General features: G+C 33.6%; 85 protein-coding genes, 4 pseudogenes and 1 other annotated feature. Of the genes and pseudogenes, 69 read left to right on the top strand and 20 right to left on the bottom strand.

Translation table 11 applies throughout. The annotated features are described in order from the left end of the window. Positions 1-273: pseudogene (locus FD18_RS03780) on the bottom strand (helix-turn-helix domain-containing protein); the annotation flags it as partial. Positions 274-535: 262 nt separating this feature from the next. On the opposite strand from FD18_RS03780, the gene FD18_RS03775 reads away from it, so the two are divergent. From FD18_RS03775 to FD18_RS03760, 4 genes are all read left to right on the top strand, one after another. Next, positions 536-1,930 (top strand): amino acid permease, encoded by a 1,395-nt coding sequence (locus FD18_RS03775; protein ID WP_057718704.1) that lies wholly within the window; start codon positions 536-538, stop codon positions 1,928-1,930. Continuing rightward, positions 1,920-3,299: an amino acid permease gene (locus FD18_RS03770; protein ID WP_057718703.1), complete on the top strand. Its 1,380-nt coding sequence runs from the start codon at positions 1,920-1,922 to the stop codon at positions 3,297-3,299. The genes FD18_RS03775 and FD18_RS03770 overlap by 11 nt, the downstream gene beginning before the upstream one ends. Before the next feature lie 164 nt (positions 3,300-3,463). Beyond that, a complete protein-coding gene (locus FD18_RS03765) occupies positions 3,464-4,189 on the top strand; it encodes a gamma-glutamyl-gamma-aminobutyrate hydrolase family protein (RefSeq protein WP_057718702.1) in 726 nt (241 codons plus the stop codon). A 16-nt stretch (positions 4,190-4,205) separates the two neighbouring features. Beyond that, on the top strand, positions 4,206-5,606 hold the full coding sequence (locus FD18_RS03760) for an APC family permease (RefSeq protein ID WP_057718701.1): 1,401 nt from the start codon (positions 4,206-4,208) through the stop codon (positions 5,604-5,606). A gap of 45 nt (positions 5,607-5,651) precedes the next feature. Here the strand turns inward: FD18_RS03760 and asnA are convergent, their stop codons facing one another. Beyond that, positions 5,652-6,662: an aspartate--ammonia ligase gene (asnA, locus tag FD18_RS03755; protein ID WP_057718700.1), complete on the bottom strand. Its 1,011-nt coding sequence runs from the start codon at positions 6,660-6,662 to the stop codon at positions 5,652-5,654. A gap of 58 nt (positions 6,663-6,720) precedes the next feature. After that, positions 6,721-6,962 (bottom strand) — a binding site (T-box leader). A 117-nt stretch (positions 6,963-7,079) separates the two neighbouring features. Here asnA and FD18_RS03750 point away from each other — a divergent pair. Continuing rightward, positions 7,080-7,982, top strand: a complete 903-nt coding sequence (locus tag FD18_RS03750; protein ID WP_057718699.1) for a DMT family transporter — start codon at positions 7,080-7,082, stop codon at positions 7,980-7,982. A 37-nt stretch (positions 7,983-8,019) separates the two neighbouring features. Here FD18_RS03750 and FD18_RS03745 read toward each other — a convergent pair whose 3' ends face one another. The 3 genes from FD18_RS03745 to thiD form a co-directional block, all read right to left on the bottom strand. Next, the gene (locus FD18_RS03745) at positions 8,020-9,408 is read right to left on the bottom strand and encodes an APC family permease (protein WP_057718698.1); all 1,389 of its coding nucleotides are present in this window, start codon (positions 9,406-9,408) and stop codon (positions 8,020-8,022) included. Continuing rightward, positions 9,389-10,072: a type 1 glutamine amidotransferase gene (locus FD18_RS03740; RefSeq protein ID WP_057718697.1), complete on the bottom strand. Its 684-nt coding sequence runs from the start codon at positions 10,070-10,072 to the stop codon at positions 9,389-9,391. Before FD18_RS03740 ends, FD18_RS03745 begins: the two co-directional genes overlap by 20 nt. A gap of 75 nt (positions 10,073-10,147) precedes the next feature. Then, positions 10,148-10,963, bottom strand: a complete 816-nt coding sequence (thiD, locus tag FD18_RS03735; protein WP_057718696.1) for a bifunctional hydroxymethylpyrimidine kinase/phosphomethylpyrimidine kinase — start codon at positions 10,961-10,963, stop codon at positions 10,148-10,150. Positions 10,964-11,146: 183 nt separating this feature from the next. Between thiD and FD18_RS03730 the strand changes: the two genes are divergently transcribed. Beyond that, positions 11,147-11,923: a tyrosine-protein phosphatase gene (locus FD18_RS03730; RefSeq protein ID WP_057718695.1), complete on the top strand. Its 777-nt coding sequence runs from the start codon at positions 11,147-11,149 to the stop codon at positions 11,921-11,923. Between the two features lie 37 nt (positions 11,924-11,960). Here FD18_RS03730 and FD18_RS03725 read toward each other — a convergent pair whose 3' ends face one another. Further along, the gene (locus tag FD18_RS03725) at positions 11,961-12,947 is read right to left on the bottom strand and encodes a LacI family DNA-binding transcriptional regulator (RefSeq protein WP_057718694.1); all 987 of its coding nucleotides are present in this window, start codon (positions 12,945-12,947) and stop codon (positions 11,961-11,963) included. A 10-nt stretch (positions 12,948-12,957) separates the two neighbouring features. Then, a complete protein-coding gene (locus FD18_RS03720) occupies positions 12,958-14,427 on the bottom strand; it encodes a sucrose-6-phosphate hydrolase (protein WP_057718693.1) in 1,470 nt (489 codons plus the stop codon). A 236-nt stretch (positions 14,428-14,663) separates the two neighbouring features. Here FD18_RS03720 and FD18_RS03715 point away from each other — a divergent pair, with 236 nt between their 5' ends. After that, on the top strand, positions 14,664-16,607 hold the full coding sequence (locus FD18_RS03715; protein ID WP_057718692.1) for a sucrose-specific PTS transporter subunit IIBC: 1,944 nt from the start codon (positions 14,664-14,666) through the stop codon (positions 16,605-16,607). 182 nt (positions 16,608-16,789) lie between these two features. On the opposite strand, the gene FD18_RS10330 is transcribed toward FD18_RS03715, so the two are convergent. Then, positions 16,790-16,912, bottom strand: a complete 123-nt coding sequence (locus tag FD18_RS10330; RefSeq protein WP_268766060.1) for a hypothetical protein — start codon at positions 16,910-16,912, stop codon at positions 16,790-16,792. An 87-nt stretch (positions 16,913-16,999) separates the two neighbouring features. Here FD18_RS10330 and FD18_RS03710 point away from each other — a divergent pair, with 87 nt between their 5' ends. From FD18_RS03710 to FD18_RS03690, 5 genes are all read left to right on the top strand, one after another. Beyond that, positions 17,000-19,570 (top strand): class III lanthionine synthetase LanKC N-terminal domain-containing protein, encoded by a 2,571-nt coding sequence (locus tag FD18_RS03710; RefSeq protein ID WP_057718691.1) that lies wholly within the window; start codon positions 17,000-17,002, stop codon positions 19,568-19,570. Further along, complete coding sequence (locus FD18_RS03705; protein WP_057718690.1) at positions 19,567-21,171, top strand: ATP-binding cassette domain-containing protein; 1,605 nt, start codon at positions 19,567-19,569, stop codon at positions 21,169-21,171. Before FD18_RS03710 ends, FD18_RS03705 begins: the two co-directional genes overlap by 4 nt. Positions 21,172-21,314: 143 nt before the next feature. Beyond that, positions 21,315-22,109, top strand: a complete 795-nt coding sequence (locus tag FD18_RS03700; RefSeq protein ID WP_057718689.1) for a helix-turn-helix domain-containing protein — start codon at positions 21,315-21,317, stop codon at positions 22,107-22,109. Between the two features lie 452 nt (positions 22,110-22,561). After that, positions 22,562-23,068 carry an O-acetyl-ADP-ribose deacetylase gene (locus FD18_RS03695; RefSeq protein ID WP_057718688.1) on the top strand — a complete coding sequence of 169 codons (507 nt, stop codon included), beginning with the start codon at positions 22,562-22,564 and terminating at the stop codon, positions 23,066-23,068. Positions 23,069-23,087: 19 nt separating this feature from the next. After that, positions 23,088-24,695: an ABC transporter ATP-binding protein gene (locus FD18_RS03690; protein ID WP_057718687.1), complete on the top strand. Its 1,608-nt coding sequence runs from the start codon at positions 23,088-23,090 to the stop codon at positions 24,693-24,695. A 39-nt stretch (positions 24,696-24,734) separates the two neighbouring features. Here FD18_RS03690 and FD18_RS03685 read toward each other — a convergent pair whose 3' ends face one another. Both FD18_RS03685 and FD18_RS03680 read right to left on the bottom strand, forming a co-directional pair. After that, on the bottom strand, positions 24,735-25,418 hold the full coding sequence (locus FD18_RS03685) for a gamma-glutamyl-gamma-aminobutyrate hydrolase family protein (RefSeq protein ID WP_057718686.1): 684 nt from the start codon (positions 25,416-25,418) through the stop codon (positions 24,735-24,737). Between the two features lie 19 nt (positions 25,419-25,437). Then, entirely contained in the window at positions 25,438-26,652 is a 1,215-nt protein-coding gene (locus tag FD18_RS03680) for an MFS transporter (RefSeq protein ID WP_057718685.1), read from the bottom strand. 173 nt (positions 26,653-26,825) lie between these two features. Between FD18_RS03680 and FD18_RS03675 the strand changes: the two genes are divergently transcribed. The 6 genes from FD18_RS03675 (at position 26,826) to FD18_RS03650 (ending at position 32,832) form a co-directional block, all read left to right on the top strand. Continuing rightward, a complete protein-coding gene (locus tag FD18_RS03675) occupies positions 26,826-27,698 on the top strand; it encodes a hypothetical protein (protein ID WP_057718684.1) in 873 nt (290 codons plus the stop codon). Then, positions 27,698-28,180 (top strand): type I 3-dehydroquinate dehydratase, encoded by a 483-nt coding sequence (locus tag FD18_RS03670; RefSeq protein WP_235499870.1) that lies wholly within the window; start codon positions 27,698-27,700, stop codon positions 28,178-28,180. Before FD18_RS03675 ends, FD18_RS03670 begins: the two co-directional genes overlap by 1 nt. 149 nt (positions 28,181-28,329) lie before the next feature. Next, complete coding sequence (locus FD18_RS03665) at positions 28,330-29,106, top strand: DUF4931 domain-containing protein (RefSeq protein WP_057718683.1); 777 nt, start codon at positions 28,330-28,332, stop codon at positions 29,104-29,106. A 49-nt stretch (positions 29,107-29,155) separates the two neighbouring features. Further along, positions 29,156-30,004, top strand: coding sequence for a MurR/RpiR family transcriptional regulator (locus tag FD18_RS03660; RefSeq protein WP_057718682.1), 849 nt, complete (start codon positions 29,156-29,158; stop codon positions 30,002-30,004). A gap of 210 nt (positions 30,005-30,214) precedes the next feature. Further along, the gene (locus FD18_RS03655) at positions 30,215-30,985 is read left to right on the top strand and encodes a serine hydrolase (RefSeq protein WP_057718681.1); all 771 of its coding nucleotides are present in this window, start codon (positions 30,215-30,217) and stop codon (positions 30,983-30,985) included. Positions 30,986-31,056: 71 nt separating this feature from the next. Beyond that, positions 31,057-32,832 carry a glycerophosphoryl diester phosphodiesterase membrane domain-containing protein gene (locus tag FD18_RS03650; RefSeq protein WP_057718680.1) on the top strand — a complete coding sequence of 592 codons (1,776 nt, stop codon included), beginning with the start codon at positions 31,057-31,059 and terminating at the stop codon, positions 32,830-32,832. A 92-nt stretch (positions 32,833-32,924) separates the two neighbouring features. Here FD18_RS03650 and FD18_RS03645 read toward each other — a convergent pair whose 3' ends face one another. Next, on the bottom strand, positions 32,925-33,614 hold the full coding sequence (locus FD18_RS03645) for a hypothetical protein (RefSeq protein WP_057718679.1): 690 nt from the start codon (positions 33,612-33,614) through the stop codon (positions 32,925-32,927). A gap of 141 nt (positions 33,615-33,755) precedes the next feature. On the opposite strand from FD18_RS03645, the gene FD18_RS03640 reads away from it, so the two are divergent. The 3 genes from FD18_RS03640 to FD18_RS03630 are packed head-to-tail and all read left to right on the top strand — an operon-like array spanning position 33,756 to position 35,316. Beyond that, positions 33,756-33,908 carry a hypothetical protein gene (locus FD18_RS03640; RefSeq protein WP_157053601.1) on the top strand — a complete coding sequence of 51 codons (153 nt, stop codon included), beginning with the start codon at positions 33,756-33,758 and terminating at the stop codon, positions 33,906-33,908. 4 nt (positions 33,909-33,912) lie between these two features. Further along, positions 33,913-34,659, top strand: a complete 747-nt coding sequence (gene yaaA, locus FD18_RS03635; RefSeq protein ID WP_057718706.1) for a peroxide stress protein YaaA — start codon at positions 33,913-33,915, stop codon at positions 34,657-34,659. A 54-nt stretch (positions 34,660-34,713) separates the two neighbouring features. Then, positions 34,714-35,316, top strand: coding sequence for a DUF975 family protein (locus tag FD18_RS03630; RefSeq protein ID WP_057718678.1), 603 nt, complete (start codon positions 34,714-34,716; stop codon positions 35,314-35,316). 38 nt (positions 35,317-35,354) lie between these two features. On the opposite strand, the gene FD18_RS03625 is transcribed toward FD18_RS03630, so the two are convergent. Beyond that, a complete protein-coding gene (locus FD18_RS03625) occupies positions 35,355-36,104 on the bottom strand; it encodes an alpha/beta hydrolase (protein WP_057718677.1) in 750 nt (249 codons plus the stop codon). 121 nt (positions 36,105-36,225) lie between these two features. Here FD18_RS03625 and FD18_RS03620 point away from each other — a divergent pair, with 121 nt between their 5' ends. From FD18_RS03620 to FD18_RS03600, 5 genes are all read left to right on the top strand, one after another. Next, positions 36,226-36,852, top strand: a complete 627-nt coding sequence (locus FD18_RS03620; RefSeq protein WP_057718676.1) for a histidine phosphatase family protein — start codon at positions 36,226-36,228, stop codon at positions 36,850-36,852. A gap of 8 nt (positions 36,853-36,860) precedes the next feature. Beyond that, complete coding sequence (locus FD18_RS03615) at positions 36,861-37,460, top strand: histidine phosphatase family protein (protein ID WP_057718675.1); 600 nt, start codon at positions 36,861-36,863, stop codon at positions 37,458-37,460. A gap of 131 nt (positions 37,461-37,591) precedes the next feature. Next, positions 37,592-38,113: a TetR/AcrR family transcriptional regulator gene (locus tag FD18_RS03610; protein WP_057718674.1), complete on the top strand. Its 522-nt coding sequence runs from the start codon at positions 37,592-37,594 to the stop codon at positions 38,111-38,113. 6 nt (positions 38,114-38,119) lie between these two features. Continuing rightward, on the top strand, positions 38,120-39,172 hold the full coding sequence (locus FD18_RS03605) for an ABC transporter permease (protein ID WP_057718673.1): 1,053 nt from the start codon (positions 38,120-38,122) through the stop codon (positions 39,170-39,172). 13 nt (positions 39,173-39,185) lie between these two features. After that, positions 39,186-39,863 carry an ABC transporter ATP-binding protein gene (locus FD18_RS03600; protein ID WP_057718671.1) on the top strand — a complete coding sequence of 226 codons (678 nt, stop codon included), beginning with the start codon at positions 39,186-39,188 and terminating at the stop codon, positions 39,861-39,863. A 53-nt stretch (positions 39,864-39,916) separates the two neighbouring features. On the opposite strand, the pseudogene FD18_RS03595 reads toward FD18_RS03600, so the two are convergent. Next, a pseudogene (locus tag FD18_RS03595) lies at positions 39,917-41,329 on the bottom strand (C69 family dipeptidase). A 79-nt stretch (positions 41,330-41,408) separates the two neighbouring features. Between FD18_RS03595 and FD18_RS03590 the strand changes: the two are divergent. The 7 genes from FD18_RS03590 (at position 41,409) to FD18_RS03560 (ending at position 46,567) form a co-directional block, all read left to right on the top strand. After that, on the top strand, positions 41,409-41,651 hold the full coding sequence (locus FD18_RS03590) for a hypothetical protein (protein ID WP_004898039.1): 243 nt from the start codon (positions 41,409-41,411) through the stop codon (positions 41,649-41,651). A 146-nt stretch (positions 41,652-41,797) separates the two neighbouring features. Further along, positions 41,798-42,421 (top strand): TetR/AcrR family transcriptional regulator, encoded by a 624-nt coding sequence (locus FD18_RS03585; protein WP_057718669.1) that lies wholly within the window; start codon positions 41,798-41,800, stop codon positions 42,419-42,421. A gap of 139 nt (positions 42,422-42,560) precedes the next feature. Next, the gene (locus FD18_RS03580; RefSeq protein WP_057718667.1) at positions 42,561-43,097 is read left to right on the top strand and encodes an NADPH-dependent FMN reductase; all 537 of its coding nucleotides are present in this window, start codon (positions 42,561-42,563) and stop codon (positions 43,095-43,097) included. A 13-nt stretch (positions 43,098-43,110) separates the two neighbouring features. Further along, positions 43,111-43,665: an NADH-dependent flavin reductase subunit 2 gene (nfr2, locus tag FD18_RS03575; protein ID WP_057718665.1), complete on the top strand. Its 555-nt coding sequence runs from the start codon at positions 43,111-43,113 to the stop codon at positions 43,663-43,665. A gap of 124 nt (positions 43,666-43,789) precedes the next feature. Next, entirely contained in the window at positions 43,790-44,830 is a 1,041-nt protein-coding gene (locus FD18_RS03570) for a MupG family TIM beta-alpha barrel fold protein (protein ID WP_057718664.1), read from the top strand. Between the two features lie 10 nt (positions 44,831-44,840). Next, on the top strand, positions 44,841-45,644 hold the full coding sequence (locus FD18_RS03565; RefSeq protein ID WP_057718662.1) for a tyrosine-protein phosphatase: 804 nt from the start codon (positions 44,841-44,843) through the stop codon (positions 45,642-45,644). Further along, the gene (locus FD18_RS03560) at positions 45,641-46,567 is read left to right on the top strand and encodes an FAD:protein FMN transferase (RefSeq protein WP_057718660.1); all 927 of its coding nucleotides are present in this window, start codon (positions 45,641-45,643) and stop codon (positions 46,565-46,567) included. Before FD18_RS03565 ends, FD18_RS03560 begins: the two co-directional genes overlap by 4 nt. A gap of 40 nt (positions 46,568-46,607) precedes the next feature. Here FD18_RS03560 and FD18_RS03555 read toward each other — a convergent pair whose 3' ends face one another. Further along, the gene (locus FD18_RS03555) at positions 46,608-47,144 is read right to left on the bottom strand and encodes a CvpA family protein (protein WP_057718659.1); all 537 of its coding nucleotides are present in this window, start codon (positions 47,142-47,144) and stop codon (positions 46,608-46,610) included. 199 nt (positions 47,145-47,343) lie between these two features. Here FD18_RS03555 and rsmG point away from each other — a divergent pair, with 199 nt between their 5' ends. The 25 genes from rsmG (at position 47,344) to FD18_RS03430 (ending at position 74,992) form a co-directional block, all read left to right on the top strand. Then, a complete protein-coding gene (rsmG, locus tag FD18_RS03550; protein WP_057718656.1) occupies positions 47,344-48,063 on the top strand; it encodes a 16S rRNA (guanine(527)-N(7))-methyltransferase RsmG in 720 nt (239 codons plus the stop codon). 22 nt (positions 48,064-48,085) lie between these two features. Then, positions 48,086-48,967: a nucleoid occlusion protein gene (gene noc, locus FD18_RS03545; protein WP_057718655.1), complete on the top strand. Its 882-nt coding sequence runs from the start codon at positions 48,086-48,088 to the stop codon at positions 48,965-48,967. 14 nt (positions 48,968-48,981) lie between these two features. Continuing rightward, positions 48,982-49,755: a ParA family protein gene (locus FD18_RS03540; RefSeq protein ID WP_057718654.1), complete on the top strand. Its 774-nt coding sequence runs from the start codon at positions 48,982-48,984 to the stop codon at positions 49,753-49,755. Further along, entirely contained in the window at positions 49,739-50,620 is an 882-nt protein-coding gene (locus tag FD18_RS03535) for a ParB/RepB/Spo0J family partition protein (protein WP_057718653.1), read from the top strand. Before FD18_RS03540 ends, FD18_RS03535 begins: the two co-directional genes overlap by 17 nt. Before the next feature lie 20 nt (positions 50,621-50,640). Next, positions 50,641-50,889, top strand: coding sequence for a DUF951 domain-containing protein (locus tag FD18_RS03530; RefSeq protein WP_057718652.1), 249 nt, complete (start codon positions 50,641-50,643; stop codon positions 50,887-50,889). Between the two features lie 22 nt (positions 50,890-50,911). Next, positions 50,912-52,012 carry a redox-regulated ATPase YchF gene (gene ychF, locus FD18_RS03525; protein WP_057718651.1) on the top strand — a complete coding sequence of 367 codons (1,101 nt, stop codon included), beginning with the start codon at positions 50,912-50,914 and terminating at the stop codon, positions 52,010-52,012. A gap of 11 nt (positions 52,013-52,023) precedes the next feature. Beyond that, positions 52,024-52,857, top strand: a complete 834-nt coding sequence (locus FD18_RS03520; protein ID WP_057718649.1) for a DUF1129 domain-containing protein — start codon at positions 52,024-52,026, stop codon at positions 52,855-52,857. Positions 52,858-52,992: 135 nt separating this feature from the next. Then, positions 52,993-54,723, top strand: coding sequence for an ABC transporter ATP-binding protein (locus FD18_RS03515; RefSeq protein WP_057718648.1), 1,731 nt, complete (start codon positions 52,993-52,995; stop codon positions 54,721-54,723). Positions 54,724-54,736: 13 nt separating this feature from the next. Continuing rightward, positions 54,737-56,593 carry an ABC transporter ATP-binding protein gene (locus FD18_RS03510; RefSeq protein WP_057718646.1) on the top strand — a complete coding sequence of 619 codons (1,857 nt, stop codon included), beginning with the start codon at positions 54,737-54,739 and terminating at the stop codon, positions 56,591-56,593. Between the two features lie 153 nt (positions 56,594-56,746). Continuing rightward, the gene (gene croR, locus FD18_RS03505; protein ID WP_003649950.1) at positions 56,747-57,433 is read left to right on the top strand and encodes a response regulator transcription factor CroR; all 687 of its coding nucleotides are present in this window, start codon (positions 56,747-56,749) and stop codon (positions 57,431-57,433) included. Between the two features lie 5 nt (positions 57,434-57,438). After that, the gene (locus tag FD18_RS03500) at positions 57,439-58,584 is read left to right on the top strand and encodes a sensor histidine kinase (protein ID WP_057718643.1); all 1,146 of its coding nucleotides are present in this window, start codon (positions 57,439-57,441) and stop codon (positions 58,582-58,584) included. Between the two features lie 49 nt (positions 58,585-58,633). Beyond that, the gene (locus FD18_RS03495; protein WP_057718641.1) at positions 58,634-60,205 is read left to right on the top strand and encodes a UDP-N-acetylmuramoyl-L-alanyl-D-glutamate--2,6-diaminopimelate ligase; all 1,572 of its coding nucleotides are present in this window, start codon (positions 58,634-58,636) and stop codon (positions 60,203-60,205) included. Between the two features lie 2 nt (positions 60,206-60,207). Further along, positions 60,208-60,957 carry an aspartate/glutamate racemase family protein gene (locus tag FD18_RS03490; protein ID WP_057718639.1) on the top strand — a complete coding sequence of 250 codons (750 nt, stop codon included), beginning with the start codon at positions 60,208-60,210 and terminating at the stop codon, positions 60,955-60,957. Between the two features lie 122 nt (positions 60,958-61,079). Further along, entirely contained in the window at positions 61,080-61,976 is an 897-nt protein-coding gene (locus FD18_RS03485; protein WP_057718637.1) for an ABC transporter ATP-binding protein, read from the top strand. Then, positions 61,969-63,195 carry an ABC transporter permease gene (locus FD18_RS03480; protein ID WP_057718635.1) on the top strand — a complete coding sequence of 409 codons (1,227 nt, stop codon included), beginning with the start codon at positions 61,969-61,971 and terminating at the stop codon, positions 63,193-63,195. Before FD18_RS03485 ends, FD18_RS03480 begins: the two co-directional genes overlap by 8 nt. 86 nt (positions 63,196-63,281) lie before the next feature. Beyond that, on the top strand, positions 63,282-65,588 hold the full coding sequence (locus FD18_RS03475; protein WP_057718633.1) for a glycoside hydrolase family 31 protein: 2,307 nt from the start codon (positions 63,282-63,284) through the stop codon (positions 65,586-65,588). A gap of 175 nt (positions 65,589-65,763) precedes the next feature. Beyond that, complete coding sequence (locus FD18_RS03470) at positions 65,764-66,522, top strand: DeoR/GlpR family DNA-binding transcription regulator (RefSeq protein ID WP_057718631.1); 759 nt, start codon at positions 65,764-65,766, stop codon at positions 66,520-66,522. Continuing rightward, positions 66,519-67,433 (top strand): 1-phosphofructokinase, encoded by a 915-nt coding sequence (gene pfkB, locus FD18_RS03465; protein ID WP_004896540.1) that lies wholly within the window; start codon positions 66,519-66,521, stop codon positions 67,431-67,433. Before FD18_RS03470 ends, pfkB begins: the two co-directional genes overlap by 4 nt. Positions 67,434-67,473: 40 nt before the next feature. Beyond that, positions 67,474-69,459 carry a PTS fructose transporter subunit IIABC gene (locus tag FD18_RS03460; protein WP_057718629.1) on the top strand — a complete coding sequence of 662 codons (1,986 nt, stop codon included), beginning with the start codon at positions 67,474-67,476 and terminating at the stop codon, positions 69,457-69,459. Positions 69,460-69,582: 123 nt separating this feature from the next. Then, complete coding sequence (locus FD18_RS03455) at positions 69,583-70,368, top strand: Cof-type HAD-IIB family hydrolase (protein WP_057718628.1); 786 nt, start codon at positions 69,583-69,585, stop codon at positions 70,366-70,368. 29 nt (positions 70,369-70,397) lie between these two features. Beyond that, on the top strand, positions 70,398-70,676 hold the full coding sequence (locus FD18_RS03450; protein WP_057718627.1) for an ArsR/SmtB family transcription factor: 279 nt from the start codon (positions 70,398-70,400) through the stop codon (positions 70,674-70,676). Between the two features lie 296 nt (positions 70,677-70,972). Then, positions 70,973-71,872, top strand: a complete 900-nt coding sequence (locus tag FD18_RS03445) for a metal ABC transporter solute-binding protein, Zn/Mn family (RefSeq protein ID WP_057718626.1) — start codon at positions 70,973-70,975, stop codon at positions 71,870-71,872. 36 nt (positions 71,873-71,908) lie between these two features. Further along, positions 71,909-72,568: a metal ABC transporter ATP-binding protein gene (locus FD18_RS03440; RefSeq protein WP_057718625.1), complete on the top strand. Its 660-nt coding sequence runs from the start codon at positions 71,909-71,911 to the stop codon at positions 72,566-72,568. Further along, positions 72,568-73,359, top strand: coding sequence for a metal ABC transporter permease (locus FD18_RS03435; protein WP_057718624.1), 792 nt, complete (start codon positions 72,568-72,570; stop codon positions 73,357-73,359). Before FD18_RS03440 ends, FD18_RS03435 begins: the two co-directional genes overlap by 1 nt. 121 nt (positions 73,360-73,480) lie before the next feature. After that, a complete protein-coding gene (locus FD18_RS03430) occupies positions 73,481-74,992 on the top strand; it encodes an L-lactate permease (protein ID WP_057718623.1) in 1,512 nt (503 codons plus the stop codon). Positions 74,993-75,270: 278 nt separating this feature from the next. On the opposite strand, the gene pepF is transcribed toward FD18_RS03430, so the two are convergent. Then, the gene (gene pepF / locus FD18_RS03425; protein WP_057718621.1) at positions 75,271-77,082 is read right to left on the bottom strand and encodes an oligoendopeptidase F; all 1,812 of its coding nucleotides are present in this window, start codon (positions 77,080-77,082) and stop codon (positions 75,271-75,273) included. Positions 77,083-77,244: 162 nt separating this feature from the next. Here pepF and FD18_RS03420 point away from each other — a divergent pair, with 162 nt between their 5' ends. Next, positions 77,245-78,363: an LCP family glycopolymer transferase gene (locus tag FD18_RS03420; RefSeq protein ID WP_057718619.1), complete on the top strand. Its 1,119-nt coding sequence runs from the start codon at positions 77,245-77,247 to the stop codon at positions 78,361-78,363. Positions 78,364-78,478: 115 nt separating this feature from the next. On the opposite strand, the gene FD18_RS03415 is transcribed toward FD18_RS03420, so the two are convergent. Then, the gene (locus FD18_RS03415; RefSeq protein WP_057718617.1) at positions 78,479-78,730 is read right to left on the bottom strand and encodes a hypothetical protein; all 252 of its coding nucleotides are present in this window, start codon (positions 78,728-78,730) and stop codon (positions 78,479-78,481) included. A gap of 220 nt (positions 78,731-78,950) precedes the next feature. On the opposite strand from FD18_RS03415, the gene FD18_RS03410 reads away from it, so the two are divergent. The 7 genes from FD18_RS03410 to FD18_RS03380 all read left to right on the top strand — a co-directional run bounded on the left by FD18_RS03410 (position 78,951) and on the right by FD18_RS03380 (position 83,531). Next, positions 78,951-79,340: a hypothetical protein gene (locus FD18_RS03410; RefSeq protein ID WP_057718615.1), complete on the top strand. Its 390-nt coding sequence runs from the start codon at positions 78,951-78,953 to the stop codon at positions 79,338-79,340. Then, a complete protein-coding gene (locus tag FD18_RS03405; RefSeq protein ID WP_057718614.1) occupies positions 79,340-80,887 on the top strand; it encodes an ABC-F family ATP-binding cassette domain-containing protein in 1,548 nt (515 codons plus the stop codon). Before FD18_RS03410 ends, FD18_RS03405 begins: the two co-directional genes overlap by 1 nt. Positions 80,888-80,896: 9 nt before the next feature. Then, positions 80,897-81,679 carry a threonine/serine exporter family protein gene (locus FD18_RS03400; RefSeq protein ID WP_057718613.1) on the top strand — a complete coding sequence of 261 codons (783 nt, stop codon included), beginning with the start codon at positions 80,897-80,899 and terminating at the stop codon, positions 81,677-81,679. Next, on the top strand, positions 81,679-82,149 hold the full coding sequence (locus tag FD18_RS03395) for a threonine/serine exporter family protein (protein ID WP_057718612.1): 471 nt from the start codon (positions 81,679-81,681) through the stop codon (positions 82,147-82,149). The genes FD18_RS03400 and FD18_RS03395 overlap by 1 nt, the downstream gene beginning before the upstream one ends. A gap of 231 nt (positions 82,150-82,380) precedes the next feature. Then, positions 82,381-82,632: a type II toxin-antitoxin system PemI/MazE family antitoxin gene (gene mazE / locus FD18_RS03390; RefSeq protein ID WP_057718611.1), complete on the top strand. Its 252-nt coding sequence runs from the start codon at positions 82,381-82,383 to the stop codon at positions 82,630-82,632. Further along, positions 82,619-82,960 carry a type II toxin-antitoxin system PemK/MazF family toxin gene (locus FD18_RS03385; RefSeq protein ID WP_057718610.1) on the top strand — a complete coding sequence of 114 codons (342 nt, stop codon included), beginning with the start codon at positions 82,619-82,621 and terminating at the stop codon, positions 82,958-82,960. Before mazE ends, FD18_RS03385 begins: the two co-directional genes overlap by 14 nt. An 82-nt stretch (positions 82,961-83,042) precedes the next feature. After that, positions 83,043-83,531 (top strand): hypothetical protein, encoded by a 489-nt coding sequence (locus FD18_RS03380; protein ID WP_057718609.1) that lies wholly within the window; start codon positions 83,043-83,045, stop codon positions 83,529-83,531. Positions 83,532-83,550: 19 nt separating this feature from the next. On the opposite strand, the gene FD18_RS03375 is transcribed toward FD18_RS03380, so the two are convergent. Continuing rightward, the gene (locus FD18_RS03375; protein ID WP_057718705.1) at positions 83,551-84,495 is read right to left on the bottom strand and encodes a ribonucleotide-diphosphate reductase subunit beta; all 945 of its coding nucleotides are present in this window, start codon (positions 84,493-84,495) and stop codon (positions 83,551-83,553) included. Between the two features lie 99 nt (positions 84,496-84,594). Continuing rightward, positions 84,595-84,948 (bottom strand): annotated as a pseudogene (gene nrdI, locus FD18_RS09920) (class Ib ribonucleoside-diphosphate reductase assembly flavoprotein NrdI); the annotation flags it as partial. A 143-nt stretch (positions 84,949-85,091) separates the two neighbouring features. Between nrdI and FD18_RS03370 the strand changes: the two are divergent. Further along, positions 85,092-85,718, top strand: a complete 627-nt coding sequence (locus tag FD18_RS03370; RefSeq protein WP_057718606.1) for an LVIS_2131 family protein — start codon at positions 85,092-85,094, stop codon at positions 85,716-85,718. Between the two features lie 65 nt (positions 85,719-85,783). Here the strand turns inward: FD18_RS03370 and FD18_RS03365 are convergent, their stop codons facing one another. Both FD18_RS03365 and FD18_RS03360 read right to left on the bottom strand, forming a co-directional pair. Continuing rightward, on the bottom strand, positions 85,784-87,316 hold the full coding sequence (locus FD18_RS03365; RefSeq protein ID WP_057718605.1) for an O-antigen ligase family protein: 1,533 nt from the start codon (positions 87,314-87,316) through the stop codon (positions 85,784-85,786). 49 nt (positions 87,317-87,365) lie between these two features. After that, positions 87,366-87,656 (bottom strand): DUF2187 domain-containing protein, encoded by a 291-nt coding sequence (locus FD18_RS03360; protein ID WP_057718604.1) that lies wholly within the window; start codon positions 87,654-87,656, stop codon positions 87,366-87,368. Positions 87,657-87,746: 90 nt separating this feature from the next. Here FD18_RS03360 and FD18_RS03355 point away from each other — a divergent pair, with 90 nt between their 5' ends. Both FD18_RS03355 and FD18_RS10070 read left to right on the top strand, forming a co-directional pair. Further along, positions 87,747-88,301 carry a guanylate kinase gene (locus FD18_RS03355; RefSeq protein ID WP_057718603.1) on the top strand — a complete coding sequence of 185 codons (555 nt, stop codon included), beginning with the start codon at positions 87,747-87,749 and terminating at the stop codon, positions 88,299-88,301. Positions 88,302-88,499: 198 nt separating this feature from the next. Next, positions 88,500-89,129, top strand: a pseudogene (locus tag FD18_RS10070) (SLAP domain-containing protein); the annotation flags it as partial.

Below are 89,129 nucleotides of genomic sequence, written 5' to 3'. Positions count from 1 at the left end.
TGAGAAAGTCTGATTTGCGCCCACAATTTTTACGATGAGCTTGATATGCATCATGTCCTTGAGAGGCCTTATATCTTTTGACTTTGCCATGATACAGTTTTACAGTACCGCGCTTAACCTCATAGCTGATAGTAGAAGGAGAACAGTTAAGTTCACGGGCAATTGCACGCAAAGACCACCCATCTTTCAAACGCATTGAATAATAACTCTTTCCTCGAATGATAAATGCTTGCCTTTAAGGTGCTGATTCATGGTAGAATGTAAAGAGTCCATTTTGACCTCGTTTCTAAATGTTGTGTGGTAACTACATTCTATCAAACAGGTCCGAATGGACTTTTTATTTTTCTAAAGTGTTCAATTTGATTTTACAATCAACGAAAAAATAAAAATAAATTTTTTAGATACTTATTTTTTGTTAAAAAGTTCTTGGCATTACTGTCTACCTGTATTAAAATGGCATTAATCAATTTGTTGATATTTAAAAACTAGCTCTCACTTGACTGCTAGTTTTTTTTATAGGAGTGGCATTTAAGTAATGAAAAATAAAAAGTCAATGCCTAAGTTAAAACGTTCTATGACTGCTGGTCAGATGGAAATGATATCTTTAGGCGGAGCAATCGGGGTTGGGTTATTCATGGGCTCTACCTCTACTATTAAATGGACAGGTCCTTCTGTATTATTAGCCTATATGTTTGTGGGATTAATCTTATATATCGTAATGCGTGCATTAGGAGAAATGTTATATGTAAATCCAGGGACTGGGTCTTTTGCAGATTATGCAACTGAATATGTGCATCCATTAGCTGGATACTTAGCTGAATGGGCAAATGTCTTTGAATATATAGTTGTAGGAATGTCTGAAGTGGTCGCGGCAACAGAGTACTTAAAATTTTGGTGGCCGCAAGTTAATGCATTTTGGTCAGGGATAATTATTATTTTGTTTTTAGTTTTGGCAAACTTGGCTAGTGCTAAGGCATATGCCTCTCTTGAATTCTGGTTTGCAATGATTAAAGTTGTAACTATTATTTTGATGATTATTTTAGGCTTTATTGTTATTTTCTTTGGCGTGGGTAATGGTGGAAAGCCAACAGGTTTTAGTAATCTGTGGTCTCACGGAGGCTTCTTTACTGGTGGAGTAAAAGGATTTTTCTTTTCAATGTCAATTATTGTAGGTTCTTATGAGGGAATCGAATTGTTGGGTATTTCTGCTGGTGAAGTTGCTAATCCAAAGGATGCTGTTGTAAAAAGCGTAAAATCAGTTTTATGGCGAATCTTGATTTTCTACGTTGGTGCAATTTTTGTTATTGTGACTATTTATCCATGGAATGAATTAAGCAATATTGGATCACCCTTTGTAACTACTTTTGCCAAAGTTGGAATTACGGCGGCTGCAAGTATTATCAACTTCGTTGTTTTAACGGCAGCTTTATCTGGTGCCAATTCTGGAATATATTCGTCTAGTCGAATGTTGTTTAAATTAGCTCATGATGGGGATGCTCCAAAGACATTTGGTCATATTTCGAAGCGTATTGTACCTAATCATGCTATCTTAGGTATTTCTGGGGGAATATTGATTGGATTTATTTTAAACATGATTGCTGCTACGATAAGTAAATCTACGCAAGATCTATTTGTCATTGTTTTCTCGTCCTCTGTCTTGCCAGGAATGATACCATGGTTTGTAATTTTACTTGCAGAATTAAAATTTAGACGTAACAATAAAGATTTATTAGTAGATCATCCGTTTAAGTTACCATTATATCCTCTGTCTAATTATTTTGCGTTTGTAATGTTAATAGTTATTGTAATATTCATGTTAATTAATCCAGAAACTAGAATTTCTGTTTTAGTTGGAGCCGCTGTACTAGTTATAGCAACAATTGTTTATCTAATACGACATAAAAAGGATGGAGTAATCAATGAAAGATAATAAAAATCATCCGCCTAAATTAAAAAGATCCATGACTGCTGGTCAAATGGAGATGATATCATTAGGTGGAGCAATTGGTGTTGGTTTATTTATGGGATCAACATCAACTATTAAGTGGACTGGACCATCTGTATTATTAGCGTACATGTTTGTCGGATTAATCTTATATATTGTAATGCGTGCATTAGGTGAAATGTTATATGTAAGTCCAGGTACAGGATCATTTGCAGATTATGCAACTGAATATATTTCTCCATTAGCTGGATATTTGGCTGAATGGGCAAACGTATTTCAGTATATTGTTGTTGGTATTTCAGAAGTTGTGGCAGCAACAGAATATTTAAAATTTTGGTGGCCTAAAGTTAGTGTTTTTTGGTCTGGGATAATTATTATTGTATTTTTATTATTAGCAAATTTAGCTAGTGCGAAAGCATATGGAGCATTAGAATTTTGGTTTGCAATGATTAAAGTAGTGACAATTATCTTAATGATTATTTTAGGGCTATTAGTAATTCTAGTTGGTGTCGGTAATCACGGACATCCTGTAGGTTTTAATAATTTATGGTCTCATGGAGGATTCTTTACGGGTGGAGTAAAAGGCTTTTTCTTCTCGATGGCAATAATTGCTGGTTCTTATGAAGGAATAGAGCTTATTGGTATTTCTGCTGGCGAGGTTGCAAATCCTCAAGAAGCAATTGTAAAGAGTGTAAAATCAGTTTTATGGCGAATCTTGATTTTTTACGTTGGTGCAATTTTTGTAATTGTGACTATTTATCCTTGGGACCAACTAAGTAATATTGGCTCACCATTTGTAGAAACTTTTACTAAGGTAGGAATTACGGCAGCTGCAAGTATTATCAACTTTGTTGTTTTAACAGCAGCCTTATCTGGTGCAAATTCCGGTATATATTCATCTAGTCGAATGTTGTTTAAACTTTCGCATGAAGGAGAAGCGCCAAAAACTTTTGGAAAGTTATCAAAGCATATTGTTCCTGATCGTGCAATAATTGGAATTACAGCTGGCATTTTGATTGGTTTTATTTTGAACCTAATAGTTTCAACTATGAATAAATCTATGGGAGAACTATTTGTAATAGTCTATAGTTCTTCTGTGTTACCAGGGATGGTAGCGTGGTTTGTAATATTAATTGCCGAATTAAAATTTAGAAAAAACAATTTACATTTAATGGAAAAACATCCATTTAAATTACCTCTTTATCCTTATTCAAACTATTTTGCTTTTGTAATGTTGTTAGTAATTGTAGTTTTTATGTTTGTTAATCCAGAAACTAGAATCTCTGTAGCGGTAGGAGGGGGAGTACTAGTATTAGCAACGATCATTTATCTAATTAAACATCGAAAGAAATAATTTTAAAATCATCCTCTGTAAGAAAGAGGGTGATTTTTTATAAGACATAATATTAGCTTATAGTGAGAAAATAGTGTTAATTTTAGCTTGTAGTATTTACGCATTAAAAGTTTTAATTTATAATTAATTCAACTGTTAAAAAGTAAGTTAAAGGAGATAGCAACATGAAACCAATTATTGGTATTTCTGGTTCTGTAATTATTGATGATGGTGGAATTTTTCCAGGCTATCGTCGTAGCTATGTTAATGAAGATTATGTTGATTCTGTCGTCCAAAATGGCGGAATACCCTACATTATTCCTTTTAATGGGGATGAAGAAGTAATTAAGGAACAGCTTTCAAATGTTCAAGGATTGATTTTATCTGGAGGACATGATGTTGATCCTCATAACTATGGTGAAGAACCTGAACAAAAATTGGGAGATATTTGGCCTGAGCGTGATCAATTCGATATGCGTTTATTGAAATTAGCTGAAGAAAAGGAAATTCCAGTTTTAGGAGTCTGTCGTGGTGCTCAGATAATAAATGTTTATCACGGTGGAACGCTATATCAAGATCTCAGTTATAGAAAAGAGAAAACGTTAAAGCATAATCAAGGACAGACACCTACTTTGCTTACACATACTGTAAAAACAGTTGTAGGTACAAAAATTGCTGAATTATTGGGGAAAGAAAAATTGCAAACTAATTCTTTTCACCATCAATTAATTAAAGATGTTGCACCTAATTTTAAAGTAGCCGCTCGCTGTGTAGATGGAGTAGTGGAGGCAATTGAAAATGAAGATGCGTCAGTCATTGCGGTTCAATGGCATCCTGAAATGCTTCACCGAGTAGTTTCTTATCAAAATAACTTATTTAAATATATCATTGATATGGCAAAGACAAAGTAGAGGAAATTATTAATAAATGAATGAAAAAGAAACAAGTAAATTAGGTTTTTGGTCTATTGTACTCTTAGCCATTAATTCAATTATTGGCTCAGGAATATTTTTGACACCAGGTAGCGTTGTTCAACAAGCTGGGTCAAAAGCCTTAATTGTGTACTTTATTGCTGCAATTTTCGCTTCAATTTTAGCTATATCTTTTGCGGCAGCAGCAAAGTATGTAACTAAATCTGGGGCTGCTTATGCATATTCAAAAGCCGCTTTTGGAAATAATGTCGGTTTCTATATGGGAATTTTACGTTACTTTTCTGCAAGTGTAGCTTGGGGTGTAATGGCAGTTGGGGTTATTAAATCTACTATTTCTATTTTTGGTGGTAACCCAAATGAGACAATGAGCGTAACTATTGGCTTTTTGATATTGATGGCCGTTATTACGATAATTAATTTATTTGGTCAAAAAGTTGTTAAGTATGTTATGAACTTAGCGACTATTGGTAAGTTAGCTGCTCTAGTATTAATTATTATTGCAGGGGTAGTTTTATTAATTGTAAGTGGTGCTTCAAGTAATTTAAGTCAGGTAGATCAGATTACTCAAAATGGTCAAAAGATTGTTCCTACTTTAACTACTACAGGTTTTGTAATGGCAATCGTATCTGCCTTCTATGCCTTTACTGGATTTGAATCAGTTGCTTCTGGGTCAGATGATATGAAGAATCCTGCTAAAAACCTTCCACGTGCTATTCCTTTAGCAATTATTGTTATTGCAATCATTTATATTGGCGTTGTTGCTGTTGCAATGATGCTCGATCCCAAAGCATTAATGACAACAAGGCAAGTTGTTGCAATTGCTGCTATCTTTAAGAATGAAATTTTAAGGGATGTTATCTTAGTTGGTGCTTTAGTTTCAATGTTTGGTATTAATGTTGCTTCTAGTTTTAATGCTCCACGAATTTTAGAAGCGATGGCACGTGAAAACCAATTTTCAAAAGCTTTAACTAAAAGAACCAAGAATAATTTTCCAATTAGAACCTTCTTTATTTCAGTATTGTTAGCTATTTTAATTCCAATGGCTTTTGAATATAATATGGTCAATTTGATCACATTGAGTGCGATGGTACGTTTTTTGGGCTTTATTGTTGTTCCATTAGCTGTTATTCAATTCTATCGTGGAAAGACAGCAGAGCCTGTTTTAAATGCACCAAAAAATGTATGGACTGATGTATTTATTCCTATTCTTTCAATTATTTTAGTATTATTCTTGCTAGTAGAATACAATTGGAAAGCCCAATTTGGTGTGGCCAATGCACAAGGACAAGTAATAGGCATTAACTGGTATGCTGTTGCAATGATGATTTTTGGATTTATTCTTTTACCTCTAATTATGTTTATTATCTCTAGAAAAGATCGTAAAGCTAGTAAATAACGAAAAAGACTGTTAAGCCTATTGGCTTAGACAGTCTTTTTTGTGCTATAGAATTTTGATGTCAGCAGCTTCACATGATTCAATCATTTTGGGAGGCCAAATACTAGCTTGGACTTCACCAATATGAGCTTTTCCAAGCAAAAGCATACATAAGCGAGATTGACCAATTCCACCGCCAATTGTATAAGGAAGTTCACCATTTAAGAGCATTTTATGGAATGGTAAAGTGGCTCGCTCTTCAGCATGAGCTTTTTTAAGTTGTTCTTTGAGTGATTCTTCACTTACGCGAATTCCCATAGAAGAAATTTCAATTTTACGTTGTAATGGTTCATACCAAAATAGTAAGTCACCGTTTAATTCCCAGTCATCGTAATCTGGTGCACGACCATCATGTGGCTTACCGCTACGCTTTAATTTATCGCCAATTTTCATTAGGAATACTGCTTTTTTCTCTTTAGCTATTTTATCTTCACGTTCATCTGGCGTTAGATCAGGCCAGCGATCTTCTAAATCTTGAGTAGTAATGAAGGTAATGGTATTTGGTAAATGATAAGTAGAACTAGGGTAACGTGCAGCAACTTCTTTTTCAGTTTCTTTTATTGCTTTAAAGATTTGCTTAACAGTAGTTTTAAGAGTTTCAATATTACGTTCATCTTTAGAAATTATTTTTTCCCAATCCCATTGATCAACATAAATTGAATGAAAATTATCTAAATCTTCATCACGTCTAATGGCGTTCATATTAGTGTAGAGGCCTTCATGAATACCGACGCCATAACGCTTAAGAGCTAAACGCTTCCACTTAGCTAAAGAATGCACAACTTCAATTGTGTCGTCGGGTATTGCTTTCATATCAAAAGACACTGGACGTTCAATACCGTTTAAGTTATCGTTTAGACCAGTAGACTTTTCAACGAACATTGGTGCTGACATTCTTTGAACATTTAAATTTTCTGCAAGTTTATCTTGAAAAGTTTCTCTAATGAAAACAATTGCGGCTTCAGTGTCACGAATGGTTAAACTTGGATGATAATCCTTAGGTAAGATAAGTGTCATAAATAAAACTCCTTAGAAAGAATTTAAGAGTAAAGAAAAAGCCCTTCACCCCTGATATTCTCAGGACGAAAGGCTTTTTTCCGCGGTACCACCTAAATTGTCTAAATATAGACCAGCTTAATTAGAGCACAATCATGCTCCTCGGCTTGATAACGTACCGATGACGGCGTAGCTTACTATAATTTAGGCTAGCAGCACAGCGAAAAAGTGTTATTCGATAATTCAGGGTCTACTAGCTTCTCACTAACGCTAATTCACTGAAAGAATAAAATTATCTACTCGTCTCTTCATTGCTTTTTAAGTTTTATATTAATTATATTTAACTCGATTTGCGTTGAAAAAGCAAGAGGTAAAAAGATAATTTTTTTGGTGTGTGTTATGATGAATCTTGCAAAATATTAGGAAAGTTGGGAAGATATGACGAAAAAAAGATTGTGGACTTGTTTAGCAGCGCTAGCCTGTGTTTTCTGGGGAATTTCAGGTCTATTTGCTAAAGGATTATTCAATATAAGTTCTAGCATTACACCAATTTGGATTTCTCAGGTGCGAATGGTAGTTAGTGGGATTATTTTGCTTGTATTTGCACAATTGGCAGGAAAAAATCCGCTTAAAACAATGGCTAATAAGAAAGATGCGGTAACAGTGCTGGCTTATGGCTTGTTAGGATTATTGCCCGTGCAATATTGCTATTTTATTGTTGTGCAAGAAGCTAATGCGTCAATTGCTACTGTATTACAGTTTATTGGACCATTTTTTGTCTTATTTTATATGGTAGTCTTTGAGCACCAGGTATTACGTGCAGTAGATGTAATAGCTGCGGTTGTTGCTTTTATAGGAGTTTTCTTTTTAGCTACACATGGGCACTTTAATCAGTTGTCCTTAACTCCTTCTGTTTTGTTTTGGGGCCTTATTTCGGCAGTAGGAGTAGCCACTAATACTCTAATTCCCCGACGATTACTTGATCATACATCAAGCTTAGTGGTAACAGGATGGGGCTTACTTTTTTCAGGTATTGCTTTGGTAATAGCACATCCGGTATGGCCAAAGGTTCCGAATAATATTAACGTTTTTTGGCTAATGGCTGGTGTGATCGTGATTGGAACTCTGATTCCATTTCAATGGATGATGGGATCACTTCGTTATATCAAACCATCAACTGCTAGTTTATTAGATGCTTTTGAGCCGGTTTCCGCAACGATTGGGTCAGTAATTATTTTTGGATTAGTGATGGCTCCAATTGATTGGATTGGTTCAATAATGATCATTTGTGCAGTATTAGCACTTAATTGGGAACCGAAAAGTCATAATAAAAAAGAGTAGTTACTCGTGATTTTTGAGTAACTACTCTTTTTTGTAATTAATTATTTTTTTTGCTGATTTTACTATGTTTATATCCATAGATACAGTAAATAAATAGGCCAAATAAGAACCAAATACTAGCAAAAATATAAGTTTTAACAGATAAAAAGCATATCATGCCAATGCAGGCAAGTCCAGAAAGAATTGGAATTACTGGATAGAATGGAACCTTGAAGTCACCTTCAGGAATATCTTTTCTTCTACGCAGTAAAATGACGCCAAAAGATACGAAAGTAAAGGCAAGCAATGTTCCAATTGATACTAAGCTAGTGAGTTCTTCCATTGAGAACAAACCGCCCATTAAAGCAATAACGATAGTTACAATCCAAAGTGAATTTTCAGGAAGTCCATGCTTATCAATTTTTCCTAAAAAGCTAGGGAGGAGTCCATCGCGTCCAATGGAATAAATTAGACGTGAACTTGAGTAAATCATAGTTAACATCATTGTACTCATTCCAACAATGGCACCAATCGATAATAAATCTGCTACCCAACCTTGGTTAACTAACTTTAGGGCGTAGGCAACAGGATTGGCTACGTCTAATTGCTTGTAATTTATCATTCCAGTTAAAACTGCTGATACTCCCATGTAAAGCAATGCAGCAACAATTAATGTGCCAATAATTCCGATTGGCATATTTTTTTTAGGATTTTTAACCTCAGCTGCTGAAGATGAAACAACGTCAAAACCTAAAAATGCAAAAAAGACTGTAGTTGCCCCTCGTAAAACGCCGGTAGTTCCATATGGAGCGAAGGGTTGATAGTTTTTAGGCTTAATAAAAAATAAACCCACACCAATAAAAATAAATATGATTGCTATCTTAATTAAAACAGCAGCATTATTAAATTTCATGGATGCTTTCATTCCACGAGAAAGTAAGATTCCAATTAATAAAACACTAACAACTGCCCATAAATTTAGGTACGTACCATTTAAAGGATCGAACGGTCCCTCTAAATGATGAGGAATGTGTAATCTAAAGCTATGTAGCAAGGAGTTAAAATAAGAAGCCCACCCAGCTGATACTGCAGCAACTGAGAGCATATATTCTAAGATTAATGCCCAGCCTAAAATCCAACCAATAACTTCTCCGTAAAGAATATTTCCGTATGAGTAAGCAGAACCAGCTACTGGAATACTTGAAGAAAGTTCAGCGTAGCACATACTAGCTAAAGTACACACTAGGGCTGCAATTAGAAATGAAAGAGTAACACCAGGCCCCGCCTCTTTTGCGGCAACTGTACCAGGTAAAATAAAAATACCTGTACCAATAACGGCTCCAATACCAATAGTTAATAAGTCAAAAGCCCCAAGCGTTTTGGCAAAGTGCTTGTCTGTACCCAAATAACGCTTGAGGCTTTCTTTTCTAAACGGATTCAACTTCATTAGCAGTACGCTCCTTGCGACGTTCTAAAATCATTTTAACAATCGCATTTGCTACATTCGTATTACGAAGTAGTGGACCGTGAGAATATGAGCCAATAAAGTTTTTGTAACGTAAGCCTTCAACTTTATCTTGAGGGTTATTGCCGTAGCCTTCGATCATCTCACCAAAGGGATGAAGCATGTTAGTATTATCAAAATAAGTTTGACCTGAATGGTTTTCAAAAGCTTTAACTTCACCCCATTCAGTCATGTAACGGGTATCTCCAATCATACGTTTATCAGCCTTGAAAATAGTATGTAGAGGTAAAATACCTAGACCTTTAATGGTGATGCCAGAATTTGTTTTGTAGTAATCACCCATTAATTGATAGCCACCACAAATACAAAGCATTGGATTACCGGCCTTAATATAATTTTCAATAGTTTCTTTATGACGTGGCAGATCTTTAGCAACAACGGTTTGTTCAAAGTCTTGGCCACCACCAAAGAATAAAAAGTCGTAGTTCTTAGCGTCAAAGCTATCGTCTAGTGAAATATTATCAACTTCAGTTTGATAGCCTTGTTTAGCAAGTAAATAGCGAATCACTTTAACGTCGCCTGAGTCGCCGTAAGTATTCATTAAGTCTTCATACAAGTATGCAATTTTTATTGTTTTATCTGCCATAATTATCATCCTTATTAAAATCGTATGTTCAAAGTATAACTTAAAATTGCCTTAAATACGAGTTAATAAAAATATCTAATCAAGTTCTTCCTGTGCAGCTAAATGGTTAATTGGACCATATTTTGATCCTACATTAATTGGATGTGAAATTGCTTCGTAAGTAAAATCTTTAGCAATTTTAACTGCGGTCTTGATATCATTCCCTTTTGCAAGCTCAGCCGTAATCACTGCAGATAAAGTATCTCCTGTACCATTAACGCGATCAGTTTTAAAATACGGCTTGGTTAGCCATTCTTCAGAATTGTCTTCTAGTAAAAGATAATCTTTAACTTCTGTTTGCGTATCATTATGGTGTCTACCTTTGATTAGAACATTTTTGACACCCATCTTTTGAAGTTTTTTTGCACCTTCTTTGATTTCAGCTTCATTTTTTAGATCAAGACCAGTTAACTTTTGTGCTTCAAAAAAGTTAGGTGTGATGATGGTTGCCATAGGTACTAACTTCTCAAGAAATGCTTGATAAGCATCATTTGCTAAAAGAGTAGCACCGTGCTTAGTAATGATGACAGGATCAAGCACAATGTTTTGCATTTGATAATGCTTTAAATTTTTGGCTACTATATCAATAATTTCTTTGTTAGCAAGCATCCCTGTTTTAACTGCTTTTATCTTAAAGTCATCATTCAAGACGTCGAATTGCTTTTGAATAAAATCTAATGGCATTAATTGTTGTGCAAAAATTCCTTGAGAGTTTCCTGCGACAGCAGCAGTTAATAACCCCATACCGTAAACACCACGAGCATAAAAAGCATGTAAATCAGCAGGCATTCCAGCACTACCATCACTATCATGACCAGCAATTGTTAAGGCTTCTATGTGTTCTGTAGACATTTGATGCGACCTCCTTGATGTGCTTTTCTTGTAAATTATTATTATCAATTATAAAAAATAAACTAACAAAGTGAAAGTATTTTGTATTTAGCCAAAGTATCTATGCTTAGTTCTAAATACTTAATTACTGATAAAAATAGGCTAAAATATATCATGAGAGAAAAGCAGATAGAGGATGAAATAATGGAACATAATCGCTTAATTACTTTTGATGGTACTGTAAATTTTCGAGATATTGGTGGCTATGAAAATAATGAAGGGAAGCATGTTAAATGGGGAAAAATTTATCGTTCTGATTCCTTAAGTAGTCTAACTAAACGTGACGAAGAAAAATTAGAAAAGATGAAAGTCACGGTAGACTGCGATTTAAGAACAAGCAATGAACAAGTAATGGCGCCAGATCGAAAATGGAATGGTGTTGAAGTTTTGGATTGTCATGTCTATGCGGAAGATAGCAGCGGTAACTTTGTTAATGACAGTCATAAACTATATCGCTTTTTACATCATATTCCTAAAGTTGACAGTTATTTGAGTGAAATTTATCAAAATGTGATTTTAAGTCCTGCTAGTCAAAAGGCTTTTGCCCGTGTGTTTGCGTCCCTACTTACCTTACCGGAGGATGAAGCGTTAGTATATCACTGCAGTGCTGGTAAAGATAGAACTGGAATGACCACAGCATTAATTTTAAAGGGCCTCGGTGTAGATGAGCATACAATTGCACGCGATTATTTATTGACGAATGAACTGTATACTTTTGGTCTTAAAAAGCAGCTTCCAAGTGATTCTGAGATGATTAAAATGGTTAATCGAATGAACGTTACTGAAGGTGAAGGTACCGCTATTGAGGGAATTACTCAGACAATTGATAGCGGGTATGGTGGTTTTGAAAATTACTTTACTAAAGAACTTGGCTTTTCAAAGCAAGATCTAAAAGATTTTAGAAAATTATATTTAGAGTAACAAAAAACATTAGACACATTGAAGTGCCTAATGTTTTTTAGTTTCCACTAGATTCACGTTTAAGTAATTCTACGGGTAAATAGTAGGTATAGTTATCCAATTCTTCAGTCGGATTATCAATTCTTTTTTCTAAAAGTTTAACGAGTAATTGTGCAATTGAAGGAATTGGTTGAACAATTGTAGATAAACGTGGTTCAAAATCACGGACAACTTTACTACCATCAAAGCCAATAATTTTCAAATCTTCAGGAATATGAATTCCCAAATCATGGCTAATATTTAAAATAAGGAGGGCAGTGAGGTCATCAGAAGCAACGATTCCATCTACCTTATGATTTTCTAGCAAATCTCTAATTGCCATTTCTTTTAAGGCAAGAGTTTCGTTGAAGATTACTGGATGGATATGTTCCGTTAACTTGAGTTCCTCAATTGTTTCTTTATAGCCTAGGAGTCGCTTTTGAGTAGGGTGACCATCTAAAGTGGGGTTTCCGACAAAGTAAATGTGACGGGCACCATGATTATAAAGCTCTTGAGTAGCTAAACTACCACCTTTAAAGTTATCAGCACTAACAATTGGAATATTGTCCGATAGTTTTCGATCAAAGGATACAATTGGTAAGCCAGTTCTTTGATATTCTTCAATTCCTAAGTTATGTGCACCAGCGATAATGCCATCGACTTGATTAGCCATTAGCATTTGTAAGTAGGTGCGTTCTTTTTCTTTGTCATTGCCTGCGTTACAAAGGATTGTTTTATAGCCATGCTTAAAAAGGCGATCTTCTATTTTAGAAACTAATTCTCCAAAAAAGGGATTAGAAACATCAGGAAAAATTAAACCAATTAATTTGGTTTTCTTACCTTGCAGAGATCGAGCAACTGAATTAGGTTGATAATTCAACTCTTTCATTGCTTCATGAACTTTTTTACGTGTTTTTTGACTAATATAGCCGTAATTATTAATTACGCGTGAAACTGTAGTAACAGAGCAGCCTGCTTTGGCAGCTACATCGGTTAATTTGACCATTATTATCTTCCTATAATATAGAATCCATGCTCCATAGTCGTCCCGTGTACTTAGTATCTTTGTCAAAAGCAATTTTTTGGTTTGGAGTTGGTGCAAAGAATCTTAAAGTGGCAACATGACGACCATTATTGATGAAAATTTCGCATAATGAGCCATCAATGAAAATATCTAAATCTAAATCTTGATCATCTTTCAGGTCAATTGTTCTAGTTGCACCATAATCTGGGTTAACAGCTGGACCACTTGAAGCACGATCAATTGTTAATTTTGCATTTTGATCTGTATTAAAATCAAGAACTAGACTTGATGATAGATCTTCATTAGAAGCTAAGTGTAATTTTCCACTTTGACCGGCTAGTAAGTGAAGTTTCAGTTCATATTGTTTACCAGCTGCTTGACTAATTATCTTTTCATTATTGAGTTGTTTCTCATTATGACGTAAATTCTTGATTGCATCTACTGGATGTTGATATAACGCACCATCTTTAATTTCTAAACGCTTAACTTGACTGTAGCAATTAGCCCAATTTTCTTTATCAGTTGGATAAGTACAATCTGGTAAGCCAACCCAAGAAATAGCATAGGCATTTCCATCAGGAGCATTAAAAGCTTGTGTTGCATATACATCAAAACCATCATCTAGGTTAGCTGGATGAGCTTGGAGTGGCGTAAATTTAGCTTCACTTAAATTAATATCTTTGCCGATCCAGTACATATTTGGATAAATATTCTTGTAGTCGGCCACTGTTTTATCTAATCCTTGGGGACAGAAAATCAAAACAGGATAGTTATTAATGAAAACTAGGTTAGGGCATTCAATCATATAGCCCATTTCATCCTTACCTAAATCTAAATAACCATTTTCATGCCAAGTTTTAAGGTCGTCTGATTCATAAATATCAATATGACCACTCTTAGTTTTAGCATCTTGTGCACCAAGTAAAACGTAGTATTTTCCATCATGTTTAAATAATTGTGGATCACGGAAGTGTTCACTAACATGATTTGGTGGTAGAATTGCTGCTTTATCAGGTTTAGTAATATGATTATTTTCATCCATTTCAGCAATAACTTGATAAGGAATTCGAGTCCAGTCTTCATCACGATGATTACCAGTGTACATTAATAGAAGTTTTCCATTATGTTCCATCGCAGAACCAGAATATGCTCCCGCATTGTCTAAATCACTATCTGGATCAATTGCTGAACCTAAATAATGCCAATGAACTAGGTCAGGAGAGGCGTAGTGAATCCAAGATTTAACTCCATGAACTGGTCCAAATGGGTAAGATTGGCAAAATAGGTGATATTCGCCATTATAATAGGAGAATCCATTGGGATCGTTGATCAATCCAGAAAGTGGGTGGATATGATAGTGCATTTGATATGGGGAAGTCGCAGCTTGAGCTTGAAGATTTAATAAAGTCTGTGCATCCCAATCTTTATATTTGCGATAACGTTGTTTTCTTGTCCATTCCATAACTTATTCACCTCATCGAATATGTAAACGCATTCTTATATAAGAATGTTAACTTAAAGCTGGTCTATATGTCAAACGAATAACAGTATTAAACTAGTATTTTAAAAAAATAGAAATTAAAATGTTGCAAAATAATAACATTTTCTATGATAAGCGCTTGACATAATTTTAGAATACGCTATCATAATACATGTAAATATTTAAAACGCTTACACATTTTCAAGGAGGAGACAGACATGGATCACAAAAAAGTTGCTGAAACAGTTATTGAAGCTGTTGGTCGCGACAACTTAGTAGCCGCTGCTCACTGTGCTACGCGTCTACGTTTAGTCTTAAAGGACGATAGTAAAGTAAATATGAAAATGCTTGATAGCGATCCAGATATCAAGGGTACTTTCAAAACTAATGGTCAATTTCAAATTATTATTGGGCCTGGGGATGTTAATAACGTCTACGATGAATTAATCAAAATGACAGGTCTATCTGAACTTTCAACTGATGATTTGAAGAAAGTTGCCCAAAAGGATCAAAAGTTTAACCCAGTAATGGCATTTATCAAGCTTTTATCTGATATCTTTGTTCCTATTATTCCAGCCCTAGTAGCTGGTGGTTTATTGATGGCTTTGAACAACTTCTTAACTTCTCCAGGATTATTTGGAGCTAAGTCAGTTGTTCAAATGGCACCTAGTGTTAAAGGATTATCTGAAATTATTCAGGTAATGTCCGCTGCTCCATTTATTTTCATGCCTATCTTAGTTGGTATGTCTGCTGCTAAACGTTTTGGAGCTAACCAATTCTTGGGTGCAACTATTGGTATGATTATGACTACTCCAGCTTTAGGTGGAGCAGGTAAATATTGGGATATCTTTGGTTTACATGTTTCTCAAACTAACTACCAATACCAAGTTATTCCGGTTTTAGTAGCAGTTTGGCTTTTAGCTTTCTTAGAAAAGAGATTCCACAAGTGGTTGCCATCTGCAGTTGACTTCACATTCACACCACTTCTTTCAATTATGATTACTGGTTTCTTGACTTTCACAATTATTGGACCAGTCTTTAAAGGTGTGTCAGATGCAATTACTGCTGCCATTGTTTGGTTATACAACACAACTGGTGCCTTTGGTATGGGTATCTTTGGTTTATCTTACTCAGCTATTGTTACTACTGGTCTTCACCAAAGTTTCCCAGCAGTTGAAACTCAACTTTTAGCTGAATATGCACGTGGTCGTGGATCCGGTGACTTTATCTTTGTTACCGCATGTATGGCTAACGTTGCTCAAGGTGCTGCTACCTTTGCTATTTACTTCTTAACTAAGAATGAAAAAGTTAAAGGTTTAGCAAGTTCATCTGGTGTTTCTGCATTACTTGGTATTACCGAACCAGCATTGTTTGGTGTTAACTTGAAGTACAAGTTCCCATTCTTCTGTGCTTTAATTGGTGCAGGTGTTGGTGCTGCTTTTGCAGGATTAATGCATGTTACTGCTGCTGCCCTTGGTTCAGCTGGTTTCCTTGGATTCTTGTCAATGGTTCCAAAGAGTATTCCAATGTGGGCATTATCAGTAGCAATTAGTTTTATTGTTGCTTTTGGTTTAACCTTTGTATACGGTAAACGTCACCTTAAGGAAGACGTCGTAGAAGAATCGGGTACTGTTGAATCTGCTGGTGATCAAGTAGCACAACAAGAAAAAGCTGAACAAATTATCAAAGAAGATAAAGAATTACATGATGAAGTAATTGCTGCTCCTGTTTCAGGTAAAGCAGAAAGCTTGAAAGATGTAAATGATCCAGTCTTCTCTACTGAAGCAATGGGTAAGGGTGCTGCAATGGTACCAAGTGAAGGTACTATCTACTCCCCAGTAACTGGTGAAATTACAGTTGCTTATGAAACTAAGCATGCTTATGGAATTAAATCAGACGAAGGTGCAGAAGTTTTAATTCACATTGGTATCGACACTGTAAACATGAAGGGTGAAGGATTTACTACTGATGTAAAACAAGGCCAACATGTTGAAAAAGGTGAAAAGCTTGGAACAGTTGATTTAGATGCTGTGAAGAAAGCAGGATACGATACAACTGTCATGACTGTAATTACTAATACTACTAGCTATGCAAATGTTCAACGTATTGATGGCGTAGAAAAGAAGCATGGTGACGACTTAATCGCAGTTACTAAGAGATAATTATTGATAAGTAAATCAAAATAAGCTCATTTCCGTTTTAGGGGATGAGCTTATTTTTGTGATGAAAATAAATTGTTTAAAAGTTAAAAATATGCCATTTAGTTTTAATTTTTAATCAAAAAAACGCTAAATCATTCAGATTTAGCGTTCGTAATAAAGGTTAAACTTTTAAAGTAGTAGCCTTATTTGTTAATAATAGTTTTACCAGTAAAACATTCACCGAATAGATCAACTGCTAATGGATCCATATCATTTGTAAATTCCTTTACTGAAATAGTTAAAATTTCTTTCTTGCTTTCTTTCATAATTTTAATTCTCCTTTTTCTTTTTTAATGTTGACTTAATAATATTTTATTTTTAAAATTAAGTCAAGTAGTTTAGGAGGAAAAATTATGTATAATCCAGTTTATAAATTAAAAATAAATTGTTTATCAAATAGCTATAAGGTTAATTTTGATAAACAATGGATTTATTTAGCATCTAAAGAAAATACTATTCCAACAATTGGGTGGAAAATACATATTTCAGCATCTCCTGTTGATTTTTGGAAAATAGTGGAAAGAGTTTCTAAAATTGTAATAGAAAAAAAAGATACTTTTAAGATTCCGATTGATTATCATGCCATGCTAGCATTGACCACTGGCGGAACTAAGCTTGAAACACAAGGAAAAATGATAACTATTTATCCATCTGACCAGAGTTTTGCTAATTTAAAAGATTATGCGGAAAAATTAAGTGCCGATCTCAAAGAGAATAAGTATCCTATAGTTAGATGGGATTATAGATTTAAAGATACTAATGTTTTTTTCAGATATGGTGCTTTTTTAGCAGAATATCTGCCGGATAGTATGGGGTACTTAAAACCTGCTATTAATTATGAAGGAAAAAAAGTATTAGATTATCGTAAAAGTCTATTGAAAACTGCAATCCCTACTTTTTTAAAGCCTCCTCTTAATGAAAAAGAACGAATAACACTAAAGTTAGAAAAATTAGGCTTCGAAAAGATTAAGCATATTAATACAACTAGTAAAGGGAATACATTTGTAGCTTTTTATAAAAATAAAAAGGTATTTATAAAACAGGCGTATGCAAATGAACTTATTGATAAGTTAGGAAGATCTGCAGCGGATAGATTGAAAAATGAATATTACTATTTAAAAAAAATTCACAATATTATTAATTCTGTAAAACCTATTTTATTAAAGGAGTATACGAACGAGTCAATATTAGTCGAAGAATTTGTATACGGTTTTTCATTAAGTGAATATTTTAGAACCGGAAAATATTATGATGCTGATAGAAATCAAAGAAATATATTTATAGTTAAAATTATTGATTATCTATTATCAGATATTAAAAAATTACATAATAATGGCATTATTTTTAGAGATGTATCTCCAAGTAATATTATTGTAAACAACGATATTCCCATACTTATAGATTACGAGCTAGCAAATCAATTCTCTAATTTAAAAGCTTATGATGGGGCAACTCCAGGATTTTTTTCAATAAGAGAAAAGGGTATTAGACGTTGGTCTACTCAACGAGATGTATATGGCTTAGGAGCCCTTATATTCTATTTAACTACTACCGTAAAACCAATTTATCAGGAAGATTTAATTAGCTCTAAAAAGCAAAGAGAAAAGTTAGAAAAAATTGCTATTGCAATAAATGAGAAAAATTCTAGGATATTGCAATTGTCTTTTCTTGGTATTGAAATGATGTATCACTGTGAGAAAGAATTATCATATTTTATAAAAAAATTTTATTTAATAAAAAATTTTACTTTAAATATGCCTCTAAACGAGCCGATAATATCTAATACGATCAATCTAAACTTAAAAGCCTATCTTAAGGAAAGAGCTAAAAAAATAGTAATTACCAATAATAAAGTGACTAATAGGATAGATGTTTTAAGAAAAACTCAAATTATTAGTTTAGATGGAGGATTAGTGGCAGATCTAATGTTATTAAAAAATCAAGCTTATTCGAATAAAAAATATTCTTATAACAAAATGACTAAGTTGTTAAATACAATCAATTATGCTTATGATTATATTCCACACTATAATGTCCATAATTTAATTACAGGCGACGTAGGTCTTCTATACTGTATTGACTGGTACAATAAATTTTACTCAAATATCAAATATAGTGACTTACGAGAAAAAATTATCATTTCGTTAGAGAATACAGATTTTGAAAAATACTATACAAGTTTTTTGTACGGAAATTGTGGAATTGGATATATGTTGTGCAAAGCATATCATCTTTCTAAGGATAAACGTTTACTAAAAATAATTAATACACTTATAAATACAGTATATAAACGTATTGAAGTAAGAGACGGAAAAATTATTGATATCAATGCAGGTAATGCAAATTATAAACTTAATAATAAAATTTTAGATCTAGGCTATGGATCAGTTGGAGTTGGAATATTTTTCTGCGAGTATCTAAAAATTATGGATAATAAAAAAATTCTAAAGATTACAGATATGATTTATGAACAAATAAATATGAAGAAAAATTATAAAAATGGATACATATACTGGCAAATGTCAAATTTTGACAATCACCATTATCCCTTACTTTTTTCAGGAACAGCAGGAATAGGAGTATTTTTAATATCTTATAAGAGACTAACTAAAAAACACATAAATAATATAGATAATATACTTGGTCTAATAAATCATACGTTGCTAAATTTAAATATTGTATTTACAGCTAATCTACTACAGGGAGCAGCGGGAATTTTATTTTTCTCAAAGTATTATGAAAAAGGAAAAGAATTAGAAAGTAAATATAGAAAAATAATATATGCTATGTCTTCTAAAAAAGGAGCATATAGATATTGGACGGATCCGTCTAGATATAATCGAAGAGATGACTCTTTTTTAACGGGTACTCCAGGAATTTACTATGTATTGACAATGTCTAAAGAAAGAGGGTTGAGGGAATGACTTTAAAATACGCATCAAAAATAAATGTTACATTGTATATTTTATTATCAATTATATATGCATCGGGGAATGTTGCAATTGCATATGTTTCAAAATTAATGCTAAATAATGCTCAATACCAGCGTGGAGGATTAACTCAACTTTTAATAATCGCTTTGTTGGGTTCTCTTATAATAGTAATAATTATGTTTTCTAACTTTGCATATAAATATTTAAAAAATAAAATTATTTTAGAAATTAATCTTGAATTGAAAAAAAGATTAATGACTCATTTGATGAATAAAAATGGCACTTCTCAAAAAGAAGGACTTAACTTGATGACAAATGATTTAAAGCAAATAGAAACGTTAAAAATCAGTAATGAATTATTGATTATTACAGAGATTTTTTCATTTGTTTTATCATTAGTAGCTGGATTATTAAATAGTTGGTTTTTAACTATAATATTTATGATTACTACCTTATTACCCGGCTTAATACAAAAATTATTTGTCAAAAAGATTCAAAGTAAATCAAAAAAATGGGAACAAAGAAATGCAAACTATACACAAAGAGTAAGCGATGGATTAAATGGAGCAGTAACTGCAAATTTATATAATGCGAGAAATTCAGTCTTAGAGAGGATTATTACTGATGCTAAAAGTATGGAAAATGCTTTAAAGTCATTAAACTATACTCAAGATGTAGCAAATCAAATTATTATCGCTTTAGCTGATATCTTTAGTTTTATTCTCCCATTTTTTATAGGTGCTGTTTTAATGTATAACGGTCAAATTGGTTCGGGTACTTTGATTATGATTGTTCAATTATCTAATAATTTTATTAATCCTATTGTTAATATTTTTGATCAATTGAATCAAATTAAGTCAACTGAACCAATTTGGAAAAAAATAGAAGTTGGATTAAATGATGTTCCAACAGCGCCAAATGATCAGAAACAGACTTCTAATCGTACGTTCAAGAAATTACAAACAGATAGTTTAACCTATAATATAAATGGAAAAAACATATTTACTGATTTATCACTTACTATTCCTCATAAAAGTAAAGTTTTGATTACAGCACCAAGTGGATGGGGAAAATCGACATTTTTACAGTTATTATTGGGAAAATTAAAACCTGATAGTGGAAAGATTTTAATTGATTCTGAGAATATTACTAATAACTGGGAAACAGCCCATAATTATTTTAGTTATGTAACCCAATCTCCTTTTATTTTTGATGATACATTGGAATTTAATATTACATTGGGTAAAAAGTATCCATCAAAAAAGTTAAATGCGGTTATTGAGAAAGCTGGATTAAAGGAATTGGTTGATGAAAAGGGTTTAACTTACTCGGTAGGAGAGAAAGGAAAAAATTTATCAGGAGGACAAATTCAAAGAATCGAAATTGCAAGGGCTTTACTATCAGATCGACCTATTATGTTGGCTGATGAGGCAACCAGTGCTTTGGATCAAAAATTATCCGAAAAGATTCACAGCATTATTTTAGATAATCCGAGATTAACTGTTATTGAGGTAGCACATAAAATTTCTACTAAAGAAAAAGAAAAGTTCGATAAAGTATTAAAATTAGATGAACTAGCAAAACAGAAGTAAGGATAAATAAAATCTTGGGTTGAAGAATCAAGAAATTAAGAATAAGCTCATTTCCGTTTTAGGGGATGAGCTTATTTTTTGTTCTAAATTTAGGACTAGAATTATATAATTACATATCATTAACTTAGAAAAGAGATGAAATAATGCAAATAGGGAAAGAACTGAAAAAACTACGGTTAGAACTAGGACTAAGTCAAACAGAGATGGTAGGAGATATTTTAACAAAATCCTACTATTCAAAAATCGAACGAGGATTACATGAAATTAACGCAAAAGATTTGATTGAAATACTTAAACGAAATAGAGTTAATATTTCCGATTTCTTTCAGGGTATAGAAAGTAAGGGAAAAAGTAAAAAATATTTAGAGCAGTTAAGAAATTCATATTATGAACAAAATCTTTCAAAAATTGTAGAAATAAGAAAAATTTGTGCTACAGATTATCAATACAGAAATGTTTATGCTCATGCTATTCTTTTAGAGAACTTTTTTAAAAAGAATAAACTATCATGTAAAGAAGAAGCAATGATTAAGAAATTAATACTTAATATAGATGAGTGGGGAGAAGATAACTTGCGCTTGTTTGCTATGGCTATATCTCTGTTTGATGAATCAGAGATTGAGTATGAACTAAATATGATTTTAAGAAAGTATAAGGAAATAGATAAAGCCAGCAGGAAAATTCAAGAAATACTTGGAGGAATAATGGTTAATTATTTAAACATAATGCTCATAAAAAATGATAGAAATTTTGAAATGATAAGTAAGTTGAGAAATTTCCTGTATAAGTTACCGGTTGAGCCAAGAACTATATTTTTTAAAGTGATGGCAGATTATTATGGTTATCTTTTTAATGAAGAAAAATTAGAAGCAAAAAAGATTTTAGACTTTTTTGAAAGACATGGGATGGAGTCGATTACAGCCTATATAGCATTTTAGTTGTGTCATAATAGACACTTCGCTGATGGATTTTTAACAGTTTTGTATTATATATATTCAAAGCCTTGAAATTAATAATATTTTATCTATTAGTGGAACGAATAAAAAATGAATGTTAATAAACTTATATTAGAAATAAGCTATTTATTTTGTTGTATAGGTCCGATCGTTATACTTATTATTAGAAATATAAATGATCTAATGACTGTAACATTTGGAATATTATCAATTATTTTTCTTATATATGTTTTGGTATATTTTTATATTTCACAAGAATAAGTTTTGATTAGTAAATTCCTAATAATTATTTTTTATCAATCTTACATATATTTGCCTATAATATATACTCATGATCATAAATCAAAATAAACTCATTTCCTGCTTTGGGGATGAGCTTATTTTTGTGTTTGAGATAAAATATACATATGAAATATTAGAAAGGGTGAGAGTTAGTGAGTGATCTTCAAGTAATTCAAGCGGATATCACAAAATTAAAAGTTGATGCAATCGTTAATGCAGCTAATAGAGCACTTTTAGGTGGCGGTGGAGTTGATGGGGCAATTCACCGTGCAGCTGGTCCAGAATTACTAGTAGAGTGCCGAACACTTCATGGCTGTGATACTGGCGAAGCTAAAATTACTAAGGGTTATAATTTACCAGCTAAATATGTTATTCACACTGTAGGACCAGTTTATAATCCGAATTTTGCTCAAAAAGATGCAGAACTTTTAGCGAATTGTTACCACAATAGTCTTGATCTGGCTAAAAAGTATAATTTACATTCAATTGCTTTTTCTTGTATTTCAACTGGTGTATATGGGTATCCAAAGGTAGATGCTGCAAAAATAGCTGTTAAAACTACAAGAAGCTGGCTTAAACAACAAAAATTTAATATTGAGGTCTACTTTTGTGTATTTGATTCAGAAAATAAAGCCATATATAATAAATTAACGTCTTAACTAAAGTGAGGAGTTTTAGATGAGTTTAAAATATGCAAAACGAAGTCAGGTGATTTGGTTTGCTATCTTGGCTGCAATTAAGGCTTGTAATATTTTATTTGTGGCTTATATGATCAAGATTATGCTGAATGTAGCATCATCGCATTCTAAAGATATAATGCATTTAGTGCGTTTAGCAGCTTTAACAGCTTTAGGGCAGCTATGCTTCATGATGAGTAATTTCATCTATGAGCGTGTAAAGATGGGAATCATTCGTGATGTTAACATGGTCTTTAAGCGAGCTAATTTGCAGTATTTAGTTGATCAAGATGAACCAGATATTAAAAATGGCTTGTCGCTCATGACTAATGATCTAAAGCAAATTGAAACTAATCGAATTACGGCACAACTTGATATGATTTATCAAGGCTTAACTTTTATAGGTTCGTTAGCGTTTGCTTTGTATAATTCATGGCAAATGACGATTATATTCGTAGTGGCAATGGCTGCTCCAGCAATTGTACAAATTTTTACTAGTAGAATTATTACTAAAAAGTCTAAGATTTGGGCTAAAACCAATGCAAATTATACACAGAACGTTTCTGATTCTTTAAATGGGGCTCAATCAGCTAAACTATATAATGTTAGAAACAATATTGTAGTAAGAGCAACGCATTCGGCTCAAAATATGGAAAATGCCTTGCGTAATATGAACTTAACGCAGGCTTGGGCTCTAGAATTAATTTATTCTGCTGCAGAATTGTTCTGCTTTATTATTCCATGTACAATTGGCGGCATAATGATGATGCAGGGTAGCTTAAGCGTGGGGACACTATTTATGATGGTCGACTTAGCAATGAACTTCATTACGCCTGTTGTAACTTTATTTAATGAATTTAATCAAGTTAAGTCTACGGTACCAATGTGGAAGAAAACGCAAAAAGCACTTAACTACGAAGCAATTGAAAATTCAGAAAAACCGGAGAAGTTTGAAGGATTAGATGTTGAAAATCTTGCTTACCAAACTAAGTCTGATAAACATACAATTTTTACTGACGTTAATTTGCAAGTTAAACCTGGTGAAAAGATTTTACTCATGGCTCCAAGTGGTTGGGGAAAGACTACCTTACTTCGACTAATGCTAGGATTAAAACGTCCAGTAAAGGGTAAAATTTTAATTAATGGAGAAAATGTAACTGGAGATTGGGCTAAGGCTCATAACTATTTTTCTTACGTTAACCAGAAACCTTTTATGTTTGATGACACCTTGCGATTTAATATCACTTTAGGTAGAAAAGTTAGCGATGAGAAACTGAAGAAAGTTATTCATTTAGCAGGATTAGATGAATTGGTGAAAAAAGAGGGATTGGATCATAAAGTTGGCGAGGCTGGAAACGGCTTGTCTGGTGGTCAAATTCAGCGAATTGAAATTGCGCGTGCACTCCTATCGGGTAGACCAATTTTACTTGCAGATGAAGCAACAAGTGCTTTAGATCCTAATTTATCTCTTGCAATTCATGAGACGCTGTTAAAAAATCCTCATGTAGCGGTAATTGAAGTTGCTCATAAAATCTCAGATAAAGAAAAAGCAATGTTTAATAAAATTATTCGTCTAAATCTATGTGCTGGTAAAAATACTGATAATTAAAATAAGAGCTAGAGGAAAAATTTCTCTAGCTCTTATTTTTTAGTTTAACTTATCAAAAAAGTTAGTAAAGATCTTTTCTTGCTTTGGATCATCCAGCAATTTATCAGGACGCCATTGAATTCCTAGCATTGTTTGATCAGTTGATTCAATAGCTTCGATAATTCCATCAGGGGCAGTTGCTACAATATTAAAGTTGTTAGCGATTGTTTTAATAGCTTGATGGTGATGGCTATTAACATAGGGATGAGTACCAACAGCCTTAGCAAGTTCGCTTTCTTCAGTTACATTTACGTGATGACTTTCTAAAGATAAATCATTTTTCTGAATATGCTGAACACCTGCACCAGAGTTTTGAGCATAAATATCTTGGAAAAGTGTTCCATTGAAAGCAACATTTAACATTTGCATTCCACGCCCAATTCCTAAAATTGGCAAGTTAGAATCGTGAGTATTTTTAATTAGATTTAATTCGAATTGATCTCGATGAGGATCAGTTTCTTTAAGTTCAGGAAGTGGTTCTTCATTATAGAAAATTGGTGTAATATCAGGACCATCGCTTAGAATTAAAGCATCAAAATTAACATTTGGAAGTGGCAATGTCTTTAAACTAACTGGTGCAAAAACAAGTGGAAGATAGCCTAGTTTTACAACAGTATCTATAATACTTCGATCAACAATTAATTTATTATTTTTAATACTTGCAGTGATACCAATAGTTTTCATTAAATACTCCTTTAACAAATCAGGCATTTTCGCGATGAGAAGAAATTAGCATAATTAAGTAATTAATCAATAAGGTAATTCCAGTCGCTGCAAACACCCATTCATAGGTAAACATACCAGAAATAGTTGAACCTAGTAAAGACCCAAGAACTGCACCTATTGCTTGGAATGATTGATTATAAGAGAAAACTCTACCGAATGCTTCTGGTGGAACATTTAAAGTTAGAATAGTTTGAGCTGCCGGAAGCAAACCAGCACTAATAATTCCTAATAAAAATCTCCAGAAAGCTAATGACCAGGCATTGGGAATAAAAGTCATCGGGATGAACAAAATTGTAGCAATAAGTAGGCCCCAACGCAAAACTTTTTCAGCGCCGATTTGATCCATTAAATGACCAATATGAGAAGCAGAAAGCATCGTTCCAAGACCAGGAGTAGCAGCAACAATTCCAGCGATTAATGCAATATTGTGACTATGAGGCATGAGTGATTTCACATAAAGAGAAACAATCGGATCGATCGACATGGTTGATAATTGGACGATCATTGTAGTGACGAACATAATAATGATCAACTTAACATTAGGCAATCCATGCATTATTTCATTCATCGGTTTCATCTTTTCTCTTGAAACAGGAGTGAAATCTTCCTTAACTAATAGCCATGTTCCTAAAAAAGTTAAAAACATTAAACCACCGGTGATAAAGAATGGGATGCGGTATCCAAAGGCACTAGATAAGGCACCACCAATTAGTGGCCCAACTAGGTTGCCTGCTGTTCCGGCAGTCATCATTTGACTCATTACCCATCCGCTACGCTGATGTGGCGTCTCACCAGCCATTAAGGCAGTGGCGTTATTGATATATCCAGAAAACAAGCCTTGTAAAAAGCGCATGCAGATAATAAAGAAGGCACTTTGTGCTAGCCCTGTAATAAAGATAGTTAGACTCATAACGCCGGCAGCCCGCATACACATGAGCTTTCTTCCTTTTCGATCAGCTAAGTTTCCCCAGTAAGGAGAAATAATGGCCTGGGCAATAAAAGTCATGGCAAAGGCTAATCCAGAATAAAGGTTTAATTGTAATTTATTATAGTTACCTAACTCAGCCATAAATAGAGAAATAAATGGCATTGTCATTGAGTAACCTAATCCAGTAATAAAGCAACCTAGCCACAGGGTATAAAATATTTTATGCCAACCGCTAGGTAAAGTATAGGTGTGAGATTTAGTCACATAGTCATCCCAATCTAAGATATTTCTTATTTTTCAATAGTCTATTTTAGCATAGAGTTTTCATAGGAATTTTCATGATATTTTTAAGTTGCTTAATTTTCTTAAAAAAGTAATGCGAAGAATGGTGTAACATGCTAAGATTGACTAGCAAAATAAGTTAAAGGTTGAGTGTAATGAGCAAGAAGCAAGATTCAAAGGATAATAAAGAACAAAAAGTATTAACTAGAGAAGAATATCGTCAACGTTTAGCAAGTCACGATAAGGTAAATATTTGGGACTTATTTTTAAATCGACCATATGTTTCAGTAACTTTAATTGTGCTGGCAATTATCTTTATTATGACTAAATGGTGGCTTGGACTCATAATTCTTCTTATTGCGGCAATAGTGGGAGCTTTTATTATCGTAAAAAGTAAAAATCCCAATCGAACTCTTAGTTTAGAGTTTAAACTTGGTGGTAATAAAACTCTTCATTTACTAAAAGCACTACAATTAGGCGCTTCAATGGTCATGTTTTTATCTACTTATATGCGTCAGGTTGTAACAATTAACTTTCAAACTGTGGGTTCACAAGACATGTTAAAAATGCTTCAAGGTGCAGCTGCAAGCACCAATAATGCTTATGCTGCACAAGGAGCAAATGTTGTTGGCTTACTTGATAACTTATTAGGTGGGAGTTTATGGGGGACATATCGCTATGCTACAAATACTGGGCAGTTTATGAATGATCCTGCTGGTAGATGGATTATGATTTGGACATTTTTATTGATGGTTGCACCAGCTATTTGTGTATTGGCTCAGTTTTTCAGAGAACCTTATTCAAGACGTGCAATGTTGGTAAGCTCAGGTATATCAACAATTTTATTTGTTTTAACACCAACTTTGATTCATCAGTGGGCCAATCAATTTGCGATCAACCACCAAATTAATCCAGCTCAAATTGGACAGATGTTTAGCGTCGGCTACATGGCCTATTTTGGCATGGGATGTAGTATTTTAGTATTGGTTATCGCAATCATTCGTAGTATTAAAAGAGATAAATTTTAATGAATAGAAATGAAATTGCTACTATAATTTATGTAGCAATTTTTTATTTGGAGAAAATCATGAAATTTACTGAAAATCAAATTCTTATAAACGATCAAAATATTTCTGTATTAACTAATACTGGAACAAATGAAGCAGATATTTTAAATCAGGCAGAAAAAATAAAAAAGCTCCAACCAGAAATGATGGAGTGGAGAATTGACTATTTTGAAGATGTAATTTTAATGAATCGACTGATTGAAGTAGCTAATAAACTTAAAGATATAATGAAGGAGATTCCAATTTTGATTACTTTTCGCAGTCAGAAATTTGGTGGGAAAACTGAATTAGATAGCGAAGACGCTTATTTAAATTTGCTGAAAATTACAATTGATTTTGGGTTAGGAAATGCTATTGATATTGAACAAGATCATGTTTCTGATCGAGTAAATGCCTTAATTCAAGACGCAAAAAATAAGGGATTAGGAGTTGTTCTTTCTTAAAGTAAAAAACTCTTTCGGAAAAGTGACCGAAAGAGTAAAGTTAAGGAAAGCTACAAAATGTTATATGAAAGCGTTTTAATCACTTTCAATAATTATTATAGTAGAGTGTAGGCTGAAGTGCAAATATTTTTTAGAAATGAGGGAAAAGTTTGAATAATGATCCACTTATATTTGAATTTGCCGTAGCTAAAAATAAGCCGTCTAGCTTCAATAGTGAAAAAAGTAATATTTGTCCTTTTTGTGATGTAGAAAATTTAACTGATATTTATCAAACTAATGGATCAATGATTTGGCTCGCTAATCGTTTTCCAACATTAAAGGATACAAAGCAAACAGTCATAATTGAGTCGAACCAGCATAAGGGAGACGTTAGCAGTTATTCCCAAGAATATAATCATAAATTGATGAAATTTGCTTTAAATTGCTTTGATGAAATGCAACAAAGTGGTGAATTTAGATCGGTCCTTTGGTATAAAAATTTTGGCCCTAAATCCAATGGCTCTTTAGCGCACCCGCATATGCAAGTTGTCGGTTTGAATAAAGAAGATGGCTACAAGTATATCTATGAAAATAATTTTACTGGAATTCATGTCTTTAAAACAAATAATATGGAAGTTAACTTTGCTACGCATCCCGTTCAAGGATTCCAAGAATTAAATATTAATTTGTTAGAAGACTCAGGCTTAGATAAATGGGCTGACTGGATTCAATACGGAATACGCTATACATTAAAAGAGATGTATGGAGGTCGTTGTGATTCATATAACTTGTTTTTCTATCCAAATCGAAATGGAATATGTTGTAAGATTATTCCACGTTTTTATGCGCCGCCATATTTTGTTGGTTATAAATTATCTGAATGTAATGATAACGTGACCTTGAGAAAAGAAGCAAAAAGATTATTAAACTTCGTACAAAAATCTTGAAATAGTATTTCAGCACCTTAAAATATTGAATTAGAAAAAGAGGTATAGTATGGATTTATCAACTAAAGTTTTAAACAATTATCCAAATTTTAAAGGTGCATCTAAAAAGATTGCGGATTATTTATTAGCGCATCCAAAAGTTTTTTTACAAGAAGATGCACAAGGCTTAGGAAAAATTACCAAAACTAGTGCTGCTTCAATGATTCGTTTTTGTAAGCAGCTCGGTTTTAAAGGGCTTAAAGATTTTCAAATTCAATTAGCTCAAGATACACCTCAAGAAAATGACAATGTTATTGATCCAATTGTGGGAAATCATGATAATCCTCATATTATTTTGCAAAAGCTCTTATTAAGTATTGAAAAAAACACTGAGCAAACAGCTCATTTGATTGATGGTATGGCATTAAATCAGGCAATAAACTTTTTAAAGAATGCTGATAGAATTTATTTAGCTGGCGTTGGTGCTTCGAGTTTACCAGCGCAAGACCTGTATTATAAATTTATTCGTAGCGGTAAAAACGTGATTTTTAATCAGGATGTTCATATTGCGCTAGAGAGGATATGTTATTCTCATTCTACAGATGTTTTAGTAATTTTTTCCTATAGCGGTTTAACCCAAGAAACTTTATTGATGGCTGATCAAGCACGAAAAAATCATACTCCAATTATTGCAGTTACACGTTCGCGGCAATCTCCTTTGGTTGAAATTAGTAATGTTGTTTTAGGTGTTTCAACTGATGAAAAATTACTCAGAGTTGGTGCGATTAATTCATTATTTTCAGAAATGCTTGTTTCAAGCGTATTGTTTTTGGCAACAATTAATCAAGATTTGTCGAATTTAGAAGAAAAATTTAGAAAAACAGAGTCGTTGACTAATCAGTTAAAACGTTTGAAGTAAAAAAGGTGATTCAAATATTATATTAAATAATAGTCGTAAAATATTAAGGAATAAGATGCATTGGCATCTTTTTTCTTTGAAAATTTAAAGCTGTCTTGATACTTGATAATGAAAAGTTTTAAACTTATTTTATAAATAAAGATGCTGACATAATATATAAAATAACGTAGGTTAAGTTTTGTCTAATTTTATAAGGAAGGCGATTGCTTTATGTTAAAGGGTGGAATTACTGAAATTATCCAAAAATATGATATTGATGCAAGTGTGATTGTCAAATATGGCGATAAAATAATGTATCAATATCAGGCCGATAAGATTTTTCCAGCAGGAAGTTTGATTGACTTGTCCATTGCGGCGTATATTGAAGATCAGTGGAAAGAGAATCCAGATGTTGTTAACGAAATGATGGAAGTTACCGATCTTTCTCGTGTACGTGGTGCTGGAATTATCGGCGCTCTTCATCGCACGAATTGGAGTGTGCTAGATTTAGTTTATTTGATTAGTGCATTATCAGATAATGTGGCTACTAACTTATTAATTGAAAAGTTTGATATCTACGAAATTGATGCATGGTTAAAGGACAACTATCCTGGCTTAAGAATTGGTAGAGAATTGATGCGTTATTCAGCAAGTGGTCAGGATAATGAATGTACAGCTACTAGTGTTGATAAATTGATTACACATTTGATGACTACTCAAAATCCTTTTTGTGCTTTGGTGCGTAAAGGATTAAGTAATCATACTATTCCTACAGACTTAACTTTTTATGGGGATAATCTTCTTACGTATAACAAGTTAGGACAAGATAGACAGGCACGGCATGAAGTTTGTGCGTTTATGACTAAAAAAGCTCCAGTTTTTTGTACTGTTTTAAGTAGTTATAGGGGAAGAGATATAGAAGATAGATTATTCTTTCAAGAATTAAGCGAATTGATTTTTTCACATGTAAAAACTGCTAAGCTTGAAAAAAAGGAATCCTAGATAGTCAGGATTCCTTTTTCTATGGGTAAAATTGTAGAATGTTAATAAAAGTAATGATTGGGGATTAATTTGTGAAGAATATTTTAAAAGATATAAATACATATTCTAAAAATTTTAAACAACATTGGTTAGAATATATAGCCTTATTTATTGGCATAGATATTTTTACTCAAGTTTTAGTGATTCCAGTATTTCGATATGTGACAACAGGGATTTTAAAAGCTGGTGCTATTCCATTTATTTCATATCAAAATATTATTATTATCATTACAACTCATACTTTAGTATTTCTATGTTTAATTCTTGAACTAGCTATTTTATTATTAGTAATTTATGGTGGATTTGCATTAATCTTACTAGGAATTAGAGAAATTTCTCAGGAAAAATTTACATTTAGATTTTTGCTAAAGGAATTAATTCAAACTTATAAATCAGTTCGAATTAGTTCTGTGCTTTTATTGGCGTTATACTTTTTATTAATAGTCCCTTTTGCTGATATTGTTTATCGGACACCTTTACTTGCAAAAATTCAAATTCCAGAATTTATCTTGGATTTTTTGATGAGAAATGTTTGGCTGGCAAGTGGATTAATAATCTTTTATATTCTTGCTTTTATCTTTGGTATTCGCTTAATTTTGACTCTTCCGATAATGATCTATCAAAGAAAAAAGACTTTGGTAGCGATGAAAGAAAGTTGGAAATTGACCAGCCATAAGCAGTGGTTGACGATTTTAAGTAGGTTAGTAGTATTAGGGATTAGTGCTGGTCTAATTTTATTTGTTTTTTATCTATTGGTGTACTCCTGCCAATTAGGATTAGATCATCTATCAAAAGCTCTTAGTTTTGGCTTTGCTACTTTTAATCTGATATTAGTTCAAGCAATCAGTGAATTTGTTGCAATTGGGATTAGTGTAATCTCTATTTTGATTGTTATTAAGCCTTTGGATGATTTTATAGTTCAAACACAAGTAACATCTGAAAAAAGAAAATCTATTAAAATAATGGATTTATGTTTGATAACTATTTTTCTTTTAGCTGCTGGAGTTAATAATATCCTTTATTTAAAAGGCACGGAGATGCAACGCCCAATTACTATTTCGCACCGTGGAGTTAGTGACAAAAATGGTGTGCAAAATACTATTCCGGCTTTGAAGAAAACAGCTAAACTTCATCCTGATTATGTCGAAATAGATCTGCATGAAACAAAGGATAAGCAATTCGTGGTTATGCATGATGAAAATTTGAAAAAATTAGCTGGTATCGATAAAGCACCGAAAGACTTAACTTTGAATCAATTGACTAAAATTACGCTTCATGAAGATGGACACCATGCTAAAATCGCTAGTTTTGACCAATATTTAAAGGCCGCTGCCAAGCTAAAGCAAAAATTATTAATTGAAGTTAAGACAACGCCGAATGATTCGCCTAAAATGCTTGAAAGATTTAATAAAAAATATGGCAAGCTAATTCTTAAACGCAATTATCAAGTTCAATCGCTAGATTACTGTGTTATTGAAGGATTACATCAGATTAATCCTAAATTATTTGTCTTATATATTCAGCCCTACAATTTTACTTATCCCCAAAGTCTTGCAGATGGATATTCTATGGAGTATTCAACTTTAAATAATGATTTTGTATGGCAAGCGCAGCTTCAAAACAAACCTGTTTATGCCTGGACTGTAAACGAATCAAATATCATGATGAAGATGATGTATGAGAACGTTAATGGAATTATTACGGATCGATTAGTTGAATTAAATAATACTATTAAAGATTTTGAAGATAAACGCAGTAATGCCAATAAGCTATTGAATTATATTTTGATATTGCCTGAGAAAGAATAATTAGTGCAAAAAAGTATCCTAGCATAAGGGTACTTTTTTGCTATAAAAGTAAAAAGAAGATGTCAAAGCAAATTTGCTTTGACATCTTCTTTTTAATATTCAGTTTTTCCTAAATCATCTTCTGGACGATGAAGTTGAAGACGTAAGCCATAAACAGAAAATTGTTCACTGTCTTCTTTACGTTTAAGTTCAATATGTAGACGATCGCCATCTTGCTTAAATTCTAATTCGTTTCGAGTATCAATCCAAGCAGCTTTTTCTACTTGAGGAACATGTTTTAACTCAATACTTTTTTCAAGTGGAATATGGATGAAAACATAGCGTTGATATTTGGCGATCGCATTGTAAAAGACATGAACATTATCTTCATCTGCTTTAATCTCATGATCTGCACGGCTTTCGTAATAAGCGTGACCAAAACGATCAATCCATGTACGCAAGGTTTTCATAGCTGGATCTGATTCAGGTTTAATAGACCCATCTTGATTTAGTTCCACTTCAAAATAAATATTCATGTTGTCTAGACGTGCTGCAATTAATTTGGCCAATACATCTGGAGAAATTAATTTTTCTGCTGGTCTTTTTTGACAGAACTTAATAGCGTATTTTTGACATGCAGCTTGCAATGCTTCTATTTGAGAATCATCGCCATCTTTAATACTTACTCCTCTAAAGCCAAAATCTCTTGCATGGCGTACAAGAGTGTCGGCATCAAATGTTCCTTTAGGAGCAACTTGATACTGCAAGACAAGACCAATATTTAAATCTTCTTTTTCACACATTTTAGTATTCACTTTCTATTGCATATTCAAGATTGATTATAAGTGGAAAAGAAATTTTAAGCAAAGCAAAATGTTTTCACGTATAATTAAAAATAGATATAGAAGGGTACGGAAATATGCTTATTTTTATGGCTTTTTATTATGTTCTTGTTTGTTAGTGTAGCTGCTAGTGCGCGATACATTACAGCTAATTTACAAGATAAAAAGAAGGGAAAAATAGAATTAATAGTTTCTACAGCTTTAGCAGTTGTTAGTTTGATTGTTTTATTTATCGTGGTTACTAATGTTAAATAAGAGTATGAAAATAATTATTGCACCTGCAAAAAAAATGAAGATAGATCAAGATACTTTTTTAGTAAGATCACGGCCGGTATATTTAGATAAGGTCCAAGAATTATTAGATTTCTTAAAGACGAGAAATTTTGAACAATTAAAAAGCTTGTGGAAGGCTAATGATAATATTGTTCGAACAAATCAAAATAATCTTCTAGTAAGTGATCTTGATAAAAAATTAACGCCGGCTATTTTAGCCTTTTCAGGAATTCAATATCAATATTTAGCAGGTGATGTTTTACCACAAGAAGGATTAGACTATCTTCAAGACCATTTGCGTATTTTATCTGGATTTTATGGTATTTTGAAGCCTTTTGATGGCGTAATTCCCTATCGTTTAGAATTAAAGACGCAAATGACAGGGTTTAAAGACTACAGTCTTTATCATTTTTGGGGAGATTTGCCTTATCAAGAACTTTTCCGTGATACAGAAACGGTCCTTAATCTGGCATCTCTAGAATATTCACGTTTAATTGTTCCATATTTAAAAGATGGGCAAAGGATGATCACAATTAAATTTTTAGAGAATAAAAATAGTAAGTGGCGACAAATTGCGACTCATGCCAAGATGGCCCGTGGAGAAATGGTTCGTTTTGCAGCAAAAGAGCAAATTAATACTCCTGAACAATTAAAAGAGTTTTCTGATTTTGGTTATGTTTTTTCAGCTGAAGATTCTTCTGCAGAAACTTATGTCTTTAAAAAACGGTTGTAATGAATTGCGATAAATGATAAATTCTTCTTATATTTAATTTGGGGAGAAGAAATAATGAAAAGATCAGAACTAAAAGCAAATGCAAAAGAGCAGTTACGTGGTAATTGGCTCTGGGCTGTAGGTTTGTGTTTCGTTGGTGGAATTATAGCTAGTTTAGCAAGTTCATTTAGCATTGGTATTCTAGGTAGCATGGTTCTTTATGGTGTTACCTATACTTTTTTGACTTTAGCGGATGGAGAAAAGACTGAAAATATTTTTACTGCTATGTTTTCAGGATTTACTAGTGGTAAATTTCTGCCAACACTGTTAACATCCTTATTAGTTAATATTTTTATTTCTTTATGGATACTTCTTTTAGTGATCCCAGGGATTGTTAAAGGATATTCGTATTCAATGGCACCTTACATTGTCAAAGATATGGCTGAAGCAGGTAGCGATAGTGTACCAACTGAGGCAATTACGGCTAGTCGTAAATTAATGGACGGTCATAAGGGTGAGTTGTTTTTATTAGATTTAAGTTTCATTGGTTGGGCAATTTTAGCTACTATTCCATTTGGTTTAGGTTGGCTCTGGCTTACGCCTTATTACCAAGCAACTAAGGCAAATTACTACCGCCAATTAGCTGGCGATCAGTTTAAAAAGATTATTGAAGAATAAAAGGGAAATCGTTAGATTTCCCTTTTTGTTTAAATTAATTAAAAAGCATTATTATCTTGCAGAAACTCTGCAGTTAAGTCAGCCGCAATTTTTTGATAGTTATCACTAAAACTATGATCTGATCCATCAATTAAATGTAAAGTACTGTTTTCGTAGACTTGATCATATTTTTTAGAAGCATCTGGTGAGACAATAGTGTCGTTTGTACCATGTACTAAACATACAGGTCTAGTAAAGTGTGCAGATACTTCATAAATAGGCAATTGCTGAGCAACACGTAGATAAAAACCACCTAAAGTTAGATCTTTAAATGGGAGTCGGTCTGGAATGTGATTAGGATTATATGTTACGCCTTGTGTACTACCTTTGAGTGCATCAGTTTTTAAAGTAGCTGCCGGCGCTAAAAGAACTACTTTTTTAATAATATCAGGATAAAGTCCAGCTAACATTGAAGCGATAACTCCGCCTTGTGAATGTCCCACGAGGTAAATGTTTCGTACATGGGGATCAGTTCTAACGTAATTTAAAATTGCATTAGCATCTTCAATTTCATTTAATACAGTCATATTTTCAAATTTACCATCAGAATCTCCATGGCCATTGAAGTCAAAACGAACGCTAGCAATATTTTCATCACGTAAATTATTAGCGATTTCTTTTAGAAATGGGGTGTTACGATTAGCCGTAAAGCCATGGAAAATGATCGCCATGTCATAAATCTCGCCGAACGGTTCTTCGCGAGTACCAACCAGTTTTAGCCCGTCACGCTCAAGTGTAATTGTTGCCATATAAATGCCTACTTTCCGTTTATCTAACTTCATTATAGTCTCACATGTGAGATAATTTAGTAGCTTAATAAATTTTTAGTATAATATTTTCTTGGATAAAATATAAAGGATTGTGAATTATATGGATCTGCTATTAGTAAGACACGGAGTAAGCGAACATAATACTTCAGACATAATTTCTGGAGGCATAAGTAACCCTAATTTGAGTCAAACTGGTGTTAAGCAAGTTGAAGAAGTGAGTAAGTTAATTGACAATAGTAAACTTGATCAAGTATATGCAAGCCCATTAATTAGAGCTAAAAGAACAGCTCAAATTTTAACTGATTTTCAAAAAGACATAATTACTGATGATCGACTTAGAGAAATGGATTTTGGTTCTTGGGAAGGACAACATGCCGAAGAGCTTAAGATAAAATATCCTGATGCCTTCGATGATTTAGGAACTATTAATAGTAAATATGCAGAATATGCTGAAAGCGGTGAAACTTTTAGTCAAGTAGCAGATCGAGTTGAAGAATTTTTATCTGAGATTCAACCCGATGCTAATGACAAGACGATTATGATTGTTTGTCACGGATTTGTGATTAGGAGTTTAATAGCTAGATGGTTTAAACTAAAAATTGAAGATGTAATGACAGTAAGAAATGTTAGTTTTACTGAACTTCATTTTGAAAAAAATGATATTGAGCGCCCAAGATTAATGACATTTAATCGAGCAGAGCCCTTATATTATGGAATTAAGAGGTAAGATACTTTATGAGAGTAGTAATTTTACGTCATGGAACTACTGAATTAAATAAAAAAGGTATGATTCAAGGCTCAAGCGTTGATCCGGATCTAAGTAAAGAAGGTCGTGCTTATGCAGAAAAAGCAGCTAAAAATTTCGATCCTAGTCAATTTGATGCAGTCTATGCTAGTCCGTTAAAAAGAGCACAAGAAACTGCTAGGATTTTTGTAGGGGATAATACTCCAATTAAGACAGATAAACGAATTGAGGAATTAAATTATGGTTCTTGGGATGGAAAATCATCACTTGAATATCGTGCTAAATATCCCGATGCTTTTAATAAAAAAGGTTTAATTAACGATAATATCTATAAATACGCTTCAAGTGTTGAAAAGCGAGAAGATTTTAGAAAAAGAATCGCCTCATTCTTTGACGATTTGTATCAAAAACATGCTGATGATACAATGCTAGTCGTTTGTCACGGTGTGGTAAGCAGAATGATCTGTGCTCATTTTTTAACTAATGGTGATATTAAGTATTTTGATCAAATGCAAAACTGTGGTTTGGCTGAATTAGATATTAATAAAGAATATGGTACTTTGGTTTACTATAATCGGGTTTTAGCGTAATAAATTTAAGGCTTGATTTTGATATCTTATCGAAATTAAGCATTTTTTGTACCTAGATGTTGACACAGTGTCACTTTAGTAATAGACTTAAGATACATCAAAAGTGACACGGTGTCACAAGGAGGGAAGACATGGTTAGTGAAACTTTTATAAATCTTTCAGATGAAAAGAAAGCAAGAATAGAAAAAGCACTTTTGAAGGAATTCAGTACCTATCCTTTGGCTAAAGCTCAAGTAGCAAGAATCGTAAAGGATGCAGGAATTGCTCGAGGTGCATTTTACAAATATTTTGGTGATTTAAGAGATGCATATCTTTATCTTTATCGACTTGCGATGAAAGAGGTCCACATGGGCTCTCCGGCAAGACTAAAAGAATTTGATCCGGAATCTTTCTATCAAATGACTGTTAATTTTATTGATCAGACTAAAAATAGTATTTATTTTGATCTCATTAAACTACATCTTAGTCAGAATCAAGCTTTTCTTGGAGATGATGAAAAGCAGAAGGATGCTTTTCTTAATCTCGACTCTCAAGTCTGGGCTGCCATGGTTTTAACTCATGAAGCAATAGATTTAGCTTTATTTGATAAAGAGAATAAAGAAAAAATTCTAAAAAGATACCATGAAAGTTTGTGTTTATTACAAAGGAAGTAGGCAAAAATGTTTTTAGCTCTAAAAGAAATAAAATACGAGAAGTTTCGGTACGGCTTAATTACATTGATGATTTTTTTAATTGCATATTTAATTTTTATGCTGTCATCATTGTCAGTAGGTCTAGCTTCAGAAAATACCCAAGCAGTTAATAGCTGGCAGACTCAAGCAGTGGTTTTGAATGACAATTCGAATGTAAGTTTAAGTCAGTCTTTGTTAACCAAAGAAGATCTAAAAGATTTTAAAAAGACAAAAAATGATAGCTATGTCGGGATAGTGCCAATTGTAATGAAAGAAAAGAAACATCAAACAATTTCAGCTCAATTTATTGGGTTGAATAAAGATGAGTACATCTATAAAGATTTGGAAGTAGTTTCTGGTCGTAAAGCAAAGCATAATGACGAAATAGCTGTTGATCAAATTCTCTGGAATAGAGGTTACCGCTTAGGTGATAAAGTAACCCTAAATGGTAGCAATCAAAAGTATAAAATCGTTGGTTTCTTAAAAAATGCCAAGATTAATATTGCGCCAATTGCTTATGGTACGATGGCAGCATGGAAGAAACTAAGACCAATGGCTCTGAATGTAGAAGCTTCTGGAATTATTTCTAAGAAAAACTTAGATTTTAAAGCTAAGAATGTTAGATCTTACGATAAGCAGACTTTTGTTAATAAATTACCTGGTTATACAGCCCAAAACTCAACTTTTGAATTAATGATTGGTTTTCTATTCGTAATTTCGTTGATTGTGATTGCCGTATTTTTATACATTTTAACTATTCAAAAAATGCCAAATTATGCTGTTTTACGAGCACAAGGTATCCCAAGCAAGACATTAATTGGTGCTACTCTTAGCCAATCATTAATTTTAGTAATTATAGGTACGGTCTTAGCATATCTTTTGATGTTGCTTACTGTTAGCGTAATGCCAGCCACTGTACCGATTGATTTTGCCCCATGGATCATGATTTCAACGTTTGCAGGGATGATTTTAATGGGAGCAATCGGTGGATTGATTCCAATTCGTTCAATTCTTAAGGTTGATCCTTCAAAGGCTGTGTAAAGGAGGAATTTAAATGTCAGTAATTGAATTAAAAGATGTAAGCAAATCCTATGGTCAAGGAGATGCTAAGGTTAATGCTCTAAAAAATATAAATTTTGAAGCTCAAAAGGGTGAAGTTGTCTTAATTGAAGGACCTTCTGGAGCGGGCAAGAGTACTTTCCTGACAATTGCAGGAGCACTACAAAAGCCTACTTCTGGTGAGGTATTTATTGAAGGAGATAACGTAACTAACTATTCTCCTAAACAAGCTGATGCACTACGTCTAGATAAAATCGGCTTTGTCTTACAGGCTTATAATTTAGTGCCTTATTTAACTGTTAGAGAACAATTCATTTTAGTAGATAAAGTTAAAAAGACTGGTAATTTAAGTAAAGAAGCTCTTGATGGATTGCTAGATGAATTAGGAATTTCTCAACTAGTAAATAAATATCCTAAAGAATTATCCGGTGGTCAACAGCAAAGAGTGGCAATTGCAAGAGCATTATATGCAGATCCGGCCATTATTTTAGCTGATGAACCTACTGCTTCATTAGATAGTGAAAAGGTTGAAGAAGTGGGAAAACTATTTAAGACTTTAGCTAAACAAAAAGAAAAGGCTATTATTTTAGTTACCCATGATTTAAGACTTAATAAGTATTCTGACAAAATATATGAAATGTTAGATGGGCACTTGAGTTTGAAAAAGAAATAAAAAATACGCAGGTACAAATTTGTATCTGCGTATTTTTAGACTTTATGTTTTTATTACAAATTAGGATCAATCTTAAATCTCAATGGAGAATCTGCCGTTTGAGCGGTAATAAGTTTGGCAATTAATTTTTGATAGTTCTTAGTAGCAACATTAGCCAGTTTTTTGTTTGCTTCATTGACTAGATCAATTTTTTTAGTATTCTCTTTTTCTTGAGCTAATTTTTTATCATACTCAACTCGTAGTTTATTCAAAGCTAGATTCGTTGCTTTTTGGGTATTAACTAAATCAGTTGCATATTTACCCCAATTTCGATCAACTAAGACACTAGCCATTTTAAAGACCCAATAAGCGGAATTAGTAGTAAATTCTTCTTTTCCGTATTTAAATATAGTAGGTACTTTAGTTCCTTGGGGATAGAAGGGAATATAAACACTTTGAGCAGCAATTCCCATCGCGAGCCAATGAACCATATCTTCATCTCTGAGTTGTAACAAATGAGATTCTTGAGTGGTAGCAACAGCAATTGGTCGGTAAGCCGGTTGTCCTTCATTTTTAGAATTAGTTAAATCATATTTTGTGCCATTAAAGTGATCGCTTAAAACACGTTGTGCTTCTTGAATTGATATTGGGTGATCAGGTTTTCTAATAAATGGTAAATCAAAGCTTTCTGGATCTTGGCTTATTGATGGGGTTAATAGCTTTTGTCCACTCCAAACACGTGGCGTGTTGTAAGTTAGATCAGAATCATCATGTGTACCAAAAATTAGTCTAAAATTAAATGGTTTATTCTTTGGCCAGAGATTATTTTGATAAACGAACTTTTGAATATCGGGAGAGGTAATGAAATTCTTTTTATCATTAAAATCAATTACTTGAATTGCTAATTGATTAGCTACTACGGCATAAGAATTATCAGGAATACGCTGAGCAACATAATGATGACCAGAACCAATTTCCATGTACCAGGCTTCATCTCTATCTGCAAATAAAATTCCATCTGCTTCAGCTGCGCCATGCTCTTGAACAATTTTACCTAAACGTTCTACACCTTCTCAAGCAGATTTAATATATGGTAAAACGACTGTTACCATTGCTTCTTCTAAGATGCCTTTTTCTTCGTCAAAAGGATCAAATGCCATTACTCGGTCGTTAGCATAGGCACTTTCAGTAGCGCTCATTGCTACATGATATTCATTGATTCCATCTTCTTCAAATACACCATATTTATCTGTCCATTCAGGAGTGGAAGAATAAGAAAAACACTCGTCTGGTAATGTTATTTCAAATTTATTGTCTTTTGATTTAAAAATGTTATGTTTCTTTATTTGATGTTGATTAAAAGCTAGGTGCTTTGGCCAAGCTGTTTTAGCATCTTCATTTCGACCAATAATCACGCTATTATCTACAGTAGCTTTTTTGCCAATTAAAATAGATGTACAAGATGAACGTCCAACAGGAGAAGTCATAGGTTTCACACTTTCTATTGATATAATATAATCTATATTGTATAACGTAAAAAAATTAAAAATAAGCGAGGGTATTAAAATGGCAGAATTACCAGAAGATAAAAAAATCATTCTTACCACTGATTATAAAGATAATACCATTAACATGGAATTTTCTGACAATTTAGTTGATAATCGTGAAAAAGGTTATATTCTTTCAGCAGCATTTTTGGCATTTGCAGCAAATGAAGGCTTAGATAAACAACAAGTTATTGAAATGATTAATTCTCATTATGATCAATTTACTGGGGATGATGATTCAAGTTTATTTAAAAGATTATAGAATTTGATATAAATTCCTCCACTTTTTCACATTTTTGTTATAATATAAACACGGATAAATAACAGATGTTAGGCAATTCTGCTATTTTTAGATGATCTCTATGTGTGGATATTTGTAAAAAATTTTAATTAAATGAGGTAATTAAAGTGGCTAGAAAAAAGGAAATAGATAAGCAAAGAATTCTTGATGCTGCTTATAAATTAGCAGTTCGTGGTGGAATTGAAAGTTTAACTGCAAGAAATATTGCTAAGGCAGTTAACTGCTCAACTCAACCAATTTATCTTGAATTTAAGAACATGCAAGACTTACGTAATCAAGTTTTAGCAAGAATTTCTGATGAATTGAAGTCTAATACTCTTCAACAAAACTTTACAGGTGAACCATTGATTGACCTAGATCTTTCATACTTGTACTTTGCTAAAGAACATGTTGACCTATTTAGAGCAATGTTTGTCGACGGTAAGTTTGGTAACCAAATGATTGTTGATACTTTAATGGGACTTGGAATTGAAAAATTCAAGCAACAATTTGATGCAGAACAATATTCCGATGAAAGATTAAAGCATATTGTGATTTCTAACTGGATTGCTGCTACTGGATTGGCAACTTTACTCATTAACAAGATGGTTAACTTTACGCAAGCACAAATGATTAGTGTATTGAAAGCACAAATTCACGATGCTATGTTAAACGACCGTCTTACTAATGTAGAAGAAAATCCATTGTTTGCAGCAGATGCAGATGCATCTCTTGAAGAACGTTTAGGCTAGTTGGATAAGTATAAATTAGGCACTACTTTTAAGTTAAAGTGGTGTCTTTTTTTGTTAAAATGATATTGTGACTTTTAAAATTATGAAATTAAAACGTATAATTTAAGAGATAGATAATTAATGAAAGGTAACGAAATAAATGAAGCTCTTTGCAATCGTCGGTAGCAACGCAGATCATTCTTATAATCGAGACTTGCTAAATTTTATTAAGAAACATTTTACTGGTAGATATGATATTGAATTAGGAGAAGTTAGAGATCTTCCAATGTTTAAAGAGGGGATTAAAGAACCAAGCAAAGTGGCAAGTTTTGCTAAAAAAGTTGCTGAGGCGGATGCTGTTTTAATCTCTACTCCAGAACAACAACACTCAGTTCCTTCATCTTTAAAGAGTGCGTTAGAATGGCTTTCATCAGCTGAACATCCTTTTAAAGATAAGCCAGTAGTTATTGTAGGAACTTCAGTTTTACCTCAAGGTTCAGCACGTGGACAAAGTCATTTGAAGATGGTTCTTTCTTCACCAGGATTTAGCGCCAAGGTATTTAATGGCGACGAATTTATGATGGGAACTGCTCCAGAACAGTTCGATGAAGATGGTAATTTACCAGATGGAACTGTTAAATTCTTGGATCATTTCTTTGATGAATTTGATAGTTTTTACGCTGAAGTAGGTAAGTAAGAGAGGGTTAAGCATGAAGTTATTAGCAATTGTTGGTACAAATGCAGATTTTTCATATAATCGTTTTTTAGAACAATTTATGGCTAAACGCTATCAAGACCAAGCTGAAATTGAAGTATATGAAATTGCTGATTTGCCGCCTTTTAAAAAGGAAGCTCAACCAGATAGCAAGGTTGAAGAATTCAAGAATAAGATTCGTGAAGCAGATGGTGTGATTTTTGCTACACCTGAATATGATCACGGAATTCCCTCATCTTTAAAGAGTGCAATGGAATGGACAGGTAGCCATGCACAAGGAAATGCAAATGTAATGAAAATGAAACCAGCAATGGTTTTAGGAACATCTTATGGTATTCAAGGTGCGTCTAGAGCGCAAGAAGAAATGCGTGAAATATTACTTTCTCCTGATCAAAGCGCAAATGTTTTACCAGGAAATGAAGTTTTGATTGGTCATGCTGCAGATAAATTTGATAAAAATACTGGAGACTTATTAGATCAAGAAACAATCCATGCAATTGATTTAGCATTTAGTAACTTTGTTAAATTTGTTGAACAAACACAAAAGTAATTTAAAGTATATTTCCGCATATTAAAAGAACTAGATAGAATTTTCTATCTAGCTTTTTTTGTGATTAAAGTTTATCATCTTTTATGAAAGAAAGCATTTTCAAGCTTAGAAAAGAGAAATATAGATGCTCGGTTTTTCAGTTTACTTGGATAAAGATTTAACAGCAGATGACCATAACTATTTATTAGGAATGAGAAATGCTGGCTTTAATGAGGTATTTACTTCATTAACAGGATTAAATGATGAAGCAGATGTAATCTTAAAAAGATTGAATCAGTTAACTGGTTGGTGTAAAGATCTGGAGCTAAAGATAATAGCTGATGTATCGCAAGATGATTTGCATCGACTGGGATATGATTTAGATGATGTGGAGAAGTTGAAGACTCTAAATGTTACAGGCTTAAGAATTAATGATCAAGTCTTAATGAGATTTGTTTCTAAATTATCTAAATCAATGTGGGTTTCATTAAATGCTATTTATTTACAGCCAGAAGATATTACTCATTTGAAGGAAGAAGCAGCGAACTTTGATCATATTCGGGCCTTATTTGATTTTTACTCACAACCTGAAACAGGAATGGCTGATGATTGGTTTGAAGAGAAAAATCGTTGGCTTCGTAAATGTAATTTAGAAACCGCTGCATTTATTGCTGGAGATAGAGTAAAAAGAGGATCATTTTTTGCTGGAAAAACTACTCTTGAATCTCAACGCGGTATATATCCTTTAGCTGCTGCTTTAAATTTAAAGAAATTATCTTGCAGTAATGTTATCGTAGGCGATAGATTAACTAGTGAAACAATAAAGACTTTTGCGCGCTATACTAAGGATTATGCTATTACACTCCATTTAGATAAAAAAGTTCCGTTTTTGGAAGAAAATGAATGGCATAATTATTTATATGTGGCTAGAGATATTGTTCGACTCCATAACGAAGATGAACTTCCAAAATTTGAAGCTCAAGACTTACCACTTGATCGACTAGTTGGAACGGTTACAGTTAATAGTAGTGAAAACTTAAATAGTGGCGAAATTCATATCGCTAAACGAGATTTACCAGCGAGCCAAAAAGTAAGAATACTTGGAAAAGTTGACGATAGTGAATGTAGTTTACTTTCAAATATTGAGCCTGGACAAAAAATTGTTTTTAAAAATTTAGAAAAGTAGGGATTGCAAAATGATTAGGCCAAATATTTTACCATTAGAACATGTGCCTAATGCACGTGACTTAGGTGGTTATGTAGGTTTTGATGGTCGAAAAATAAAAATGCACCGTCTCCTTAGAACTGGTAAATTGTGCCAAATGACTAAGGAAGATGAGACTTTTTTACTTAACTATGGTTTAACTAAGATAATTGACCTACGTTCACCTAAAGAAACCGAAAATGCACCTGATATTGTACCGACAGGTGTTGAACATATTGATAATCCGATTCATGGGAATCAGAATGTGGAAACAGATCAAAAAATTTTTCAATTAAAAAAGACATATACTAAAGATCAATATGCTGGCTTTAAAACAATGTGTTACCAATACCATTCCTCAGTTGGTAAAAAATATTCACAAAATGCCTTTAGAAATTTGCTTAATATTTTTGCTAATACTAAAGATGGAGCAATTATCTTTCATTGCTCTGAAGGAAAAGATCGTACGGGTTTAGCTACTGTTTTGATTTTATATTTACTTGGCGTTGATATGGAAACCATTCGGCAGGATTATTTATTTTCGAATTTAATGCTAGGCAAGTATCAGGCAATGATGAATCAAAAGATAATTGATGAAGGAGGCAGTGTGATTTTGCGAGCTAATGTTAGAAGTTTAGCTAGTGTGGCTAATGAATATTTAGATACTGCTCTTTTATTAATTGATGAAAAATATAATGGTTTAGACAATTATATTAAAAATGTTCTGAAGATTGATGACGATTTAATTCAAAGTTTAAGAGAATTATACTTAGAGCCAAAGAAGGTCTCAAAATGATAGAAAATTATGCTTCAAATCCAATTTCAAAAGTTGGGCGTGGATTAGGAACTGTAATTACATTACAAATTTATGGAGATCATAGTGAAAAGATTTTAGATCAAAGTTTTGACTTGATTGCAGGTTATGAGGATCGATTAACTGTAAATCGGGATCATTCTGAAGTAATGGATATTAATCATGCAGCTGGAGTTCATCCGGTTCAAGTTTCGGCAAGTACATATGATTTAATTAAATTAGCTGTCTATGAAAGTAAACAAAATTTTGGCTTTAATGCTTTGATTGGACCAGTTGTAAAGCTATGGCATATTGGGTTTAAAGGAGCGCATATTCCAACTGATGCTCAAATTAAAAAGAGAATGGCTTTAACTAATCCTGATGACGTTATATTATATGATGATGATCAAACTGTTTTTCTAACTAAAAAGGGAATGGAACTTGATCTAGGAGGAATTGCAAAAGGATATATTGCTGATAGGATTAGAGACTTATGGCATGCTTATGATGTAAGAGCTGGAATTATTAATTTAGGTGGCAATGTTTTATTTGTAAATAGTTCTCCTAAAAGAACAAGTGGTGAATGGATTTTAGGTGTTCAAGATCCAAAAAAGAAACGCGGAGACAATCTTACAACGGCAACTGTTCATGAATGTTCAGCAGTAACCAGTGGAACGTACGAACGCTTTTTAGAGATTAATGGTAAAAAATATCACCATATTATTGATCCAAAGACTGGGTATCCAGTTAAAACGCATGTAGCAGGAGTTACGCTATTTACCCGTGATTCAGTTCAAGCAGAAATTGAATGTAAACGACTATTTTTCGCTGGTCAACCGATTCCAGGATGGAAAAATGATAAGGCTGGTCGTTATGGAGCAATATTTGTATATGCCGATGACTCAATTGAAAGAGTTGGGGTATAAAAATAGGATTCGGAAATTTCCGAATCCTATTTTTGTTGAGTTATCCTACTGTACGACTAATACCAAAAATTGTCTTAAAGATACCATTTGATAGTCCTGGAGTATTATAAATAATTACTCGTAAAATTGGTGAATCCACTGTTTGTTGGATAAACCAAGGATTTTGAAAAGCTTGGCACATCGATAGGGCAACGTAAACTAGAAAGTAAGCAGCAATGAATGACACCAGTGCACCAAGTACGTTGTCTAATAGGTTACTGATGCCCTTTTTAGTCCGATCACGTTTAGGTAGCCAGCCCTTGAATATTTTCAGAATCATCTTTCCAATAAACCAAATTACAAAGAAAGCCAAGAAACGATATCCTATTAGTTCAAGACTAATGTTGCCAGTTGTTGGAACTAGTTTCCCTGAAAATTGTTCGTAGAACCAATTTCCTAAACTATTTTGACCTAGGATGGCAGCAGCAAATACAATTGCACCAAAAATCATATTAATAACACGTTGAGCAAATCCCAGCTGGTAGCCTTTATAAGTTTGGTAGCCAAGATAAAGAATCACAATAAGCGTAACAATCATGAAATTTAACTCCTTTTGCTAATCATTATAGCCTATAGATTTTAATTTAAATACATATTTTTTGGGACTTAGTTGTTTTTTGACGATTCTTAAAAAATACTCCATAATTAAATACGTTAGTTTATGATCATAATAGTATTGTTAACCGACTTTAATTGCGGTAAATTAGGAGTGTGAAACTAGGTTTCACGGGTGAAAAATGAATCCAGAAATTTTTGCAAAAGAACTCGCAAAATATGGCTTTGAACTTAGTGATAATCAAAAAGGCCAATTTGCGACATACTATAATAAATTAATTGAATTTAATAAAAAAGTTAATCTTACCAGAATTACTGATGAAGACGAGGTTTATTTAAAACATTTTTTTGATAGCATTACACCTCTTTTGGAATTTCCCGACCTATTTAAAGGCGAAAAGACCTTGTGTGATGTTGGAGCAGGAGCTGGTTTTCCTTCCTTACCAATTAAAATTTTATGTCCTAACTTGCGGATTACAATTGTTGATTCTTTGGGTAAACGATTGAAATTTTTAGACGAATTAGTAAATGATTTAGACTTAGATGAAGTTACTTTAGTTCATAGTCGCGCAGAAGACGCAGGACAAAATAAAAATTTACGAGAAAAATTTGATTTAGTCACTGGACGAGCAGTAGCAAGAATGAGTGTCTTGAGTGAATACTGCTTGCCATTAACTAAAGTCAATGGAGATCTGGTCGCGTTAAAAGGACCTAAGGCACAAGATGAATTAGCAGAAGCTAAACATGCAATTGAAGTGTTAGGGGGAGAAGTTGAAGACGTTAAGGAATTAACTCTTCCTGATAGTGATGATGAGCGTACATTAATCATAGTCAAAAAAGTAAAGACTACACCAAAGAAATATCCGCGTCAGGCTGGTACGCCGAATAAAAAACCACTTTAAATTTGATTGGGGGATTTGAAATATGGCATTTTCATTATTTGGCAATCGTCAAAAAAAGATTCCTGAAAGTAAGCAGGTTCAAGAGATTGAATTAGATAAAATTATTCCTAATCGCTATCAGCCACGTCATACTTTTAGTGATGAATCAATTGAAGAATTAGCTGCTACTCTAAAAGAACAAGGGCTATTACAACCTATTATTCTTCGCAAGCCCGCTGATGGTCCTGAGGGAGAGTATGAAATCATTGCTGGAGAACGTCGTTTCCGTGCTGCTCAGTCATTAAATTGGGCTAAAATTCCAGCAATTGTTGAAGATATGGATGATGAAAAAGCAGCCTCCTTGGCTTTAGTTGAAAATCTACAACGTGAAAATCTTAATCCAATTGATGAAGCGCAAGCTTATGTTCAATTAATGAAGGTTAATAACTTAACTCAAACCGAATTGGCTGCTCAAATGGGTAAGACTCAATCTTATATTGCTAATAAAATTAGATTGCTCAAGCTTACACCAAAAGTACAAGGCTTTTTAATTGATAAGAAAATCTCACAACGGCATGGACGTGCTCTTTTAGCTTTGAATGGAGAAGATCAAGATACTGCTGTTAGTGAAATTGTTAAGAATGGTTTAACAGTAAAAGAAACCGAAAAGATGGTAAAAGATCTTGATGGTTATTTTGAAGCACAAGAAAAGGCTAAAGAGGAAGAACTTCAAGCAGATAAACCTAAAAAAGAGAAAAAAGCTAAGAAAAAGGTCCAAGTTCGAACAGCTAATGACTTTAAAGTACAAATAAATACCATTAAAAAAGCAATTAAGATGGCAAAAGATTCAGGAATGACTGTGAAATATAAAGAAGATAAAAAGGGAGATTCCTATAAGATTACTATTGAATTGCTTAAAAAGTAAGCAAAGGGGTAAATATGGTTCAAATTATTTCGGTTGCCAATCAAAAAGGCGGCGTTGGTAAAACAACTACAACAATTAATTTAGGTGCCAGTATTGCAAATCATGGTTATAAAGTTTTAATTGTTGATATTGATCCGCAAGGAAATGCGACATCTGGTTTAGGCATTGAAAAATCTTCTGTAGATAAGGATATCTATAATGTTTTAATTGATGAAATTTCTTTGTCTGAAACAATTCATCATACTGAGACTAAGAATCTTGATGCAGTTCCAGCTACGATACAATTAGCTGGTGCTGAGATGGAATTAACTTCAATGATGGCTCGTGAAACTAGATTAAAACAAGGAATTGATGAGGTAAGTCATGAATATGATTTTATTTTAATTGATTGTCCACCTTCTTTAGGACAACTTTCAATTAATGCTTTTACGGCTTCAGATTCAATTTTAATCCCAGTTCAAAGCGAATATTATGCAATGGAAGGCTTAAGTCAGCTGTTGAATACAATTCGCTTAGTTCAAAAGCATTTTAATAAAAACTTAGGCGTTGAAGGAGTTCTTTTAACAATGCTTGATGCAAGAACTAATTTAGGTGCAGAAGTTGTTAAGGAAGTACAATCCTACTTTAATAAAAAAGTTTATAAAACCATTATTCCGAGAATTACTAAATTGGCAGAAGCACCAAGTTATGGTCAACCAATTACAGAATATGCGCCGAAATCTCGGGGCTCACAAGTGTATGATTCCTTAGCAAAAGAGGTGTTGAAAGCTCATGGTAAAAAACTCTAAAGAACCTAAAAAACGTGGTCTTGGACGTGGATTAGAAGCTTTATTTGATGAAAGCCCGCAAGTTCAAGAAACTGAAGAAATTACAGAAATTCCTTTAGATGAAATTAGACCCAATCCTTATCAACCTAGAAAAACGTTTGATAATAAAAGCTTAAAGGAACTCTCTGAATCCATTAAAGAAAATGGCGTCTTTCAGCCAATTATTATTCGTAAATCAGTTAATGGTTACGAGATTATTGCGGGTGAGCGACGTTTTCGTGCTTCCAAATTAGCTAAGAAAAAAACAATTCCAGCTATTATTCGTAAATTTGATGAAGCACAAATGATGGAAGTTGCAGTTTTGGAAAACTTGCAACGTGAAGATCTGACACCTTTAGAAGAAGCTCAAGCTTATGAAATGCTTCAAAAGAATCTGGGCTTAACTCAAGCTGAAGTTTCAAAAAGATTAGGAAAGTCTCGACCATATATTGCTAACTATCTTCGTTTGCTTACCCTGCCACAAAAAACTAAGCGTCTTCTCCAAAGAGGAGAACTATCAATGGGTCAAGCAAGAACTCTGCTGGGATTAAAAGATAAAGATGGTATTGATGACCTAGCTCGAAAAGTAGTTAAGAATGGAATCACTGTCCGTCAATTAGAGTCATTAGTAGCTAAATTAAACGAAAAAGAAAAGAAGCCCAAGAAAAAGTCTATTAAAAAATCTGCTTTCATTCGGGCTAGTGAGTCTCAATTAACTGATAAATTTGGTACTAGTGTAAATATTACCGAAGGCAAAAAAGGAAATGGTCATTTAGCCATTGATTTTGCATCAACGGATGAATTAAATCGAATTTTGGATTTACTAGGAATTAATTTAGATAAATAATTAATAGGAGTTGATTTTTCATGTATCATTTGGGCGATGTAGTACAGATGAAAAAACCACATGCATGTGGTGAAAATAAGTGGGAAATCTTGCGAATGGGTGCAGACATTCGCATTAAGTGCTTAGGGTGTGGTCATTTAATTATGATGCCTCGAGCAGAATTCAATAAAAAATTAAAAAAAGTGCTGCATGCAGCAAATGATCCTGTTAACTTAAAAGAAGAACATTATGTTCCAAAGGAAAATATTGCTGTACCGCACTTTGAATAAAATCAATTAAGAGGAGAATAATATGTCATTAACTGCAGGTATTGTTGGATTACCAAATGTAGGTAAATCTACTTTGTTTAACGCGATTACTAAAGCTGGTGCCGAAATGGCAAACTATCCATTTGCCACAATCGAGCCAAATGTGGGGATGGTTGAAGTTCCAGATAGTCGTCTAGCTCGTATTCAAGAATTAATTCCAGCTAAGAAGATTGTTCATACTACATTTGAATTTACTGATATTGCTGGTTTAGTAAAAGGTGCATCAAAAGGTGAAGGACTTGGAAATAAGTTCCTTGAAAATATCCGCCAAACCGATGCAATTGTTCACGTTGTTCGTGCTTTTGATGATGACAACATTACCTCAGTTACTGGTAAGGTTGATCCGGAAGAAGATATCAACACAATTAATCTGGAATTAGCAATTGCGGACTTAGATGCAGTTAACCGTAGAATTGGAAAAGTTCAAAAGGTTGCTCAACAAGACGATAAGGAAGCTAAAGCTGAATTAGCTGTTTTAAATAAATTAAAGCCAGTTCTTGAAGAAGGTAAGGCGGCTCGTTCAATTGACTTTAATGAAGATGAACAAAAGATCGTTAAGGGACTATTCTTACTTACTTCTAAGCCAGTTATTTATGTTGCTAATATTGCTGAAAGTTCAATGGCTGATCCAGAAAGTGACAAGTACTACCAAATTGTTAAAAAGCATGCTGAAAGTGAAAATGCAGAGGCCTTAGGAATTAGTGCAGCTACTGAAGAAGAAATTGCTTCAATGGATGAAGATGAAAGAAAAGAATTTCTTGAAATGGAAGGCGTTGAAGAGTCTGGACTTGATCGCTTGATTAAGGCTGCTTACCACATTTTAGGCCTTCGTACTTTCTTTACTGCTGGTGGTCCTGAGACTCGTGCATGGACTTTCCATGAAGGCATGAAAGCACCACAAGTTGCAGGTGTTATTCACTCAGACTTTGAACGTGGATTCATTCGAGCAGAAGTTGTTTCATTTGATGATTTAAATGAGCTTGAAACCATGCAAAAAGTTAAAGAAGCTGGAAAGCTTCGTCTTGAAGGAAAAGATTATGTAGTTCAAGATGGGGATATTATTGAATTTAGATTTAATGTTTAGGAGTTTGTTGAATGGATCCAAAAGATCAAAATAAAAGTAAAAATACTGAAGCTGCCAAGAACTCAACAGCAGGTAATGCGCAACAAGAAAAATTAAAAAAGGCACATGAACAAAATGCTCGTGATGAAGAGATTAAAAAGATGTCTCCGAAAGAATTGCGTAATAAGTTGAGTAATAAAAACCAAGATTACATTTTTCGTTTGGAGAAGTTTTTGACAGAAGATCAAAACTATACTATGGATCAAGTAGAGCCAGCAATTGATCAAATTTTGCCAGAAATTATTGTTGCGCAACGTAAAGGAATTCCAGCATCTAACTTATATCAAAAAGCTCCAAGAGAAAAAGCAATCGAAATTGCTAATCCTAAAAAAGAAGCACCTAAGACTAAGTTTTGGATGCATGCCGTAGATAATAGTTTGTTATACTTTGTTATCTTTGCTGGATTTTTTGGTGTAGTACAACTATTTAGCAACAGTTCTAAGCAACAAGATCGTATGCAACAATTGGGTATTTTAACTGTTGCATCAGTTACAATTTTATTTGGTATTTTAATGGCATACTACACTGAGTTAATTACTAGGGATAAAAGTAAACGTCCACCAATGTGGCAAATTATTTTGATAGGTGTATTTTTAGTCGGAATCATAATGGTTTGGATTCAATTTACAACAATGCCATTTATGCGAGTGATTAATCCTGTATTAAACCCATGGGTTTACATTGTATTAGCGGTAATTGCCTTCTTTGTTCGCAGATGGTTCCGTCAAAAATACCATGTTGTTGATCCATTGCAAATTAAGCGTCAAAATGAAATTGCCGCTAGAAGACAAAATCGTCGAAATTAAAAGCGTGACTATTTATTTAAATTAGTCTACAGTATAAATAAAGATAACAAATAATTTATTGGTTAGGGGAGTGAATAGACGGCGCGAGGCGTCTATTTATTTTTATCTTTTTTAAGTAAAGAACGGGGGTTTTATATGGTTAATGAGTTACGTAAGTCAATTAGACAATACAAAAAATTGTCGTTGACTTCCCCAGTCCTGGTTGCAGGTGAAGCTTTAATTGAAATGCTGATCCCGTACTTGGTTGGTATTCTAATTGATAGGGGAATTATGAAAGGGAATATGGGCTATATCAATAAATGGGGCCTAATTCTTTTTGTATTAACTTTAATTTCTTTAGCATTAGGTGCAAGTGCTAGTTATGTTTCTGCACATGCAGCGGCGGGATTTGCAGCTAATTTAAGAAAAGATATGTTTTATCATATTCAAGATTTTTCTTTTAGTAATATCGATAAGTTTTCTAGTGCTAGTTTGGTAACACGTCTAACAACAGACGTAACTAATGTTCAAAACGCATATCAAATGCTTATTAGAATTGCTGTTCGTGCGCCATTAATGCTAGTTTTTTCAATTATTATGTCAATCATTATCAGTCCTAGATTATCTTTAATCTTTGTGGTAATTGCCCCAATTTTTGTCTTGATTTTAGCATTAATTATTAAAAGTGCATATCCTTACTTCCCACGTATTTTTAGAGGATATGATGCAATGAACCAAGATGTTCGTGAAAATATTCGCGGAATTAGAGAAGTAAAGACTTATGTTCAAGAAGAAGCCCAAATTGAAAAGTTTGAAAAGTCATCTGGTTTTATTTATAAACTTTTCTCAACTGCGCAAAAGATTATGTCACTTAATGCGTTAGTTGTAATGGCAGTTCTTAATATTTCAACTTTAGCAATCTGTTGGTTTGGTGCCAAAGAAATCGTTGGTGGAAGTTTACAAACTGGACAATTAGTTTCTATGTTTTCGTATTCAAACTCTGTTTTGTTTAGTTTAAATATTTTAGCTATGATCACTACACAATTAGTTATTTCTGAAGCTAGTGGTAAACGTATTGCAGCTGTCTTAACCGAAAAGCCAGCAATCGAAAATCCACGTAAACCTCTTAAAGACGTAACTAATGGAGATATTATTTTTGATCATGTTAACTTCAAATACTCACCAGATGAAAAGCACTATGCTTTAGAGGATATTAACTTACATATTACCCCTGGGGAAACAATCGGTATTATCGGTGAGACTGGATCATCTAAATCAACTTTAGTTTCAATGATTCCTCGTCTTTACGATGTAACGTCTGGTGCAGTTAGAGTAGCTGGCCATAATGTTAAATCATACGAATTGAAGGCCCTTCGTGATAAAGTTGCAATGGTTTTACAAAAGAATGTTTTGTTTAGTGGAACTGTTGAAGAAAACCTAAAATGGGGAAACGAAAATGCAACACATGAAGAAGTTGTAGTTGCAGCTAAGGTTGCTCATGCAGATGGCTTTATTCGTGAAATGCCAGATGGCTACAATACAATGATTGAACAAGGCGGGAATAATGTTTCGGGTGGACAAAAACAACGTCTGACTATTGCTCGTGCACTTTTGAAGAATCCAGAAATTTTAATTCTAGATGATTCAACCTCTGCTGTGGATACGACAACTGAGCGTGAAATTCGTGAATCTTTGGCAAAAGACATGCCTCATACTACTAAGATTATTATTTCTCAAAGAGTAGTTTCCATTAAAGATGCCGATCGAATTATTGTTATGGAACACGGTAAGATTCAAGCAATTGGAACACACGAAGAATTAATGAAAACCAATGAACTTTATCGTTCAATTGCTAAGTTCCAAGAAGAAAATAATGCGGGGGAGTAGGTGAGAGTAAGTTATGGATCAAGTAAAAGAAAGAACACAACCTAAAGGAAACAGGATAAAAGTCCTTGGTCGTTTATTAAAATTAGTTTTGACAACTAGCCCTTGGATGCTAGTTGTTTCAATAATTACTATTGTTTTAGCAGCTGCTTCTGCTGTAATTGGATCGCTATTTATTGAGCGACTGATTGATACTTACGTAACACCACTCTTACATGAAAAAGTTCCGAATTATGGCCCACTTCTAAACGCAATTTTGGTAATGCTTGGGATTTATGCAATTGGCTTCATCTCTAACTATCTTTTCAGTATGTTAATGGGTGTTTTAGCTCAAAAAGTTCAGTTCCGTGTCCGTAATGAAACATTTGCTCATATGGAATCTTTGCCAATTGCTTATTTTGATCAAAATAATTATGGGGATATCATGAGTCGTTATACTAACGATATTGATACCTTGATGCAAATGATTTCGCAGTCATTGCCGCAATTCTTAAATTCAGCATTGAGTTTGATTTTTGTTATTGTAGCCATGTTTAGTTTAAGCTGGCAACTAACTTTATTCTCATTTATTATTTTTGCTTTATCATTTGGAATTGTTAGATTTTTAACTATTAAATCTAGTTATTACTTCAAAGTACAACAGAATAAATTAGGACAAATCAATGGTTATAACGAAGAGATGCTTAATGGTTTAAAAGTTATTAAGGTCTTCTCTCATGAACCTGAAGCTGAAGAAGGGTTTGATAAGTTTAACGAAGAGTTACGTGGAGCTTCTGGAAAAGCTAATACATATGCAACAATCCTATTCCCAATTATGGGTAACATGGGAAACTTATTATATGTATTAATTGCATTTATTGGAGGAGCAGCTGCAATTAATGGTTGGGCTCCACTAACCTTAGGTGCAATTGCTTCATTCTTACAGTTATCGCGTCAATTTAGTATGCCAATTGCTCAAATTTCACAGCAATTGAACTCAATTGTTCTAGCTTTAGCTGGTGCTCAAAGAATTTTTGCACTAGAAGATGAACCATCTGAAATTGATAATGGGGATGTTATTATGTCTCCTAATCAAGAAGTTAAGAATAGCTGGTACTGGGATGTGCCAGAAAAGAATGGCGATATTAAAAAAGTTCCAATTAAAGGTCACATTGTCTTTGATCACGTTAACTTCTCATATGTTCCAGAACATCAAATCTTGTATGATATTAATATCAATGCCAAACCTGGTATGAAAGTCGCTTTGGTTGGTGAAACGGGAGCAGGCAAGACGACTATTTCTAACATGCTTAACCGCTTCTATGAGATTCAATCCGGAAAGATAACCTATGATGGTGTTCCAATTTCTCAAATTAGAAAAAATGATTTGAGACATTCTTTGTCGATTGTTTTACAAGAAACTCACCTCTTTACTGGAACTATTATGGATAATATTCGTTTTGGTAAACCTGATGCTAGTGATGATGAAGTATATCAAGCTGCGCGTTTAGCACATGCAGATGAGTTTATTCATGAACTTGATGACGGATATGAAACTGTAATTGATGGTGATGGCGGCGATTTGTCGCAAGGCCAAATGCAACTGCTCAGTATTGCTAGAGCGATGATTGCGGATGAACCGGTAATGATTCTAGATGAAGCAACTTCAAGTATTGATACTAGAACTGAACGTATGGTTCAAGCCGGTATGGACAACTTACTTGCTGGTAGGACAAGTTTTGTTATTGCTCACCGTTTATCAACAATTGTTAACTCAGATCTTATTTTGGTTCTAGACCATGGTCATATTATTGAACGTGGTACCCATGAAGAACTTTTGAAACAAAAAGGTTACTACTACGAGTTGTACACTGGTAAAAAAGAATTAGATTAATTAAAAATGGAGTCTAGAGATTTTTTCTAGAGTCCATTTTTTTATAATTCTTTAAAAACGTGGTTTAATTTAGGTAATTAAAAGGAAAACAGGTAAAATATTAATAATAGATTTTTTAATGTGATAAATAATTATAGATAAGGAGCAATCCTCATGAAGATCTTAGTTGTTGATGATGATAAAGAAATCGTTGAATTATTAAGTATATATTTAAAAAATGAAGGTTATGAGCCAATTGCTGCCTATAGCGGTAAAGAAGCTTTAACGAAACTTTCTACTAATCCAGAAATTGCATTAATGATTCTTGATATTATGATGCCACAAATGTCAGGAATTGAAGTTATCAAGGAAGTTAGAAAAGATTCAGAGATTCCAATTTTAGTGGTTTCTGCTAAGACTAGTGATATGGACAAGATTCAAGGCTTGATTACTGGAGCAGATGACTATGTAGTTAAACCATTTAATCCATTAGAAGTAATGGCACGTGTAAGATCACTTCTTCGTCGTAGCCAGAAGGAAGTAAAAGATGATAAGCCAGATGTATTAGAGGTAGGACCTTTAGTGATCAATAAAGATTCACATGAAGTTAAAACTTTAACTGGTAAGGTTATCCAATTAACTGCCTTAGAGTTTGGAATTTTATATATGCTTGCTAGCCATCCTAATCGAGTTTTTAGTGCTGATGAGATATTCGAAAGAGTATGGCAACAAGAATCAGTTGTTTCTGCTAAAACTGTTATGGTACACGTTTCTCACTTACGTGATAAGATTCAAAAGGCAACTGATGGTGAAGAAGTTATTCAAACAGTCTGGGGAGTAGGCTATAAAGTAGAGGCTTAGTAGGGATGAAAAAGCAGAAAGTAATCCTAACCACAAAAGAAAAAAGCGAACTTTTCGGTGAAGGCGTAATAACCGTTATTTTGCTTTTACTTTTAAACCTTTCGATCATTATCTTGATTAACCTAGCTGTCTTAAATGATCCAAGATTAGAAAATGGAATTTTCTTTTTGAAGAAAACCATTACTTTTGCTAATGGAGTGCATTTATGGTCTTGGCAACGGCTTTTTATTAGCTTCATGTTAGTCAGCGATGCCATTGTAGTGTATTGGCGCTTAATTAGAAGATATCGACAAATGCAATTGCGTCACGTTATTGATGAATTACACTATATTGCAGATGGTCATTTTGATCATCGAATTCCCTTTGTTGTAAAGACAGATTTGCAAAAAGTGATTGATTCAATTAATGCGTTAGTTGATAGTACTGTTGCTTCAATGGAAGAGGAGCGGCAGATAGAGCAATCGAAGGATGACTTAATTACTAATGTTTCTCATGATATTAGAACACCATTAACTTCGATTATTGGCTATCTTGGCTTATTGAAGAGCAGTGAGTTAAATGAAGATCAAACTAAGTACATCCAAATAGCTTATGATAAAGCTCTTCAAATGAAGGCTCTAGCCGAAGATCTATTTGAATATACTACTCTGCGCTCTTCGACAAATAATAAGCTGGTTTTAGCACCGCTGCATGTTAATTCGATGCTTGAACAAGTAGCTGCTGGTTTTGAATTAGAAGCTGAAAAGAAAACCATTACTTTTAATGTGATAACTAGGCCAAGAGATCTCGTAATTGATGCAGATGCAAAGATGATTGTTCGAATGTTAAATAATTTGATTTCAAATGCCTTAAAGTATGGACATGGAGCAACTGAAATCAACTTAATTGCAAATAGGGTAAATAACAAATTTGTAGAACTTAGAGTTGAAAATAATGGGGAACAAATCCCTAAGAAATCTTTGCAAAAGATCTTTGATCGTTTTTATCGTGTCGAAAGTTCAAGAAATTTAAAAACTGGCGGTACTGGATTAGGGCTAGCGATTACAAAAAGTATTGTTGATCTACATGGTGGAACCATTAAATGTCAGTCAACAGCAGAATTAACTAGTTTTATTATTCAACTACCACTCAATAGCCCCCAAGAGAAATGATGGTGTGCTATAATTTAGGCTGAATTGATTAAAAAATTAGGGAGAAAAAATGAGCGATTCTAGCATTTCTTTAAACACTTGCATCTTAATATTGAAGGAACACCACTTGCTTAAATCAAGTGCTGTTCAAGATGCAGTTCCAACTAAGATGGATTATATTTCATATGATTCACGTGATATAAAAACAAATACTTTGTTTTTCTGTAAGGGTAAAGGTTTCAGACCTACTTATTTATCAATGGCTAAAGATAGTGGTGCTACTTGTTATGTAGCAGAACAGCCCTATCCAGAAGGTAAAGGAATGCATGCTTTAGTTGTTAGAGATGTAACTAAAGCTATGGCTCTTTTATCAGCTGCATTTTACAGATTTCCACAAGATGATTTATATGTTGTAGCGTTCACTGGTACTAAGGGTAAGACAACCTCTGCTTACTTCTTAAAAGGCATGCTTGACCAAATTAATGGAGGTCGTACAGCCTTATTCTCATCAGTAGATGACATTGTCGGACCCAAGCCTGAAGATAAGTTTAAGGCAAGTTTGACTACGCCTGAAAGCTTAGATTTATTCCGTGATATGAGAACTGCTGTTGATAATGGTATGACTCACTTGGTAATGGAAGTTTCTAGTCAGGCATATAAGAAGAACCGTGTCTTTGGTTTAACTTATGATTTAGGATTTTTCTTAAATATTACTCCAGACCATATTGGACCAAATGAACACCCTAACTTTGCGGATTACTTGCACTGTAAGTTGCAATTAATGGTTAACTCACGTAAGTGTATTATTAACGCAATGTCTGATCACTTCGATGAGATTTACGCAGCAGCTACGACAACTACTAATCCAGATAGTATTTACCTATTTGCAAGAAACGATTTTGAAAATCCTAACTTAAAGCAACCAATTGACTTCCGCTTCCAATCAGTTGAAACTGATATGAAAGAGACTGAATTCAAACTGTTCTGTGCTTCTGAAAAAGCTAAGAAGTTACCAATTGCTGGAGATTACACTCTTCAAATGATTGGTGATTTCAATGAAATGAATGGTACAGCTGCTATTATTGGTGCTGGACTTGCTGGTGAAAGCTATGAGGAATGTGCTAAGGGTATTCGCCACGTAACTATTCCTGGGCGTATGGAAGCTTTGCCATCAAAGAATCATGGTACTGTGATTGTTGATTATGCACACAATAAAGCATCTATGATGGCCTTAATGGGTTTTATGCAACGTGAGTTTAATAATCCTAAGATTATTGTGGTTGTTGGAGCACCTGGAGATAAGGGTGTATCTCGTCGTCCTGGATTTAGCGAAAGCTTAACTGCTTATGCAAATAAGGCATTCTTAACAACAGATGATCCTGGCTTTGAAGACCCAATGGATATCGCACAAGAGATTGATGCTGGCATTGATCATGAAAAAGTTGATGTCACAATTGAATTAGATCGTGAAAAGGCAATTCACGATGCAATTGCCATGTCTAATAAGGATGATATCGTTTTGATCTGTGGTAAGGGTGCTGATCCATTCCAAAAGATTCGCGGAGTAGATACACCATATCCAACTGATATTAAAGTTGCTGAAAGTGTAATTAATGAACTAGAAAAAGATGACGAGGAATAGGAATGAAACACTTTTTCTCAATTATTGGCGGAATGGGGACAATTGCAACTGAAAGTTATGTCCGCTTAATTAATCATCGAGTAAGAATTGCTAAAGATCAGGATTATTTGAACTACATCTTAGTAAATGATGCTCAAATTCCTGACCGAACAGCATATATTATGGATCATAGTAAACCTAACTTTTTCTATGATTTAAAGGATGATGTAGTAAGCCAAGCCAAGCTTAATCCAGATTTCTTTGTAATGCCATGTAATACTGCGCATTACTTTTATGATGATCTGGCTGCATTAACTGATGTACCATTTTTACATATGATGCGAATTGCGGTGCATAAGTTTGTGGATGATTTTCCTAGTGAGGAAAAGATTGGCTTAATTGCAACTGAAGGTTCTATCTATGATCATCTGTATGTGGATGAACTAGAACGTGTTGGCAAGAAGGTAGAACTAGGCGGTCCAGAAATTCAGCCAATGGTTAACGAATTAATTTACAGCGATATTAAGGAAAAGGGTATTGTTGATCATGATTTATACCATAAGATCTTGAAGACAATGCATGATAAATATGGTTGTAAAGTGATTTTATTGGGATGTACTGAATTGTCTCTTGCTCAAGAAAAAGCTCCAGACCATCCTTATAATGTGATTGATCCGCAATCAATTATCGCTGATGTTTCAATTGAACTTGCTTTGAAGATACGTAATGGGATGGATCCTAAAGAAGCTACTGCAAAATATATGTATAAATAAAGATAAATACCTCTCAGCTTTGGATAGTTGAGAGGTATTTTTGGTATATTAGCAGCTATTGAGAAAAAATATTGATATAATTAAGCCTAACTTTAATAAAATTTACTTAGAAAGAAAAGACTATGTTACAAGTAGAGAACTTAAATAAAAGCTTTGGAAGCAAACAAGTTTTGTTTGATATCAACTTCCAAGCAGATAATGGAAAGATATTAGGCTTAATTGGTAAAAACGGTTCAGGAAAAACGACTCTTTTTCATAGCATCCTAAAGTTTGTTAAGTACCAAGGAAAAATTATTATTGATGGTCAGTCTTTTTCAAGTCGTGATTATAACTCTGTTGGCTATTTGCCTGAAGAGCGGAGCTTAATGCCAAAATTAACTGTTTTAGAGCAAGTGAGTTTTTTGGCTAGTTTAAAAGGAATGAAAAAAGATGAAGTAAAAAGTGATTTGCAAGATTGGATGCAAAAGCTAGAAGTTAAGGGTCAGATTACTGATAAAATAAAGAGTTTGTCTAAAGGTAATCAACAAAAAATCCAATTAATTGCTACTCTTATTCATCAGCCAAACTTAATTATTTTGGATGAGCCTTTTAGTGGGCTCGATCCAGTAAATGTCGAAATAATTAAAGAAGTAATCTTACAAGAAAAGAAACGCGGAGCTACTATCCTATTTTCGGATCATGATATGTCTAATGTTGAAGAATTGTGTGATGACGTAGTAATGATTAATAATGGGCATATTGTGTTAAATGGTGCTGTAAATGATGTTCGTAATAATTTCGGCTTAACTCGATTGTTTATCAGAACGGACTTGAATCTTGATAATGTTAAAAATTTACCTGGGGTTGAAAATGTAGTTTTACAAAATAACGGTATCTACAAACTTTGGTTAACAGACGCTAGTTATGGAGAAGAAATTTTTAATACACTTTCCCATGGAAAATACTTGCGAACTTTTGATCAAGAACCACCAACTTTAGATGAAATTTTTAAAATGAAAGCTGGTGAAGATAATGAATAAAACTTGGTTAGTTGCTAAAGAAACATATCGTAGAGAAGTGAAAAATTGGTCATTTTTATTAATGATTTTCGCACCATTTCTTGTGTTATTGATTTCTTTTTTCTTTGGAATGAGTTCATCTTCAGCTTTCGATAGTAATACAACGGTAGGAATAGTAAGTCAAAATCAGAGTATAGTTCGGCCATTAAAGAAAACAGAAGATTTTGATGGATATAAAAATAAGGCAAAAGCTGAAAAAGCCTATAAAGACGGTGATATTAGTGGTTATATTGTGGTTAAAGAGACTTCTACTCAATTAGTCGCAAATTATTATGGTACTGAAAGCCTTGATAATGATGTTAAGACTAAGTTGTTCAGAGTTTTAAACACTCAACAGCAAGCACTTAATCTAAGAAACGCTAAGCTCAGTGAGGAACAGATGCAGTCACTTTCTCAAAAAGTTAAATTTACTGAGAAGACTAATGATAAAAAGTTGAATGCAAGTGATGAAAAGAATTTAAAGACCGCTACTTTTTGGATCTTAATCTTTGTTTTATACTTTTTAGTTCAAACCTATAGCACTATCATGGCGCAAGACATTGCGAGTGAAAAGGGAACTAAAATTATGGAAATGATCTTTTCAAGCATGCCTGGTGGAAAGTACTTCGATGGTAAAGTGTTAGGTATTTTCCTCGAAATTCTTACTCAACTGTTAATTTATGCTGTGATGTTTTCTGGCTTTTACTATATGGCTCCCCATATTGATGGAGTAAAAGATAAATTTGCTCAAATAAAGCCTGCTATCGATCAAGCTTTAGGACAAATAATTTCTTGGGGACTCTTATTCGTCGTACTTGGCTTGATCCTATACATCGTTTATGCGGCTGTTTGTGGTGCAATTGTCACTAAGGCTGAAGATGCTAACAAGTCTGTACAACCTTTAGTTTATTTAACTTTACTTGGATTATTTAGTAGTATGAGTTTATCTAATAATCCTGATAGTATTTTTGCCATGATTATGTCTTACGTACCATTTTTATCATCTTTCCTAATGCCCCTTCGCCTAATTAAAGGAAATGCGACTGGCCTAGAAGCAGTCATCTCTCTAATAATTTTATTCGTATTTTTACTGGGATCGATTTGGTGGATTAGAAAAATCTACCCAAGCCTTATTTTACAAACCGATGATAATGGAATGTGGAAGAATATGAAGCGTGCCTTACAAGGTATTAAGGAATAAAAATTTAACTACTCAGCTTTCAAAAGTTGAGTAGTTTTTTTGTGATAAAATTGAAAGCGAATACAAAAAGATGTAGAGGCTTAATTATGAATACAAATAGTTTGAAAACATATGCGATTAATAAAAACAAAATAAAGATAAATTTCACTAATTCTAGTCTTGAATTAACAATCTTAACACCTGAGATAATCCGTGTATTTCAAAATCGCGGTGAGCATACTAATTCATATGCAATTGAAGGAAATAAGGCAATAGACACTAAATTTAAAGTTGAGAAAAAGAATGACTATCTTGAAATAAAAACTTCAAAATTAATCATTAAAGTTTATCACGATAAAAAAATAGATGTTTATGATGGAGAAGAAAATCCTTTAATTATTGACTATCAGGGCTCTCGAATTCCAATTGACCGACAAGTAGATTCTAGCCAACAAAAGTTGGCCGAGTCGGAAGGACATGAAGTAGTTACTAGTAGAGGAAAAGATGACCACTACTATGAACTAGTCAAAGAATTAGCAGACGATGAGCAATTTTATGGTTTAGGCGATAAGACTGGGTTTTTAAATAAACGTCACTATGCCTATGAAAACTGGAATACAGATAATCCCGAGCCGCAGGTAGAAAGTTTTACTCGTTTATATAAGTCGGTTCCATTTCTAATTGGGTTGAAGAACAATCATCCATACGGAATTTTTTTCGATAATACTTATCATAGTTATTTTGATTTAGGCAAAGAAAGTAATAACTACTACTACATTGCAGCTGACAATGGAAATATTGATTATTACATTATTGGCGGGAGTGACTTAAAAGAAATTGTTAAAAATTATACTTACTTAACTGGAAAAACACCGTTGCCACAAAAGTGGACTTTAGGATATCAACAATCTCGGTGGGGATATAGTATAAGTGCTGAAAAGGTAGAAGAAATTGTTACTAAGATGCGCAAATATCACCTGCCCTGTGATGCTATCCATTTAGATATTGATTATATGGATGGCTATCGAGTTTTTACCTGGAGGACAGATACCTATGATGATCCGAGAAAATTTATTGATAAACTTCATAAATTAGGTTTCCATGTGATTACAATTATTGATCCTGGTGTCAAAAAGGATGATAGTTATCAGGTCTACCAAGAAGGAATTAAAAAAGGATATTTTGTAAAAGCACCGAATGGGCAAGTTTATGTTAATAAAGTTTGGCCGGGAGATGCTGTTTACCCAGATTTTGGTCGTGGAGCAGTCAGAAAATGGTGGTCAGAAAATTGTAAATTTTTAGTTGATTTAGATGTTGATGGAATCTGGGATGATATGAATGAACCAGCGTCATTTAATGGAGAAATTCCGAAAGATATTATTTTTAGTGATGAAAAAAAGGAATCAACACATGCTAAAATGCATAACGTTTATGGTCACAATATGGCTAAAGCAACCTATTACGGCTTAAAGAATTTAACTGGTAAACGCCCATTTGTGATTACCCGTGCTGCTTATGCGGGAACGCAAAAATACTCTACCGTTTGGACTGGTGATAATCAAAGTTTATGGGTTCATTTACAAATGATGATTCCACAGCTATGTAATTTAGGAATGAGTGGTTTTGCTTTTGCGGGGACCGATATTGGAGGATTTGGTGCAGATACTACACCAGAACTCCTAACAAGATGGATTGAGACAGCAGTGTTTAGTCCTCTTCTTCGAAATCATGCTGCTATGGGCACACGGTCGCAAGAGCCATGGATCTTTGGAGAACCAACTCTATCGATATACCGCAAGTACTTACATTTGCGATATCATTTTATTCCATATCTTTATGATTTATTTGCTCAAGAAAGTAAGACAGGTTTACCGATTATGCGACCTTTAGTTTTAAACTATCCAACTGATCCAGCAGTTAAAAACATGAATGACGAATACATGGTTGGTACAAATATTGTGGTAGCACCAATTGTTGAAGAAGGTAAAAACTGTAGAACTGTTTATTTGCCACAAGGTGAATGGATTGATTTTTGGAATAATGTTACTTATAGCGGTAATACTACTATTTTAGTCAGTGCCCCAATTGACAAGCTACCCTTATTTATTAAGAAAAATACTATTTTACCGTGGGGAGAAGTTAAAGAACATATTTCTTCTAAACCAGATGAAAAAATGATATTTAGAGTATTTGGTGAACATGGTAAATACATTCATTATCAGGATAACGGGACTGATTTTGCATATCAAAAAGGTGAGTATAATCTTTATGAGATAAAGGTTGATGATGGTAAGGCGACTATCAGTTTGAAAATTAATGGTTATAAACCAATTTATCAGAGAATTGAGATTAGGATTACTAATGAAAAAATGAATTTTATTTATAAAGATAAAAAATATATTCAGGTTAATTAATTTAATGAAAATGGGCTAGTGCGATGTTGTGCTAGCTCATTTTTATATAGAAAACTTTTCACTTTTAATAGTCTCAGATTTGACTAATATTGAATGAATATGAATGATTTTGACGAAAGATGATTGATTTTATATCTGAAAGCGTTTATCATATTAAATGAGGTGATGATGAACGATGCTGACCGAGGAACGTCAACAAACTATAGCAACCTATATTAATAAACACAGTATCTGTCGTGTTAATGAATTGTGTAAGTTGACTAAGTCATCAGAGTCAACAATTCGCCGTGACCTCATTGAATTAGAAAAGCGGGGCGTGATTGTTCGTGTACACGGAGGAGCACGCTCACTGCAAGATTATTCACGTGATGTTGAACAACAAGTGAGATTTAATCTTAATGTTGACAATAAACGTGAGATTGCACGTTTTGCTGTGATGAATCATGTTACTAATGGAGATCATATATTTCTGGATGCTGGAACCACAACTTATGAAATGGTGCCATTCTTGCGAGAAGTTAATGATTTACATGTAGTTACTAATGGCGTTGATGTTGCACTGGCATGTTTAGATAATGGAATTTATACTCGCTTGTTAGGGGGCGAGGCGAAGATTGAAACGCATGCAGTAGTCGGCAATACTACCATGAAGCAACTTCAGGAAATGAACTTTACTGTTTCCTTTATTGGTGCTAATGGTTTAACCGCAAAAGGGCAATTTACTACACCGGATCCTGCTGAAGCTGGAATCAAGAAGGCTGCAATTAAGCAGGCTAAAGAATCTTTTATTTTAATGGATAGTAGTAAGATTGGTGCAGCAAATTTTGCAAGTTTTGCACATATCAATGAGGCAATACTCATCACTAACAATTTAAGTACGGGTAAAGAAAGTATCTTGCCTGAACAAATCAGAGTTGAGGAGGCTCGGTTATGATTTATACTGTTACAGTTAATCCAGCATTAGACTATGTTATGCAATTAGAAAAGGTGGAAGCGGGTAGTGTTAACCGTTCAAATGATTGTCAATTTTTAGCTGGTGGTAAAGGAATTAATGTTTCTCAAATTTTGAACCAACTTGATGTTGATAACACTGCTTGGGGATTTGTTGGTGGTTTTACTGGCAAAGAATTAGTTCGCCAATTAAACGTTAAAAAAATTGAAAGTGATTTTGTAACTATTTCTGACGATACCCGTGTTAATGTGAAAATTCATGCTCAAAAAGAAACTGAAATTAATGCGGCTGGTCCAAAGATTGATGCACAAGAAATTACTGCATTTAAGGCGCGTTTGGATGATCTTAATGAAGGTGATATTGTTGTATTAAGTGGTAGTTTAGCACCAAGTTTACCAACTGACTTCTATGAACAACTATTACCAACTATTAGAGAAGCTGGTGCTGAATTTGCAATTGATACTACTGGGGAAGCTTTACTTGCAACTTTGAAATACCACCCATTAGTTATTAAGCCTAACCACCATGAATTAGCAGCATTATTTGATACAAGTTTTGCTAATGATCAAGAAATGCTTGAAGCAGCTAAGAAACTTTTAGACATGGGTGCACAAAACGTCATGATTTCTATGGCTGGCGACGGTGCATACTTAGTAACTAAGGATCATGTTTACCATGCAAGTGCTGCTGTTGGTACTGCTGTTAACTCAGTTGGCGCTGGAGATTCAATGATTGCCGGTTTTGTAGGTACTTACTACAAGACTCATAATGTTGTTGAAGCATTGAAAGTCGGATCAGCTTGTGGTGGTGCTACTGCATTTACTGAAGATATTGCAGTTAAGAGCCAAATTGATGCTGTTTTACCACAAATTACAGTTGAAGAAGTAAAGTAATTAAAACTAAATAATACAGTTAGGGTAGGGAGTTATTTTCATGAAAATTGAAGATCTTTTAAGTCCTGATTTAATGATTATGGATCTGAAGGCTACTACTCAAGAAGAAGCTATTAAAGAAATGGCTGATCTTGAAGTAAAGCAAGGTGTTGTAAATAACGAAGATGAATTCATTAAATCAATTTGGGCTCGTGAAAAAGAATCAACAACGGGTATTGGTGAAGGAATCGCCATGCCACACGCAAGAAACAAGTACATTAATCGTGCTGCTGTTTTATTTGCAAAAAGTCCTAAAGGAATTGATTATAAAGCTCTTGATGGACAACCAGTTCATTTATTCTTTATGATTACTGCACCAGCCGGTGCTGATAACACACACTTACAAGCTTTAGCTAAGTTATCAAGTTTATTAATTAACCCAGATGTTGTTAATGCTTTAAAGGCAGCAACTACACCAGAAGAAGTTATTGATATCTTTAAAAAGGCTGAAGCTGAAAAGGATGCTCAAGATAAGGCCGATGCCGAAAAGAGAAAGGCAGAAGCTGCAAAAGAAGCAGCTAAGCCTACTAGCGAACAAAAGCCTTTAATTGTCGGTGTTACTGCATGTATCAATGGTATTGCACACACCTACATGGCTCAAGAGGCTTTAATCAAGGCTGGTAAAAAATTAGGCGTTGATGTTCGTATTGAAACGAATGGGTCTGAAGGTGTAAAGGATAAGCTTACTCCAGAAGAAATTAAGCGAGCAAAAGGTGTCATCATTGCTTCTGATAAAAAAGTTGATATGCCACGTTTCAACGGAAAAGAACTTGTTATGAAGCCTGTTGTAGATGGTATTAATCATCCAAAAGAATTGATTGAAGATATCTTAGAAAACAAGGCTCCAATTTATCATGCTGATAGCAGTGCAAGTTCTAGCGATAATGATGCAAAAGAAAAACAAGGTTTGTGGGCATCTATTTACAAGAACTTAATGAGTGGTATTAGCCACATGCTTCCATTCGTTATCGGTGGTGGTATCTTAATGGCCATCTCATTTATAGTTGAAAACTATATGGCTGGTGGTGCTAAGAATCCTGCATTTATTTTCTTAAACAGTGCTGGTAACTTAGCCTTTGCATTTATGGTTCCTGTATTAGCTGCTTATATTGCTGAATCAATCGGCGACTTACCTGCCTTGATGCCAGGATTTGTTGGTGGATACATGGCAGCCATTGTTAACGGTACTAATGGGTTACAAGTTAATGCACAAGCCCATGCTGTATCTCCAGCTGGATTCTTAGGTGGTATCGCTGCAGGTTTCATTGCTGGATATATTATGATTGGATTGAAGAAGTTATTTGCTAAACTTCCAAAATCAGTAGAAGGTATGAAACCAATGTTGCTTTACCCAATTTTGGGCTTGCTGTTCATTGCTTTGATTATGTTCTACATCATCAACCCAATCTTTAGTTCAGTTAACTTTGCTATTACCCACTTCTTGAACAGTATGGGTACTGGTAACCTTGTAATTTTGACAATGATCTTAGCTGGTATGATGGCTATCGATATGGGTGGTCCTTTCAACAAGGCTGCTTATGTCTTTGCTTCAGGTGCCTTTGCTAACGACCCACATTCTGCAACTGCTGCAGTTATGATGGCAGCTGTTATGGTTGGTGGTATGGTTCCTCCATTTGCTACTGCAATTGGTACTACTTTCTTTAAGAAACGTTACACTAAGGAAGAGCGTCGTGCTGGTGTGTCAAACTGGATTTTAGGTTTCTCATTCATTACTGAAGGTGCTATTCCATTTGCCGCAGCTGACCCAGGTCGTGTAATTCCTTCCTGCGTAATTGGTTCAGCAGTTGGTGGTTTACTTGTTGGATTATGGCATATTCAAGTACCAGCTCCTCACGGAGGACTATGGGTATCACCATTATCTAACCACATTTTACTTTACTTCGTTGCTACAATTGTTGGGTCTATTGTAGCTGGTCTAATTATGAGTTTCTGGAAGAAACCTGTTTCTGAAGACCCAGATGAATAAAAATAATTAATTAAAAAGGATTAAACTAGTTGAATAAAATAGTTTTATGAAAAACGCTACCTCCGGGTGGCGTTTTTTAGTATAGTGGAGTGTGGATAATAAAAGTGGAAAGTGAGACTGAAAATGATTAAGCTTATTGCAACTGATATGGATGGTACTTGGCTAAGAGAAGATAAGACTTATGATAAGGAACTCTTTGAAAAAGAATTTCAAATTATGCAGGATCGTGATATTAAATTTGTTATTGCTAGTGGTAATCAGTATGAAAATATCCTCGATCGTTTTCCAAAAGCTAATAAGCATATGTACTTTGTGGCTGAAAATGGTGCCTTAGTAGCTCATGGAAATGAAATTCTTCAAATATCTGATTTATCTGACGAAGATTATCAAACCATGCTTGAAATTGTGGAAAACTTACCATATAAGGCTATTGTAGCTGGTGTAACTAGTGCATATGTTGAAAAAAGCAGTGGAAAAGAATTTGCGGAAGATCTAAAAAAGTACGTTAAGAAAATTCAAGTTGTTGATAGCTTTAACGATATAGACGATCGTATTTTTAAAGTAAGTCTTCGTGTTCCAGAAGATGAGATGCCTAAGGTCTTAGATAAACTTAGAGAAGATTATCCACAGATTGGTTTTGTCTCAGGTGCAAGTACTGCTATTGATATGCAGACTAAAGGAATGAATAAAGCTGTAGGTTTAGAATATTTAGGTAAAAAACTTAAGATTAAATCTAGTGAAATGGTAACATTTGGTGATAGTGGTAATGATGTTGGTATGCTTAAGTTTGCAGGTACCAGCTTTGCTACGGCTACTGCTCTTCCGGATGCAAAGAAAGCTGCTAATCAAATCATTGGATCTAGTGAAGAGTCAAGTGTGCAAAAGAAAATTCTTGAGTTACTCTCATAATTAAATGTAAGTTGAGATAGGTGAACAAGTTGGACGATCAAATTATTCGAGTTACTAGAGCTTTAAATCATCCCATTCGAATTCAAATTCTTTATTACTTAAATGACAATCAAAAAAGCAGTGTAAATAACTTGGTAAAACAGTTTGATGTTAGTCAGCCAGCTATTTCTAGGCACTTGAGAATCTTAGAAGAGGCTAAGCTAGTTAAGAGTGAGCAAGTTAAGCAGGAGCGGTACTATAGCCTAGAGGACAAGCACGTTATTAAGATTTTAGATGTCTTGAGACGGCATGTTAACGAAGATTTTTAGTTTAAAAGCTTGAATAATTACAATAACTTTGGGTATTTTTTCTGAACCTCTTTGACAAACATATAAAAATATGTTTATATAAAGATGTAATTTTAGAAAAGCATTAAATTAAGAATTCAGCAAAATTTTTATTATTTACACTTATTGGTAGCATCAAGTCTGAGACGTCTTGATGCTATTTGTCTATCTATAAAATGGTTGACATAATAAAAAAAGTAGCTTAGTCTAACTTTAAGTTAGAACTTATGCTGAATTTTCTAACTTAATGCTTTTTTATTTTGCACAGGAGGATATTTATGCAAAATTTTAAATCTAAAATTACAAAATTCATTTCTATTATGGGGTTAGTAACCCTCCTATCATTGATAATGGTAGGATGTTCGAATAAGCAGAACTCTACTAGTCAATCAGATAAAATTTCGATAGTTACAACAACTAATGTCTATTCAGATATAGCTAAAAATATTGTTGGAAAATATGGTACAGCGACTGCAATTATCGATAAAAGCAGCGTTGATCCACACGATTTTGATCCAACAACAGCAGATGCTAAAAAGGTAGCTCAAGCAAATATTATCGTTGCAAATGGGTTAGGTTATGATTCGTGGATGAATAAGCTAGCGAGGTCTGTTGATAAAAAGCCCGTCTTAGTTGGTGAAGACTTGATGGGACTAAAGAGCGGTGATAATCCGCATATTTGGTACAATTTAGATATGCCAACTAAGTATGTTGATTATTTAGTTAAACGATTATCTAAGTTGGATAAGAAGCATGCCACTTATTTTAAGGAAAATGGCGAAAAATACTTAGCTAAGATTGATAAAATTAAAAAGCTAGTTAAAGCTAATAAGGGTGATCAAAAATCAGTTTTTGTTAGTGAACCAGTCTTTGACTATGCTTTACAAGAAGCTGGTTATAAAATAGGCGACAAGAAATTTGAAGAAGCTATTGAAAATGGTACAGATCCTAGTCCTAAGACAATTAACGAAATGAATAATGCTATTAAAGAAAAGAAGATTGCCTTTTTTGTTAATAACACTCAGGCAAGTAGCTCCACAGTTAAGTCTTTTGTGAAACTTGCAAAAAAGAACAATATTCCAGTTTTAGATGTGCGGGAAACTATTCCTAATAACACTACTTACTTAGCTTGGATGAAAGAAAATTATCAAAAACTAGCTGATATTCAAAATAATTAAATAGGATTAGTTTATTAGAAGAAGAGGAGTAGTGATATGACTGATATATTAACAGTTAAAGACTTGGGGATGAAATTTGAGGATAAGGTGATTTTTAAAGACTTAAATTTTATTCTATCTAAGGGGTCAATGACAGCTCTACTTGGTGCAAATGGTACAGGAAAAACAACTTTGATTAGAATTTTGATGGGAATGTTACAACCAACGACAGGATCGTTTAAATTTGCGCCAGATACAGAAATTGGTTATGTACCTCAATTTAGAAATCTAGATGCTGATTATCCTCTCTCAATTCGGGCTTTTGTAGAACTTAATACTCCTTTATTTAAGAACGCTCGGGTAAAGGCAAGAGTAAATCAAATTTTAAAAGAGACTCATTTACTAGATATTCAAAATACTAGGATGGGCGAAGCTTCCGGAGGTCAAAAGCAGCGTGCATATTTAGCTCAAGCTTTGTTGGATAAGCCAGACTTTATTATTTTGGACGAGGCAACAGCTAGCTTAGATCCAGTCGCTAAAGAAGAGTTAATGTCATTAATTAAGCATTTAAATGAAAAACACGCAATGACTGTTTTGTTTACAACTCATGACATTCCTCTAGCTAAGAAATACATGAAAGATTATCTTTTATTTAAAGATAAAGGCTTAGTTGCTGGAAAAATTAAGGATCTAAATGAAGAGGTGGGTGAAGAATAATGTTTGCATATGATTTTATGCGCTATGCATTTCTAGCCAGTACCTTTATTGCTATTACCTGTGGAATAGTGGGTGTATATGTTGTAGCTAGAAGTTTTTCATTCTTAGCTCACACTCTTTCAGAAATTGGTTTTGCCGGAGCTGCTTTTGCGGTTTGGATTGGTTGGGTTCCACTCTGGGGCATGGTTCTTTTTACTTTGCTTGGCTCAATCAGTGTTGGCGAATTATCCATGAGAAGTGATCAGAAAGAATCCGCAATTAGTGCGATTTCAGCCTTGTTTATCGGCTTGGGTGTACTATTTTTAGCCATTGCCGGTGGTAATAGTCGATATGCGACTAACATCTTATTTGGTTCAATTATTGGAGTTGATAGAGACGGAGTTATTCAACTAGTTGTTCTTTCTCTCTTTGTATTAGCAATAATTTTCTTAGTTTTAAGACAATTAAATTATGATTCATTCGACCATGTTGGAGCTGTTAGTCATCATATTAATACTAGTTTAGTCTCAGTAGTATTCTTAATAGCCTTGGCTCTAGCTGTTTCGATTGGTGCGCAAGTTGTTGGTTCATTGTTAGTATTTATTTTACTAACTTTACCGTCTTCCAGTGCACGTTATTTAGGTAAAACTATTCTAGCCATGCTTTGCTGGTCAATTGGAATTGCCTTGTTTGGAGTTTGGACGGGGTTAGTTTTGGGCTATATAACTAATTTGCCTGTTACATTTTTCATTTCGATTATTGAAGTTGGAATTTATTTATTAGTTTATGGTATTCACGCCATTAAGAAATAGTAATCAGATTTAAAACCTACAAGAGTAGAAAATGCTTTTGTAGGTTTTTGTTTTTAAATTTCCCTAAAATGTGGAAAAACGATAAAATTAAACAGTATTACTTTTTTAAATGAGGAAAACTATGTGGATAAATTTCTTATGGGCATTATTACCAATTTTATGGTTAATAATTTCGCTCGGAATAATTGGAATGTCCGCTTCAAGAGCTTGCGTAATTGGCTTAATTATTACAATTGCGGACGCAGTTTTACTGTTTAAGCAACCGGTACTTAATACCTTATCAGGAGCATTAGAAGGCATTATCATGGGAATTTGGCCGATTATGTATGTAATTCTGGCGGCACTGTTTGTCTACCAGATTACGACTGAATCAGGCAGTATGCAGACGATTGAAAAATTGCTGTCGTCAATTACGACTGACAAAAGAATTCTAGTGTTAATAATTGCTTGGGGTTTTGGTGGATTTCTTGAATCTATTGCTGGCTTTGGTACAGCAGTGGCAATTTGTGCTGGAATTTTGATTTCATTAGGTTTAGAGCCAATTCAAGCCTCTGTGATTTGCTTAGTTGCTAATAGTACAGCAACGGCCTTTGGAGCAATTGGCTTGCCGGTTCTGACGTTAGCTGAAGTAACTAATCTTAATGATGTGCGATTAGGATTTATTGTAACTTTGCAATTAGTTGTTTTAGTGATTTTAGTACCGTTTATTCTGGTATTTCTTACTGAAAAGAGTATTAAGGCATTTAAGGGGATAGGCTTTATTACTTTGATGTCAGGACTTGGAATGGCGATTCCGCAAGTCATTATTGCTAAGTTTACAGGTGCAGAACTTCCAGCTTTAGTTGGTTCATTGTTTTCAATTTTGATTACGGTGTGGCTCACGAAGCGAAAGACTGGTGCAGTAGAAGAAGTAGAAAATGAAAGTATTAGCGAGATTATAAAGGCTTGTTCACCATTTATCCTAGTCTTTATTTTTGTATTACTTGCTTCTTCACTTTGTCCACCTGTGAATAACTTTTTAACTAGTGTAACTACCCATTTACATATTTATTTAGGAAAGAATCCTAATGATTTACCAATTAACTGGCTATCATCTCCAGGAACGTTGATTTTATTAGCTGGCTTAATTGGTGGAAAAATTCAGGGATTGAGCTTTAATAAAATGTTCAAAATTTTGGTTAAAGTTTTAAAGACAATTGGCATGACGACTATTACTGTGTGTGCAATTGTTGGTTTAGCTAAAGTAATGGTTTATGCGGGGATGACGAATGCTTTGGCTTTGGCCTTAGTAAGTTTGCTTGGACCAGCTTACCCATTATTTGCACCGTTAATTGGAGCGCTTGGAACATTCTTAACAGGTTCTGCTACTTCAGCTAATGTCTTGTTTGGTAATTTACAATACTCAGCTGCTCAATCTTTGGGTGTAAGCAAGTACTGGATTGTAGCATCAAACATGACAGGAGCTACGGCAGGGATGCTGTCACCTCAGAATATTGCAGTAGCTACTGGTGCGATTAATAAAGAAGGCTTAGAAGGAAAAATTCTAAAAGAAACCGCTAAGTGGGGAAGCTTATACTTGTTAATTACTTGTGTATTTCTTTATTTAGGTGGTTTGTTTGCTAAGCTAGTGTAATAAAAAAGTTCTTAACCTCATATTTAATCTTTTTGTTTATCGAGACTTTATATTCTTTTTCTCTGTAATTTTAAACCTAAGAAAGATGATAAATTTTATGACTTTTATCATATATATTTTGATTAGGATAGGGCGAAACTAATGAATAATGGCAGTACTTTGAAACTGATTTCTGATAAAGAGCTAGAAAAGATCGTCGGTATGTATAAAATAAAATAGCTAACGAAAAAGCTGGTAGAAATAAAATCTACCAGCTTTTTCTATGTTAAATGTGAATCTTATTTTTCAGCGTTTAATTCATCTATAATTTTTTCAAATTCATTAAGACGTTTTTCAAAAGTATCAAAAGCATCCCTCAAGTAGTCAGCCTTAGTCATATCAACGCCAGCTCGTTTCATAATTTCTGTTGGGTAATCTGAAGAGCCAGATTTTAAGAAATTAATATAAACGTCACGTTCTTGGTCAGTACCATGAACAACCTTATTAGCAAGTGCAGTTGCAGTCGCAAAACCAGTTGCGTATTGATAAACATAGAAGTTGTAGTAGAAGTGAGGAATTCGTGCCCATTCTTTAGCAATTTCCTCGCCTGGTTCAACGCTATCGCCATAATATCTTTGATTTAACTTACCATAAAATTCATCAAGTACATCAGCTGTTAACGGTTGTCCCTGTGCATCAGCTTCATGAATAAATTGCTCAAATTCCGCAAATTGAGTTTGACGGAAGAGTGTACCTTTGAAAGAGTCGAGATAGTGGTTCAAAACAAATGCTCGTGTCTTAAGATCGGTAATATTATCTAAGAAATATTCAGTCAAAATATTCTCATTAGTAGTTGAAGCAATTTCAGCTACAAAAATTGGATAATCACCATAGACATAAGGCTGAGTGTTTCTTGTATACCAAGAGTGGACAGAGTGACCAGTTTCATGAACTAGAGTATAGAGTGAATCAAGGTTATCTTCCCAGTTAAGGAGTTCATATGGATCAGTATCGTAGGCACCACCTGAATATGCACCAGTTACTTTATTTTGACTTTCAACTACGTCAATTACGCGGTTATTAAAAATGTAATCAACATGCTTTAAATAGTCTTCTCCTAGTGGAGCTAAGGCCTTTCTAGCTTCTGCCTTAGCTGTTTCAAAATTATAAGAAAGAGGTGGCTCTCCTGTTAAAGGAACATACATATCATACATTTGAAGATCTTTTAAGCCTAAAATTTTCTTTCTTAGTGAAACGTAGCGGTGAAGTAAGTCAAGGTGGCTGTTTACTTCTTTAATTAATGTATCGTAAACGGCTGTTGGAACACCATTTTCACTTAGAGCAGCTTCTCTAGCTGAATTATATTTATGCACACGAGCATTAAAATTGTGAGCCTTTACTTCGCCTGATAAAGTTGAAGCGAGACTGTTTTCAAATTGACCATAACTTGCGTACATAACATCAAAAGCATTTTTACGTACTTCACGGTCTTGAGATTGAATCAAAAGTGAATATAAACCATCAGATAGTTGAATCATATCACCGTTTTCGTCTTGGACATAGCCAAATTCCATATCAGAATTAGTTAAAACGTTAAACGTATTAGCAGATGTCCCCATTGCATCTCCTGCGGCAGCAATAATCTTTTCTTCATTTGCAGGCAAGGTATGAGGACGTTTTTGGGTAATTTGCTCAAGACGATGTCTATAGTTTTCTAAGCGAGGTTCATCTTGTATAAATTTAGCTAGAGTTTTTTCTGGAATAGATAAGATTTCAGGATCTACAAAAGATGTTGCAGCTGCCATTTGACTAGCTAAGCTTTGGACTTTAGCTATAAAACCAAGGTAGTGATTATTTTTGGTATCGACATCACTTGACATTGTGGCGTAAACATAGACTTTTTCTAATCGACGTTCTATAGCTAAAATTGTAGTAATACCTTCATATAAATCTTTACCAGATTTGGTCAATGTTTGCTTATATTTGCTTATATTTTTAATTTCATTTGTGACTTGTTGGTATTCTTTTTCCCATTCTTGATCATTTTCAAAAACGCGACTTAAGTCCCATTTTAGATCATCAGATACTTCGTTTCTTGTTGGAAGAGACATATATTTTCCTTCTTTCTGTAATACAATTTTTATTAATCACCATTATAGAACATTATTTCGCTTGCTAAAAAATAAAAATTTTTTAATAATGAAACTAATGCGCATAAATCGTGATTTTTGTATTATGAAAAGCAAATAGTAGGCAGAGGAGTTAATAGGTTAATGAAACCTGATGAACAAAAAAAGCTAAATAAAAAACTAAAAAGGAATAATGTTTTTGCAGCAAATAGAAAAAACATTAAAGATGGAAATAGTTTGGCTCGCCTGGTAGGTCTCTTAACAATTCTACTTGTTTGCGGAAGCGTTGCGTATTTTGCACATGCCTATTTCTCAGCTATGAGTTCAGTGCAGCAAGCTTATCGTGGTACTGGTAAGACATCGCAATTGATTTCTCAAAAAAAGCCAATCTCAATTTTGATTCTTGGAGTTGATCAAGGAATTGAAGGAAGACATGATCGAGGAAATTCTGATACGATGATTTTAACGACAATGAATCCTCAGAAAAAAGAAGCAACTATGACGTCGATACCTAGAGATTTATTAGCTGATATTAAAGGGGACGGAACTGGGGAAGGAAAGTACTACATGTTTCGGGCAAATTCAGCTTATCAACTTGGCGGTAGTAAAGGAGCTACAAGAACGGTTAGCGCGCTTTTAAATACGCCAGTTAACTATTACATGGAAGTTAATATGAAGGCGCTAGAAAGCATGGTAGAAGCCCTTGGGGGTGTAGACGTTAATGTGCCATTTACATTTACCTATCACACGTATTTTAAGAAGGGAAAACAGCATTTAAACGGTAAAGAAGCATTAGACTATGTTCGAATGCGAAAAGAAGATCCTCAAGGCGATTATGGCCGTCAGATGCGGCAAAGACAGGTAATTAACGATATTGTTCGCAAAGGTATGTCAGTAAATTCAATTACTAATTATCGTAAGATTCTTAAGGTATTTGCTAAATATGTTAAAACTAATTTAACTTTTGATGATATGCTTTCCATTGCGATGAATTATCGAGATTGTACTCAAAAGATTCAAAGTGGCTATATTCATGGTCATAATGTTTGGATTGGTACAGCAGCTATGCAGGTAGCTTCTACTAAAGAATTACAACGTGTTTCAGATTTAGTAAGAACTAGTTTAGGACTGAAAAAAGAAAAACTTCGCAATCAAGAAACACGACAGAATAGTCTACAACAAGGGTTAGATTGGAATGATCCAGACGATTTCAGAAATTATGTAATCTATGATAAAGATTCCAATACTATGGATGGTAACTAATAAAAAAGCAGCTAGCGAAATGCTAACTGCTTTTTATGTATATCTGTTGATGATTCTATCTTAGTAATTTTAAGTGATAACTTCAACTCTTGTCGGTGAAGTTTTGGTTATCTAATTAATAATTTTGCTCATTAAGTCTTTTTTCTTCGAATTTAATATCTGCTAATTTATTTTCCTTGTCTTCTTTAAGTTTATTTTCTTTAAACTTTTTACTAAGAAGAGTTGGTTTGATTGTGTTTTCTGCTAGGCTTTTAGATACGTTGAAGTTAGTATCTTTATCGGCAGCTTGTGAAGTAACTGAATTAGTAAGAAAGCCTAAGCTTAATAATGCAATAAGTACTACTGAAGTTCCCTTCTTATATGTCAAAATATTTACTCCTTTTGAGGCATTAACTAATAATTAAATGTTAATCGTGATACACTAGTGATATTTAAAAAATCGTTTTTAATTTACTTAACAAACTGTATTATATAAGAAGATTATTGCAGTAAAATAAAACAAAATTTACAATTTTTTACAAAAACGTCAATCGCGTAAATTTAATGTAATATTTGAAAAATCAATGTAATAAAAAGGATGATGAAATATGAAGCAAAATAAGTATTTTCCAGTTATTTATGGGATAATTTCTGCACTTATAGCATTTATTGCAGTGTTTTTTATTGCTCAAAGAACTTTTCACTTTTCTTTGCCAATGGCCGTGTTGAGTGCCGGAATTTTTGCGGCATTCTTTTATGTTCTTTCATATTTTAGAGGACATGCTTCTTATGAAATTAAAGCAATTGTAGCTAAATATCATTTAACGGATCAAGATTTAGCTAAAATAACAGGGATGAAAGCAAGTGACTTTCCTATTTATCATAATAAACTTCAGTTAATCATTCCAAAAAGACAGTGGCCTAAAGTATTAAATGCATTGCAAGAATATGACAAACAGCATAAAGACGATATAAATAATCAATACGAGAGGAAATAATGAGTCTACTAACAGTAAAAAATTTGAGTCAAACATTTATTGATAAAACTTTATACGAAGATGCTAATTTTGTTTTAAATAAAGAAGATCATATGGGAGTAACTGGTCAAAATGGAGTTGGTAAATCAACTTTAATTAAAATTTTGACGGGTGAAATCACTCAAGATAGTGGTGAGGTTAAATGGCAAAATAAGCTTCACGTTGGTTATTTAGATCAGTATGCTCGACTTGAAGCAGGTATGGGAATTAAAGAATTTTTACAAACTGCTTTTAGCGATCTTTTTGAAAAAGAAAAAGAATTAAATGATCTCTATGTAAAATATGGTGAAAATGGCGATAACGCTTTATTAGAAAAAGCTGGTAAGATACAAACTTTACTTGAAGAGAAAGAATTTTATGATATTGATACAAAAATTGATCGAGTGGCTACGGGATTAGGGTTAGCAGAATTAGGTTATGATCAGGATGTAGCAAAACTTTCTGGTGGACAGCGATCAAAATTAATTTTGGCTAAGCTTCTTCTGCAAAATCCTGATGTCCTAGTCTTAGATGAGCCAACGAACTATTTAGATGTTAATCATATTGATTGGTTGGCTGATTATTTAAACGACTTTGAGGGAGCATTTATTGTTGTATCGCATGATTATGATTTTTTAGGTCGAATTACAAACTGTATTATTGATATAGATTTTGGAACGATTACTCGCTATACAGGCGACTTGAAACATGCTCTTAGACAAAAAGAAGCGGATCGTGAAAGTTATTTAAAGGCATATGCTAATCAACAAAGAAAAATTAAAAAGACAGAAGCATATATTCGTAAAAATAAGGCTGGTTCCAGATCTAAGAGTGCCAAATCTCGTGAAAAGCAACTTGCAAAGATGGAAATTTTAACACCACCGCAAAATAATAAAAAGGCGCATGTGATTTTCCCTTATGTTGATACAGCATCTAATTTATTACTGCAAACGCAAGACTTAGTAATTGGATATGACCAAGCACTAGTAAAATCAGCATTTAATTTTTCTGTTGGAAATGGTGAAAAAGTTGCTGTGACGGGATTTAATGGGATTGGAAAGACTACTTTATTAAAAACGTTACTAGGCAAGCTAAAACCTATTTATGGAAACTTTGAATTATCTTCGACTGCAAAATTGGGATATTTCCAGCAAGACTTAGTTTGGCCGAATAAAAATATGACGCCTTTACAATATTTACAGGAAGAATTCCCACGTCTGCGTCCTAGAGAATTACGTCAAGCTCTAGCCAGAATGGGATTAACTGCACAGCAGGCTATGAGCCCTCTGAAGGAATTATCTGGTGGAGAACAAGAAAAAGTTAAATTAGCAAAAATGCAATTTGAGCCATCTAATCTACTATTTTTGGATGAACCAACTAATCACTTAGACGTTGCTACAAAAGATTCTTTAAGAAAAGCAATTGTTAAATTTAAGGGTGGAGTAATTATTGTCAGTCACGAAAGAGATTTCTTTAGAGGAAATTGGGTTGATAAGACAATTGATATTGAAAAGATGAATAGTAATTAGAGGATAGAAATGGATAAAGAGCGTGTAAGTCAAGATTACGTTGCTGAAGTTTTAGATACTTGTTTAAAAGCGGGTAGACTAATGATTGAGGGTGGCAGTGAAACTTATCGAGTTGAGGATACAATGATGAGAATAGCACGCAATGCTGGTATTGCTGGAGCTAGATGTTTTACAACGCCAACTGGAATATTTATGAGTCTGGGTGAACATTCCTATACTCAAGTTACCCAAGTTAAGAAGCGAAATATTAATCTAGAATTAGTAGACCGTGTTAATGAATTATCGCGTGAATTTGCAGCTAAGGAAATCACACTGAAAGAATTGCAAGATCGTCTTAAGCAAGTTTCAATCTCTATTCCAGATTTTCCAATTTGGCTTCAAATTATTGGAGCTGCTATTTTAAGTCCTACTTTAATGGTCTTGTTTATGGATGATTATGATTGGATTGATTTCCCGGCAGCTGCTGTAATTGGTGGTGTATCTTATGCACTTTATTTAGCTATTAAGCGCTATACTAATATTCGTTTTTTAGCCGAGATGGTAACTGCAATATTTATGGGTGTTATTACTATTTTGACATGTAAAATCTTCCCTAAGCTTGTCGTTGATAATATTTTAATTGGTTCTTTGATGACTTTAGTGCCAGGAGTAGCAATTACGAATGCATTAAGAGATCTCTTTGGTGGAGACTTATTATCAGGGATGGCGAGAACTACGGAAGCAATTTTGACAGCAATTGCATTAGGTGGCGGCATAGGTATTGCAATTAAATTGTTATGGGGTGTGATGTAATGCCTTTTTGGTTAGAAATAATTATTAATATAGTGTTTGCCTGGCTTGCCTCTGTAGGTTTTGGGTTAATTATTAACGTTCCACATCGTGCACTATTCTTATGCGGAATTAGCGGTAGTGCAGGTTGGATTTTATATTGGTTAGCTAATAGAATTGGTGTTGGCCGTTTAGGTTCTAATCTTTTGGGTGCCTTGTGTGTGGGAATTCTAGGTTTAGTGTTTGCACGCATTAAAAAGTGCCCAGTAACAGTTTTTAATATTCCGGGAGTAGTACCACTTGTTCCTGGAGTGCCTGCTTATCAGGCTGTGCGTGCGATGGTTGAGGGACAATTATCTGATGCAGAAGATTTAATCTTACGTGTAGCAATTGTAACGATTGCAATAGCGATGGGATTTATGTTGGCGCAGTTAATTGGAGAAATCTTTTTCAAGAAGCGTCAAAATAGAAAAAATAAGAAAAATTTGGTATAATAATAGATGCGACGAGTCGAGGAAAACGCGAGATGCGTTCTTTGACAGAGATCATCTAGACTTTCGAAGTCAAAGCACGGGAAGTGCTGATGATGGGCTACTTTGGCTGTGAAACAAAGACCCTGACATACTTTTCTATGTTTCTCGCAAAAAAAGACTAGCTTTCTTTTGAAAGTTAGTCTTTTTTAGTACTACAATATCCTTGAAAGTAACTTAATGAGGTAAAAACTTATGAAAATATCTATTCATCATATTGTAACTCAAAAAGTCGGTAATTCAGTTGGCTTTTCACTACCTGCTTCTTTTAAAGTAGAAGTGGGTACTGAGTATGCAATTCATCAGAAGTCTGATGGAAGTTTGATCTTAATACCGAAAATTTCTAATCCTTATACCTCCGATGCTAAATTTGAAGATGTACCAGGACCAGAAAGGGAAGCTTGGGAAAATATGGCTATGGAGGAATTACGTCATGCCGAAGAATAAATTTAAACAAGGAGATATTGTGTGGGCGGACTTCTCACCATCAGTTGGACAAGAAATGAAGGGAAAACATCCTGCTGTAGTAGTATCGTCTAATTCATATAATGAAAAGACTAATTATCTAATGGTTTGTCCAATTACATCCCACGGCAATCATTTCCCTACCTACTTAGACTTGTTCGGATATCATATTCATGGTCGTGTAAATGCAGCTCAAATTCAAACTTTTTCAAGGATGCGTTTGCTTGATGAAAAGCCCGCTGATCATTTGCGTCCTGAAGATATGCTTAAAGTAATGGAATTACTTAGTTTTGCGTTGCAATTTGATTAGGCATTTTTTATTTTTTAAGTTGCATGAAGAAGATTTATTGAGTATCTTATTAGTGAAAAAGGATACATAAAGGGATTTTATTGTGAAAATTAAACAAGAAGAAATAACTAAAAAAATTGAAGAACAAGATTATCTTCAAGATCTTGAAACTCTCAAATATAGCGAAATAACTAAAACAAAATTAAGAAATATTGCAAGCAAAATGATTAGTGAAGCTGTTCAAGCTTTTAAGCACGATTCACTAATTCAAACTCAATTAGCAATTAGTGGAAGAAGACCAATGACTTTTGCACTTGAAAGTAATATCATTAATCTTCCATTTGCAAACTATAAGAAAATTAGCAATTTCTGTAATGATGAAGATGAATATGAAGTAAATATCTATTTTGAAACTATTTCTGAATATGTAAATGTTTCCCATTTTAGAATTGATATTTTAGGCTCAAGTGATGAAATAATTGCCGATCCAGATAAGTATAGTCAATTGTTAGTTCAGGCGATTGAAGAAAAAATCGAAGTTATTCGAAACTATCAAAAATCTGAAACCAAAACTAAGAAAGCAAAAAAATAAGGAGTTGAGTTTCAACTCCTTATTTTTTTATTTCACGCATTTTAAGAATGGGATGCGCGTTTGTGTAAAAGAAGAAATCCTCAATCATTGCACTATCCATTATACCTGTTATAAGAATAGGATCTAGAATTTCAATATTTTCAGGATATTTTGGTTCTTGTCCTAAGTTCATTAGTGCCTTATTTAAGGTATAGCGGATGTAATGTTCTACTTTATCTTCTAGGCCGGTATGATGATAGAGAAGTTTTATATGATTGAGTTCATTATCGTATAATTTGTCACATAAATCGGATACCCAGTTATGTACAGTATCTTGTTCTTCTTTAGACAATTTAAAAAAGTCACGGCGAAATTTTATTCCTGTATAAATTCCGTTTAAAGCTGTAATTCGAAGGGCGTACTTAATTAATTCGGCTGTTCGTGGTAATTTGTGCTGACCGAATAAATAAAGTGGACCAAAAAAAGAAGAATGGTATAAGCCAGTAGAAATAAAAACATGCGCAGCTTTTTTATGGATAGAGTTTTCTGCTTGATAAACTGTATTTAAAAGCTTCATTTTCTTTTGTAAGTATGGATTATTATGTACCCATTCATAGGATTCATTTTGCTCTTCTTTGCTAGCGAATACATTTAAAGCATGACCATAAGCCTTATTATTAATTGATTCTAAATATTGCAATGCATTATATACAGCTGCTTCTTCATCAGAATTCTCGGCATCTTCTTTAATTTTTGATAGTGCCACTTTCATTTGAAGAGTAGAGGAAAGAGTTAAAGAGACGAAACTATGAAGAAGCATAGTTTGTTCGTTTTTTGGGAGATGAAAAAATTCATCTTGATCTTTATAAATTGGAACACGACGAGGTTCGTAAACAATATCGTTTAGTCTCGCCCAAGCAGCACGATCTACTTGATCTTCAACGGCATTCCAGTTACTTGCTTTGTAATAAGTTTTTTTATTCATTTTTTGCCTGAAGTCCCTTAAGAAATTAATATTGCTAAGAGATGGATTTTGAATTGGGAGATCTTTTTGTGTGCCGTGCTCTTCTTTGCAAGCTTCTTTAACAATTTGGCGAACGTTTTTGACGTCGGCTGAATTGCCACTTAGTTCAAGTAAATAGAGGATTGGTACATGTAATGTAACGGAGATTTTTTTGGCTGTTTGAGCAAAAAGATCATTAAAGTTACGATTGCCGCATCCAATTAATCCTAGAAGATTCTCTTTATTATCTTTATATGTTAAAAAATCAACAACGGAATCCATCATAAAATCTTGATACGAAGGTAAAATCAAAATGTATTTATCATTCATTTGATATTGAGGATGAGCATCTTCAATTCGATGTGCATCAAGACCCGTTTTATTTATGAATCGTTGCGTTTGTCCTGTAATTGTATAAAAAGCTATTTTTACCATAGTTTTGCCTAACGATATATACCAAAACTACCTTTTACATATTTAATTGTCGCGACTTTTTGCAATAAAGTCAAATCAAAAAAAGTTTTAAAAACATCCATAAGTACCGTATACTTAACTTAAAGAAAAATGGAGGCTCCTTTATGACACTTGGATGGAACATTTTAGGTATTTTGGCATGGTTAATACTTGTTTTATATTTAATCTTTATTGTACAGAATATTCGTAAACGTCACTTAATGATGATTGTAAAAGACCGTAAGCGTTTTGAATGGAAAACAACTTTACTAGATATTTTAGAAGTTTTAATTCTATTATGCGGTGCGATCTATATGTTTAGCATCACTTTATTTTACAATCCAAATTTAGAGAATAAACAAGTTCTATCTAGTAGAGTGGACTACCAACCGTTGATTTTAACGGCTGGTAATAAACGCTCATATTATGTTACTGCTAGATCCGATAATAAGAAAGCTCCAATTCAGACTTATACTTTTTATAGTAATGGAAATAGAGTAACAGTTAGCAGCACCTATGCGACTATTTCTGATGGAAAGAATCCGATGTCAGTCCAAGCAGCAGCAATTCCTTATTCCGATAAGCAATTAAGACAAGCTGATGGACGTTATCAAAATGCTTATGTGGCTACTTATACCGCAACCTATAAAAAGAATTGGTACAATGGTTTAAGAATGCATGCAGGAAAGACTGCAGCAAAATATTATTTGATTAGAGTACCAGATCGTACTTTTGTTAGAGAATTAAAGTAATAAAAAGCTTTTGAAAAATAAAAGACCTTACTTCGATTAAGTCGAAATAAGGCCTTTTTTAATGGTCACTTTCTTACTATTTCTTTCGTAGATCTACTATAGCGAATATTTTGTAATAAAAATCCTAAAATAAATGCCATCACTAGAGTTGCTGAGAGGTATTCAAGTACGTTTCCTGCATAAAAAGCAGCAAAGAGAATAAATCCTCCCGATGCTAGGAGCGAAGAATTTAAAAAGGTTCTTGTCTTTTTATTGACGAGCCAATAAAAGATTCCATATTCAAGTACAATAATGTAAATTACTGCTAGCAGAAGTACCCCTAGTATTCCCATTGAGTAATATTGAGCGAGAAAATCGCGCTCAAGTGGAGAAATATTGTTTTCACGACTAAAAGAAATACCAAAAAGCTTATTTAGCTTATTTTTATCATTATTCATGACGCGACTTAAGATATCTCGTTCAAGATGTCGATAATTGAGTCGCTCCTTTGCGGGTCTTCTCATAACCTCAAGCCAAAAGTAAGGATCATTTTTATATGAATAGTGATCTAAAACTAGATCATGTTTTAATGAATAAACCCAATAGTTCTTTTTGATAAAATCTTTTAAAAATTCTTCTTGTTTTTGACCCTGATATCTTTTTAGTCCAGTGTTTAATTCTTGATCAAGCTTGTTTTTATTCCCAAGATTACTACGCTTTTGAGCTACTCCACTTTCAAGAGAAGAACGTCTGAGAGTGGGACTGTAAGGGAAGATAGCAGCAGAGGCAGCTAAAATACAAATCATGGTAATTAGAAACTTGGATGAGAATTTTGTGTTTTTCAAAATCAAACTATGTAATAAGAAAATGATTAGAAAAGCAACTAAACTAATGATTAATCCAAAATTACCAACTTTTGTTCCTAACATTAACATTGCTAAAGCTTGAGCACTAACTAAAATTATATTCAGAAGATTGAATTCTTTATAAAGAATATAGAGCATTATTGGCATAATCATAAATAATATAGCCGATAAAGTATTGGCTTGAAAGAAGATGCCTTTAGAAGCCAAAGCGTTAAAGGGATAATTCGTATGATCAAACCAGGAAAAGATATTAGCACTAATTCTCTTTGCTTCACTTGTGTGATATGAAGTTAGGGAAAAAACAAGAAGATTCGAAATAACTATTGTTAAAGAATATAAGCCCGAGATAGCTTGAATAACTCTAAAAAAGTAGTATGGCTTAAATTCACTATACGAAGTAATGTATAAAATTGTTAAAGGTAAGCAAGCTCGTACAAGATAAAGAATCTCGACAATAGGTGAATAGTGAAAACCAGTTGGTTCTACGCCGATAAAATTCTTGACTGAAATTAAGTGACAGAAAGAATAAATGGCTAATATTGCAATATAAGCAATGATCCACCATTGTTTTTTGAATCTTTGCCAATTATTTTTAATACTGAAAAACAAAATAATGGCAATAAAAACTCCTAAGACTCGCAAAATGGTAGGAATTGAGAATCTTAGAAGTGGCGGCCTAGATAGCCAATAAATATCTAAAAATGGCTGAATTAAGATAAACCAAAATAAAAATGTTTGAAGCCTTTTTTTCATATGATGATAGATATCCTTTATAAAAAATAAAATTATATAGGCTTAACTTTTATTTTGACTTTTTGTCTTTATCTGGTTGAACTTTTGAAATTTTTACATCATTTGTAGCGGCAGTTTTTCCACGTGCAGGTGATTTTACTTTCTTCAAGTTCTTAAAGTTGATCACCATTTTGTTGTTTAATTCATTAACTGAAGATTCATCTTCTGGATCGTATGAAGTAATAGCTAGCAAAGCAGAATTTTCATAAATCTTTTCTACTTTTCCTTGAAAAGGATGCTTAAGTTCTTCCTCAGAAGTAGCAGCTAAAATTTGACCAATTTTTACATCAGCTTTTTTCATTTAAAAAACTCCCTTTTCTGTATAGAAATGTTTTACAATAGTGAAATACTATTATATATAATAGTCGATTTCAAGCGGGAGAGTAATATTTTGCAAAGAATTATCATAATTGCTGGTCCAAGTGGAGTAGGAAAGACCACAGTCTCAAAGTACTTAACAGAAAAATATAACATTCCTCGTGTAGTAACTCATACTACTAGACCAATGAGAGAGGGCGAAGTTCCCGGAAAATCATATTATTTTGAAACTGATGAAAGTTTTAAAAAGCTCCATTTTTTCGAGCATGTAAAATATGGAGAATATCAATATGGGTCGAGTAAAGAAGCCTTAGATAAAGCCTGGACAAAGAACGATCTAGTTTCTCTAATTATAGAGACAGATGGTGTTAAGTCTTATTTGGAAAAGCTAGGACAACAAGTATATTTTATATATTTGACTGTGTCTGACTTTTCAGTTTTGAAAAAAAGATTATTAGGACGCGGAGATAAGGTGAGTGAAATTGATAAGCGATTAAACAGTTACGAATTTAAGCGTGATTTGCATCTATCCGATGAATTAGCTAAAAAGGCTCATGTATTAAATAATGACAACTGGGAAGAAGTAGCCAAAGAGCTTGATACAATTGTAAAAGAGCTAGAAGATTAATAGGTTTTGAATATTGAAAAAGGTTGATAACAAGCTAAATGTAATGACAATGATTTAGCTTTGTAACAGGTCTGTAATATTGATCTCCTACAATAACCATTGTCAATTAAAAAAAGAGACACATAGCATAACTTTTTAGTTAATTAATGACAGCTATGTTAATAATTGAGAAAAAAGAATTTTATGGAGGAATAACCCTTGACTATCAAATCTAAAGTAATCAAATTCACAACTGCTGCTTCATTCGCTGTTGCAGGTATTGCAACTTTAAGTGCAGCTAAATTAAATGCATTATCTTTTAACAACACTGCTCAAGCTTCAACTGTTCAAGCACCAGCACAAGAAATTGGTGTTGTAAAAGTAAATTCCAAGACTGGTGAAAATGTTGCAGTTTGGAACAGCTACGAAGACAACAAGCAACAAACAGGTAAGTACTTACCACATGAATCAACTTGGAAGACATACAAGAAAGTTAAGAACGTTAAGGGTGAAACTTGGTACAACTTAGGTGGAGACCAATGGATCTCAGCTGACGACGTACAAGAAGAAGCTCCTATCGCAGTTACTGCTGATTTAACTGCAGTTAAGGCTGCCGTAAGTCAAGTTCCTGCAGCAAACGTTGCAAACAACGCTCAAAACACTACTGCACAAACTGCTGTAGCTAACGTTAACAACGCACAAGTAGCAACTGCTTCAACTAACAACACTGCAGCTGTAGCAACTGCACCTGTACAAACTAATACTGCAGCAAAGGTACAATCAACTTCAGCAACTGCACAAGCTCCAGTAGCACAAGCAGCAGCTAGAACTACTGTACAAACTAACACC

Source organism: Lactobacillus taiwanensis DSM 21401 (genome assembly GCF_001436695.1).
In the GTDB taxonomy this organism is placed as follows: domain Bacteria; phylum Bacillota; class Bacilli; order Lactobacillales; family Lactobacillaceae; genus Lactobacillus; species Lactobacillus taiwanensis.
The sequence above is the reverse complement of the archived record's forward strand: the minus strand, read 5'-3'. Positions and strand labels throughout refer to the sequence as shown.

Bases quoted from the DNA above. Each gene is read 5' to 3' on its own strand.
- FD18_RS03420 (WP_057718619.1), top strand. From the start codon at position 77,245: ATGAAACCTGATGAACAAAAAAAGCTAAATAAAAAACTAAAAAGGAAT.
- FD18_RS03655 (WP_057718681.1), top strand. From the start codon at position 30,215: ATGTTAAAGGGTGGAATTACTGAAATTATCCAAAAATATGATATTGAT.
- FD18_RS03720 (WP_057718693.1), bottom strand. From the start codon at position 14,427: ATGGAATGGACAAGAAAACAACGTTATCGCAAATATAAAGATTGGGAT.
- FD18_RS03530 (WP_057718652.1), top strand. From the start codon at position 50,641: ATGTATCATTTGGGCGATGTAGTACAGATGAAAAAACCACATGCATGT.
- FD18_RS03745 (WP_057718698.1), bottom strand. From the start codon at position 9,408: ATGAAGTTGAATCCGTTTAGAAAAGAAAGCCTCAAGCGTTATTTGGGT.
- FD18_RS03705 (WP_057718690.1), top strand. From the start codon at position 19,567: ATGACTTTAAAATACGCATCAAAAATAAATGTTACATTGTATATTTTA.
- FD18_RS03670 (WP_235499870.1), top strand. From the start codon at position 27,698: ATGAATAGAAATGAAATTGCTACTATAATTTATGTAGCAATTTTTTAT.
- FD18_RS03610 (WP_057718674.1), top strand. From the start codon at position 37,592: ATGGTTAGTGAAACTTTTATAAATCTTTCAGATGAAAAGAAAGCAAGA.
- FD18_RS03445 (WP_057718626.1), top strand. From the start codon at position 70,973: ATGCAAAATTTTAAATCTAAAATTACAAAATTCATTTCTATTATGGGG.
- FD18_RS03360 (WP_057718604.1), bottom strand. From the start codon at position 87,656: ATGAAAAAAGCTGATGTAAAAATTGGTCAAATTTTAGCTGCTACTTCT.
- FD18_RS03455 (WP_057718628.1), top strand. From the start codon at position 69,583: ATGATTAAGCTTATTGCAACTGATATGGATGGTACTTGGCTAAGAGAA.
- FD18_RS03490 (WP_057718639.1), top strand. From the start codon at position 60,208: ATGAAACACTTTTTCTCAATTATTGGCGGAATGGGGACAATTGCAACT.
- yaaA (WP_057718706.1), top strand. From the start codon at position 33,913: ATGAAAATAATTATTGCACCTGCAAAAAAAATGAAGATAGATCAAGAT.
- FD18_RS03515 (WP_057718648.1), top strand. From the start codon at position 52,993: ATGGTTAATGAGTTACGTAAGTCAATTAGACAATACAAAAAATTGTCG.
- FD18_RS03475 (WP_057718633.1), top strand. From the start codon at position 63,282: ATGAATACAAATAGTTTGAAAACATATGCGATTAATAAAAACAAAATA.
- pfkB (WP_004896540.1), top strand. From the start codon at position 66,519: ATGATTTATACTGTTACAGTTAATCCAGCATTAGACTATGTTATGCAA.
- FD18_RS03535 (WP_057718653.1), top strand. From the start codon at position 49,739: ATGGTAAAAAACTCTAAAGAACCTAAAAAACGTGGTCTTGGACGTGGA.
- FD18_RS03660 (WP_057718682.1), top strand. From the start codon at position 29,156: ATGGATTTATCAACTAAAGTTTTAAACAATTATCCAAATTTTAAAGGT.
- FD18_RS03630 (WP_057718678.1), top strand. From the start codon at position 34,714: ATGAAAAGATCAGAACTAAAAGCAAATGCAAAAGAGCAGTTACGTGGT.
- FD18_RS03520 (WP_057718649.1), top strand. From the start codon at position 52,024: ATGGATCCAAAAGATCAAAATAAAAGTAAAAATACTGAAGCTGCCAAG.
- FD18_RS03625 (WP_057718677.1), bottom strand. From the start codon at position 36,104: ATGGCAACAATTACACTTGAGCGTGACGGGCTAAAACTGGTTGGTACT.
- FD18_RS03715 (WP_057718692.1), top strand. From the start codon at position 14,664: ATGGATCACAAAAAAGTTGCTGAAACAGTTATTGAAGCTGTTGGTCGC.
- FD18_RS03500 (WP_057718643.1), top strand. From the start codon at position 57,439: ATGAAAAAGCAGAAAGTAATCCTAACCACAAAAGAAAAAAGCGAACTT.
- FD18_RS03725 (WP_057718694.1), bottom strand. From the start codon at position 12,947: ATGGTCAAATTAACCGATGTAGCTGCCAAAGCAGGCTGCTCTGTTACT.
- FD18_RS03510 (WP_057718646.1), top strand. From the start codon at position 54,737: ATGGATCAAGTAAAAGAAAGAACACAACCTAAAGGAAACAGGATAAAA.
- FD18_RS03375 (WP_057718705.1), bottom strand. From the start codon at position 84,495: ATGAATAAAAAAACTTATTACAAAGCAAGTAACTGGAATGCCGTTGAA.
- FD18_RS03540 (WP_057718654.1), top strand. From the start codon at position 48,982: ATGGTTCAAATTATTTCGGTTGCCAATCAAAAAGGCGGCGTTGGTAAA.
- FD18_RS03405 (WP_057718614.1), top strand. From the start codon at position 79,340: ATGAGTCTACTAACAGTAAAAAATTTGAGTCAAACATTTATTGATAAA.
- FD18_RS03395 (WP_057718612.1), top strand. From the start codon at position 81,679: ATGCCTTTTTGGTTAGAAATAATTATTAATATAGTGTTTGCCTGGCTT.
- pepF (WP_057718621.1), bottom strand. From the start codon at position 77,082: ATGTCTCTTCCAACAAGAAACGAAGTATCTGATGATCTAAAATGGGAC.
- FD18_RS03495 (WP_057718641.1), top strand. From the start codon at position 58,634: ATGAGCGATTCTAGCATTTCTTTAAACACTTGCATCTTAATATTGAAG.
- FD18_RS03690 (WP_057718687.1), top strand. From the start codon at position 23,088: ATGAGTTTAAAATATGCAAAACGAAGTCAGGTGATTTGGTTTGCTATC.
- rsmG (WP_057718656.1), top strand. From the start codon at position 47,344: ATGAATCCAGAAATTTTTGCAAAAGAACTCGCAAAATATGGCTTTGAA.
- FD18_RS03370 (WP_057718606.1), top strand. From the start codon at position 85,092: ATGACACTTGGATGGAACATTTTAGGTATTTTGGCATGGTTAATACTT.
- FD18_RS03730 (WP_057718695.1), top strand. From the start codon at position 11,147: ATGGAACATAATCGCTTAATTACTTTTGATGGTACTGTAAATTTTCGA.
- FD18_RS03615 (WP_057718675.1), top strand. From the start codon at position 36,861: ATGAGAGTAGTAATTTTACGTCATGGAACTACTGAATTAAATAAAAAA.
- FD18_RS03700 (WP_057718689.1), top strand. From the start codon at position 21,315: ATGCAAATAGGGAAAGAACTGAAAAAACTACGGTTAGAACTAGGACTA.
- FD18_RS03435 (WP_057718624.1), top strand. From the start codon at position 72,568: ATGTTTGCATATGATTTTATGCGCTATGCATTTCTAGCCAGTACCTTT.
- FD18_RS03645 (WP_057718679.1), bottom strand. From the start codon at position 33,614: ATGTGTGAAAAAGAAGATTTAAATATTGGTCTTGTCTTGCAGTATCAA.
- asnA (WP_057718700.1), bottom strand. From the start codon at position 6,662: ATGACACTTATCTTACCTAAGGATTATCATCCAAGTTTAACCATTCGT.
- FD18_RS03400 (WP_057718613.1), top strand. From the start codon at position 80,897: ATGGATAAAGAGCGTGTAAGTCAAGATTACGTTGCTGAAGTTTTAGAT.
- FD18_RS03775 (WP_057718704.1), top strand. From the start codon at position 536: ATGAAAAATAAAAAGTCAATGCCTAAGTTAAAACGTTCTATGACTGCT.
- noc (WP_057718655.1), top strand. From the start codon at position 48,086: ATGGCATTTTCATTATTTGGCAATCGTCAAAAAAAGATTCCTGAAAGT.
- FD18_RS03460 (WP_057718629.1), top strand. From the start codon at position 67,474: ATGAAAATTGAAGATCTTTTAAGTCCTGATTTAATGATTATGGATCTG.
- FD18_RS03560 (WP_057718660.1), top strand. From the start codon at position 45,641: ATGATAGAAAATTATGCTTCAAATCCAATTTCAAAAGTTGGGCGTGGA.
- FD18_RS03760 (WP_057718701.1), top strand. From the start codon at position 4,206: ATGAATGAAAAAGAAACAAGTAAATTAGGTTTTTGGTCTATTGTACTC.
- FD18_RS03605 (WP_057718673.1), top strand. From the start codon at position 38,120: ATGTTTTTAGCTCTAAAAGAAATAAAATACGAGAAGTTTCGGTACGGC.
- FD18_RS03480 (WP_057718635.1), top strand. From the start codon at position 61,969: ATGAATAAAACTTGGTTAGTTGCTAAAGAAACATATCGTAGAGAAGTG.
- FD18_RS03600 (WP_057718671.1), top strand. From the start codon at position 39,186: ATGTCAGTAATTGAATTAAAAGATGTAAGCAAATCCTATGGTCAAGGA.
- FD18_RS10330 (WP_268766060.1), bottom strand. From the start codon at position 16,912: ATGAAAGAAAGCAAGAAAGAAATTTTAACTATTTCAGTAAAGGAATTT.
- FD18_RS03590 (WP_004898039.1), top strand. From the start codon at position 41,409: ATGGCAGAATTACCAGAAGATAAAAAAATCATTCTTACCACTGATTAT.
- FD18_RS03470 (WP_057718631.1), top strand. From the start codon at position 65,764: ATGCTGACCGAGGAACGTCAACAAACTATAGCAACCTATATTAATAAA.
- FD18_RS03750 (WP_057718699.1), top strand. From the start codon at position 7,080: ATGACGAAAAAAAGATTGTGGACTTGTTTAGCAGCGCTAGCCTGTGTT.
- FD18_RS03620 (WP_057718676.1), top strand. From the start codon at position 36,226: ATGGATCTGCTATTAGTAAGACACGGAGTAAGCGAACATAATACTTCA.
- FD18_RS03365 (WP_057718605.1), bottom strand. From the start codon at position 87,316: ATGAAAAAAAGGCTTCAAACATTTTTATTTTGGTTTATCTTAATTCAG.
- ychF (WP_057718651.1), top strand. From the start codon at position 50,912: ATGTCATTAACTGCAGGTATTGTTGGATTACCAAATGTAGGTAAATCT.
- mazE (WP_057718611.1), top strand. From the start codon at position 82,381: ATGAAAATATCTATTCATCATATTGTAACTCAAAAAGTCGGTAATTCA.
- nfr2 (WP_057718665.1), top strand. From the start codon at position 43,111: ATGAAGTTATTAGCAATTGTTGGTACAAATGCAGATTTTTCATATAAT.
- FD18_RS03570 (WP_057718664.1), top strand. From the start codon at position 43,790: ATGCTCGGTTTTTCAGTTTACTTGGATAAAGATTTAACAGCAGATGAC.
- FD18_RS03770 (WP_057718703.1), top strand. From the start codon at position 1,920: ATGAAAGATAATAAAAATCATCCGCCTAAATTAAAAAGATCCATGACT.
- FD18_RS03710 (WP_057718691.1), top strand. From the start codon at position 17,000: ATGTATAATCCAGTTTATAAATTAAAAATAAATTGTTTATCAAATAGC.
- FD18_RS03765 (WP_057718702.1), top strand. From the start codon at position 3,464: ATGAAACCAATTATTGGTATTTCTGGTTCTGTAATTATTGATGATGGT.
- thiD (WP_057718696.1), bottom strand. From the start codon at position 10,963: ATGTCTACAGAACACATAGAAGCCTTAACAATTGCTGGTCATGATAGT.
- FD18_RS03640 (WP_157053601.1), top strand. From the start codon at position 33,756: ATGTTCTTGTTTGTTAGTGTAGCTGCTAGTGCGCGATACATTACAGCT.
- FD18_RS03485 (WP_057718637.1), top strand. From the start codon at position 61,080: ATGTTACAAGTAGAGAACTTAAATAAAAGCTTTGGAAGCAAACAAGTT.
- FD18_RS03410 (WP_057718615.1), top strand. From the start codon at position 78,951: ATGAAGCAAAATAAGTATTTTCCAGTTATTTATGGGATAATTTCTGCA.
- FD18_RS03440 (WP_057718625.1), top strand. From the start codon at position 71,909: ATGACTGATATATTAACAGTTAAAGACTTGGGGATGAAATTTGAGGAT.
- FD18_RS03685 (WP_057718686.1), bottom strand. From the start codon at position 25,418: ATGAAAACTATTGGTATCACTGCAAGTATTAAAAATAATAAATTAATT.
- FD18_RS03430 (WP_057718623.1), top strand. From the start codon at position 73,481: ATGTGGATAAATTTCTTATGGGCATTATTACCAATTTTATGGTTAATA.
- croR (WP_003649950.1), top strand. From the start codon at position 56,747: ATGAAGATCTTAGTTGTTGATGATGATAAAGAAATCGTTGAATTATTA.
- FD18_RS03675 (WP_057718684.1), top strand. From the start codon at position 26,826: ATGAGCAAGAAGCAAGATTCAAAGGATAATAAAGAACAAAAAGTATTA.
- FD18_RS03555 (WP_057718659.1), bottom strand. From the start codon at position 47,144: ATGATTGTTACGCTTATTGTGATTCTTTATCTTGGCTACCAAACTTAT.
- FD18_RS03740 (WP_057718697.1), bottom strand. From the start codon at position 10,072: ATGGCAGATAAAACAATAAAAATTGCATACTTGTATGAAGACTTAATG.
- FD18_RS03385 (WP_057718610.1), top strand. From the start codon at position 82,619: ATGCCGAAGAATAAATTTAAACAAGGAGATATTGTGTGGGCGGACTTC.
- FD18_RS03580 (WP_057718667.1), top strand. From the start codon at position 42,561: ATGAAGCTCTTTGCAATCGTCGGTAGCAACGCAGATCATTCTTATAAT.
- FD18_RS03565 (WP_057718662.1), top strand. From the start codon at position 44,841: ATGATTAGGCCAAATATTTTACCATTAGAACATGTGCCTAATGCACGT.